We start from the raw sequence: 112,713 nt of genomic DNA on the forward strand, positions 1-112,713 counted from the left end.
GGCCCGCACGGCGTCGGCGCACCCGACCTGCGCCGCGGCGACCGTCACCCCCCAGAGGGCGACGACCGTCACGAGCACCAGGCCGGGCAGGGCGACCGCGATCTCAGCGGTGGCCGAGCCGCCCTCGCCGCCGGCACCGGGCCTCCTGGGTGGACGGGTCGGCCGGCGTGGCCCCGACGTGCCACGTGGCACCGGGAGGCGGCGCTGCGACAATCGGCCCGCCGTCCGCCACCAGGGCGGCCGGCCCACCCGGCGCCTGGAACCGGGACCCTTGGACATACCGCTCACCCCGCCAGCTGCAGCGCCCTCTTGATGATGTTCAGGAGTAACCGGCGGACCTCCGGGCTTGTCACGATCTTGAACAGCAGCCCGGCGAACGCGGCGGCCGCCACGGTGCCCACGGCGTATTCGGCCGTGGACATTCCGCGGTCGCGTGCGTGCCGGCCGCGCCGCTTCATCGCTTGTGCCATCTGCATGGGAGGCCCTCCTTCTACGTTGCGGGGCACCCGCGCGACGCCCCGCAGCAAGCGTGCACCGCCGCGATGACCGGCCACCGACCGAACCACATTCTGTGGAAAACTCCGGCCATCGGACCGGCATCGCCGAAGGCCTCTCCGCTCATGCGGACGCGCATGGAGGTATACGGAAATCCAGCCACCTCACGGAAACAGATAAACCGATAGAGCCGGTCGAGCCGATAGGTGTGAAGAGCCACCACCGAGTGGAAGAAACCTCATCCTGGGAAGCAGATTTCTGCACCGCACAGAAGCACCGAGAATCCCTCTCCACCACATCAGGTCCACTCCCGCCTCGTTGCCGTGCTCTCTCCGACCGCGGCCCGAGTCCTGTGGACACGGCGGTGCGGGAATCGGTCTTCGGGGGCGTGAAGACCTAGCGTCCGCACCGCCGCGCCGGCTTCACAGGGGGTCGTACGGCCCGGCGGCCGCGGTGGCCGGGCGGTACGACGACGTCCGGCGTCCTGCGGGCGACGCCTACGGAACCCAGGGTTCGCCCCACGACGTATCGGTTCTGCTCAGGACGCGAGAGTTCAGGCCCGAGACCCTCGGGTGTGCGCGCCGCCCGCGCCCGGCCCGGCGCGCACACGCTCAGGTACCGGAGGACGACCATGTCGGCGGTCCACCCGCGTTGGAGGCCCTCATCCGGGGTTCGGTCGCCTGCCGTCGCTGTCGATCGGAGTGGAGGTCCGCGAGCCCGGCGGCGAGGGCCTCGGGCGGAATCGAGTCGCCGGCGCGTTCGGGCGCGCCCGCGAACAGGGTGTCGAGCCGGCCCCATCCACCGCGCGCGGAGACGTCCTCCCAGACCACGACGCCGCTGGCCGCGTCGAACCGGCCGCGCGCTATCAGTGATTCATAGACGTAGCCGATGCGGGAGAAGCTCAACGTCACGCTGTGCACGAGGCCACGTGACCCCGGCGGTGCCTCTCGTAACGCCTCCGTCACCCGCGCGAAGACCCGCTGCCGGTCGTCGCAGACCCCGGCCGCCCCGCGATGGAACGGATCGGTACCGGGGGGCACGATGGTCCACGAGAAGATGGGCGGTGGTCTCCAAGGCCCGTCCATCAGCTGCCGCCGAGATGCTCGATCCGGAGGTCGGGGTTCGACGCCCGCGGAGGCCGGCTCCTGGCGTCATGCCGCTGAGCGATGAACCCGTGGACTCCGATCCGTGAGCCGGGCGCACCGTCGGCAAGGGCGTTCTGCCGGAAAAGGGGCACAGAGCCCGATCCGGACGCGATCGCCATGCGATCACCGTGGGGTAATCCGTCCATAGTGCGACGGTAGGGACACCGGCCGGTCGTTCCCAATGAAGTTTCTTTACGTTTCCTGAAATCCTGCGGAAGCCGTCGCGATCAGCTCTCTGGCGGCCTCGCCGTAGACGGCCGACTCGGCCAGCGCGGTGAAGGCCTTCTCGTAAATGGCGACGTCGGTGGGCTGTTTGTTGCGGATCTGGCCGGGCAGCGTGTCGCATCTGACCTGGTCGGCGTCATAGATCCAGAATCCCTCCCACGGCCACACGGTGCGCGGGGCCGAGATGGGCAGGATGCCGAGTGAGACGTTCGGGGCGTACGTCATGGCGGTCAACCGCTCGAGCTGCGCCATCATGGCGGCCGCTTCGCACATCCGGGCATGGAGCGCCTGCTCGCCGAAGATGAACGCGAAGCGCTTGGCACCGTCGCCCAGCACCGACTGGAGGGCGATCCGCTCCTCCACCGCCTGGTCGAGGTCGTTGGGGATCTCTCGGAATTCCATGATGCAGCGCAGGTGCGCGGCAGCGTAGGCGGGGGTCTGGAGCAGCCCGGGTATCGGTGCGTGCTGGAAGACCCGCAACTGCGAGGTGGCCCGGTAAAGGGCCATGAACGACTGCTGTACATGACGCAGGCCGGTCTGCTCCAGCCGGCGCCATTGGATGTACATGCTGTCGATGTTGCGTACGGCGGCGATCAGGTCCACCGTCTGGTCGTCCGCGTTGCAGACGCGGCACCACTCCCGGATGTCCCCCTCCGTGGGGACCTGGTTGGCGTTCTCGATCTTCGAGACCTTGGACTTGGGCCAGCCGACCTCGCTCGCCAATGCCTGACCGGTCAGGCATGCCTCGTTGCGGATCTGGCGAAGTTGGGCCGCAAGGATGCTCTTAGCCTCCTTGAGACGCTCGGAGGTATGCATCATTTGACGGTACTTGCCCGGTTTCTTGTTGTCAGCAATTGTTTCGAGAAGTTTCTCATGCCCCCGGGGCCACTGCTTCTGCCGTGATCTCACAGTTTGTTCGCATGACAACGACGGGATCACAATGAGCGACCGGAGGCCACTCAGTGTGCCCCAATGGCGTAATTCACCGGAGGGATGCCGACCTGGGCGCCGGTGATACCGCGAAATGCCAACGGGTCCGGCGGACGTCATCTCCCGCTCGTTCACCAGGGCAACAGGATGGTCGAGGCGATACCGGCGATCGCCGGCACGATGCCGAGCAGGACGAAGGCGGGCAGGAAGCAGAGCCCGAGCGGCGCGACCGCCCGGACCCCCGCGGCGCGGGCCCGTACGGTGGCGGCCGCGTGGGCCGACCGCCGCTGGTCCCTGGCCAGTCTGGACAGCGTCGGGGTGAGCGCCGTTCCGCTGTGCGCCGCCCTCGCGACCGTACGGGCCAGCGGGGCGAGCGCGGGTTCGCCCGCGAGCGTGAGCCATGCCTGCGACGGGTCGGCGCCCAGCCGCACCTGAGCGGCCACCGCATGCAACTCGTCGCCGAGCGCACCGCCGACGGCATCGGCGACTGCCTCGACCGCCTCGCCCCACGAGGTGCCGCAGGCCAGGCACGCCGCGAGCAGGTCCACCGCGACGGGCAGGTCGGCGACGAGCCGGACCCGGCGCCGGCGGCGCTCCGGCGGTTCCATGCGGGAGAGCGCCCGGGCACATCCCACCGCGAGGGCGGCTCCGATCGGGGGCCCGGCCGGAGCGCCGATGAGGGCGGCGCAGGCGATGCCCGCCAGCGCCGCCGCGGCCCAGCGCATGCGCACGTCGCGGCGGTTCGCACCCGGGCCACCACCGGTGGCCGGAGGGCCGGTGCCCGGGCGACCGCACGGCGGTGGCCGTGAACTCCGTACGGCCGGTGGCGGCAGCAACGAGGCCAGCCGGCGCCGGGCGATCGAACGATCGCGCGGGACCAGCCACCCGGCGAGGGCCGCGCACACGACCGCGCAGAGGGCCGCGCTCATCGGGATGCCCCGGCCGCGGCGGCGAGCCGCTGAGTCCACCACAGACCCAGGAGGTCCAGCCCGACGCCCGCGAGGAGGCAACCCGCTCCTGCCGTCGTACCGAAGAGGAACGCCAGCGGCCGGGCGCCCAGGGCCGCGGCCATGCCCAACCCCAGCAGCGGCAGGCCGGCCAGCAGCCGGGCCGTCGCACGCGGCCCCGCGAGTTGTGCGGTCACCTCGCGCCGATGGGCCTCCTCGTCGCGCAGGGCGTCGGCCAGGCTCTGGATCGCCGACGCGAGCGCGCCGCCGCGCTCGGCGCCGATCCGCCAGCAGGCGGCGAGCAGCCGCAGGCCCTCCGCGCCAGGTGCTCCGGCCGCCCGTTCCAGCAGATCGGGAATCTGCTCGCCCGGCCTCGGGCCGAGCAGCGCCGAGCCGAGCGAGGCGCCGACCGCCGGATCGAGCACCGCGGCCGACCCGGTGAAGGCCGCCGCCGGCGTCCGGCCCGCCGTCAGCTCGGCCGCGATGCCGTCGCAGAACTCGATCACGGCGGACCGCCGGAGCCCGGACTCGCCCCGTCTCCTGCTGACCTCCCTGAGCGCGGCACCGGCGCGGGCCGCGAGCAGGCGCGGCCACGGTGTAGTGCGCGGCCCGAACACGTCGCGCAGCCGGAGCACGGCGGGCGAGGGCATGGTCAGGCTCAGCACCGCCCCACCGGCGCACAGGGCGGCCAACGCCACCGACGGGCCGGCCGTCATCACGGGGCGCCGTTCAGGGCTTCCGATGGACCCGCCGGTCCGGACACTCGAGCCGGCCGACCCGTCTCGGCGGAGACTCGATCGGGCATGCCCACCCGAGCGGAGACGCGATCGGGCGGGCCCGCAGGTCCGGATACTCGATCCGGCGGCGAGCCGGGCGGCCGCCACAGCCCGGCCAGGCGATCGGCGAGCCCGGCCGCACCGGCCCCCGTCGCGATCCGGCCGTCCGCGGTGAACGACACCGCAGGGACGGCCTCGACCAGACCGTCCGCGCCGCGCCGCAGCAGGCAGACCTCCGCGATCCGGCGCGGGCCGCCGGGCTCTCTCACCAGGTGCACCACCACGTCGAGGGCGGCCGCCAGCTGGCTGTGCACGGCCTCGCGGCTCAGCCCGGCCGCGCAGGCCAGCGCTTCGAGCCTGGCGGGGACGTCGGCCGCGGCGTTGGCATGCAGCGTGCCGCACCCGCCCTCGTGCCCGGTGTTCAGCGCGGCCAGCAGATGCACGACCTCGGCGCCCCGCACCTCGCCGACCACCAGCCGGTCGGGTCGCATGCGCAGGGCCTGGCGCACGAGGTCGTGCAGGCCGACCTCTCCGGCGCCCTCGACATTGGGCGGACGCGCCTCCAGCCGTACGACATGATCATGCGCCGGCCGCAGCTCCGCGGAGTCCTCCACCAGAACGAGCCGCTCACCACGCCGCACCAGCGACAGAAGGCTCCCCAGCAACGTCGTCTTACCCGTGCCCGTGCCACCGGTGACCAAGAAGGCCGCCCGGGCCGCGACCAGCGCGGTCAGCAGCGCCGCACCCGCCTCTGGGACGGCACCGGCCGCGACGAGCTCCGCAAGCGTGAAGGCGCGTCGCCGGGGCAACCGCAGTGACAGGCAGGTGCCGCCTCCGGCGATGGGCGGCAGCACCGCGTGCAGCCGGACGCCCCCGGGCAGTCTGGCGTCGACATACGGCGCGGCGTCGTCGAGCCGGCGCCCGGCCATGGCGGCGAGCCGCTGAGCCAACCGCCGCAGCGCCGTCTCGTCGGGGAACCGCACGGACGTGCGGACCAGCCCGGAACCCGTGTCGACCCAGACCTCGTCAAACCCGTTCACCAGGACGTCGGTGACCTCGGCATCGTGCAGCAGCGGCTCCAGCGGTCCGGCGCCGACGAGGTCGGCGCGCAGCCGCTCCACCAGCGTGAGCACCTCGGCGTCGCCGAGGACCCGCTCCTGCGACCGCAGTGCCGCCGCGACGCCGGCCGGTGTCGGTTCGGTGCCCGTATCGACCAGCCGGTCGCGCACGGCCTCGACGAGCCTGCTCATCGGCCATCACCCCGCCGCGGCACACCGAGACCGAGACCGGTGACCAACCGCACGCACAGGTCGGCCAGCGGACTCCGGTGGAACGCGGTGAGCAGCTCACCGTGTTCGAGCGCGGCCGCGAGCCGCCGATCGCTCACCACCGCACCCGCGAGCGGCAGGCCGAGCGACTTGGCGATGGCATCTGGGGTCAGGCCACCGGGAGCGGGACCTCGTACGACCACGCGGACATCGCGGGTGTGACGGGCCAGGGCGGCCGCGACGCGGTCTGCGGCCACGACCGCCCGCAGCTCGGCGGGCACCACGAGCAGCGTGACGTCGGCGACCGGCAACGCCTCGGCCTCCGCCTCGCCGAAGTGGCGCGGCAGGTCGACCACGACCAGGTCGAAGCCACGTTCGCCCGCGTCGAGCACCGCGCGCATCGCCTCGGCGGGGATCGCCTCGGTACAGGTCGGCTCGGCACGAGTCGGCTCAGCACGGGTCGGCTCGGCACGGGTCGGCTCGGCACGGGTCGGCTCGGCACGGGTCGGCTCGGCGTCACGTCGGTGCCAGGACAGTACGGTCAGCCCTCCGGCGCCGGGCTCGGAACCGGCCGGCCCGGCCGGTGACCCGGCAAGGCCGGGAAGCGCCTCGCGCAGGGCCGCGCCGCTCAGCCGCCCGTGCAGGCCGGCGAACTCGGGCCAGCGGGCACCGGGCGCGCGCTCCTGCCCGAGGACCAGGTCGAGACCGCCGCCGAGCGGGTCGCCGTCGACGAGCAGCGTGCGAAGCCCGCTGTACATCCCGGTCAGGGCAAGCACCGCGGCGAGCGTGCTCGCCCCGGCGCCACCGCGGCCTCCCGTGACGCACACCGTGACGGCGCGTTCGCCCTCGGGCTCGGCGGCCACCGAGAGGGCGTCGACGAGCCGTGCCTCCCCGTCGGGAAGGGTCACGACGTCCTGTGCGCCGATCTCGACGGCGGTGCGGTAGGCGTCCTCGTCGTCGCGGCCGCTCGTGACCAGGACGACGCCGGATCGCTTGGGTATGCCGTCTCTGGCCAGCTCGGCGGCTAAGCCGAGGTCGACGAGGACGAGGGGTGGATGCCGCCACGCGGCGCGCGCCCGGCCGGTGTCGCGTGCGACCTCGGCCTCGGCGTCGGCGGCCGCGGCCAGGCGCAGCAGGTCGTCCAGCATCGTGGGGTCGGCGGTTGCGATCAGTGCGGCGGTGCCCATCCGGTCCTCCCGGCGCCAGCTCGGTGGAGCACCACCATGCGCCGCGCGAGACGCCGACCGAAAGGGGTTTCCCCAGCCTGTGGATAACTCGCGCTACCGGCCCCTGTGCATTTCCGCGGTGTTCGCCGAACGGGTCCGGATATAAGGCGACCCCCGCCGGGGGGGAGAGCGGGGGTCGCCGAACGGTCCGGCTCCGGGGGGGTAGAGCCGGGCCGTTTCCCAAGAGAGCCTCGGGTGGGTCTTACAAAGGAGATCGTCTGTTTGATCTACGGTGGAAGCAAAGCCAAGGTCTAGCGATCTGTCAGATACATATGCTGCCCGATCGCTCAGTGTTTCGTAACACCAAAACGGACAGCGATGTGGCTTTTTTTGTCGCCAGTCAGACGAGGGGTCACAACCATGTCGCGTGCTTTGGCATTCGATGACCCTTTCGACCCCGACGGCTGTCAATCGACCTAGGCAGGCCTTGACAGGACTGGGATGCTACAGCACGCCAGGTAGATCTTTCTGGGCCTACGCCAGGTCTGAACGTCATAAAGACCGATCACGGTCGGTGATCAGTTCACCGGGAGTCTCACCCCTTCTGAATGGCCGCTGTTCGACGGGCCGAAGACCGGTCGCGCCGGATCCGCCTCCACCTTCCGTGGGCCGCTCTTGACCGGCTACCGCCCATTTTCCGAATCGGGGCTTGTCAAGTGCAGGGATGAGGCGTAGACAGGTGTCACGGACCACGTGTCCTAGCACGGCAGCCGGGCACCCACGCGCGACCAGCCGCGGGAGGCGCGTCGAGACGGGCTTGACCCGATCCGACGGATATCAGGTGCACGCTTGGTAACCCGGTGTGACGTGGCGGCGGCGGCGTCCCCCGGAGGGACGCCGTTCGCTTTGCCCCGAAAGTGGCTTTTGCCCCATGTGCAGTTCCCGGTGAATTGATCGCCCGGCGGCTCTGCTTCGCGGCCGCGGCGGCTTCAGCCGCGCAGGAAGGCCTCGCATATCGCCAGTGAATCGCGCGCGGCAACGGTGACCGCTTCGGCGCAGTGCCGTACCCATCGAGCGACCCCTTCGGGCGACCCCGCCGCATAGGCGCGCAGCGCGTCGGCGTAGTCGCCTGCCAGCTCGGCGTGTCCCACCTCCGGGGCGGTCAGCGACTTCGGATCGAGACCGCGCTCGACCAGGGTGAGCCGCTGCGCCGCGCGCGCGACCATCCCATCTCCCCAGCCGAACGGCCGCAGGGCGAGCAGTTCGCCGTGCACGATCGCGCCGACCACGATGGCGGGCGCCTTGGTCGGCGTGGTCAACACCCCGCTCAGAGCGTCGAGACGGGCCGCGACCTCGTGTGGCGCGGGTGGCGGGCCCAGCTCCAGCGGATCCCTGACGTCCTGTTCCACACCGCGTGGACGGCCGAGCTCTTCTGGCGCCACGACGCCGGCCGCCGCGAGAACGTGCAACCGGGCGAGCACCTGCCGCGGCGCATGCCGCCAGGTCTCGGCCAGCGCGCCGATCTCAGCGGAGATCCGCAACGCCCCCTGCACCACTGGGTCGCCCAGGCCGCCGGTCTCGACTGTCTCACCGCTCGCCGATCCACCGGCCTTCTCGGCGGTTTCGGCACCGGAACCCACGGCCACGGCACCGCGCAGTCGCTCCAGCGGCAGGGCGACGCCCTCGAGGGCCGCCGAGGCGCGCGCGCCGCGCAGCGCCGACTCGGCTGAGACCTCGGCGCTTCTGCGCCGCAGGATGCGGTGGCCGAGCAGCCGGTCCACCGCGCCGCGCGCCTCGGTCACCGCTTCTGTCACTCCTGGCAGCGCCGCCACCTGGACAAGGGGATCACTCACCCCGTCGACCCTAACCGCTCCTCATCGGACGTCCTGACCAGGCTGCGGTGGCGGGCGTCACGTTACCCTCGGGACCGGGCCCGAAGGTAAGGACGTACTTGTGGCCACCTGGACTCCCTGGTGGAGTAGTGCCTACCGCGCGCGCCTGAAATTTACGCTTTGGAGGAGACCACGTGAGCCACGAGACACTGTCGAACCTGCTCCACGAGGCCCGGCGCTTCGCCCCACCGCCGGAGCTCGCAGCGGAGGCCAACGTCACGCAGGAGGCGTACGACGAGGCGGCCGCCGATCGTCTGGGGTTCTGGGCACGGCAGGCGGAACGGCTGACGTGGACCAGGCAATGGGACACCGTTCTCGACTGGAACAACCCGCCCTTCGCCAAATGGTTCGTCGGCGGCGAGCTCAACGTCGCCTACAACTGCGTCGACCGGCACGTCGAGGCGGGACATGGCGGCAAGGTCGCCTACCACTGGGAGGGTGAGCCGGGCGACACCCGCACGATCACCTACGCGGACCTGCAACGCGAGGTCAACAAGGCGGCGAACGCGCTCACCGAGCTCGGCGTGCGCAAGGGCGACCGGGTCGCGATCTACATGCCGATGATCCCGGAGCTGCCGGTCACCATGCTGGCCTGCGCGCGCATCGGCGCCACGCACTCGGTGGTCTTCGGCGGCTTCAGCGCCGAGGCGCTGCGCACCCGCATCAACGACGCGGAGGCCAAGGTCGTCGTCACCTCCGACGGCGGCTTCCGGCGCGGCAAGCCGTACGGCCTCAAGCAGGTCGTCGACGAGGCCGTGGCGAACTCGTCCACGATCACGAACGTCCTGGTCGTACGCCGCACCGATGAGGACGTCGACTGGACCGACATCGACGTGTGGTGGCACGACCTCGTCGACGGGCAGTCCGAGGAGCACGAGGCGCCCGCACACGACGCCGAGCACCCGCTCTACATCCTCTACACCTCGGGGACCACCGGTAAGCCGAAGGGCATCCTGCACACGACCGGCGGTTACCTCACCCAGGTCGCCTGGACGCACCACGCGGTGTTCGACCTCAAGCCGCACACCGACGTCTACTGGTGCTCGGCCGACATCGGCTGGGTGACCGGGCACTCGTACATCGTCTACGGACCGCTCGCCAACGGCGCGACCAGCGTGATGTACGAGGGAACGCCGGACACCCCGCACAAGGGCCGGTGGTGGGAGATCATCGAGAAGTACAAGGTCACGGTGTTCTACACCGCGCCGACCGCCATCCGTACGTTCATGAAGTGGGGCGAGGACATCCCCGCGCAGCACGACCTGTCGTCGCTGCGGGTGCTGGGCAGCGTCGGCGAGCCGATCAACCCGGAGGCGTACATCTGGTACCGCGAGAACATCGGCGGCAGCCGGTGTCCCGTGGTCGACACCTGGTGGCAGACCGAGACCGGCGCGATCATGATCAGCCCGCTGCCGGGGATCACCTCGGGCAAGCCGGGCGCCGCGATGCGCCCGCTGCCGGGCATCGCCGCGGACGTGGTCGACGACCAGGCGCAGTCCGTGCCCGACGGCGGCGGAGGCTTCCTCGTCCTCAAGGAGCCGTGGCCGGCCATGCTCCGCACCATCTGGGGCGACGACCAGCGGTTCATCGAGACCTACTGGTCGCGGTTCGAGGACCTCTACTTCGCCGGTGACGGCGCCAAGAAGGACGGCGACGGCGACCTGTGGCTGCTCGGCCGGGTCGACGACGTCATGCTGGTCTCGGGCCACAACATCTCGACCACGGAGGTCGAGTCGGCGCTGGTGTCGCACCCGAAGGTCGCCGAGGCCGCCGTCGTCGGCGCCACCGACCCGGTCACCGGCCAGGCCATCGTGGCCTTCGTGATCCCACGCGGCAGCGCCGGCGACGTGGAGGGCGACGGGTTCGTCAAGGAGCTGCGCGACCACGTCGCCAAGGCTCTCGGCGCGATCGCCAAGCCGCGCCAGATCATGGTGGTGCCCGAGCTGCCCAAGACGCGCTCCGGCAAGATCATGCGACGGCTGCTGCGCGACGTCGCCGAGCACCGCTCGCTGGGCGACGTCACGACGCTCACCGACAGTTCGGTGATGGATCTCATCGCCGACAAGCTCCCCGCCGCGAAGAGCGACGAGTAGCGGTCAGAAGCACGTGTCGAAGGGGCGCCGTCCCGGGGACCTCCCGGGCGGCGCCTCTTCGGTTCGTCCGTGCCGCATCCGGTGCGAGGAACAACTGCATGATCACGAGAGGTGCGACTGCTGTAGGATTCACCATTTCACTACTCATCGGCGATTTGGCCTACGCGGGAACGGACCGATCCGGGAGAGTTACCACGACGGTCCTGATCGCGATTCTCCCGGCGTCGGTGTCGGCGGCCGTCGCGTGTCCGATCCGGGTGCTCGGCGGATGCGCGGTAGACCGGTGACGGCGGGACCGAGAATGCCGGTGCACGGTGGCCGGGATGCCGGGTGGCGCCAGGTGGCCGGGATGCCGGTGACCAGGGGCCGGGTGGCCGGAATCGGGCCGGGCTGCCAGGCTGTCAGGGCCCTTGTGAATAGGAGAGCGATATGACCGACGTACGGCCGGACGACCAGATCGAGGACAAGTCTCTCGGTGAGCTGGTCGCGCTGGCGTCGAGCAACGTCTCCCGGCTGATCAGGTCGGAAATGGAGCTCGCCAAACTGGAGCTCAAGGACGACGCGAAGAAGGCCGCGCTGGGCAGCATGCTCTTCACCATCGCGGGCGTCATCGGCGGCATCGTCGTGATCCTGCTCTCGATCGCGGCGGCGTACGGGCTGGTCGCGGCCGGCATCTGGCACTGGGCGGCGTTCCTCATCGTCGCCGGGTTCTACGTGGTGCTCGCCGCCGTCCTCATCGGCATCGGCTACCTGCGGATGCGGAAGATCACCGGTATCCAGCGCACCCGCAGGACCCTTAAGGAGCTCACGGTCCTCCGCCGGTCCAGCGATACCCCGGCCATACCCGAGTAACGCCCATGCCCGTACGCGATGATTCGGTCATCCGCATCGACGGCCCATGGGAGCATCGGGCGGTGAGCGCGGGAGGCACCCGCTTTCACGTCGTCACCCTCGGCGACGGCCCGCTGGTGCTGCTACTGCATGGCTTCCCTGAGTTCTGGTGGTCGTGGCACAACCAGCTCGTGTCGCTCGCCGCCGCGGGCTACCGGGCCGCCGCCGTCGATCTGCGCGGTTACGGTGGCAGCGACAAGCCACCGCGCGGCTACGACCTGGTCACCCTCGCCGGCGACGCCGCAGGACTCGTACGGGCGCTCGGCGAGGCGAACGCGATCGTCGTCGGCCATGACTGGGGCGGCCTGCTCGCCTGGACGATGGGGGTCTATCACCCCAAGGTGGTCCAGCGGCTCGTCCCGGTCTCAGCGCCGCACCCTCTGCGGCTCCGGCAGGCCGTACGGGCGGACGCCCGCGGCCAGGGATGGGCCGCGCGGCACACGCTCGCGTTCCAGGTGCCCATGCTGCCCGAGCGGCGGCTGTTGCGCAGCGACGCGGCTCTGGTCGGACGGCTGCTGCACGACTGGTCGGGACCGAACTGGCCGGACGAGCGCACGGAGCGGCTGGTCCGTGACGCGTTCCAGATTCCCGGCGTCGCACACTCGGCCCTGGAGTATCACCGCTGGCTGGTGCGGTCGTTGCCGCGCCCGGACGGCCTGCGGTACGCCCGTCACATGCGCGGCCCGATCCGGATGCCCACGCTGCATCTGCACGGCTCATTGGACACCTGCACGTTCGCCCGCAGCGCGCAGGGCTCAGGCCGGTACGTGGAGGCGCCGTACCGCTGGAAGCTCATCGACGGCGCCGGGCACTTTCCCCACCAGGAACGACCGCGGGCTTTCGATACCGAGCTGCTGGGCTGGCTGTCCGACCCCGAACCCGAACGCTGACCGCCCCGGTTCGATCGACTTCGCCGACATAGGGTGGATGCGTGCGGGATCGTGATCAGGACGGGCGGGCGCGGAACGCCAGGCCTCGGGACGCCTACGGGCGGCCGCTGCCGCATGGGGAGCCAGGGGTGCCGACGATGCCGGACGACCTGTCGATGCCGCCCGCCGAGGCCGTCGCCGAGGCCCAGCGGCTGCTCGACGCCGACCGTCCCTTCCACGCCCACGAGGTGCTCGAGGCGGTGTGGAAGGCCGCTCCGGAGCACGAGCGCGAGCTCTGGCGCGGTCTCGCCCAGGTGGCCGTTGGCCTGACCCACCTGCGCCGGGGCAACGCCAAGGGCGCCCGCGCACTGCTGATCCGTGCCGCCGACCGGATCGAGCCCTTCGCCCCGGGCCCGTACGGGCTCGACGTCGCGGGCGTCGCGCGGGACGTACGGCGGCTGGTCGAGCGGATCGCCGGTGCGGGCGAGGGCCTCGCACTCGACGCCGATCTCGGCATCCGCCTCACCGGCTGACCTCGCCGGCGCCCTCGCGCAGGAACCGCCAGGCACGCTCGCGGGGGAACCGCTCGGTGCGCTCGTCGGCGGTGAGCCGACCGGCGACCGCCGCCGGATCGGGCCGGACCGGGCAGGGCCCGGGGTCAGTCGGAACAGGTCTGGGTCGATACCGGGCTCGTGGCGTTCTGACCGGCCTGGGCGTCGCCGGCCACTTCGTGCGCGGTGAGCGCATAGCCGGTCTCCTCGTCATCGAGGGCCGCAGCGAAGATCACTCCGTAGACGGTGCCGTTGGCGGCCAGCAGCGGACCACCGGAGTTGCCCTGCTGCACCTTGCCGCGGATGGCATAGATCTCACGGGTCACCTGGCCCGCGTGATAGATGTCCGGGCCCTTCGCCCGCTGCTTGGCCCGGATCCGCGCCGCGACGGCGGTGAACGGACGGCCCTTCGGGAAGCCGGCGACCACGGCCGAGTCACGGGTCTGCGCTTCACCGTTGAACTTCAGCGATGGGACGGACAGGTCGGGAACGTGCAGGACGGCGATGTCGCGCTTGGGGTCGTACAGCACCACTCTGGCCCGGTGGAACCGGTTGTTCTGGGTGACCACCTGGGAGAAGCCCTGCACTCCGGCGACCACGTGGGCGTTGGTCATCACCCGGTCGCGCGCGTAGACGAAACCGGTGCCCTCGATCTTGCGCTGACATTCAGGGGCGGTACCGATGATCTTAACGATGCTGCGCTGCGTCCGGCGCAGCTCCTCGGTCTTCAACACGTCGGTGTCGGGTGGCGGCACCCGCACGACCGACTCGCCGCCGAGCCCGCCGAACACCTGCGGGAACTCGGTCTTGCTGACGAAGCCCTTGAACGAGGAGAACCAGCCGCGCGCCGTGTCGGGCATCACGTCGTCCACCGCGCCGAGCACGGACGAGCTCTTGACCTGCTTGCGGAGCACGCCGAACGGCGATCCGGCCACCGCCGTACCGATGAACCAGGCGACGAGCAGCAGCGACACCGCGCTCACGAGCGACCCGCCGACGGCGTCGACGGCACGCGCGTTGTCGCCCGTGACCCGGTTGCGGAGCACCGCGCCGGCGGACGAGGCGATCAACTGTCCCAACGTCGCGGCGAGGAACGCGATGACGATCGCGAGGAGGGCCTGCTGCGCGGCTCCCTGGACGACCGCCCTGGCGATCGGGGGGGCGATCATCGCACCCAGCACGCCACCGCCGACGAATCCGACGAAGCTCAGCACGCCCACGATGAAGCCTTGACGATAGCCCGAGACCGCGAACAGCACGACGAGGGCCAGCAGGATGAAATCGAGAATGTGGTCGCCCAGCACCAGTTCACCGTATAGGGCGTGGCAAGCGGTTCTCGTCCCCTCTGCGGACCATTTCCGGCACGTGGCCGTCACCGCTGGGCACGACATCGCCGGAGCAGGTGCACGAGTTCGAGGCCGCGCAGCCGCCCACCACCTGCCGGACGGCTCGAGTCGACACCGGCCGACTCCAGGTCACGCCGGGCGCCACGGCACCGACCCGCCGACCGGTACCGGTCGCCCGATCGGTCGCCCGATCAGTCGCTCGGGCCCGCGGCGAGGTCCAGGATCTCCTGCGGAAGATCTTCCGTACGGGTGGTGTCCCACGGCCGCGACCAGCCGCCCACATCCAGCACCTCGGTCAGCAGACCCGCGGTGAAGCCCCAGACCAGCATGCCCCCGGCGCGGAAGGCAGGGCCCGCGTGGCCTCCTCGCGGGCTGCGCACGTTGAGCCGGTTGGCGGGATCGACGAGCTCGGCGATGGGCACCCGGGCCACCGAGGCGACCTCGCCCGGGTCGGCGACGAACACCTCTGTCGGCTCCCGCCACCAGCCCGCCACCGGTGTCACCCGGTAGCCGCTGTGGGCGAGGTAGAGCTCCGGCAAGGTGACCAGAACCTCCACGCCCGCCGGGTCGAGGCCGGTCTCCTCGTGCGCCTCACGAAGCGCCGCGGCGACCGGACCGGCATCCTCCGGATCGATCCCCCCGCCGGGGAAGGCCGGCTGCCCGGCGTGGTTGTTCAGCGTGACGGCGCGCTGGATCAGCAGCAGATCAGGGCCCTCAGGGCCCTCTCCGAACAGCACGAGCACGGCGGCGAACCGGGATCCGGGGAGTGGGTGACGCAGGACCTGCGGCACCGAGAAGTTCGAGGCGCCGGCGCGGAAGGTGTCCAGCCACGAGGGGATCGTGCTCATCGGCACCCGGCCCGCTCGCACCGGCGGCGCGGCTCACGTCCCCAGGGGCGGCTTCGAGGTGATGATCTCCGTCTACGTTCGATTGCGCTCTCCTATCGCGTTCCTCAGTCCAGCCACCGTCGCGACCTTCGCATTCCCGGCGGAGCGGAAAGAATCATGAGAAGGGGCCGGTCTTGACGAGCTTGGCGGCGGTCTTCTCGTCGATGGGGCCTTCGCCGTAGGCCGGGCACAGCCGGGCCAGCGGGCAGACGCCGCAGGCGGGCCGGCGGGAGTGGCAGATCCGGCGCCCATGCCAGATCAGCCGATGGGACAGGTCCGTCCAGTCCTTGCGCGGGATCAGCTCGCCGATCTCGTGCTCGACCTTCACCGGATCGATCTCGGTGGTCCAGCCGAACCGGCGGACCAGCCGGCCGAAGTGCGTGTCCACGGTGATGCCCGGTACGTCGAAGGCATTGCCGAGCACGACGTTCGCGGTCTTACGCCCCACACCCGGCAGGCTCACGAGCTCGGCCATAGTGCGCGGCACCTCACCGCCGAACCGCTCGCACAACGCGTGCCCCAACTTGATGATGTTGTTCGTCTTGGCGCGGAAGAACCCGGTGGACATAATGATTTTTTCCATCTCCTCCCGGTCCGCGGCGGCATAGTCCTTGGCCGTCCGGTAGCGCGCGAAGAGGGCTGGCGTCACCGCGTTCACCCGGCGGTCCGTACACTGAGCGGACAGAATCGTGGCGATGACCAGCTCAAGCGGGTCGGAGAAGTCCAGCTCGCAGTGAGCATCGGGATAGAGAACGGCGAGTTCCCGGTTCATCCGCCGAGCGCGACGAACGAGCGCGAGGCGCGATTCCGGCGTGTTACGGGGCACGAAGAAAGCGTAGGCGGTGCGGCGGACCCTTGCGGCCGGCTCGGCACGGACCCCCGTTCACGAACGCGGTGGGACGTACGTCACACTATGCAGGTAAGTGTTCGAGGAGGAAGCGTGACCGACCGCGACGTGGAAGTTCTGAGCAGGGCCCCGCTCTTCGAGGCGCTGGACGACCAGGGGGCGAAAGCACTCCGGTCCAATGTGGGCGAGGTGCGCCTCTCCCGCGGTCAGACGCTCTTCAACGAGGGTGAGACGGGGGACCGGCTCTACGTCGTGCTCGACGGCAAGATCAAGCTCACCCGCACCGCCCCGGACGGGCGCGAGAATCTGCTGAGCGTGCTCGGCCCGAGCGAGATGTTCGGCGAGCTCTCGCTGTTCGACCCCCGTCCCCGTACGGCCAGCGCCATCGCCGTGACCGAGTGCCGGCTCGCCGGTCTTGGCCACGACGATCTGCGGCCGTGGCTGACCGGGCACCCCGAGGTGGCCGTGCATCTGCTTCGGGCTCTCGCCCAGCGGCTGCGCAAGACCAACGACGTCATGGCCGACCTGGTCTTCACCGACGTGCCGGGACGGGTGGCCAAGGCGCTGCTGGACCTGGCCGAGCGGTTCGGGCAGCCGTCCGACACCGGGCTGCACGTTCATCACGACCTCACCCAGGAGGAGCTGGCCCAGCTCGTCGGGGCGTCGCGTGAGACGGTCAACAAGGCCCTCGCCGACTTCGCCGGCCGCAACTGGCTGCGCATCGAGGCGCGGGCCGTCGTCATCCTGGACATCGAACGGCTGCGCAGGCGCTCGAAGTAGCCCTACGGCCGCTCCACGCGGGTGGGCGATCGCGTGATCACCCGGTGCGGGCGGCATTCGCGCCCTGTACGAGCCGCATGATCACGACGGTGGTGGGGTCATGCCTCGCTCACGCAAGTAGTCCAGCTGGGCCTGCACCGACCACTCCGCGACGGGCCACAGCGACCGGTCGACGTCGGCGTAGACCCGCTCGACGACCTCTCTGGCCGTCCGGTCGCCGGCCGCGACAGCGGCCTGGACCTGGGCGAGGCGCTCTCTGCGGTGGTCGATGTAGTGGTCGAGGGCCGCGATCGGGTCATCGAGGCTCGGGCCGTGACCCGGCAAAATGACCGCCGCCTCCCTGTCGCCGGCGAACGAGCGCAGCCGGTCGAGCGAGGCCAGGTAGTCGGCCAGCCGGCCCTCGACGACCGTGGTGCCATAGCCGAGGACCGTGTCGCCCGTGAGGATCGCCCGGTCGGCCGCCAGCCAGAACGACAGCGAGTCGTCGGAGTGCCCCGGCGTCTCGAGCACCCGGACCTCCAGTCCGCCCACCGTCACCACGTCGCCCTCGGCGAGGCCCTCGTCGCCGAGCCGCAGGCGGGGGTCCAGGGCCCGCACCGGCACGTCGCGATGTGCGGTGCGCGCCAGCTCGGCGAACCTCTTCGCGCCGGCGGCGTGGTCGGGGTGTCCGTGGGTCAGCAGGACCAGGGCGACGTACCCACCCCGCTCGCGTGCGATGCCGGCGACCCGACGCAGGTGATCGTCGCCCTCCGGCCCGGGGTCCACGACGACGACGGCCTCGGCGCCGGGCTCGGCGAGGATCCAGGTGTTGGTGCCGTCCAGGGTCATGGGCGAGGGGTTCGGCGCCAGGACACACCGGGCCCGCGAGGTGCCCATTCCGTCGATCGAGCTCACACGGTCCCCTCCGGATAGAGGAGGTACGGCTCGTCGTCGATGATCCGTACCTCCGGCAGCCAGGGCTTGATCTCACGCTCCGCCGCGAGGACCGAGGCGACGTCCTCGTAGGCGGTCAGGTCGGTCAGCGTGGCGAGGGTGGGCGGCAGCATGAACATCTCGCCGCGGCGGGCCGCCTCGACCGCATCACGGGGGCGTAGCCAGGCCACCTGATCGGCCTCTGTGCTCACGTCGCGCGCCCGCTGACTCTCCGGCATGGCCGCCACGAAGAACCGGGTGTCGTACCGTTTGGGCTCGACCAGCGGAGTGATCCAGTGCGACCAGGGCCGCAGCAGATCGGATCTGAGCACCAGCCCTCGACGGTCGAGGAACTCGGCGAACGACAGGGACCGGTCGAGCAGCGCCTGCCGCCCCGTCTCCCAGTCGTCGCCGCGGGTGTCGCCGACCACGGACTCCCCGGTCGGCCCGGCCAGCAGGACCAGCGACTCCTCGAAGGTCTCGCGGACGGCCGCGCACACGAGCTCACGGGCGAGGGTCTCGTCGGCGCTGAAGGCCTCACCCCACCAAGCGGGCGACGGCCCCGCCCAGGCGATCGCGGTGTCTCCGTCCCGCCGGTCGACCGAGCCGCCGGGAAAGACGTAGGCGCCGGGCGCGAAGGCCATCGAGGCGACCCGCCGCAGCAGGAAGACCTGAAGCCCCGCGTCAGGGTGATCCCTGAGCAGGACGACGGTGGCCGCGTTGCGGGGCACGGCCGGCTGCGCCCTGCCATCGGCGAGTTCCGCGATGCGCTCACGGAACTCGCCGGGCAGCTTCAGACCGTTCACCATCGCGTGACCGAATACTTGATCCCCATGGCCGCCAATTCGGACATACCAGCCGTCCCTGCGTCAACCCCGCGCGAAGCGTTCTGCGCGCGGGAGGCCACCATGAGGTGCGACCACGTCAGCCGTTTTCGTCGATCTCGGCGATGAGCTCGACCTCGACGGGGGCGTCGAGGGGGAGCACCGCCACGCCGACGGCACTGCGGGCGTGCTTGCCCGCCGCTCCGAAGACCTCGCCGAGCAGCTCGCTCGCGCCGTTGATCACCTCGGGCTGCCGGGTGAAGTCCGGGGCGCTGGCGACGAAACCGACGACCTTGACGATCCGCTTCACCCGGGACAGCTCTCCGACCTCGGCCTTGACCGCGGCGATCGCGTTGAGCGCGCAGATGCGGGCGAGCTCCTTGGCCCGGTCGACGTCCACCTGGGCGCCGACCTTGCCGGTGGCCGGCAGGGCGCCATCGACGAAGGGCACCTGCCCCGCCGTGTAGACGTACGACCCCGTTCGCACGGTGGGGAGATAGGCCCCCGCCGGTGTCGCGACACCGGGGATCTCCAGGCCGAGCTCCTTGATCCGGTCCTCGGGGCTCACGCCAGCTCTCGCTTGAGGTAGGCGACGAGGTTCTCCGGGTTGGGCCCGGGGATGACGGTCACGAGCTCCCAGCCGTCCTGACCCCAGTTGTCGAGGATCTGCTTCGTGGCGTGGACCAGCAGTGGAACTGTCGCGTACTCCCATTTCTTCATGCCGCAACCCTAACGACGCGGGCACCGCCCGCGTGCGCGAGGCGAGCGGAACCCGGCGATCGTCGAGACGGCCGGCAGAATGAGACTCTCGTCGGGGCCGGCTACCGAGGCGGCTGCGGCGGCTGGATGCCGGGCTGGGGCGGAGCCTTCCGCAAACCCTCCGGCTCGCCCCTGGCGGGCGCCGCGATGGGGGCGTCTTGAGCGGCCTCGACGGCGGCGATCTCGTCGTTCGACGCCACCGGCGGCACGTCGTCGGCGGACTCCAGCGGCGGCGGCTCCTCGATCGGCTGCTCCTCCGCCGGAACGCTCCCCGGACCGCCGGCCATCTTGTCGAAGAACCGCAGCATCTCCACCGGCAGTGGCATGACCAGCGTGCTGTTCTTCTCCGCGGCGACCTCGGTGACGGTCTGCAGCAGGCGCAACTGGAGGGAGGCCGGGTCCTTGGACAGCTCGTGGGCCGCCGCCGCCAGCCGCTTGGACGCCTGGTACTCACCGTCGGCGGTGATGATGCGGGCGCGGCGCTCCCGCTCCGCCTCGGCCTGCCTGGCCATCGAGCGCTTCATCCCCTCAGGCAGCGAGACGTCCTTGATCTCGACCCGCTCGATGCGGATGCCCCACGGGTTCTCGGTCATCTCGTCGATGATCCCGGCGAGCTCCCGGTTGATCGTTTCCCGCTCGGACAGCAGCTGCTGCATGTCCGCTTTACCGATCACCGACCGGAGCGAGGTCTGGGCGACCTGCGAGATGGCCCACCCGTAGTTCTGGATGTTCACGATCGCCTTCACCGGATCGATGATCCGGAAGTACACGACCGCGTCGACGCGCACGCTGACGTTGTCCTGGGTGATGCCGTCCTGGGCCGGTACGCCCATCGCGACCGTCTGCATGTTGACCTTCTGCATCCGGTCCACGATCGGCACGATGGCGGTGAGCCCCGGGCCACGTACGGCGGTGAGCTGCACCTGTCCGAATCGAAACACAATGCCCTGTTCGAACTGCTGCACTACCTTGATCGACGCGACCAGGAAAAAGAGGAGCACGAAACCTAGTAGACCGAGGAGGAGGATTGCCGCTTCCATAGCGGGCACCTTTCTCACGTGCGAGTGAGTCGTTGGTCCGACGAGCCGGAGGCTTCGCCGGTTTCATCCCAATACTGAGCCTAACCACGTTGACGGCACCGGCGCTCTCACAGTGTGTCAGGCGACCCTCCCGTAGCGTGGGAGAGATCACTTCTGCACCTCGGGGAGCGCCGTAAGTCCTTGCTGAGCGAACGATTAATGTGGATCGGGTGAGCGTGAGCGCTAAAGACACCGACTGGGACGGCGTGCGGCTGCACGTGGTCACAGGCAAGGGCGGCACCGGCAAGACCACGGTGGCCGCCGCGCTCGCGCTGGCGCTCGCCGCCGGTGGGCGCAAGGTCCTGCTCGTCGAGGTCGAGGGCCGCCAGGGCATCGCGCAGCTCTTCGACTGCCCGCCGTTGCCGTACGAGGAGCGGAAGGTCGCGGTCGCGCCGGAGGGCGGGGACGTCTACGCCCTGGCGATCGACACCGAAGAGGCCCTCCTCGAATACCTCGAGATGTTCTACAACCTGCGACGCGCGGGTAAGGCGCTGACCAGGTTCGGCGTGATCGACTTCGTCACCACGATCGCGCCGGGGCTGCGCGATGTGATCCTCACCGGCAAGACGGGCGAGGCCGTTCGCCGCAAGCACAAGAACGGGTCACCGGTCTACGACGCGGTGGTCATGGACGCCCCGCCGACCGGGCGCATCACCCGATTCCTCAACGTCAACACCGAGGTCTCGGGGCTGGCGAAGGTCGGCCCGATCCGCAACCACGCCGACACCGTGATGAAGGTGATCCGGAGCCCCGAGACGGCGGTGCACTTCGTGACACTGCTGGAGGAGATGCCGGTGCAGGAGACCCTGGACGGCATCGCCCACCTGCAGGAGGCGGGCCTTCCGGTAGGCGGCGTCTTCGTCAACATGGAACGGCCCCCGGCGCTGCCCGAGTCCTACCTGGCCGCTGCGGGCCAGGGCGCCCTGGATCTCGACGAGATCACCGTGGGCGTCAAGGCGGCGGGGCTGGAGAACCACGCGGCCGAGATCGCCGAGGCGCTCGCCGCGGAGGCCACCGACCACGCCCAGCGCGCCGAGCTGCAGGAGCGCGAGAAGGAACGGCTGAACAGCGTGCACCAGCCTCGGTACGAGCTTCCACTGCTTGCCGACGGCATGGACCTGGCGGGTCTGTACGACCTGGCCGAGACGCTGCGCGACCAGGGGGCAGCATGACCGTCGCACCCGACCCGACCAGGAGCGTGGCCCCATGAGCAAGACGCCGCCCGTGCTCGACGTCGACGCGCTGATCGACGACCCGCGTACCCGGATCATCGTCTGCTGCGGCTCGGGCGGGGTCGGCAAGACCACGACGGCCGCCGCCGTGGGTCTGCGGGCCGCCGAGCGGGGCCGCGACGTGGTGGTGCTGACCGTCGACCCGGCGCGCCGGCTGGCGCAGTCGATGGGGCTCAGCGAGCTCGACAACAGCCCGCGGCGCATCGAGGGCATCGGTGACGAGGGCGGCGGCGAACTGCACGCCATGATGCTCGACATGAAGCGGACCTTCGACGAGATCGTCGAGGCGCACTCGGACCCGGACCGGGCCAAGCAGATCCTGGCCAACCCGTTCTACCAGTCGCTGTCGTCGAGCTTCTCCGGCACGCAGGAGTACATGGCGATGGAGAAGCTGGGCCAGTTGCACCGCTCGGGCTCGTGGGACCTCATCGTGGTCGACACCCCGCCGTCGCGGTCGGCGCTGGACTTCCTCGACGCCCCCGAGCGGATGGGACGCTTCCTGGACGGCAGGCTGATCAGGCTCCTGCTGGCCCCGGCGAAGGCCGGCGGGCGGTTCGGCGTCAAGGTGCTGTCGGCCGGGTTCGGCATGTTCACCGGCGTCATCACCAAGATTCTCGGCGGTCATCTGCTGCGCGACGTGCAGACGTTCGTCGCCGCCTTCGACACCATGTTCGGCGGGTTCCGCGAGCGCGCCGAGAAGACCTACCAGTTGCTGCAGACGCCGGGAACCGCGTTCCTGGTCGTCGCCGCGCCGGAGCCGGACGCGCTGCGCGAGGCGTCCTACTTCGTGGAGCGGCTGGCGACGGAGCGGATGCCGCTCGCCGGGCTGGTCGTCAACCGCGTGCACCGGTCCGGAATGGCGACACTCTCGGCGGCACGAAGCCTGGCCGCCGCCGAGACACTGAGCGAACGCGGCGACCATCCGCTGGCCGCCTCACTGCTCCGGTTGCATGCCGACCACATGCAGGTGACCACCCGGGAGGACCGGCTACGCGAGCACTTCAGCTCCGCCCACCCCAATGTGCCGGTAGCGACGGTGCCCGCTCAGGCCGAGGACGTGCACGACCTCGAAGGTCTGCGTCGTGTCGGCATGGACCTGTCGGAGAACAAGGCGACCCGAGCCGCCTGACGCCATGGTCGTGTAGTTCCCCCACACGTGCTCGACGTGTTCAACGTCAACGGGGGCTCACTACCCGACCACGACCGTGCCGACCCTGAGGTCAGCTGGCGACGAGCTCGTCCTCGTCGTCGGTGGACCGCTCGTACTCTTCCTTGGCGGTCTCGAGCAGCTCTCGCCACGAGGTCACATCCGGCCGCCGCCGCATCAGGGCCCGACGTTCACGCTCGGTCATCCCGCCCCAGACCCCGAACTCGATCCGGTTGTCGAGGGCGTCGGCGAGGCACTCCGTGCGTACCGGGCAGCCCCGGCAGATGAGCTTGGCGCGGTTCTGGGCCGCACCCTGCACGAACAAGGCATCTGGGTCCGCGTTACGGCAGGCGGCGCGGGCAGTCCAATCAGTGATCCACATCTTGGCCCCACTCCCCTAGGGTCTGTGTCGATTGCGCTCCTCGGCCGGACGGGCGCGGACGTCAGGCCGCCATACGAAAGCCGTGGGGAAGAACTTACGGAAGCGAGAGACGTTTCAACAGTCCCCGATGGGCCCATTCTCGATATAGCCCGCCTGGGCCACGGACTAGTCACCCTCGCGCCTACGAGCACCGGGACATGCGACATGTCCCGTTTGACTAGCTCGTCCCGGGTAACGTAGACCCGTGCGCGTTGCAGATGAGGGTACGGAGAACATCGTCGTCAAGCTTTTCCGACTGATCGGGGCCGCCGTCGTCGCGGGTGTCCTGGTCGCCCTCATCGCGCTGCCCGTGGTGGGCAGCACCGGTGTGTCGGCCCGGAACGCCTCCGACAGTTTCCAGAACATGCCGTCCGACCTGAAGACGACCCCGCCGCCCGAGAAGACCGTGTTGTACGACACGTCGGGCAAGCCCATCGCCACCTTCTTCGACAAGTACCGCGAGTCGGTGCGGCTCGAGCAGGTCAACCCGATCATGAAGAAGGCCATCGTCGCCATCGAGGACTCGCGCTTCTACGAGCACGGCGCGCTGGACCCGAAGGGCGCCATCCGTGCGCTGGCGACGAACGTCGAGGCGGGTGAGACCGCGCAGGGCGGCTCGACGCTCACGCAGCAGTACGTCAAGAACCTGCTCGTCGAGAACGCCAAGACCGACGAGGAGTACCGCGCGGTCACGGCGCCGACCGCGGGCCGCAAGTTGCGCGAGCTCCGCTACGCCATCGACATCGAGCACAAGATGTCGAAGGACCAGATCCTCGAGGGCTATCTCAACATCGCCTACTTCGGCGGCGGCGCCTACGGTGTGCAGGCCGCGGCCAAGCGGTACTTCAGCAAGCCCGCGTCCAAGCTCAATCTGGAGCAGGCCGCGCTACTCGCCGGCATCACCAAGAACCCGTCGGCCTTCGACCCGACGCGCAACCCCAAGGACGCGCGGAACCGCCGCGACACCGTCATCAACCGGATGGCGGAACTGAAGATCGTCACCAGGGCCGAGGCCGACGCGGCTGCGAAGAAGCCGATCAAGCTGAACGAGACCAAGCCCGAGGGCGGCTGCGAGACGGGCACCGCGCCGTTCTTCTGCGAGTACGTACGGCACGAGATGGTCGACATCCTGGCCAAGGGCAAGAAGGACGACAAGTCCATCGAGAACGCCAAGCGCCAGCTGCAGCGCGGTGGCTTCACCATCCGCACCACCCTGGACCCCCAGGCGCAGAAGGCGGCTCAGAACGGCATTCTCAGCCGCGTGGGCGTGAAGAACGACCGGTCCGCCGCCCAGACGATGGTCGAGCCGGGCACCGGCAAGATCAGGGCGATGGCGGTCAACCGCAAGTTCGGCACGAAACGTAAGAAGGGTGAGACCGTCCTCAACCTCGCCGCCGACGTGGCGCACGGCGGCGGCTACGGCTACACGGCGGGATCGACGTTCAAGATCTTCACGCTGGCCGCGGCGCTCGACAAGGGCATCCCGATCCGTACGAGCATCAACTCGCCGCAGACCATCACCATCAGCGGCTTCAAGGGCTGCAAGGGCGAGGGCTTCGAGCCGTGGCGGGTCAGCAACGCGGGTGACAGTGAGGCCGGCAACTTCAACCTGCGCAACGGCACCTGGCACTCCGTCAACACGTTCTACGCCGAGCTCGAGAAGCGGGTCGGCCTGTGCGAATCGGTCAAGATGGCCGAGCGGTTCGGGTTGCGGCAGGTCACCGGCAAACCCCTGAAGCAGATCCCGTCGCAGGTCCTCGGCGCCAACGAGGTCGACGTCACCAGCCTGGCCGCCGCCTACGCCGGGTTCGCCGCCCGCGGCAAGTACTGCCCGCCGGTCGCCATCACCGAGGTCACCGACCCCGACGGCAGGGCGTTGAAGCTGCCCAAGACCCAGTGCAAGCAGGCCGTCGACGAGGACGTCGCCGACCAGGTCAACGACATCCTCCGCGGTGTTCTGACCAAGGGCACCGCCGCCGGCATCGGGAACGTCGGCCGCCCGGCCGCCGGCAAGACCGGTACCTGTGAGGAGTTCACCTGCGCGCTCTTCGCCGGCTACACGCCGGACCTGGCCTCGGCGGTCTGGTACGGCGACGCCGACTACCCGTGGAAGAACCGGGTTTACGGGATCTACGGCGCCACGATCCCCGGACCGATCTGGGCACAGAGCATGCGCGAGGCGCTCAAGGGCAAGCCGGTCAGGTCGTTCAGCGAGCCGAGCAACAGGTTCGGCGACGTGGAGGAGATCAGCGTCCCCGATGTACAGGGCATGTCCGTCCGGATCGCCAGGTCCACGCTCGAGGGGGCCGGCTTCGACGTCAGCGTCTCGACGAGGCCGGTGCGCTCCAACGAGGCGCGCGGCACGGTGGCACGCACCTCACCCGCGGGCGGCACGCAGCTCGAAGAGGGCTCCAACGTGACCATCTTCGTCAGTGACGGCACCGGAAATCGCCAGGACCTCGGCAACGGTAACGGGAACAGCGGCCGGAACGGGAACGGGAACGGTTTCGAGTGGCCCTTCGGCGACTGAGCGTTCGACTCGGCGAGCAGGGGGCACGGCGGCCGCTGAGCGAAGCGGCCTCGTGCCTCACCTGCTCACTGAGGTGCCGGCCGGCCTGATCGCTCGGCCTGCGTGATCACCGTGCTCGGCCGATCACGCAGAGCCAGAGCAGGAAGCCACGCGGTCAGGAGCTCACGCGGTCAGGCGGCGCTTGACCTCGGCGGCGACCCGGCCGCCCTCGGCCCGGCCGGCGACCTTCGGGTTGAGAACCTTCATGACCTGGCCGATCGCACGCGGGCCCTCGGCGCCGGTCTCGGCGATCGCGGCGACGACCAGCTCGGCCAGCTCCTCGTCGGACAGCTGCGCGGGGAGGTACTCCTCGAGCACGGTGCCCTCGGCCCGCTCGGCCGCCGCCTGCTCGTCCCTGCCGGCCTGGGCGAAGGCCTCGGCGGCCTCCCGCCGCTTCTTCGCCTCGCGGGTGAGCACCTTGACGATGTCCTCGTCACTGAGCTCACGCGAGCGCTTTCCGGCCACCTCCTCGTTGGTGACCGCCGTGAGGGACATGCGCAGCGTACGGGTCCGCAACTCGTCGCGCGCCTTCATCGCGGCCGACAGGTCGGACCGCAGCTTCTCCTTGAGGGCACTCATGGTGACCATGATGCCCTGGTGACCGTACGGTTCCACCTGCTTTTCCGCCGCCACCGCCGCAGGCGCACCACCACGGCGCTCCGCCGGACGGTCTGGGACTCGGTCAGGATGATCCGAGGCTCGGTCAGCGATGATCCGAGGCTTGGGCGGGATGATCTGGATGATCCCGTACGTTCTGCCCATTCACCCGTGGGGTCTGGCAGCATGGGACGGTGCGAAAGCTCTACGCCCTTCCCCTCGGTCTGATCGGCACCGGTGTCGCAGGCATCGGCTATGCCTCCGTGATCGAGCGGAACTGGTTCGCCCTGCGCCGGTTCGACGTTCCGGTGCTGCCGGCAGGACGACGGCCCATCAAGATCCTGCACGTCTCCGACGCGCACCTCACTCCGGGGCGCAGCCGTCTGATCAGCTGGGTCCGTTCCCTCGACGCGCTCGAACCCGATCTCGTCGTGAACACGGGTGACTCGATCTCGCACGCGGACGCCGTACCGGCGTTCCTGGACGCGCTCGGACCGCTGCTCGACCGGCCCGGCGTGTTCGTCTACGGCTCCAACGACCTCTACGCGCCGGTCTTCAAGAACCCGGCGCGCTACCTGTGGCGTACGAGCAAGTCGGACTACAAGAAGCGGCGCGAGCCGGATCTGCCCTACCGCGAGCTGGGCGCCTCTCTCGCGGCGGCCGGATGGCTCGACCTGAACAACCGCATCGGCCGGCTGAAGGTCGGCGAGCTCGACGTCGAGTTCGGCGGGATCGACGACTCCCACATCGGCCGGGACAAATACGACAAGGTCGCAGGCCCGGTCGACCCGCAGGCCGACCTCAACATCGGCGTGATGCACTCGCCCGAACCCCGCAACCTCGACCGGTTCGCCGCCGACGGATACAAACTCCTGCTCGCCGGGCACACCCACGGCGGCCAGCTGTGCGTGCCGTTCTACGGTGCGCTCGTCACCAACTGCGGCATCGAGCCCGCCCGGGTCAAGGGCCTGCACCGCCACCCGGCGGCGGGCGGCCCGGACGCGGCGTGGCTGCACGTCTCGGCCGGCCTCGGCACGTCACCGACGGCGCCGGTCCGGTTCTGCTGCCGACCCGAGGCCACACTGCTCACCCTGGTGCCCCGGCCCGCCTGACCAGGCGCGAACGGCCGCCACCTGCCGCTCCATTCGACGCGAGGATCGGGCAGCATGCTGAGTATGCCGTCACTACGCCGCGAAGAGGCGCACCAGCGTGCCCACCTGCTCTACGTCGACTCGTACTCGGTGGACCTCGACCTCACGCGCGGCGAGGAGGTCTTCGGCTCCAGCACCGTGATCCGGTTCGGCTGCCGCGAACCCGGCGCGACGACGTTCATCGAGCTCAGGCCCGTCACCGTGCACCGCGCCGTGCTCAACGGCAGGCTCCTCGAACCGACCTCGCTGGCGGACGGGCGGCTGCCACTCCCGGATCTGGCCGCCGACAACGAGCTGCGAGTCGAGGCCGACATGCGCTACTCCCGTACCGGCGAGGGGATGCACCGCTTCGTCGACCCCGCCGACGACGAGGTCTATGTGCACGCCGACTGCGGGCCCGACCAGGCCTCCCACGTCTTCGCCTGCTTCGATCAGCCCGACCTCAAGGCGGTGCTGCAGGTCTCGGTCACCGCGCCGGCGCACTGGACGGTGCTCGCCAACGGCGCGGCCGAACATGGCGCGGACGGCCGCTGGCGATTCGTGCCCACGCGGCCGATCAGCACCTACCTCATGACTGTGGTCGGCGGCCCGATGCACTCCGTGCGTACGGAGCACGACGGCATTCCGCTCGGGCTGCACTGCCGGCGCTCGCTGGCGCCCTATCTGGACGCCGAAGCCGAGGAGATCCTCGACATCACGCGGCGCGGTCTCGACCGCTACCACGAGCTGTTCGACGAGCGGTATCCGTTCGGCAAGTACGACCAGGCGTTCGTGCCCGAGTCGAACTTCGGCGCCGTCGAGAACGTGGCCTGCGTCAACTTCCGCGACGAGTTCCTCTTCCGGTCGCCGGTCACCGACACCGACCGCGAGATCCGCGCCGTCGTCATCGCGCACGAGCTCGCGCACATGTGGTTCGGCGACCTGGTCACGATGCGGTGGTGGGACGACATCTGGCTGAGCGAGTCGTTCGCGGAGTACATGGGCCAGCGGGTGGCGACCGACTCCGGCCGGTTCGCCAGCGCGTGGGCCGGGTTCGCGGTCAACCGCAAGACGTGGGGCTACGACGCCGACCAGCGCCCGTCCACCCACCCCGTCGCCTCCGACGGCATCGACGACACCGCCGCGGCGCTGGCGTACTTCGACGGCATCTCCTACGCCAAGGGCGCCTCGGCGCTACGGCAACTGGTCGAGTGGGTGGGCGACGAGGCGTTCCTCGCCGGGGTCAACGACCTCTTCAGCCGTCACCGGTTCGGCAACGCCGACCTGGCGGATCTGCTGGCCGCCCTCGCCCGTACCGGCGGCCGCGATGTGCACGCCTGGGCGCAGCGCTGGCTCCGTACGAGCGGAATGGACACGCTCCGCACCTCCGTCGAGCAGCGGGACGGGACGCTGCTGTCCGCCGAGATCGTGCACACCGGACCGCCCGGCGATGACACCGGGCTGCGCCCGCACCGGATCCGGGTCGGGCTGTACGACCTGGCCGAAGGCGCGGGCGGCACGCGGCTGATGCTGCGCGAGACCGTCGACGCCGACCTGCCGCCGGAGCCGGGGCCGGACGGTTCCGCGCACACGCCGCTGCCGAGCCTCACCGGCGCTCGCGTTCCCGACCTGCTGCTGCCCAATGACGGCGACGTGACCTACGCCAAGATCCGGCTGGACGAGCGCTCGTGGCAGGCGGTGACCGTGGCACTGTCGACGATCGAGGACCAGGTCACCCGGGCGCTGCTCTGGACCACCGCCCGCGACATGGTCCGCGACGCGGAGCTGCCGCCCACCGACTTCCTCGCGCTCGCCCGCTCCCATCTGGTCACCGAGCCGGTGGGTCCCATCGTGGAGGCGGTGCTGTCCTTCGCGCGCCGGCAGATCGCCGACCGCCTCGTGCCCCTGTCCGGGCGCGAAGCGGCGCTTGCCACACTCGCCGCGATCTGCCGCAGGATCATGCGTCGCGCGGAGGGCGACCCCTCCCTTGCCGGAATGCGCCTGGCCGCCGTACGTTTCCTGATCACCTGCGCCACGACCGCGGACAATCTCGCCGAACTGCGGGAATGGCTGCGCGCGGGGCGGGTCCCCGGCGGCCCCGGCCTCTATCCCCAGCTGCGCTGGAGCGCCCTGTTCCAGTTGTTCGCCGCCGGCATGGCGGGCGAGGCGCAGCTCGCCGCGGAGCTGGTGCGCGATCCGAGCTCGGCCGGCCGGGAGGCCGCGGCCCGATGCCGTGCTGCCCTGCCCGACGCGGCCGCGAAGGAACGCGCCTGGCAGCGGCTGTTCACCGCGAACGGGCAGTCCAATCAACTGCTCGCCGCGACAGCCGACGGCTTCTGGGACCCCGGCCGGCCCGACGCGACCAGCCGCTACGTCGAGCGCTACTTCGCCGAGATCGCCGACGCCGGACCGCGCGGCGCCGTGGCGTCCCGAGTCCTCGCCGGTCAGCTGTTCCCGGCCCACGCGGTCAATGCCGAGACCGTACGGGCCGCCGAAAAGTGCCTCGATCACGACCTGACGGCTCCCCTGCGCCGCGCGCTGACCGATCAGCTGGACGACCTGCGCCGGGCTCTCCGAATCCGGGCCGCCGACTGATCCCGTCAAGGGTTTCCCGGTCGTCACCAGGCCGGAAACCCTTAACGATCATGGACTGATCCCCGATCTTTATTGGAGCGCGGGCACTCCCTGGGATCCGCTAGACTTGCGGAGGCGCCGGGAGGGTCGTACGCCTTCCAGCGCGCCACCACCGGGGTGTAGCGCAGCTTGGCAGCGCGCTTCGTTCGGGACGAAGAGGTCGTGGGTTCAAATCCCGCCACCCCGACAGGTTGAACAGCAGATGAGAGAGGGCTTCGGAGATCACTCCGAGGCCCTTTTTCGATCTTCGCGGTCGTCGGGAGCCAATCGGGGAGCCATCGTCACGCGGACTTGCTCGGACTGAAGATGCTGTTCATGGTCTCGGCTCCCTTGGTGATGACCGGCTTGAGCTGGTGCCGGTACACCTCCTCGGTCACCGCGGTGCTGGAATGTCCGACGAGATCCGCGATGGTCTCGATGGGCACGCCGTTGTCACTCATGATCGATACGAACGAGTGGCGGAGTTCGCGGGGAGTCCAGTTCTGCCCCAGGCCCGCCTTCTTGGTGATGGCCCGGAACGCACGCCGCACGTTCGCGGCGTCGAGTGGCGTGCCGGTCTGAGAGCAGAACACGAGGCCGTGGTCCTGCCATGCCTCGCCGGCCCTTAGCCGCTGTGCGGCCTCCCGCTTGTGGTGGTGTCGTAGAGCCTGGGTCGCCTCGTTGGGCAGTTCCAGGGTGCGGCGCGACTTGCGGGTCTTCGTGTCGCCGTGTGCTCGTACGGATCGCCAGACGTAGACGGCGAAGCGCTCATGGTCGAAGCCGGCTTGGATGACCGGCCGCCATCCATCCTCGTCGACCCAGGCGACGACATGTTCCCAGCGGAGTGCGCGTGCCTCCTCCGTTCGAACGCCCGTCATGAGACTGAGCACGACGTAGGCGTTCATCGAGGACGACTTGGCATTGGCGAGCACGGCCGTCGCCTGTTCCAGCGTCAGCGCCTTGCTGGGCCGTCCGACACGGCCCTTCGGGGTGGTGACCAACTCGGCCACGTTCCGAAGCACCTTGTCGCGGGCCTGTGCCTGCCGGATCGCCCGCTTGAGGATGGAGTGAACGCCTTGCAGACTTCGCGTCGACAGCTTGCCGGTGAGCCCGTCGAGCCACTCGTCCACGTGGTCGGCACGCAAGTCGTTGAGCTTGCCCGCGCCGATCAGCGGGATCACGTGCTTCTCGGCGAGGAGGCGCACCGTGGTGACCGTTGCCGGGTCGCGGCCCTTGAGCCCTTTCGATAGCCAGTCCTCGACCGCATTGCGGACCGTGTAGTTCGCGGGACTCTCGACACCGGACTCAAGGTCCTTGACGGCTTTGCTGAGCTTGTCCCTGACGTCGGTCTTGTTCTTCCCCTTCCTCTTGAGCCGCTTGCGCCTGCCGTCGGGTCCGAACCCGAGGGAGACGGCTCCGGTGTAGCCATCACCCTCGGGATAGATCGTCCCCTCGTACTTGCCGATGAGGATCTTCACTCGGCGGTACCTCCTCGGGGGGTTGAGGTGAGCCGTTCACCAGCCACGTTAACAGAGACGTCCCAAGACGTCCCTAGCGTTGTGGTGAGCAATTCTCGTCTTCGAGCGCGCCGATGAACTCGGTGAGGTGGTCGTCGGTGATGCGGCGGAGCTTGCCGATTTTGATGCTGCGGAGCTGGCCGGTGCGGAGCAGGAAGTAGACCTTGTCGCGTCCGATCTGGAGGATCTCGGCGACCTGTTCGACGGTGTATGCCTTCACGCTCACCTCCCTGGAGTCCCGAGCGTTCTCGGGTGCTGACTGGGCTCGTGGTGGTCCCCATTCGTGACGGTGAGTGGTTGTCTTCGTCTTCGTCTGCGGCTTGTCCATGCGCCTTACGTGCAGGCGCGCGCGTGGGGTCGTAGACGTAGACAAGTCACTGACGGTGATCGGTGGCTGCTCGCCAGCGGCCTCGGGTGACTTGAATGACGCGCCGGGCGTCGGCGAGTTCTCGAAGCCGTTGGTAGACCCACGGCCGGCTCATACCGGTAGCCGTGACGAGATGAGGTACGGGAACGCCTTCGTCCGGCGCGCGGGTCAGTACGGCCCAGAGAGCCATTTCGGGAGCCAGTGCAGGCTCGATGCTGTCCGGCATCTCTGCCTGTTCGTCCTCGACTCGCAGATGGACGCCCGCATGCGCCTCCTCGATCGCCGTACGCGAGATCCGGTCGAGGGATGGCCGGAGGGATGCGTGCTCGTTGACCGCCTGGGCAACGATCTCGTCGGTCAGCAGGTAGGCGCGGCCTCGTCGCGGGGTGTCGTGCTCGGGTGCGCTGATGAGGAACTTTCCCGGTGCATTGAGCGTGTGGGCGTGCCACCCGGCGGTGAGCATGCCTTGGCCCAGGATGAGATCGACGTCCTTGCGCTCGCGGACACGGAAGCTGACCCGTACGTCCATCTGCGAGCGGACCGCGCCCTTCCCCATGGCCTTCTGAGTGGGACGTTGCGTCGCAGCGACGAGGGTGACGGCGACGGCCCGACCGCGGCGGGCGATCGAGTCGGTAAGACCGGCGGTGTCCGGTGCGTCGTCGGCGAGTTCGGCGTACTCGTCGATGACGATGACCAGCGCGGGCATGTCCGGGGTCGGTTCCAACACGCGCCGCCCATGGCTGGCGAGCCACTCCGCACGGGCCTCCAGAACCGCGACGGCATCACGCAGCAGAGCGCGAGCCTGCTCCGGCGCGGTGGCGAGTCGGTCGATGCAGGGCGCCCAGGGTTGGAGTTCCATGCCGCGCTTGAGGTCGATGGCCCAGATGACCACGTCGCGGCATGCGGTGAGGTTGCCCATGAGGACGTTGATGCCGCCGCTCTTCCCGGAGCCGGCGATGCCGCCAATCAGCGCGTGACGGCGAAGCAGCAGGAAACGTGCTGCCGTGGCGTCCTCGAAGGGTCCAAGGTCGATCGGCTCGGTCACTGATGTGATGGACGGCCCTGGCCAGGAGATGGCGCTGGCGTGCGGATCGAGGTCGAGCACGCGGAGTTCGAATCGATTGGCGCGGTCGTCGTGCGTCGGGTGGACGCGTACGGCTCCGCGGAAGGTGCCGAGTGCCGATTCGATCGCAGGAATCTTCGTGGTCACGTCCTGGATGGTCTGGCCGCGAGCCAGCGCGAACCGGGCCCGCCATCCCCAGACGTCCACCATCGCGGACTGGACGCGCGAGCCGGCAAGGCCGACCGCCTGTGCGATCTCCGGCCAGGCGGACAACTGCCGGTCGACGCGGACCTTCGCGCGTCGTCGCCGGTGTGCCCACCACGGAACCGCGAGCACGAAGCCACCTGCGATGAGGACCTGTGGCAGCGGTGGGTGGGTACTGCCGAGGGCCGTGCCGACAGCGAACCATCCTCCCGCAGCCATGGTGACGGTCGCGGCGTAGAGCCGCTCGGCGCGCAGGGCCAGGCCCAGACCCGCACCGAAGATCGCCAGCGCCCAGGCTGCCAAGGTCGCGGTGACGAGGAGGTACGGCCACCAGTTCGGTCGCGCGTGATGGAGCGCCGTGGCGGTGACGACCAGAGTGAGTGTGAGGTAGAGGGGCGCGAGTTCGGATCGGTAGCGCCACAGTGTGCGGCCGATGACGACGGCGGCGAGGTCGGGAAGGCGGTCGTCGTTGTTGACGACGATGACCGGTTGGAGGCCGTTTCGGCGCATCTTGCGGGCGTGCCTGCGCATCTGGCGAGCTCTGCTCATGGGCGGCCTCGCAGGCCGTATCCCTGGATGGTGAGTTCGTCGCGCAGGTACGACAGCGGTTCGGGCTCTCCGTCACGGTGTGCCGCGAGAGTGGCGCGTGCAGCGGCGGCGAGGTTCGCGCGGTGCAGGCGCATGACCTGTAGTCGGGCGCGGAACCGGGTGACCTCGGTGGCGAGGAGCGGTGTATCGGCGAGCGCGTCGACGACGTGCTGCCAGGACGTTGATGGGTTCGTCGCTATGAGCTGGGCGACGGTGGTGCGGGCCTTGCGGTTGCGGGTGGCGACCTCCTGTAGGTCGATTCCGGGGCCGTCGGGAGTGTGGGGCACGGGCATCACCTCCGTGTTGAGTGGTCAGCGCGGGAGCGAGCCAGTGAGCCAGGCGATGATGCCGGCCACCAAGCGGTCGATCTCGGGCGCGGCGCTGGTGGCCGCGAGGAAGAAGCCGAACAGCAGGCACACGGCGGCGTGCCAGACGCGCAGGCCCATGTACCGCCAGGCCACGAATGTGACCGCGCCCAGCACCGCCACCAGCGGAACGGAGACCATCAAGGGAACTCTCACCTCCTCTCGATCAAGAGCCTCGACCCGGTACGAGCGTCGGATGAGAAGTCCGAGCTCGATCCGGCTGGGCTGACGCTCACCCGGGCGTCAGCAGACGTGATCAGAGGTCGCCGAAGCGGGACTTGCGACGCCACCAGCGGGACCGAGCACGGCACTTGCGGCATCGGCCGTTGCCGGCTTCGAGCGCCGCACCACACGGGCACGACCGTCCGGTGATACTCCGCGGAAGTCGCACCATCACCTCCGTGCCTCGTCGCGTACGAGGCCCGTGGCCAGCAGCCAGCGCGACACTGCACCGGTCCGGCTCTCAACCGCACCAGTCCGGATCATCCGCCGCTCCTGGGCGTGGATCCCGACCACCACGAGCGTGAAGGCACCCACAGCAGCACCGGCGAGAAAGACGGCGGTGAGCGTGATCAAAAGCAGAGTCATTGCGATCACTCCTCTCGTAAGGGCCAGAACCGCGACCGTGGATCTGGTTCCGGCGGGGGTGTTGCCTTACGAGATCGAGAATCCGCCAAGAGGGCTGGACGGGATCAGTACATGACTGGACGTGTTCATGACGTCCTCAATAGGGTTGTGGCGTCCTGAGACGTCCTGCGATCCGGTCGGGTGTATGGCCAACGAACGCCTTCGAGCAGCCCTGCTAGAGCGGGGCATGACGATCGCTACGCTCGCCGAGGCCATTGGGGTCGATCAGAAGACCATCGAGCGCTGGATCACGCTCGGCCGCACCCCGTATCGGCGGCATCGGTACGCTGCGGCTTCGCATCTCGGACTCGACGAGACCTACCTGTGGCCCGATGCGCTTCCGCAGGAACAGGTCACCCACGCTTCGGGCAGCGAGCTCGTCACCATCTACCCGCACCGCTGGTCGGTGCCGCGGGACGCGTGGGGACGTCTGTTCGCCACGGCCCAACACGAGATCGGCGTGCTCGTCTACTCCGGCCTGTTCTTGGCCGAAGACGCCGGCGTACAACAGATCCTCGCCGACAAGGCCCGTGCCGGCGTACGCGTCCGCATCCTGCTCGGTGACCCGGACAGTGAGCAGGTCGCACAGCGAGGCGAGGACGAGGGTGTCGGCGACGCACAGGCCGCGAAGATCAAGAACGCACTCGTGCTGTATAAGCCGCTGCTCCGTGTGGAGAGCGTGGAGTTCCGCCTTCACGAGACGGTGTTGTACAACTCCATCTACCGCGCCGATGACCAGCTCCTCATCAACACGCACGTCTACGGGGTGACTGCGCCGCATGCTCCGGTGTGGCACCTGCGCAAGGTCGCCGGCGGGGACATCGTCAACACCTACCTCGACAGCTTCGATCGCGTCTGGGAAGGCGCCACACCACTACCGGGGGGCTGATGTCATGCGACGCAGGATCGACTACTACGACGACCCCAACGCCCCCCAGGCCAACAGCCTCGTCCCCTCCGTCAACGTCGTCGTCACCAACGACAACGGCGAGATCCTCCTGATCCGCCGCACCGACAACGACAACTGGGCCCTACCGGGCGGAGCCATCGACCTCGGCGAAAGCCTCACCCAAGCCGCGGTACGAGAGACCAAGGAAGAAACCGGCGTCGACTGCGAGATCACCGGCCTCGTCGGCATCTACACCGACCCCCAGCACGTCATTCACTACACGAGCAACGACGAGGTACGCCAGGAATTCTCCATCGTGCTAGCAGCTCGATCGATCGGCGGCGAGCCCACCACAAGTGATGAGTCGCGCGAGGTCACCTGGGTACCCACGGGGGAGGCTACGAACCGGCAGATGGACCGGTCGATGCGACTCAGACTCCTCCATTACTTGGAGGGCAGAAGTGAGCCCGTGATCGTCTAGGACTCCCCGTGTCCGGTCTCTTCGGGCACTGCGGATTAGCGGGCGCCGCCGCTGGGAAGCGGTCGACTGCTTGATCCCCGAGCGTCCGATCACGTGCTTCACACTGGGCTTGCCTGCAATGAACACCTTGCGCTCGCACAACGAGCCACCTCGCTCGTCATCCGCCTGGGCCGGGGCATGCGCGGAATAAGACCAGCTAATCTCTTGAGGCCAGGAAAGGACACAAGGCCTGGCGCGATGGGCGTTTCTCGCCATACTGGACCTCTCGTATTCTTGGGGGTGTCGTGTCTGTCGAGATGGCCGCGTTCAGTGTCGGTAGGGCAGTCGCCCAGCTCGCCGTAAGCCGATGGATGGCGAATCGCTCCAATCACAAAGCGCCTACCAAGGACCTCGTCGAACTTATCAGGACAGGGTTTCCGGATGAGATCAAGCGCCGGCGTGTTCAGCGCCAGTTCGAGGACATCGCCGACTCTGTTGCCGAACGGCTGCTGCCCTACCTGCAGCATGAGTTCCGCGATCTTACTGATGGTGACCGCGAGGCTGCTCTGCACCAGGTTGTCCTCACGCTGAACCGCGCCGACTTGTCGGACGAGGCGCTATTCGCCGACGACCTCGACTCGATCAAGCTGTCCCGCAGGCTGCGCGCCGCGTTCCCGGCACGTGAGGCGGAGTTCCAACTCGGAGAGGCGGGAGCCCGGCTGTACGACGTCGTACTCGAGGAATGCTGCGACTGCCTGGCCCGCATCATCATTCATCTCCCGCAGTTCGGCTCCCGCGCCTCGGCTGAGACACTGAGCCGCTTGTCAGGTGTCGCCGACCAGATCTCGGCCGTGCTCGCCCGCCTGCCCGCACGATCGCTCACCGCGCCCGGGGGTACGTCGGACGATGATGAGTTCACCCGTCGGTATCTGACCTTCATCAGCGAGAACCTGGACTCACTGGATCTGTTCGGCGTGCGCTTCGAGCGCTTCACCCGACCCCAGACGACGCTGAGCGTCGCGTACATCAGCCTGAATGTCTCGGAGGAGGGTGGCGCGAGGCATCGAGAGCCCGGTTCCCGAACGGTGGCGATCGCTGACTGGCGCTCTGAAAACCGCATGGGCGGCGGCGCTGTCCGAGTGGAGGTCGCGCTAAGCGACCATCGCCTGACGCTGGTACGTGGCGAGGCAGGCGGCGGCAAAAGTACCCTGCTCCGCTGGCTCGCGGTCATGGCCGCGCGCGGCACGTTCACCAGCGAACTGGCCGAGTGGAACGGATGCGTGCCGTTCGTGATCAAGCTGCGCAGCCACGCGGGCGGAGCGCTGCCGCGCCCCGAAGAGTTCCTCGACGACGTGGCCGGTCATCTGACCGGGATTATGCCGAGCGGCTGGGTACATCGGCAGCTGATATCGGGACGGGCTCTGCTCCTGGTAGATGGGGTAGACGAGGTCACCAGCACTCAGCGGCAGGCTGTCCGACAATGGCTGAAAGCACTCGTTAACGAGTTCCGCAGCACACGGGTGATCGTGACATCACGGCCAGCCGCAGCCACCTCAGACTGGCTGCGCGCCGAGGGTTTCGCGACCACCTTCCTAGAGCAGCTGAGTCCAGCGGACATGCGCACCCTTGTCCAGTACTGGCACCGTGCAGTGCGGGACTCCGCCGATCTACCTTGCGCGCCGGAACGACTCCCCGTGTACGAAGCCAGGATGTTGGCCAGGCTGGCGGCAGCGCCCCATTTGCGGACTCTCGCATCCACTCCGCTGCTCGCCGCAATGCTCTGCGCCCTCAACCTCGACCGGGAGACTTTGCCCCGCGACAGAATGGGGCTTTATGCGGCCGCGTTGGACCTGCTGCTGGAGACCAGAGACGCCAAGCGGAACATCCCGAGTGCCCTCGAGATCCAGCTGCAACGCGACCAGAAGATCCGCATCCTGCAGATGCTGGCGTGGCATCTGTCCCTGAGCTGGCGCGTCGAGCTACCCAAGCCCACAGTCGAACAAGCAATCAAAGAGCGGCTCACGGCAATGCCAGGCGTACAGGCGCATGCCCCAGATGTCCTCGGGCACCTGCTACAGCGCAGCGGCGTCATCCGTGAGCCGATACCCGGGCGGATCGATTTCGTTCACCGGACCGTGCAGGAATACCTGACGGCCAAGCAGGTTGCAGACCTCGGCGATATGGAGCTGCTGATCCGCAATGCCCACCGCGACCAATGGCGAGAGACTGTCATCATGGCCGCCGGCCACGCGAACGAACCACTCCGCCGCGAACTCCTCGAAGGTCTCTTGTCCCGCGTGAAAGCCGAGCCACGACGGGCCCGCCAGCTCAAGCTGCTGGCTGTTGCTTGTCTCGAAACGCTCCCTTCGATCCCACAGGACCTGCGCGAGGCTCTTAATCAATGCCTTGACGAACTCGTCCCCCCGCGGAGCATCGCTTCCGCCCGTTCCCTCGCCGCCGCCGGAGAGCCAGTGCTGGCTCGGCTCCCCGAACGGCTGGATAACCTGTCTGACGCGATAGCGAGGGCCACCATCCGAACCGCCTGTCTTATCAACGGCCCTGAAGCCCTCAATGTGCTCTCGCGTTACGGCACCGACTCTCGCCAGGCCGTGCAGAAGGAGCTGAACGATGCCTGGAAGTACTTCGATCCCCAGGAGTTCGCCGAATGCGTCCTGTCCGCGGCTCCCGCTGGCGGCCGAATCGAGGTGTTGCGGTCCAGCGGCCAGCTTAACGCCCTTGGTGTGCTCGCCCCGCTCTCGACCCTTTACGCGATCCTGAATGAGCCAGCTGAGTTGGGTTTCCTCACACGCCATGCAGAGACGCTCAAAAGACTCACCCTTATGTTCGACACGCCAGGCACAGACATCAACCTCCTACCTCCATTGCCTAGCCTTGAAAGCATCGTCGTTGGATTGCCCCGACTTTCCAATCTTGACTTCCTGGATGCACTCCCCGATCTGAGCGCTGTCTGGCTGTCCCGTTGTGGAGACATAGAGGATTTCTCTTCGCTGAGACGATATACGAATCTACGCGAATTGGGACTCCAGGGTAGCCGCCACCTGACCACCCTTGAGGGACTTCCCGAACTGCGCCAACTGAGGAATCTGGGGCTGAATGGGTCGAGACTGACATGCGGCCTCGCTGACGTCGCCACGGCCGCTCCGCATCTCAATATCCTCTTCCTCCATAACTGCAAATGGGTGAGAGATCTCACTCCTCTGGCGGAGCTTCCACTGGCACAACTCGAGCTTCGAGGATGCAACGCGGTAGCGGACCTTTCCCCACTCTCAGGCTTGACCGACCTTAGTTACCTGGATCTCGCCGGCACTCAGGTACGCGACGTCACGCCTCTAAGTGAGCTCACGAGCCTCGTGCGACTTAACCTCGATGTTTGCTCAAGGATCATCGATCTAGCGCCTCTAGTGGCTCTTACTAACCTGCGAATCTTGACAATCCGAGGTATTTCTCCCGGCATCGACCTGTCTCCCCTCGCAGCGAACCGCAAGCTCACCGTGCAGGTCGATACCCGGCAAGAAATCCGAGGCGGCAAAGCGTTGGGGCGGCGGCTGAAGATCTCGTAGCCAACGGGCCCAACTGGACCACCCACGCTCGCCGATTGTGGGAGAGGTCAACCATATTTCGCTGCCGCAAGAGTTTTCTGCAAATGCGCACCAGCTAAGCCGCCGCGAATACGCCACAGATCTTCAAAGCTGTGAGACCTTAGCTTTAGCGAATGCGCAAGCGACCGCCTGTACTGCATTTATAAGGTGGGGCGATGCAATCTCAATCGACCGACTGACCAGATGATCTGCGCCGTAGCGCGCACGTATCTCAGCAAGGCGTTGTTCAACCGATAGCGGTGCACCGTTGGGGCTTGTCGTCATGTCGCAGTAGATCAGCGCTTTCGCCAAGGGTGGCGGTGCGGGCACGAATTCACGCGACAGCTCTTCAGCAAGCCCACGCTCTCTGGCCTCGAATATTGCGCAGGAGTGGTGAGCAACCAAACGACACAGAAGGTCGTGAGCGTGCTCCACGTCGCGAAGGTGGCGGGCGCCATCGAGAGGGTGGAACCCACTGACTATCAGATACGGCGAATATCCAATGTCGTGGAGCCAGGCGGACGCTTCCAGGAGCTCGGCGTCATCTCCAAGGATGGGGGCAAGGCTCCGGGCCTGTGCGGCGACACCCTGCGTGTGTGCCCACCGGCGCGGCAACGGGACTTCGAGGAGCTTGCGGGCGATCTCGCTCGCCCAGGCGGCTTGGTTGGTCATAGCTCGACGTTAGGACCGTGCTCTCGGACGTTCACGGACGGCGACATACCGTCTAGGGACGTCTTCGCACGAAACGTCCCTTGCCATGAACCGACTCGATGAGCCCGGCATGCTCCAGCTCAACGAGCGCTCGTCGTGCGGTCCCGCGAGAGACGCCGTGCTGGGCGACGATGGCTGCCTCACTTTGTAGTGGGTCTCCGGGAGCGAGGTCGCCGGCGTCGATCCGGGCCCATAGCTCGTCGGCGATCTTCCGGTACCGAGGCATGGTTGCGTGCTCCGCCGTGACCGCCTGATCGGCGCCGCATACAACACGGCCCATGCCTGGCACTGTCGCGACAAGGCCGTCTGCCTCCAGTTCAGCCAGGGCACGGCGGATGGTGTTCCGTACGACGCCGAACTCCCCGCACAGTACGGTCTCGGAAGGAAAGCGCGAGGCTGGTCCGTAATCGCCTGCATCAATGCGTCGTCGCAACGCATCGGCGATCTGCGCGTACGCGCCCCATGACGTCGCTCGTCGTCGGCTCTCTCTGGGCATTCGGACGTCTATCCGCTGATCAGTAGGCCATGTGCGTGGAGGTCGGCATCCATGATCCCGCCTGGCGCCTTGGTGCCTTAGCCACTTGCGGAGTGGATACCCTCTCGCGTTGGCGCCGGTGAGCACCTTGTGGGCGCGCGCGGTTGGTTGCCCACTGTGCCGTACTCATGCGCATCGTTGTTGGGGGTTTCATGGAGCCGTTCGACTCGCGAGGGCCAGCGTGGTGGAGGCCAGGCGCTCTTGGGCGATGGCTGCTGGTCAGTTCGACGCTGTCGAGCATTCGGGCAAGTTCGGTCGGCGTATCCGCCTCGACCAGGCGGTCATCGATCAGGGCCCACCAATGCCGGGTTGCCGCGCCGAACCAACTGGTCACGTCGGGGAAGCGCGCCTGCAGCATCTTCAGGCCGACAGCCGGATCGTCTGCGGGGAGACTGTAGGTGTATGGAGGGTTCATGTTGTGTCCTTCCTGGCTGGCGGGCCTGCCGTACCGGCTCACCACCGGTTATGCGGCTGCACTTGCGCGGAACCCAGCAGCCAACGGGCGATGACATCTCGGATGTCTGGCCTGCGCGTTGCAGCGGTCGTGGCCAGCGCGGCGGTGCGGGTTACGGCCTCCGGGGGCGTAAGACCGAGTTCTCCGCACCGCCGCGCCGGCTTCAGGTCGTACGGCTCGGCGGCCTGGCTCCGACGGATACCGGGCCGTACGACGTCGTCCGGGCCCTCCCCTGCCCAAGACGAAGGGGTGGGCGCGCCATCCGCGCCAGTCGGCGCGCCCACGTCCAAGTACCAGACAATGCCCATGCCTATCGGCCGACCGTGGCGGCATCGACCGTGCCGATGCCCGACTGCGGCCATCGTCCGGAGGAACACTGCTTGACGGGCATGCAGGCGAGAGCCTCCCTCACTACGGGAGACATTCCACCGAGCGCCGTGGCGCGGAGCTGCGGTCCGTCGTGCCACACGATCGCGCCCGTGGCGGCGGTGCGTTCGGCTCGTGCGATCACCGACCCGTACACGTAGTGCGGGCCCAGCCACGACAGGTGACAGGTCTGGAGGACGCCGTCGGTTCCGCCGGTCGCATGGAGCGCCTCGGTGACGGCGTGAACCGCGAGCGCGCGATCAGAGGTGATGCCGCACACGCCGCGTTCGGGGTCGGGCGTGGTCACCTGCCAGGAGAACAGGCAGGGGCCGGCATAGATCGGCATTGCGAACGCCTCCTCGGGCTCGGAGCAGGATGGGGTGGTCACCTGAAGACGCTGGTGACGAGGCGAATACGGGGTGCTTCGCCCTGCGCAAAGCCTGTCCGGAGCGCGAGGACCTCTCTACCGGCAACTAGGGACGTCTAGGGACGTCTTCTGCTACCGTCGTAGCCGTCCCTGGCCAGCCGGGAGGTAGCGGTGAATGACGTGCTCCACAGAGCACTCGTCAACGCAGGACTACGAGAGGCCGACGTCGCCCGCCACCTCGATGTCGACCCCAAAACGGTACGTCGCTGGCTCACGGGCCGGCTCCCCTACCCTCGCCACCGCGCGGGAATCGCCGCACTGCTCGGACTCGACGAGCGAGATCTATGGCCACTAGCCCTGGGCACTCGCCGTCCGCTTCACCAGTCGTCGAGCGAAATCCTCGCTACCTACCCTCACCGATGGGCCGTGCCCCGTGCCGTGTGGCACGACCTCTTTGAAGGCGCCCAGCGTGAGATCGGCATCCTGGCCTACGCGGGCTTGTTCCTCGCTGAAGACACCGGAATACTGCGCACACTTGCCGACAGGGCAACCGCGGGCGTCGCCGTGCGTATCCTGCTCGGCGACCCAAACGGTGCCCGCGTCTCGGAACGAGGCGCCGACGAAAGCGTCGGTGGGTCCTTGGCCGCCAAGATCCGAAACGCCCTCGTCCTCTACCGTCCGCTGCGCAACCTCGAGGGCATCGCGATCCGACTACACGACACGGTCCTGTACAACTCCATCTACCGCGCTGACGACGATCTACTTATCAACCCGCACGCCTACGGCGTCCCAGCATCAAATGCACCCGTTCTCCATCTGCGTCAGCGTGAGCATGGCGACATGGCCAGCACCTATTTCGAAAGCTTTGAGCGGGTATGGCTAAACACTGTCGAGTTATCCGGCTGAAGTTCTTCAGCTTCGTCGTGCGGATCACCCCATGTGCGTGGGTAGGCGGTCTCAGCAACCTTCACGGACTTCCGTTCGGGATCACCCCCACGTACGTGGGGAGGACCACCGAGGGCTCTGGCCTCGTGGGTCTACATCGGATCACCCCCACGGTGTGTGGGGAGCACCGTGGCATCTGTCGTCAGACGGACGGCCAGCAAGTCGGTCAGGCTGAAGGCGGGAGCCGCGCGAGGCCGACCGCCGAGGTGACCCAGTCAGGACGACGGTCTGGGAGCATCCCCGCGCGGGGATGGTCCCGTCGTACGGTGCGCCTGGCCGCCGCGCACGAACCCGAGACCGGCGATCGCCTCCTCGACCCCGGCCCGCGTGCTGGCCGCCACCCGGTCGGGCCGGTTGAGCACATTGGACACCGTCCCGGCCGAGACACCGGCGCGGCGGGCGACGTCGGCCAGGCTCGCGCCCTTCGGCCCGGTGCCGTCCTTCCCCCGGAACACATACGTCAGCCCGCGGCAAGAGGTGTTCTTCGACGTGGTGCTTGATGTTCTGCATCGTCGAGACGGCGAGTTCCTGCGCCGCGTACCAGTTGTCGACCCAGGCGCCGAACGTGATCTCGCCGGCGGCCGGGTCTCGGTACTTCCCGCCGCGGACCTTCGCTTCCTCGTCGTCGGCGGCCTGCTCTGCTCGCGCTTCTTCCGGTACCGGATCACGGCGCCGTTCGCGTCCTTACAGGTCGGCCACTTGCCGCGCCCGTTGCTGAACCCCGCGCGATGAAGTAGGTGCCGGTTCCCTGGCCGCGCTTCTCCGCGTAGCCCACGTGGTTACCTCCGGGTCTTGGCCGGCCTGCGCTTGAGGCCTGCGTACGCCTCACGGGCCTGCAGCAAAGTTCCAAGAACATGGGACTCGACGCCGGTCTCCACCAGCTCGACTGCCGTCCGCACGTGGTGAGCCGGGACCTTCTCGGCGGCCCGGGCGTCGATGATGAGCGCGATGAGGTCGGTGAGCCTGCTCTGCTCCTCGCGGGTCCGCGCATCCCAGTAGCGGCGGAGCAGCTCCCGCACCTCGTCCGGCACCTCCGCGTCGGCGATCTGCCGCTCGGTGGCCGTCACCGCCGCCGGCGGCATTTCGCTCTGGCCTACGGCGTCGGCCGGCACATGCCCAGAGAGCACGAGCAGCGGCTCCAGCTGTATGCGGAACAGCTTCGAGATCCGGAGAAGGTGCTCGGTGCTGGGCTTGGCCGTGGCGCTCCGCTTCCAACGCGAGACGGTCGACTGCTTGACCTCCAGGGCTTTGGCCAAGGCCGAGTCGCTGGTGTACCCCAGGGCCTGGGCGGTGCTCTCCAGCCACGTCGCGAACTGGCCGGGTGTCTCTTCAGCATCGGTCGGCATCGGTGGGCCTGGTCCTTTCGAGTGGAGAAAGTTACGGGATGTGCCGGGAACGCCTACGCCGTAGGGGGTTCCAGCGTGCTCATCGCCGCATAGTCAGGGTACGTTCCGCGTTGCATGAACGGGAGGCTACCTGTGAACCGCATCGGTTGATACGCGTTGCGTGGTCGCTGGAGGTAAAGGGAAGCGTTGAGAAGAGATGGCGCACCGTCGCCGCGCGGGTCCGGTTTGGGCACATCGACAGAGGGATTCGCAACGATCAAAGGGACAAACCTACTCACCCTTTACCTAATCCGACCGTCTGTTCGACACGCTCCGTGTTGTCCTAGCTGACCTGCGGAACGTTCGTGGAGTTTCGCCGACTTGAGTGACCGGCTGGTCGCCGGTCCGGATCTTCACCTGTGAGGTTCACTCGCCAAGCACCGGCAAAACTCGGCAGAACTCGCGAGAGTCCGACTTGCGATCAGTGGCGTATGCGACCATGCATCGATCTTGAATGCTAATCATGCACGACACGCGGAACAGGTAGTTGCGCCGAGAGGCGACGGAGGCCAGAGTGGGTATTGCTCCTCATGGTGCCCATGGGAAGCACGCGAAGGCCCGGCCGGTGCGCCAAACACCGGCCGGGCCAGACGCGGAACACCTGAAAACCGCCCCTAGCAAGGCAGAGCAAACAGGAGACCGCACGTGCAAGGTTCGCACGCTCAGGCGTGGCCCTCAAGCCGCCCCGCCTACTCACCCGGCCACACTCGGCCTCACCAGGACACACGCGCGCAGCGCGATGAGGTCCCCGTCAGCCCCGAGGCGCGGCTACTCAAGCCCGCCGACGTCTGGAACGCGCTGGGCTGTTCCGGCGAGACCGTCCGCCGCATGATCCGAGATGGACGCCTCGAAGCCGTCGACCTCGGCCAGCCCGGTACCCCCGCGCCGGCGCGTCCGCGAGTCGGCGCTGATCGCATATGTCGCGGTCTCGCCCATGTGCAGCCGGAAGGTGCCCGATGAGCCCGCGCGCTCGGCTGTTCACCGCCGACGAGGTCTCCGACGCGCTCCAGATCAGCAAGCGGTCGCTGCAGAAGATGTGCGCTGAGCGGCGGATCCCGTTCGTGATGATCTCCGGGTCGTACCGGGTTTCGGACACCCACGTCGAGGCGATCATCGCGACGTTCGAGGTCCAGCCCGGCCCGGTCGAGCGGAAGGCGGCACCACGCCGTCGCACCGCCCAGCCGCCGGCCGCGCCCGAATCCGGCGTCACGCACCTGCGCGCCAGGAGGCCACGCCGCACTGCGGCGTCCGCCTGACCCTCCGAAACCGTCCTTTCTACGTCTCGGGGGTACCCGTGGGCGGCAGCCTGCCTACTTCAGTCCAACCATTCCGCTTCCCCATCACTGACCAGCCGATCCGAACCGTCCTCGTCGACGGGGAGCCGTGGTTCGTCGCGGCCGACGTCTGCGCGATCCTCGCGATCGGCAATCCAAGCCAGGCCGTCAGCTACCTCGACGATGACGAGCGCGACACCACCCTCATCAGTAGTGAGGGTGGCCAGCAGCGGCCCGTCAACATCATCAACGAGTCCGACCTCTACTCGTTGATCCTCCGCTCGCGGAAGCCCGAGGCCCGGGCCTTCAAGCGGTGGATCACGGCCGAGGTCCTGCCCGCGATCCGGCGGACCGGCGGCTACGCGACCACCGGGTTCCAGATTCCCCGCAGCTTCGCGGAGGCGCTGGAGCTCGCGGCGCAGCAGGCCCGGGAGCTGGAGACCAGCCGGAACACGATCCAGGAGCTGGAGCCAGCCGCTGCGGCGTGGGATGTCCTGGCCAGCGCGACAGGCGACTACTCGCTGCGCGAGGCCGCGCACATCCTGAACCGCGACCCGGCCATCAGCTCGGGTCAGAACCGGCTTATGCGGAGCCTCCGCGCGCTGGGGATGGTCGACCGCCGGGGCATCCCGTACGCCAAGCACTCGGCCCACCTGGTCGAGCGCACGACCAGCTACGAGCACCCGCGAACCAAGGAGCCGAAGCTCAGCACCCAGATCCGGATCACGGTCCAGGGGCTCCGGTACCTGCACAAGCGGCTCGGTGGGACGTCCCCGCTCGACCTCGACGGGGAGGCGTAATGCCGTCGATCCGCGCGGCCGACCCGGAGAAGGGCGGGTACGTCCTGCTCAGCAACGTCTGCGCCCGCGACAGACGCCTCTCCGGACTCGCGCGCGGCATCGTCTACATCATCCTGTCGTGGCCACCCGACTGGGAATTCACGATCGACTGGCTGATGGCGGAGATGACCGAGGGCCGCCGGGCCATCTCACTCGCGCTGAAGGAGCTGGAGGAGCACGGCTACCTCCGGCGCACCAAGAAGTCGCTCGGCCGGGGGAAGTGGGAATGGGACCAGGTCCTGAGTGACGAGCCGCTCGCGCCCGCCAAGACGCAGGTTACGACGTCCGGCCCATCTACGTCCGACGAATCATCGTCCGACGAAGTTACGTACGACGATAACCGCGCGGACGAAACGACCTCGGGAAACACCCAGGTCGTTTCGAACGACCGGTTTTCGTCGGACGATAACCGGCCCGATATCCGTAAGACGGTTCTTCCGAAGACGGTTACCAAAGACGAAAGCAAGCAGGCCAGCGCGGGCGGACCACCCGAGTTCGCGCTCCCGCTGATCAACGCCATCCAGGCGCGTGGGCTCGTCGGCATCCGCTGGGCGCTCGACGGCCAATGGGCGCTCGTCCAGTCGCTGATCGAGTCCAAGGGCCTCGCGGCCATGACCGAGTATGCCGTCCGCGCCGCCGCCACCACCGAGAACGCAGGCAAGCCCGTCCACTCCGCGAAGTACTTCCTCGGCGGATGGCGCGAACTCCCGCCCAAGCCACTCGACGGCACCGCCCCAGCCGGACTCCGCCTCGCCGGGAGCGCGCCCCGACTCACGCCACAGCAGCAGGCCGAAGCAGACATGGTCCAGCGCCAGATGCAGCGGGCCAGAGCCAGAGAGGCACGATCATGACCCCGAGCGACTCCGTGCTGCTCGTCCAGTACGTGAAGGCACTGTGCCCGCAGCAGAAGATCGCCGAGTACACGCCGGACGCGTGGTTCGACGTCCTCGCCAGGTACCCGCTCGCCGACTGCCAGCAGGCCGTCCAGAACCGGGTCTCCGCCGGGCACGCCTTCGTTGCGGTCGGCGAGATCATCGGCGAAGTGAAGCGGATCCGGGCCAACCGCCTGAGTGACAGCGTCCGCGCGACCCAGCCGCCCGCCGGTGGGGTCGACGAGCGCACCTACCGCACCGCGCTCCGCCGAATCGTGAGGGAGATCGGAGACGGCCAGACCCCGTTCCACGCCCTCGAGGCCGGCGACACCCGCCAGCCCACCGAGCGGCCTACGGACTACCGCAAGCTGCGGCAGGCATGGGATGCCGAGCAGAAGGCCAAGAAGGAAGCAGCCCGCGCGGCGGCCGAGGCCCGGATCGCCGAGCAGGACGCCGCCCGCGCCGCCCATCAGGAGTACATCGACGCCGAGGGTCTGCTCCTCATCCTGGAACCCGAGGCGCAGGCCGCCGCCTACCGCCAGGCGCGAGAGGAACTGGGCCCGGAGGCATCCACGGAGGAACTCGCCATCCGGGCCGTCAAGGTCGCCGACCACTCCAGGGGCGCGCCCATCGAGCCCAGCGCGTACATGCGAGACGGCCTCGCCCGCCGTGGCTGCCCCAACGGATGCGAGTTCGGGTACCACGAACCACCCTGCCCGCACTACGTCGACGCCGCCGCGAGCACGCGATGAACCGGCGCCCCAACCGAGACGCCGTCCTGGCGTACCGAGACCTCGCTGAACGCCTCGTCAGCCGCCGATCAGCTTCAAGCAACGCAGCCAGTGGAACGGGTTCGTCCCGCCCGAGCAGTGGCGCGAGCAGCACAACCCCTGTCCCCGCCGGGCAGCGCTCGCCGAGCTCGTCGACGAGGCCCACGCCCGCGACGCCGCCCACACACAGGCCAAGAGCGCATGACCACCCGAGAGGAGCGGACCGTGACCCAGCCTGACAACATGGCCGACAGGACACGAGACGGCAAAGGCCGGTTCGACTGTGACCCGGCCACCGCAGAGAGGGACGCGCGGGCGGCCGCTCTCCGAGGCCGATCGATGACCTACCAGGCGATCGGGGATGCGCTCGGGATCTCCCGGCAGTCAGCTTTCGACGCCGTCCACCGGGCGCCCAGCGACACGATGGAGGAGCCGGCCGCCGCCGCCCGGGCATTGGAACTGCAGAAGCTCGACGCTGCGGAGCGGACCGTCCTGGAGGGCTTGGAGCGCGAGCACGTGACCGCCTGCCCACGGGAAGATCGTGCGGCGCGAGGTTGGGTTCGAGCGCGACGATGACGGCGAGATCCTGCGGGACGGGGAGGGCAAGCCCGTCCCGAAGTACGAGGACCTTGCAGGCCGCACAAGGTGTCGACATCCGCCTACATGAAACGGTTCTCTACAATTCGATGTACTACGTCGATGAGGATCTAATGATCAACCCTCATATCTAAGGCATCCCCGCGTCCCAGGCACCCGTCCTCCACCTGCGCATGACAACAAATGAGGGATTGGCAGGCACGTACCTAGAAAGCTATGAACAAGTCTGGTTGAGCTCATCGCCGCCCCCTCTCTGCTAAGAGAGCAGTACGGAGCGTAATTTATTCTCCCGAGCGGCCAGCTATTGGATCAACCGTGACCAGAAGTGGCCTTCAAGTCGGGTCGACAACAAGCATGTCAATGAGTTGATACCATTAAGATTAGCCTAATATCCTGGACGGTATTCGCTAAGATCGCTATACGATACCCGCAGTGCAATTAGAAGGCGCATTCATGACTCAAGAAAATGATATATCTCGACGCATTATTACCGATGGATCGCGGGGTATGCAATCCTTGCTCCGTCATATGTCGAACGCTGCGGTACATCTGCGAGTCGATGAGTCTCCAAAGGATTATGCCTCCCGCAGAGACGAGGTACTCAGCGAGTACGTTACCGCTATAGCCGAAGCTGTTGCTGGGTATGACGCGTTTGATGTCATTGAGCTGATGCGACAGATGGAGGTACCGTTCGTTCTTTCAGGCCATCGTGAGAGCGAACACGAAGGCCTGGCGGCCATCATAGAGATAGTTACTCTAGTCCTACTTGCTCGGGGGTCGAGAGATCCATCCACACCTGGACACGAAGGACCTACCCCCAATCACATCGTGGATGAGCTACATCGTCACGCTTCAGCGATTCTCCAAGTTGGCGCTTTCTCCCTGCTCATGGATGGCGACAGCGAGAAATATGGACCGCTAACCCGACTTTCGTCCCATTATCGATCAAGCGAGCTTTTCGTGCGTTACAAGCAATACGCTCACATCCATGACAAATTCAACGAACAGCTCTTTGATGCAGGGCCCAATAAAAGAAGAATTGGCGAGTGTACTTGGCTTTAATTACGCACAGTTTGTGGGCATTCGCGAATCGATTCGCGAGGTTTACCTTGACAACCTACAAATGTGTCTAAGTGAACTTGGTGAGGTGACCGAAGACTGGGAGGTAGGCGGCCGCAGCAATCAACGGCCAGATGAGATCGAGCGAGGTCGCAAGGCTGCCACTGATGTTTTCATATACCCAGGATCACGAGCGGCGTTCACAGCAGAGGAGCTTGCAGAGCGAACAGGCACGGAGGTCTCTGTCGTGGCAACGGTACTTGACCTGTTCAGCACAAACTTCGCAACCTGCGATCCAGTTGATTCGGTGCGACACTTCCTGGACGGGGAAGGTCCCTTTTTCCGTGCCAGCCTGATCAGTGACGGCGCAGGCAACTTTGTGACCCTAAGCATGCCTATTGGCACGGACTGCTTTCGTCACATCGTGGAAGGAGCACTCAAAGAGACGCCAATGTGGGCAAGATACGACCGCCAGCGGACAAGGATTAGCGAAACCCTATCCGTCGAGTACCTCGAGACCATCCTTCAAACGAAGGCAACAAAAACCGGGTTTAAATACTACGCACCAAAGAAAAATATTCCTGTGGCTAGGCTCACCAGCGCGGCCACGGACATCACATCTATTGGGAAAGAGGTAGAGGCAGACGCGCTCTTCCTCATCGAGGATGTAGCCATCTGTGTCGAAGTAAAGGGCCGCAGCATCTCCGATGGTGCCAAACGCGGCCATGTCGGCCGGCTATCTACGGATCTTGAAAGAACGATCGGCGAAGCGACCCTTCAGGCACACCGACTGGAAGCGTTGATTGAACAGAACCAAGGTCTTTGGCAAGCTGATCGGACCTGGCTAAGCCTCGATCACGTGCGGGAGATCCGGTCAATCGCAGTATGCCTTGACGACATGGGCCCTCTGGCCACAGCGCTAGACGAACTCATCCGAAGTGACATTATCGGGATGCAAAATTCGCATGGATCGTCTCTCTGCACGATCTAGCCATCATCGCTACTATGCTAGATCACCCAGCAGAGTTCCTTTTGTACCTAAGGCGCCGCACAGGGTCTGATGTCTCCAAAAAGTTTGTAGCCCAAGACGAGCTTGATCTTTTCATGCTTTTTCTCAACGGCGGGCTATACGTCGAACCCGATCCGGATAAGGTAAGTGAGACGCACCCTATGTCCGGCAAACCCACTGCTGCCGATCGCAAGCGGTACAGGCGAGCAAGCGTCCCGACACGAGTCCATACCCACACCGATCCTCTGGATGCTTGGGTCTACTTCCAAGAGGGCTCAAGTACTGAGGAAGTCCCCAAGCCTGCGTTTGCAGCTAGCAGCTCAGTGCTTAAGGTCATTGATTTTCTGCAAAAGGACAGGAAACCAGGGTGGTTTCGATTCGGATCCGATCTGTTGAACCTCGCATCGGATGCACAGAAGGCGTTGACAGACGGTATCAGTAGGACGATCACATCGACGCGATCCGACCATGCACCGCACTCGCTACTCCATTGCTACGCAGGAGCGTGGGGCTTTCCAATCCTCATCATCTACTCGTGTCCACGAGGAATGGAAGGGGAAGAAGCACGTCGGCGCATGGGCGCCTATCTTATGGCTAAGAAGCACCAACTACGCTCAGATAGAGCATTGGGCCTTCTCGTTGATGAAGCTGCTAACTTCATCGCAGTCCACTATCACAACGAACTTTCTCAAAACGATCCAGAACTTGACCAGCTCGTCATAGATATGGGCCTCGTCCCCCCAGAAAGAATGGGGAGAGTCATACCGCCGTCTGCGCACAGATCGACCCATAGGCTGCGAGGGAAGAAGGGTAATAAAGGTAAAAAGCCTAAGCGTCGTTAGTCTTACTACGAATTTAGGCGCTCCCAGCATCATTAGGCCTTCGAATGAGCCGATGAGTGCCAGGGCCGGCCAGGTGCTGATCAACGCGCCGATGACGCCGTGGTTCAGGCCGTGCGCATGCCGCGTCGTAGGACATGCGGCTGCGTACTTGAGCGTGGAGTCGCAAGGCCAGGAGGCTGGTTGCCGGGTCGAGCAACCAGCGCAGAGCGGATAGCTTCATCGAGCTGTACCCGTCTCGGCAATTCGGGATGGCTCCCCCTCGTCACCACCACTATCGGTTGAGTCAGCGGCTGCTGGTCCGCTCGACATCAGCCAGGGAGCGTCGCCCCATCCCATTTGGTCCAGGACGGTGCGGACGGTGGTCATGAAGCGTGCGTGCTGCCCCGGGTCATCGCCCAGTTTCTCCCAGATGTACAGGAGGGTTTGGGCCATGCGTTCGGCCTTGGCCTGTATGTCGTCAGCCGCGCCGACCAACGGGAGGATCTTGTTTTTGAAGGCGTCCCAGTCGAGGGATTCCAGATCGTCCAGGTGGCGATCGAGCCACCAGATGCGCGTTGCGTCCGGCTTGTCGAAGACCGCCTGTCTGAACCGTTCTCGGCGCTCGTGCTCCTGCTCGACCTGTAGTGTCACCCCACGCAGAGCGTCTTGGTATTTCTGGGCCCGGTCCGCATCCTGCTCTGTGAGCGTCAGGGTGACGCGTGCCTTCAGCCAGAGGCCAGGAGTGTCTTCGACGGTGTGCCAGTGAGTTGCTGCGAGAGTGAGGCGTTCCTGCGCGGTGTCGAGCTGTTCGGGCATGTGACGCTGGGTGATGCCGCGGCCGAGTTCGTCCAGGGCGAGTCGTGCGGCGGCTCGCGCGGTGGCTGTGTCGCTGGCCTTGAAGTTGGCTCGTGGCCCGTAGGTGAGTGTGCCGCGGGCGCAGAAGCGGATTCCGGGCAGACGTGTGGGCCACTGGGCCTGAATCCGACTGCGCCGGCGGCTCCACCACGGGCCCGGTCCGTCGGTCGTCAAGGGGTCGATGCCTCCTTGGACGTCTGGTATCGGTTGGTGGCCAGCACCAGGACATCCCGCCAGAACGGGCGGATGGCCGATTCTTCCGTCACCATGAGCCGGTCGAGTCCAGAGCGGAGTCTGGGTGGGGTGTAAATGTCGGCAAGTACGTTAACTACGGCTTCCCGGCGGTCGGGATCCTCATGGAATCGCTCATGCCATCGCGACAGTTGTTTGACCACTGCCTCCACGGCGTCGTCGGTGGACAGTAGCTTCTGCCATGCGTGGATGATGCGCAGCCGGGTCTCGGGGTCGTGTGTGTCGTCCAGGATCAGGTCCGTTCCCTCGTCGCTGGAGACGAGGGCGAGGAAGGCTCCCAGAGTCTGGCGGCGCAGGGTCTCGTCGTCTTGCCTGCTTTCAACGTCGCTGAGCCATTGGTGGACGGCCCTTCGCACCTCTTCTGGCCGTCGCAGGGCGAGTTGCTGGAAGGCGTGGACGACGGTCGCGGAGCCGAACTCCTTGTGGCCCGCCGCCTTGCCCAGACGTGTCACCGCGAGGGCAGGCTGATGGATTCCCCAGGTGCCGCCGCAGATCTCGATGACGAGTTCAACTTTGTTGTCCGATGGGGTCTTGGCATCCATCCACTGGCGCAGGCGATCCCTGACATAGCGGCCGAACTCGTTATCTCCTGCTGCTTCAGTCAAGGCTTCCACGGCCAGGATCCGTCGAGGCCCTATGAGATAACTCGCCAGTCCGTCGAGGATTGCCCGGTCGTGGCGGTAAACCGCCAGTTTCAACAGCGCAGTGGTGACCAGGCGGGCGTCCTCTTCCGGGACGGTTCGGTCTGCGGCGATGTCGATCGCCCATCTGCACAGGAGTTTGTGCTGGGTGGGGAACTCGTCCCACAGGTGGCGCAGGATGGCAGCGGGCAGGCCTTCCTTCTGCGTGTCGTGGAAAGCCCGGTCACCGTTGCGGGTGATCTTTGCGGCTTTCAGTCGGCTCGATGTGGTGGCGTCGGTCAGAACGTTGGCAGGGTTGCGTTTGAAGCCGAGTTGGGTCAGGAGGTCGTCGGCTGCCTTGATGACGGAGCTGCGCTGTCCTCCGTGCAGCAGAGCGCCGGCCCAGACCGTGACCCGGGTGGCCAGCAACTGCGAGTCGCTTTCCGCCGCCCGATCCTTGCTGAGGAGTTTCTCGACTTCCGTGTGCCAGTCGCCGAATTCATCGACGATCGACTGGATCTGGTCGGCGCCGGATGCCCGGATTAGCCGGTCGGCCAGACGCCACGCGGCACGCGCGGAGGGGTTGGCCTTCCAAATGTCAGTGAACTCTTTCCCGTCCAGCCAGGCCGCACGGTCGCCAGGATGGTGCGCCCGGAGTTCCGCCGTGACGAGGGCCCTCGCGTCGGGAGACTCCAGCCGAATGGTGAATGGCAGCGTGGGCTCAGCCCAGTGGCCGTACCAGTCATCGGGCGTGGCCAGGATGACAAGGAAGGAGTTCTTCTTCCGCAGTTCCACACCATGGCCGACCAGGTCGGCGCCCAGCCGTTCGCTGAGCTGATCCGGGAGGTCGGAGAGATCGAGGATGTATCCATGCGCTATCTCTTTCGGCAGCGGACGGACCGAAGGCCTGGACCATTCGGGGTCGAGGTCGATGATCGTTAGCGAACTGCTGGTCGCCGTACGCAACAGGCGTACGGCGGCGGTTCGCCGGCCAGTGCCCGGGGCTGCGCAGAGCACGACGATTCCGTATTCGTCCAGCAGTTTAGAAGCGGCGTCCCACTGGTGTGTGTTGCGTGGTGGGACAAACCGGCCGTCCTGGCTCGCCTTGTAGTCGGCGTCGGTCTCGGTGATGGGGATGGGGATGGCTTGATCGCCGTTCAGATGCAGGTTGTAGGCCTGGATGCCGTGCTCGCCATAGTGACGGAGGTCCACCGAGCTGGGGTGCCACTGACCGTTCGGCTCGTCGCCCTCTCGGGGTAGAGGTGAGCCCGCAGGCCCGTGAGGCCCGGTGAGTTGCGTAGATGGTGAGGTGGGCTCCATGCGGTCCTGCTCGGCTTGCTCGTGGTCGATCATTACTGCTCCCGTCCAGCGCCGAAGTAGTTGTAGCTCTGGATGCCGTGCTCGCCGTGATGATTGAGGCTCACCGTGCCCGGGGTCGGGGAAACCGACTGGGGTGATGCTCCAAGGGCAGTGGTCTTCGGCTGCGCTGAAGTCGGCTCCATGGAGTCGACCGGTTCGAAGATGTCCGGGTCCGCGAGCCTCCAGTCGAACCCTGGAATGTGTATCCAGGCTGGCTGCTGGAACTTTTTTACCTTCGCCAGGTGCTGGGTGAACTGGCTTGGTAGTACGTCGCCGTTGACGCAGCCGCTTTCGAAGACGTCCTCGTAGACCCGCTGCGAGATGATCATCACGGTGTTGGTGATCTCCGGGTTCGCACGGTTAAGCACAGTCCGCAGCGCGTCGTCGTCCAGGAGCCGGTGGGTGTGCACCATCGGCACGCCCAGTCCGCTGTTCGGCAGTGGGCCGACATGGATGCTGACTCGCAACTGCAGAGGCGGCCCTGCCGGGGTCTCGACACGTCGGCGGGCGAGAACTGCCCGGAGGGCGTCAGGGAAGCAGCCCACGAGGGCGGGCAGGACTTCCGGGTCCATGCCAGCGACGTAGCCGTCGCCGGTGTGCTGGCCGAACATGCGCCGCTCCCAGTGAGCGCTCACGTTGCTGGCACTGAGTGCCTGTGCCAGCAACGGCGAGATGTCGGCGTTCACCTGTTGCATGCCCCTGCTGTCCAGTGCACTGAAGTTTCGAGCATCTACGGCCAGAACGGCCCGGTAGGGCCACAACGGCTCCCATGACGGCAACATATGCCGCTCCTCTCGTCGCGTGTGTTTCGCCGCGAATGACGGTGAAAGCCACTCTCGAGGAGAGGCAGGGATGAAATGGTCCAGCGTTGGACGGTACGGGCGTGCGGTGAGTCACATCGCAGGCGCGGCATCCTCGCCGCTTCTGACGCCGAGGTCCTCTTCACCCCGGGCGACTGCCCGGAGGCGGGCCACATCTGTGATGATCAGGCGCCGCCGACCGAGCGTGAGGATGTCGGCTGACTGGAGTTGGCCCAGGGCTACAAGTGCGGACGAGCGGCGCATTGCCGCCATGGTGGCCAGCTCGGTGCGGGGCATGCCCAGCTCCACGAGCAGGCTGGTCGCCCCTTGTGGCTGGCCGACTTCGTCCGCGAGGTGGCTCACCACTCGGGCCACGCGCCCTATGGAGGGCAGGTGCACCAGGTCTGCCCGTAGGCGTTCGTGGCTGTTCAGCCGTTCCACGGTCAGCTGGTAGATGACCCTCTCTAAACGATGCCGCTCCACGTAGCCTCGGAAGGCATGAGCGGGTAGCACAACTCCGGTGCAGCGGCGCGCCGCTGTGACGGTGGCTGAGCGTGGACGGCCGAGCAAGGCGCCCATTTCCCCGAGGACCTCACCTGGCCCGCGCAGCATCAGAGTCAGCTCGTCGCCGCACTCGTTGCTCTGAACGACCTTCACCAAACCGTCGACCAATGCGATCACGCAGTCGGGCGACTCGCCCTGCGCGAGCAGCACGGCGTTGGATGGGTAGGTCCGTCGACGCCCGCGATCGATCAAGTCACGCCACACATCGGCGGATACCAGGGAGCGGAAATTCATTGCGATGCCCTCCTGGTGTGTCTTCCGACGGCGCTCGCCAGGCCGAAAGCGGCACCTCCCGCGACCGCCAACATCAGCGACCACTGCACCCGCCGGTGCTTGTTCCAGGCGATCTCGCTCATCACCACCACCTGCTGGGACAGCGACGGCAACGGATCCTTGTCCCGACGCGCCGCTTCCAGCACCGCCGGGTCCAGGTGCCGGACATGTCCGAAATACAGGAAGTCGTCCTCGTTCTCCAGCCCTCGTCGCTCCACACGGAGATTGGGCGAGATCGCCCAGGCCGCGCAACCGACACCGCCAACCATGAGCAGGACGCCGAGCCACAACAACAGCGGTGGCACCGTGGAATCGAAATCACCAGCCGCTCGCTTGGAGCTCGCCAGTAGGCCCAAGACAGCCGTGGACTGCGTGGTCAAAGCAAACGAGGCCTTCGAATCAGCCTTGGCTGTCCAATCCGCAACAGCTGCCTGAATGCGCCACGCGGTCTCCGTCGACTCAACCACCATCAAGCCATCCCTCTAGGCTAGCTGTCGACCAAGCATTCACTCGCCGGTCCGGGCTGAAGCCTGGCCACAACGACGAGGCGGAAAACCTCCTTATGGCATTTTGGCCGAGAACGGACACTTGGACCGCCCCGGCGAAGTTCGAGGCTAGATCGGTTGGTCTCGGTCGCCGCGGCAGTATCGGCAGCCAGCCGGTGGAACGTCTCCTGGTGCTCGGCCGAAGGAACGTTCCCGCAATAGAAATTCAGCCTTTCGGAGTTGACCGTATATGCGGCCTCGCATGGCTCAACCAGCACGGTCACCACGGGCAACACCGAGCAGACGGCAAACGATCACCACCCGCGGCCGAGGAAGAATCTCGGCTCTGGGGGGCCCTCCGTAAGCCCGGCGTCCTCCTCCTAGGTGGCTGTGCCGTGGTCGGAACGATCGCTGGTGTCGCGGCCTGGGCCCAGTGGGGCTGGCCGTTCTGACAACAAAACCGGGTACCGGGGCGTCCTAAAGGGACAGGGCGGTCAACGAGGACGCGTCCAACGGGCGCAGGGAGACACATGAGCAGAACTACCCCCCGCCCCAAGATGCGCCACGGGCTCAAGGTGGCGCGAGCATCGTGACGTTGAATCTCGACGATGAACTGGCCGACTGGGCTACCAAAGAGGCCCAGCGCCTTCGAAGCCTTGAGTCCAACGCGCGAGCGCATGGCGGAAGGCTCAGGGCTCCGGCAATCACGATGCGCGGGCAGGCATCGGCCGCGTTGGAGTTCTTGAGGCGCTACGCGTCCGACACCCAGTTCCTCGCAGCAGCTGAAGCGTGCTTCGACAGGTCTTCGCCGGCCGATGCCGCCCACGCGCTTCAGCGGGTGGCCGAGATTCTCGAGCTCTGGAAGGCCTTCATCAAGGACGGCATGGCTCAAGCACTTCCGTTCCCAGTGCAGGCGCGAATCGAAGCGGCGACAGATCTCATGGAGCAGGTCCAGCAGCTGATCAGCGACGCCAAGGTGCATCCGGCGGCCCCGGTTGTCCTCGCTGGCGCTGCGCTCGAGGAGTTCCTCCGGTCGAAGGTCGCTGAGACCGGCGTGACCGTGACAGGGAAGCCGGGGATCAGCAGCTATTCCAGCGCGCTGCGTTCAAGTGGGCACCTATCCGCCCAGGACGTGAAGGACATCACCGCGTGGGCGGGGCAGCGAAACGAGGCTGCTCATGGAGAATTCGGCAAGCTATCTCCACAGCGCGCGCAACTCATGGTCGACGGCATCAATCTCTTCATGCGGCAGAAGACGCCAAATACACAAACCCCATAGCCAACCGAAGCCTGACCGCCACCCAGAGTCTGGGCTCATCAGGCGCGCGCGGCAGGGCCGCCGACTTTCCATTCCAGCAGCGGCAGAACGGGCCGGCATCAGCCACCAGCGCTGGAGCCAGATCGAACGCGGTACGGGCAACCCGGCGCCGGCCGAAACCGTCGCTCACATGGCCCACGCGGTCGGTATCACGTCCGGCCGGCTCGCCGAAGCGCGGAAGGATGCGGCCGAGATCCTGGAAGAGATCGAACTGCAGCAGACTGGCGACCGTCCAGAATTCGAGCGCAGGGTGCGAGCGATCATCGGCCGCTCCCCAGAGCTGGAGAGCCCGGTCCTCGAGGAGATGTACGCAGAGCACCAGGCGATCCAGAAGCGTCAGGACCAGTTGTTCGAAGCGATGCTGCTCCGACGAGCTGAGGACGGTCGTGCGTGAACCACACCGAAGCGACATTGAGCGCCTCCACAAAATTGAACTGGGGTGACGTCCCCACCTGGGCGGGCGTCACCGCCGCAGTCGCGGCTGGCATCGTCGGCTTCTTCCTGTTCCGCATTGAGTCCAGGCGTGACGCGCGAGCAGAGCACGATCGGCAGCTGGCGGCCGAGGACAGGCACGCAGCTGCCGAGGACCGTCGGCGTGCTGAAGAAGACCGCCGTGCTGAGATCGAGGATGCCCGCCGCGCCCAGGCCGACAAAGTCGCCGCATGGTTCGGCAGCTTCGAGGAGCCCAATAGGCCTCGGCCCCGCACGCCCGAATATCTCACTGACCGGTACGGCGCCTACATCAGGAATGCATCGGACCTGCCCATCTACGACGTCCGGGTGGAGTTTTACTATGTGCAGGACCGGACTGACGGCACGTCCGGATGGGACCCGATTCATCGCGGATCTAGCGTGGAGGAGCTTCGCGCCATCCCACCGCAGGGCACCGAGTTCGTCGACATGCCGCAGGGGATCCGGCGTCAAGTCGATGACATCTCCGACGAGATGTACGTCACGGGCATCGAGTTCCGGGACTCTGCCGGGAACCGCTGGGCGCGCGACCCGCGAGGGCAGCTGCAAGAGCTGTGAGGGGCGAGGACGCGCGATGACGAACACCTAGTCGGAGGTCTCCAGGCCCTGCTGGATGTGCGTCGAGCGGCCACGTTCGGCCGCCGTCCGCGCCGGCTTCTCCGCCTTGATCCACTGGTTCGGGAGTGCGGAGGGTGACCTGGGCGAGCGCGGCGGCCTGGTCGAGGTTGAGGAGCTCGGTGAGCTCGTCATCGGGGTCGAGCCTCATGATCCCAGTGTGTGTCAGAGGTCTCTCATGAGCGCTTCTCCGGCCAGATCCTGTGCCGTACGAAGGAGGTGAGCAACGTCCTCGAACGCAAGCCCGGGAGTTTCGGGGTCCAAGTCCTCATAGACCACCATGCAGTACGCGTCCACGGCTTCCGTGACGTGATTGGGCACCCGGCTGATAAGCGAGAGAATCTTCAGCCTGACTAGTCGAAATTGATCAACCGACTCAGGTGGACGAACCTCGACGGCAGTGCCCCTCAGGTGCTGCCAGATGCGGAAATGCTCACCAAGAGCATCCTGAAGGGTCAGCAGCGCATCTCGCTCGATCTCGCGTTGCCGGACCCTGAAGGCGTCGTGACGCGCCTCTCGCTCCCGCGCGTGCGTGCCCTTGTTCACCAGTGCCTGGCCCCAAAGCGTCAGCCCGCCGGTCACCAGGCCGCCGGCGATGACGCTGGCGGCCGGGATCAGCAGATTCGCCCATTCCGTCATGGATCCTCCGGTCCTCATTTGCCGCCATCCGGTCAGTGTGGGCAACGGCGCGACAGCGGTCAACGGGTGGCAAACCGGTGACGGCGGATCGTACGGCCAGAGAGCTCGCCGACATGGTCAGGTATCGCTCGCTTGTTCGAACACGGGACATCGCGGTACAACCAGGACTGTGCCCCGCGTCCCACCCCTCGTACGATCCGCCAGAGCCGGCGGCATCGCCTACCTGCTCCGATGGGAATGGGAAGGCCCACACCGATGGGCCGCCGACATCGCCTGGGTCGAATGGAACGGCCAGGACTGGACCCCCTGCCGCACGCACGTCCCCGCCTCCGACATCACGCCGCTCCCCGGCCAGAAATACAAGAGCGTCTCCCAGATCAAGAGGGTCGAACGGGAACGCGACGAACGCCTCAAGGCCAGCCGGGACACCAACGGCAGGGGCCCGGAGCACTGACGTACACGGCCGCCTCCGGGGGTGAAGGGGGTTCAGGAGCGGGCGCGGCTTCTCGCCGGTCGTTTGGCGATGACCGGCCGGTGACCGGCGGCGATGATCTGCGCGATGTTGTCGTCGGAGAACCGCAGGCGCCCGGCGACCTTGGTCGACGGAACGAGCCGTTTCCCTGCGCGCTTCCTGAGCGTGTGGACGGAGATGCCGACGAGCTTGGCGGCCTCCTCCGGGGAATGGGTGTGGGGGCACTCGACATCACACATAGTGACGCCCTGCCCGTACGTCAGGGGGCGGCACCTGGCGCCCAAGCCACGGTGTGCAAGCTGACCGACCTGGGCCAGTCTCTTGACGGCCCAGGCCTGTGGCTAGCGACTGCCCAACCATGTGCGGATGAGATCCAAGTACATCGGGTTCCTCGCGGTGGCCATCGCGGCGGCAATCATCGGGTTCGCCGGCGGATCCGTGGTCGACCTCGGCGGGAACCGGTCGACTCGGCGGACCACTCGGCGGACTGCTGGCGGCACGGCGAGGCCCAGTTCAACACCGGCCCGTGCACTCATTGGCCGAAGGATGATCCGCCTGCCCACTGGGGGCTGCCGGACTGTCCGGACGTCATGGATTCCTCGGTGACCGCAGAGAGTTACCCGCAGGGGTGCCGCGTCCCGCCCGAGTCGATGAGCGGGTAGCGGTCTACTTGCGGAGGTAGGGACCACAGCGGTCAGGCGGCTGCCTGCATCCGGCCGAGCACGCACATCGGCGGGGCCGCGACGGTGGCGGACAGACGCGGGCTAGTTGTTCTGTCCGGCTCAGTCGTCGCCGGTAGCGACTTCCTCAGACGTCGGTGGCCAGCCCGGCATCAGCAGGTGGTGGCCGATGCCGGCGAGCATCCACTGACCGTCCACGAGCCGCATGACGAACGAGAGGCGTTCGGCTTCCATGCCGGGCGGGAAGTAGGCGATCCCGTTCTCGTCGAGGGGAAGCTTGTTCGTCGCGCCGAGGACGACCAGCTCGAGGCCCGCGCTGAGCGGTCGTGGTCGGCTGGCGACCCAAGCTCCTGGTCGAGGTCCCCCACTGCCTGAAGGATCGTGCGCAATGTGACGCGGGCGCACTGGGCCCATAGCGGGTGCTGGGGCGAGGCCTCGGCGAGCTCGGCCGCCAGGTTGTCCTGGCTGATTCCTTCGGCGCGCAGTTCATCGTCGAGCGCGTCACGGTTGCGCCAGATCCACATCTGGGCGAGCGCGAGGCGGAACTGCGGATCCACCGTGCGCCAGAGCTCATCGATGGCGCCGCGGCGGAGCACGTCGACGATGGCGAACGCCAGGGCGGGCAAGCCAGACTCCGCCATCGCGATGGTCTCATCCCAGTCGGGCGAGGTGTCCCCGTCTTCCTGCATCAGATGGTGGGCTTGTGGGCTGCAGGGGTCTCGGCTGCCGTCAGCACGGCGGCCGCGCACGCCTTGGAGCATGCGACCGCCGCGAACCGGTGCTGCTGCACAGTGGACTCGCCTTGTCCGACCTGCTGAAGGTAGACCTCGTGGACCTGTACCCAGTGGTACGACATGGTGAGCTCGGAGTGGGTGGGGGACGGGCAATCAGCGTTGGCGCATCTGCTCATCTGCGAACTCCCGGGTTCGGCCAATGGGGGGAGCCGCAGTCTCTCAAATTAGCGTCGCCGTTTGTGGACGATGCGGACGCCAAAGCGTTCCCGCCGGCCGCTGCCCTTGCACCGCTTGCAGACCCCCCACCGGTTGCGGTTCGAGCCGGGGCTCTGGCCGTTGCCGTCGCATCGCCGGCACCGCCCGTACGGCCCCAGCCGCGCGCTCAGCAGGTAGCCCGCGGTGAACACGAGGACGGTCACGACGACCAAGAGCCGGCCGCCAGCGGTATCGGTGGTGCCAGCAGCGAGGTCGGTAGGGGTCACGAGGTGCCTCCCGGGGCGGTTGTAGCGTGATGGCGTGAGGGCCGCTAGTCCGCTGGTTGCCTGGTCAGGGCCGCTAGCAGGGTTGCTAGGTCTAGCGGCCAGGGCCGCTGGCCAAGCGACCAGACCAGCGACCCGGGATGTCCGTTTCTGAGCGTTTGCGCTGCGCCTCCTGCAGGGTCTTCAGGTCGACGCCGCGCTTGTTCTTCCGCTCCCCCTGGCTGTCGTCCCGTTCGAGCTGCCGGCGTTTGATCCCGTGGGCGCCCAGTGCGTTGCCGAGGTCCTGCGCGCTCCACCCGGCGTACAGCTCGGGTGCTCCTGGGCGAGCCGCGTCACGATGACTTCGTTCCACAGCGAGGCCTCGCCCGGACGGAACACCGCGGCCGCGTGGTCGACAAGGGTCTCGGCCGCGGCGATGACAGACAGCTCGCCGGCGGCGACCCCGGTGAGGGTGCCGGCCGCGCTGCGGAGCTCAAGGGCCCGGTCGGTGACGGCGTCGCCGGCCGGGTTGTCCAGGTAGTACGTCCGGACGATCTGCACGTCGTCGGCCTCGCCCAGGAGCATCCCGATCCCCAGGTCCTTACGGGAGAACGAGGTGGCCCTGACCCCGTTCTTGTACTGCGAGGTCCCCAAGATCATGTCGTTGGTGTCCTGGTCAGCGACCCGCAGCGCCATCCGCATCGCCACGTTCGACCGGACCCCGGTCGGACAGCTCTTGGAGTTCGGCTTCTGCGTGGCCAGGATCAGGATGATGCCCAGGGCAGGGCCGACCTTGATGATCCGCTCGGCGAGCTCGGCGGCGCGGTCGCCGAACCCCGGATGCGCGAACAGGTTCTGCGTCCCGTTCACCGCGGCCAGGATCGGCGCCAGGTCGTAGCGAGGGTTCTCGCATAGCTTCCGCGTCACCTTGTTCTCGGGACAGTCCATCGGGTGCTTGGCGGCGATCTCCTTGATGAGCTCGCTGCGCCGCTCGACCTCCCCGTTGAGGTCTTCCAGGCTACGGAGGCACGCCTCGATGGCCGGGTCGATGATCCCGGACGCGTAGTGGTGGGAGACCTTCCGTAGCGGCGACAGGTCATCGGTGCCCTTCAGCTCGAACACCCGGAGCTGGACGATCGGGTCCAGCGCCGCGGCGAGCAGCAGCACCCGGACGCTGAACGTCTTGCCCTGCCTCGGCATCGCCCCGACCAGCAGGTTTTGGAAGATCAGGGTGACGTTCACCGCGCGGCCTCGGACGTCGACGCCGAGCGGCAACGCCTGGAAGATGTCCGCACGGCCGTCCTTCAGTAGCGGCCACGCGGGCATGTGCAGCTCCCGCAGCGGCCGGTCGTCGACCCACAGGACCAGCCGCCCGGCGTGCTCGTCCGGGTCGGTCTCCGGCCACGTCGCGCTTGCCGATGATGTCGGCTGCGGTCTCACCGAACGGCAGGTCGACGTCAGGGCGCCACCCTGGCCCGTCACGGTAGGGGTCGGACACGGAGGTGATGCCCTCCCCACCGGCGGCGAGCGCCTTGTTCACCTCGGCGATGCCCAGTGACCCCAGGGCCCGGGTCACGATCGGCGCGGTCAGCTTCGGCGCCGAGGCCCCGGCGATGACCGCATGCTCCACGAACGGCCTGCCGATCGGCCGGCCCAGGTAGCCCAGCAGCATGACCAGCGTGAACACCAGCGGGTACGAGGACGGCGGCGACACCCACACCGGACCAGTCCTGGCGCCAGTGCCACGTGACCGTCCTGTAGCCGTGATCCTCACTGATTACGCAGGCGGGTTGATGATCCGATTCATCTTGCGTCGGTCGATCTGCAAATCACGGGCGACGGCACGCTGGCTGGCGCCCGCCTGGTACCGCGCCTGCACCAGTTGCTCCAGCGTTGGTTCCTAGACCGGCGCAATGGGCAGGCTCGGCTCAGGAGACGGTGCCGTAGGACTACCGAACGTGTCGGACCCCGCCTTCACGTTGCCCTCCGAGCCTGCCCGGATGAGCGTCATGAGCAGCTCGAACGACCCAACAAGGGCCAAGACCGGCCAGGCATTGACTAGGGCACCGATAACGCCGCGGTTCAGGCCATGCGCCACATTGGCACCGACCGTGGCCACCATGCCCACCCCCGAGGCTCCACTTTGCCAACGCTGGTACACGTTGTTTCGGCGCTTGGCGTCGAGGATGACCATCGGCGCGGCCCAGATGAGGCCATCCCCCGGTGAGCGGTACCAGCCGCGCGGTAGTCCCCGACTCTCCGTGCGAGCGCACCAACTCGTAGGCGTGCCAGCAGGAGGTGACAGCGGCCACGCCGACCACCGCCAAAGCGGTGATGACCGGGATGGTCGGCTCTGGTTCTACCGGTGGATGATCCAATAAGCGATTACAGATACGAGGCTGGCGCCGAGCGCGGAAGCGATCCCGCGAGTAAGGGCGAAAAGCGAGGCGTGTACGAGACGGCGGCGCATGGGCTTGCCAAGCATGCATTCTCCTCAACTCGAGTCGTGATGTCGTCGTTGTCAATGACAGCCGTCCGGAGGGTTTTCGGCGATCAGTCGCGCAGTCGGTCAACGACGGGCAAGGTAGTTGACCTGGAGGTTTGACCTCAGGGAGATGTTTTCCGGTTGCGTTCGGTCCGGATTCGGTAGCGTTTGCGAGTGGCTGAGGAGCACAGCAGCAGCACCAAGGTGTTCACTACCGCGTTGCGCGAGCTGTACAAGGCGGCGGGCTCGCCGCCGTACAAGGCTGTGGTCAAGCGGGCGCAAGTCCAGCAGCCGGCCATATCGATGTCGACCACGTCGCTGAGTGACTGGCTGGCAGGCAAGCATGTGCCAGCTAAACCCGAGACCGCGAAGTTCTTGGTGCGATATCTGCGGAGTGAAGCAGCACGCCGAAATCGGAGTTTCCGGGTGGCCTCAGATGAGCGGTGGGAGGAGATGCGCGAGGCGGCGCTCAGGGAACGGAATGAGGGCCGCCAGAGCGGTCGGCCACCCAAGCGACGCGACCGTGACGAGTTCCCCGACAGGCAAGATACTGACGATGATAGCGAGACCCCTCAACCGGTCTTCGCTACCGTCGAAGAATATGTTACCGAACGCTTTATCCCCATGTATCGCCGTATCCTCGGCAGCGAATTCCGGTGGTGTCCTCGCTGGTGGGAGCATGCCGAAGCGATCTCCCGACTGACGGCGATATGGCACTCATGGGAAGTTAAACGACTGGAACCTGGTACCGGAATACCCGAGTGGTACAGAGATTACTTGGACCCACAGCTTCCAATCTTGATGGGCCCAAATGGGCCGTTCGCGATGTGCAACGAATACGAGCATAAAGAAATTTCTCAGGCGCGACTTGTTCCAGCCCCTGATGGGTATTGGGATCCGTCATGACACTTCCGCCCAGTATGAGAAGAGCCCTCCACCAAGAGATTTTGGTGTAGGACCTCTCTACTTCATGCGGGTTGGTCAATGATGCGTTTGACTTTGCGGCGGTCGATCTTCAGTTCACGAGCGATGGCTCGTTGACTTTCGCCCGCTCCGTGCCGCACGCGCACCATCTGCTCCAGAGTTGGCGTCTCCGACGGCTCAAGTGGTGCATCGCGTTCTGCCGCTGGCGGAGCATGGCTCTCAGCCTCATCTGGCGCCGATTCCATCGTGCTGGCTTCGGACCTGATCAGCATCATGAGCAACTCGTAGGAACCGACGAGCGCCAGAGCGGGCCACGCGCTGACCAGGGCACCGATCGGTCCGTGGCCCATCCCGTGCGCCAGGTTGGCGCCGACAGTCGCCACGATCCCGACGCCCAGGCTCCAGCCAGCCAACGGTGGAACACGTCGGTCGCGCCGATTGGCATCGAGGATCACCATCGACGCGGCCCAGATGAGACCGTCCACGGTGACGGGCACCAGCCGGGCTGTTGGACCGGACTCCCCGTGAGTGACAACGAGTTCGTACGCGTGGCGATAAGAGATGATCGTGGCTACCACGGCGACGGTCAGCACCGCCACCGCCGTCGTGATCCGGATGAGTCGATCGATCATCGGCTTTCCCGCAGGCGCATCCAACGCTCCTCGCTGATCGGGCGAAGCTCGCTGGAGTCACGGAAGCATGCAGGACACAGAAGGTCCTCCGGCGCGTCTCCGTTCGGCACGTTCGGACCGGGCTCGGCAAAATCGAGTACCTTGACGACGACGTAGCACTCATCCGGGCAGCACTGGCGCAAGATCGAGCCGGGCAGCCATGCCCACGTGCACCGGTCGTGGGCGTCGGCACCACAGGGCGGATACCAGACCAGCAACGTGCTGCCATTGGGAAACTGAGGGTCGTTCTCTTCGTTGATCTTGTTTCTCATGGGGGCTCCCCTCCCGCCGGGAGGGAGCCACGGGAGCCATCTCGGGAGCCAATGCCTCCAAGCTCCCTCGGACCCGCCGCGACTCCCTCAGGGCATTGGTGCAGGTGAGGGGCTCCCCGATCGACTCAGGCAGACCTAGATCGACTCACCGGAATTGCTTCGGGACGAAGAGGTCGTGGGTTCAAATCCCGCCACCCCGACCAGGTCAGAGGCCCTGTACCGCTCCGGTACAGGGCCTCTTTCTATGCTGGGCCGCCTAACGACTCAAGCTAGGTCGACTTCCAACGCCCCGCCGATGATCTCGGCCCCTACGTGATGACCGGACGCAGCTCGTGAAGGTAGACCGCCTCCGTCGTCGCCGTCGTCGTGTGCCCGACCGAACGCGAGAGCCTCGGCCGACGAGGTCGCGACGTTCGTCGCCTTCCTCCTCAGCAACGAGGCGGCGTTCATAACCGGTGCCGCCCTCGCGATCGACGGGGGCGGCACGGCGGGGTGAGACGGCGGGCGCGACGCGGCGTCAGCGCGTCGCGCCCGCGGAGGCGGACGGGGATCCGGAGGCTGGCGCGGGCCCGACGGATTCTACGGCTGTGGTCATGGCGATCCTTGAATGTCCTTCGCGGGCCTCAGAACATGCCGTTCGGGTTCGCGGACCGCTCAGGGATCGGCTGCATGACGTCCCAGTGCTCGACGATACGGTCGCCGTCGAACCGGAAGATGTCGACGATGGCGGTACCGGTCTGGCCGGGCACCCGCACGCCGTGGACGTGCGCGACGACGTAGTCGCCCTCGGCGACGATCCGCTTGACCTCGGCGCGGAGGCCGGGGAACTCCTCGGCGATCTGCGTGACGAACCCCTTGAAGCCCTCGACGCCGTCGGCGATCCGCGGGTTGTGCTGGACGTAGCGGTCGCCGATAAGAGCTGACGCGGCGGCGAAGTCCTTGTTGTTCAGGCCAGCCTCGTAGAAGGCGAGGACGGTCTGTTTGTTCCTCTCGAGCTGCTCGGACGTGGTGTCCATGGTGATGCCTCTCCGTAAGTGAACGACTGTTGTGTTACAACTGTAGCCTAACGGCCGTTCCTCTACAATTGCGGTCATGGACTCGACTTCCTCGGTCAGGCGCGGCAGCCGGGACCGCAACCCGCGGGGCCAGGGCGAACGCCTGCGGGCGGACATCGTCACGGCCGCCCTGCGCATGCTCGACGAGCTGGCCGACGACGAGGCGCTGTCGCTACGCGCCGTCGCGCGCGAGGTCGGTATCGCCGCGACGTCCGTCTACATCCACTTCGCCGACCGCGACGCCCTGGTGCTTGCCGCCATCCGGCGCTGCAACGACGACCTGTTGCGCGCCGTCGACGAGGCCGGGGCCGCCTCCGACGATCCGGTGCAGCTGCTGCGCGCCCGCACCGTGCTGCTCGGCACCTGGGCCCACCGGCACCCGGGCCTGTACAAGGTGCTGCACGAGAGCACGCTCAACCGGCGCACCGACATGTCGTTCAAGAACGAGCTGGCAGAGCGGACCACCGCCGCGATCCAGCGGTGCATGGATGCCGGGCTCGCGCCGATCGACGACGCCGCAACCGTCACGTTCGACCTGCGCGCGGCCGTCCACGGCACCGTCTCGATGCGCGTCAACCAGCCCGATCTGCCATGGCCACCGCTGGAGGAGCAAGTCGACCGCTTCCTGGTCAAGCTCGTCGGCGTCCGTATGGCATGATCGCTGTGGCTGCCCAGTCGGACGCCGCTCGCATGGGTCGAATAGCCCGTTACGTTCACCTGGTGGCGTGTGGCCAGCCCCTCCGGCGTCTGATGCCCGGGTAGATCGCGCCCGCGGACGGTCTACGTCAATTCCGCCACCGCTCACCCCGCTGTAGAGATCCTCGAGCGTTTTGAATCAGAGGCGTATGCATCCCATGTATCTCATGTATCCCTGAGGCGCTGACCAGGACAAACGCGGGATAAATCTTGGATACACGTATGACTGCACGTGATCTGAGCAGATGTACGGATGGGCCGCCTGAAAGGCCGCCTACTTCTGCGGTCAACCACGAACGTCGACGAACTCCGCTGATGGCGTCTGCGCCGGTCGCGCTCCTGCTCGGGCAGGGAAGCGCAGGTCACCCGAGCCTGGGATTCATTCGGGACGAAGAGGTCGTGGGTTCAAATCCCGCCACCCCGACACAGGTCAGGCCCCTTTCGGGGCTTGGCCCGGAGAACTAAAACGTTCTCCTGTGGGAATTCTGTGGGACGATCTTCGGATCGTCCCACTTTCCTTTCTGGGCACGGGCCATCAGAACCTCGTCGAGGGCGATCATCAGAGACCGTGGATTCATCGCCAGACGAGCGTCCAGCGCCGCGAACCACCGCTCGGGAGCTGATCGCACACCTCCGTCCGCATGGTCTGCGTCACATGTGAGTACCGGCCGCCGATCCCCTCCAGCTCGTGACCGAGTCGCTCATGGCCGAGGACCTCCGGCGTACGCAGCTCGGCCATCAGCGTCTTGTGGGAGTGCCGCAGACCGTGGGGTGTTAGCCCGCGGGCGATCGGCGTCCAGTTCGCTTCCGCGCGGCCGGCGGCGTTCCGGCCGCGGACTGGCACACCGGGGAACGGGTCGGCGAGCAGCGGCACCGGCCGGGCCTTCTGCGGGCTCTTGGGCGGGAACCACCCCGTCGCCGCCGGTTGAAAGATCCAAGTCGCGAATCCGCTCCGTCGCCAGTGAGCAGCGACGGCCGCGTGGACCCGGCCGCCGCGAACGAACCCGAGACCAGCGATCGCGTCCTCGACCAGGACCCGGGTTCTCTCGGCCACCCGCTCGGGCCGGTTAAGGACGTTCGACACCGTCTCGGCCGAGACGCCGGCGCGGCGGGCGACGTCGGCAAGGCCCGCGCCCCTCGGCCCGGCGGCGTCCTTCCCACGGAACACGTACGTCAGCCCGTGGCAGGCGCACGGCCCGCGGCGCCGTACGGGCGATGTGCGCGGACACCAGCGCGGAGAACCGGTGCGGCAGCGTCCACGTCCCTGAAGGAGTTGTCTTTCGGCGGGCGGCGCAACAGGCTGCCGTCGTCGAGCTCGTACAGCTGGTGCGCGTCCGGTGGTGCGTGCCGCTGCGTCTGCGCGCTTCTCCGGCGGTGTACGAGTCCCACCTCCGAGGATCGCCTCGCCGGCGTCCTGGCAGCAGATGAGCGTGGTGAATCGGAGCCGCCAGATCTCGGTCATGAGCGGGACCATCTCCACATCGACGTCGACGATCGCACCGGTCGGCGTGGTCACCAGCTGGGCGGGGTGTACCTGGGTCCAGGCGGTCACCGCAGGCTCCTGCGGTAGTCGGCCCACCGGCGGGTGAGTTCGGCGTGCTCGGTAACCCAGCCTTCACCGTTGCCGGCCGCGTGCCGGGCCCACCGCTCGGCGAACGCGTCGGAGAACAGGTCGACGTCGGCTGGGTCGGCGCTGGCCCATGAGGGGAACCGGGCGACCCATCGCGCGGCCTCGGCCGGTGTATGGCCCGCCTTGAGCAGCCAGGGGATCAGGAGGCCCAACTCCACCCAAGCCGCTCCGCGGGAGGTGAACGCCCAGTCCACGACGTAGGCGCGGCCGTCGTCGGTGATGAGCAGGTTGGTGGCGTTCACGTCGGTGTGCAGGAGCGCGTCACCGGCCATCGGTGTCACGTCGTCGGCGACGGTCTCCCAGCGCCGCTCGACCCGCATGCCGACCACGTCGGGGCAGGGCACCGCCTGAAGGCCGTCGATGACTTTTACCAGCAGTTCGAGGTCTGGCGAGCCCGGTGAGTAGTCGGCATGCCTGCCGTGCACATGCTCGAACCCGAGGGCGAGCCACCCCCCGGCCTCTGCTTCCCACAGAAGCCGGGGGGCGAACTCGCACACGTGCAGGTTGATCCTGGCCTCGTTACGCAGGGACCGGACCTCCGGCCCGTCCCGATCCGCCGACACTTTCCGGGCGGCTTTGACGAACACCCGCCCGCCCACGGCGTGCACGGTGGCGGCGATGTCGGCGTGGTTCCCGGTCGGCGCGGGCTCGACGTGGTGGATCGGGCCGGTGTGCGCCTTGATCGCGCCGAGCACCTCGGGCGGCAGATCGGTCCAGTCGCTACGCATGAGACCCCTTGTCGGATCCGGATGGTGTGCGGACCGTCCGACACGATGCCATCCCAGCTGCCCATCGGCACCAGACCGCCCATGCATCACTACCGGTACGACCCGGGGAAAGGTGATGCCTACGCCGCAACGACGCTGTCATGGCTCGGGGATCCGGCCGCCGAGCCGTACGCCAGACGGGTGCTCGCTCGCTTGGAATCAGTGGCAGAGGGTCCGCCACGTCCACGCCGGGCCGCATCCGCGCGTCTTGACCTGTCGCTGGCGCTGCTGGCTGCCGGTCAGCCCGACGAGGCAGCACAACTGACCCATGCGGCAATCATGAGCGGCGTGCTGGTGCCGTCGAACTACTGGCGGGCGTCCGAGGTGCGTCCCACTGCGTCCACCGGTCGAGGAACGGCTCCTGCAGATCTCCACGGACCAGCGTCCGGCCGGCGACGATGGCGCACTCCGGGGCCTTTTCTGTCTTCGCGGTCGTCAAGAGCCGATCGGGGAGCCGACCGACCTTGGGCGATCGCCTGCGACCGGTTGGGTCGTGGCCAGTTGATTGAGGTCGAAGCAGACCTACAGACTGACCCGGTTTTCCATATGAGTGCGTTTCGTTCTAGCCCCGCGAATACGCCCACTGTCCAAAGGTTTATCGATAGCGAGATCATCGCAATCCACTGGTGAGCCTCACGCTGCGGCATCGGCTGCTGCGCTGCTAACGCGGGGGCAGGCCGAATACGCCCGCTCCGTTTGCTGCAGTGGCGCGCCCTCGGGGCCTACGCAGTAGCCACTTCTAGATATGATCACTGCTCGAAATCGCCCCGTACGACCCGAGGCACGATTCTCGCCGACCGAAATGGAGAAAGCATGGGACTCGCTGATCTGGAGACCGTCGACCTCGTCTCGTCCGACCCGGAAGGCGGCGAGGAATTGCACGTCATCGCGGGCGCGGGCTGGCCTGTGGAGGACGAAGCGCTGTATCACGTCCAGTTGCTCATCAAGATCGCCGGGGTGCTCGGATACGCCGAGAGCAGGCGGGCGGAGGGCAAGCGCTCCACGGTGACCGTGTGGGGGCCCGATGAGCCACCGGCCGGGGTACTGGAGTACCTGCGCTCCAAGGGCGTCAGGGTCCTGACCGGTGACCCTGGCTCCCGTCAGCAGGCCTCCGGACGCGTGCCGCGGATCCCGAACCTGCCCGACGGACAACCCGACATCAACGCTCTGCAGGCCGCGAACGCCGCGAACTTCGCCAGGCGACACGGCTTGGACGGGTCGGTGGAGTCGCTGCCGAGACTCGACGAGATCCTGGAGGCCAGACGTGCGGAGCACGGCCTGGGGCCGGACGATGTCGATGAGGACTTCACCGACGGCGATCTGATCGTGCTCGGCGGCGCCTACGCCGGCGAGGTGATGCGGGCGGCCGTCGGGGGCACCTGGGCGCTCGGCCCGCACGGGCCGCTCGGGCCGGTGCATCTACGGGTCGGGACGATGTCCGCCAACGTGCTGGGCAAGGTTCACAAGTACTTGCAGCACGGCGCCGCCGAATCCGTGAGCGGGATGGTGACCTTTGGGATATCGGAGCTCAACGGGCACTGATTTCCCGCCCGGCGAGGCCACGTCCTCGGGGCTCGGCCCGGCGTCGGTGCAGGTGAGGGGCTCCCCGATCGACTCAGACAAACCTCAACCGACTCACCGGAATGCTTCTGGACGAGAGGTCGTGGGTTCAAATCCCGCCACCACGACGCAGGTCAGGCCCTCTCTCGGGGCCTGGAACGGAGAGGGTACGCCCTCTCCGCGGGAGAATTCCGGGAGACGATCTTCGGATCGTCTCCCATCTTCTTTTTCAGCCGGGTCTTCAGCGACTCGTCGAGCGCAGGCACGAGTGAACCCGGGTGCATCGCCGCCCGCGCATCGGGGGACGCCCGGTCAACTCCCCGCACAACTGGCGCGCATCGCCGATTGCGCAGCGGTATTCAGGGTGCGGTTCTGGGAGGTCTTGCGGTACTTTCGACGCAGCGCCCCTCGGTGCGAAGGCCCCGGCTACTTCGGTGGATGCGCTTCGGCGCGTGTGAAACTACGCCGGTGCTGTATTGATCTCGGGGGGATACAACTTCAGATCGTTCCCGGTGCGCAGGCAATGGTCACCTCCACCTTGTGATTGGGAGGTCGCGGGTTCAAATCCCGTCGTCCCCCGCGGGGATGTAGCTCAGTCAGGCAGAGCCCTTACGTCACCGTCGCCGACTTGATCTCGGGCACGATTCCGAAGGCTCCTCCCGGTGCGACGGAAGGAGCGTTTCGCATGTCCAAGTTCAACCGCGCGGGTGTCGGCGCCGCGACGTCGAGCCCGGTGAAGTCCGAGCCGACGCCGTCCGGCCGCACCCATGAGGGAGCGCCCGGGTACGCCCGCGACGCCAAGAGCGAGCTCTACCTCCTCGCGATCAGCAACATGGTCGGCGAGGAGACCTTCTACGAGCAGGCCAGGCAGCGCGACGACCGGTACGTCCATCTCGTCCAGCGGTGCGCCATCGAAGACCCCGTCTGGACCGCCGGCCTGCTCGAGTGGATGCGCAGCGAGGCGAACATGCGGTCGGCCGCGCTGGTCGGCGCCGCCGAGTACGTCCGCGGCCGGCTGCAGCACGGCGGCGAACAGCCCCTCCCGCGCAAGCACCACACCGTCGAGGGCGGCGACTCCCTCGGCTACTCGATCGCGGCGAACCGCCGGGTCATCGCGTCGGTGCTCCAGCGCGCCGACGAGCCGGGCGAACTGCTCGCGTACTGGACGTCCAAGTACGGGCGGTCGGTGCCCAAGCCGATCAAGCGCGGCATCGAGGATGCCCTCCGCCGCCTGTACACCGAGCGCTCGCTGCTCAAGTACGACAGCGCCGGCGCCGGCTACCGGTTCGGCGATGTCATCGAGCTCACCCACCCGTCGCCGTCCTCGGCCCCGCAAGGTGATCTGTTCAAGCACGCGATCGACCGGCGCCACGGCCGCGACGTCCCCATCCCGGAGTCGCTCGTGATGCTCGGGAACCGGGCCGAGCTGATGTCGTGGCCGGTGGAGGAGCGGCGTGCGCTGTTCGACCGCACCCAGGCGGCCTTCGTGCTCAAGGACGCCGGGATGACGTGGGAGGCGGTCGCCGGGTGGCTGCAGGGGCCCATGGACGCGAAGGTGTGGGAGTCGATCGTCCCGAGCATGGGGATCTTCGCGCTCGTGCGGAACCTCCGGAACTTCGACGAGGCCGAGGTGTCCGATGAGGTCGCCGCCCAGGTCGCGGCGAAGCTCACCGACCGCGCAGTGATCGCGAAGTCTCGGATGCTGCCGTTCCGGTTCCTGTCCGCGCACCGCGCCGCGCCGTCGCTGCGGTGGGCGTGGCCGCTCGAGCAGGCCCTCAACCACTCGCTCGACAACGTCCCGCGGCTGCCCGGCCGGACGCTCGTGCTGGTCGACCGGTCACCGTCGATGTGGCACGCACAGTTCTCCAAGCGGTCGACGATGCCGTGGGCGGACGCCGCCGCGGTGTTCGGCGCCGCGGTCGCGCTGCGCGCCCAGGACGCCGACCTGGTCGAATTCGGCATCGAGAACGCCCCGATCCGGTTCAGGCGCGGCGAGTCGGTGCTGAAGGTGATCGATCGGTTCCGCCGGCTGAACGGCACCGACATCCCCTCGGCCGTGAAGGCGCACCTGCGCGGGCACGACCGGATCGTCATCGTCACCGACGAGCAGACCCGACCCGGCTACCTGCCCTCCAACGGACAGGGCTGGGGCGGGATGGCACCGACCGCGATCGACGAACTAATCCCGCAGAGCACGGCGCTGTACATGTGGAACTTCGGCGGCTACACCCACGGCGCGACGCCGTCCGGCTCCCCCAACCGGCACACCTTCGGCGGGCTCTCCGACGCGGCCTTCGGGATGATCCCGCTCCTGGAGCGGGGGCGCGACGCGGCGTGGCCGTGGGAGGTGGCGAGCGGCTCGTAACACGCGGCCGGCATCCCAACGCAAGGTTGAGGCAGTACAGAGGGCCCTGCACCGTCACAATGCAGGGCCCTCCGCCCCACGTGGCCGCCTGAAGGCCGCCTATCACCTGGGCAGTGCCGGCCGTCGCCCTGAGCGGGCGTGATCCAGGACGCCGGCCAGAGCAGCGGCGGCGATCACCGCTGCCCGCGAACCCTAGGAATTCACGCGTCACAACGGGCGCAGGTGCTCGATCGTGACGTGGTGCTGCTCGGTCAGCCGCTGGGCGATCAACGAGCGGTGGCAGGCCTCGGGGTCGCGCTCGACACAGAGCAGCGCTGCGGTCCCACTGCTCGACAGCTCCGACACGATCGGCGTGAGGCTGGCGCGGTCGAGGATCTCGGTCGTGTAGCGGCGGGTGTACTCGGCAGCGAGTTCGCGGCGCGAGCGCTTGCCGGCCCCTTGGCGGTCATCCTCGGCGTACTGGAGCCGACGTAGCTCGGTGGTCGGGGCGAGCTCGGGGTGGTGCTCGTAGGCGATCCGAGCATGGGCGAGGGCCGCCTGCAGCCGACGTGAGTTCGCCCAGGCGTACTCGGGTCCGCGGACACCGCGGCGCCGGCGTACGTCGAGCAGCAGACGAACGTCCGCGTGCCGCAGTCGTTGCAGGAAGGACTCGCCGCCGAAGCCATAGACGCCGATCGTCACCATCCTGAGCACCGCACATCACCCACCTGCCTACCACTCGTACCGGTTCGACCGGCAGGGCTGCCGGAGGCGGCGAGGCCGCATCATCCGACGGCGGTCCCCTCAAGCTCGACCATCAGGTCGCAGTACAGGGTCCGGGTGTGCCCGGAGACGATCTCACCCTGGTTGTACCCCATCTCCACCGACCACGCCCACGGGTTTACCGTCGTTCGCTCCATTGCCATATCAGCTCCATTCGATTCGTCGACATCACGTACGTCCATCGGCTAGGCAGCCGCCGTCTTTTCGTCGCGTTGATCAGCATCGCGGTAAATCACGACATCCTGTGTCGTGTATTTCTGTAGAGTTTTCGTATGCGCGCCGACCGGTTGGTCTCGCTGGTGCTGCTGCTGCGCCAGCACGGTCGGCTGTCAGCGGCGGCGCTGGCCCGCGAGCTGGAGGTATCCACCCGCACCGTGCTGCGCGACATCGAGGCGCTGTCCGCGGCCGGCGTCCCGGTCTACGCCGAACGCGGCCGGCACGGCGGTTTCGCGTTGTTGCCCGGTTTCCGGACCGAGCTCACCGGACTGAACCACGACGAGGCCCTTGCCCTGCTGGTCGCCGGTTCGCGGCGCGGCGCGCAGGCATTCGGCCTCGGCTCGGCGCTCGCATCGGCGATGCTCAAGGTGGTCGACGCGCTCCCCGAAAGCTATCGGGACACCGCGGCCGGCGCGGCCCAGCGATTGCTCATCGACCCGGAGACCGACCTCCTCTCGCGTCGGCTGGTCGCTGAGGAGGTGCCTGACACCATCGTGGCCGAGGTCCTGCGCGCGGTGTTCGCCGGACACAAGCTGCGCATCCACTACGCGGCTGTGGACCAGACCCCGCAGTGGCGCACGGTGGACCCGATCGGCCTGGTCACCGTACGCGACCAGGCCTATTTGCTGGCCACGAGGTCTGGCGAGGACCGCACCTACCGGCTGTCCCGGGTCTTGGCCGCCGAGGAACTCGCCGAACCCGCACAACGACCAGACCGGGTCGATCTGGACCGGGCCTGGCAGGAACGCAGCACGCGGTTCCGGACCGGCGGCGACCAAGTCACCGTGCTGGTACGGGTGAACCCGGCGCGGCGGGAGGACCTGGTGGGCACCGCACTGGCCGTCCGCGCCGAAGAAGCCGACCCAGACGGCCGGCTGCGGCTGGAGGTGACCTTCCAAGATCCGAGACACGCCGAATGGGCGCTGTGGCAGCTCAGCACGAACGCGGAAGCCCTGGCCCCGCAGTGGTTGCGCAACTCCCTGCGCAACCGCGCCGCCGCGATCGCCACCCGCTACGGAATGTCATCCTGAGAGTTGTCGCCTTCTTGGGGTAGCGGTGGCCGACCGAGTTGCCAACTTCTCAGCGCCTGTGTAGCGGCCGTGTCGCAGGTGCGAACGGGTTTGGTCGCGGGTGTCACAGAGGTGTCAGGACCATGAGGATCTCGTCTAGGTCGTCACCGGGGGCGAGGCGGAGGGCGCTGGGCCAGCGGCCGATCTCTTTCCAGCCGAGACCACCGTAGAAGTCCTCCAGGCCGACACCGGCCCGCGCGGCCAGATGGAGTTGTTCCAGGCCCATCGCATCGCGGGCGACCTGGCGGGTGTGGTTCATGAGGGCGGACCCGATGCCACGGCCGCGGAAGGCGGTGTGTGACTGGACGTGGTAGACGGTGCCCCAGTGCGCGACCAGCGGATGGGGGTCGCGGCGGATGTTCAGCCAGCCCGCCAGAACGCCGTCGACCAGAGCCACGACCAATCGGCTGCGCTGTGGGTGCAGGCCGGTGATGAGCTGTTCGGCCACCGGGGCGACATCCTCGACGGTGACGGGAGGGAAGGGGAACCCCGCGGCTCCGCCGGCATTGGTCACCTTGACCCAGCAGTCGACCAGCTCGCGGGTCAGCTCGGCGTCGATCTCATGAGGGTGGTGGATCTGACGCATATCGGGGACGTTTTTGCTGGTCATGGCAGGGATTGCGACAGACGGCCCTGCAGGCTGAGGACGTCCAGGTCGGCCCGTGCGGGCCGACCTGGACGTGACGATCAGACGAGGTCGAACCGGTCGAGGTTCATCACCTTGTCCCACGCCGCGACGAAGTCGTTCACGAACTTCGACTTCGCGTCGTCGCTCGCGTAGACCTCGGCGACCGCGCGCAGCTCGGAGTTCGAGCCGAAGACGAGGTCGACGCGGCTACCGGTCCACTTGACCTCGCCCGTGGCGCGGTCGCGACCCTCGAAGGTCCCCGCGTCCTCGGACGTCGCCTTCCACTCCGTCCCCATGTCGAGCAGGTTCGTGAAGAAGTCGTTGGTCAGCGACCCGGGCGTCGAGGTGAAGACGCCCAGCGGGGACTGCCCGGAGTTCGCGCCCAGGACGCGCAGGCCGCCCACGAGGACGGTCATCTCGGGCGCGCTCAGGGTCAGCAGGTTCGCGCGGTCGACCAGGAGGAACTCGGCCGGCAGCCGGTTGCCCTTTCCGAGGTGGTTGCGGAACCCGTCAGCGGTCGGCTCGATCGCGACGAACGACTCCACGTCGGTCTGCTCCTGCGACGCGTCCGTGCGCCCCGGGGTGAACGGGACCGCGACGTCGTGGCCGGCGTTCTTGGCGGCCTGCTCGACGGCGGCGCAGCCACCGAGCACGATCAGGTCGGCGAGCGAGACCTTCTTGCCACCGGTCTGGGAGCTGTTGAAGGCCTCCTGGATCCCCTCCAGGGTGCGCAGCACCTGCGCCAGCGTGTCGGGGTCGTTGGCCTCCCACTCCCGCTGGGGCTCGAGGCGGATGCGCGCCCCGTTCGCCCCGCCGCGCTTGTCGCTCCCGCGGAACGTCGAGGCCGACGCCCACGCGGTGGAGACGAGCTGGGAGATCGACAGCCCGGAGTCGAGGATCTTGCTCTTGAGTGCGGCGACGTCCTCGTCCCCGACCAGCTCGTGGTCGACGGCGGGTACGGGGTCCTGCCAGACCAGCGTCTCCTGCGGGACCAGCGGACCGAGGTAGCGCTGGATCGGACCCATGTCACGGTGCGTCAGCTTGAACCACGCCCGGGCGAACGCGTCGGCGAACTCGTCGGGGTTCTCGAAGAAGCGCCGGGAGATCCGCTCGTAGATCGGGTCCACCCGCAGCGCGAGGTCGGTCGTCAGCATCGTCGGGGTGCGCGTGAGCTCACCGGTCTCGGGGTCCGGGACGGTGTTGGCCCCGGCCCCGTCCTTCGGCTTCCACTGGTGGGCGCCGGCGGGACTCTTGGTCAGCTCCCACTCGTAGCGGAACAGGTTGTCGAAGAAGCTGTTGCTCCACGTCGTCGGTGTGGCCGTCCAGGTGACCTCGAGGCCGCTGGTGATCGCGTCCCGGCCCTTGCCGCTGCCGAAGGACTGCTTCCAGCCGAGGCCCTGCTCCTCGAGAGGGGCGCCCTCGGGCTCGGGGCCGACGTACTGGTCCGGGTCGGCCGCACCGTGGGTCTTGCCGAACGTGTGCCCGCCCGCGATCAGCGCGACGGTCTCCTCGTCGTTCATCGCCATCCGCCGGAACGTCTCGCGGATGTCCCGGGCCGAGGCGAGCGGGTCCGGGTTGGCGTTCGGGCCCTCGGGGTTGACGTAGATGAGGCCCATCTGGACGGCGGCCAGCGGGTTCTCGAGCTCCCGGTCACCGGCGTACCGCTCGTCGCCGAGCCAGGTGCGCTCGGGACCCCAGTAGACGTCCTCGTCGGGCTCCCAGACGTCGGCCCGGCCGCCGGCGAAGCCGAAGGTCTTGAAGCCCATCGTCTCCAGGGCGCGGTTGCCCGTGAAGATCATCAGGTCGGCCCACGAGATCTTGCGGCCGTACTTCTTCTTCACCGGCCAGAGCAGGCGGCGTGCCTTGTCGAGGTTCCCGTTGTCGGGCCAGCTGTTGAGCGGCGCGAAGCGCTGCATGCCGGCGCCGGCGCCGCCGCGGCCGTCCTCGATGCGATACGTGCCGGCGCTGTGCCACGCCATTCGGATCATGAACGGCCCGTAATGGCCGAAGTCGGCGGGCCACCAGTCCTGCGACGCCGTCAGCACCTCGTCGACGTCCCTCGCCAGGGCGTCGAGGTCGAGGGAGTTGAACTCAGCGGCGTAGTCGAAGTCCTCCCCCATGGGGTTCGCCACGGCGGGGTGCTTCCGGAGGATCTTCAGATTGAGCTGGTTCGGCCACCAGTCACGGTTGCTCCCGCCCTCGGTCGGGTGATTGAAGCGCCCGGCTGAGACCGGGCATCCGCCCGCGCTCTCCTCATTCATCTCACCGACGCGGGTGTCATGGCTTTCAGACACGGGAATCCTTCCGGATCAGAGCTTGCGCTCAGGAACTTTTTGCGGTGGAGCAACCGGGGCACAGGCCCCAGTAGACGACCTCGGCCTCGTCGATCGCGAAGCCCTGATCGTTGGACGCGGTCAGGCAGGGCGCCTCGCCGACCGCGCAGTCGACATCGGCGACGACACCGCACGACCGGCACACGACGTGGTGGTGGTTGTCCCCGATGCGCCCCTCGAACCGGGCCGGGCTGCCGGCCGGTTCGATGCGGCGCACGAGTCCCGCCGCGGTGAGCGCATGGAGGGCCTCGTACACGGCTTGAAGGGAGACATGGCCCACGCGATCGCGCACCCCGGAGGCGATCGCCTCGACGCCGAGGTGGTCACCGGCACGGACGGTCTCGAGCAGTGCGACGCGGGCGGCCGTCACCCGCAGGCCGACACCGCGCAACTCCTCGGCGGTGGTCGGAATCCGGGATGCGGTCATGGGCCAAACCTACCCTTACAAACGCGAACGATCCAAGACAACGAATAGTCCAAGTCTAGATGCCGCGTCGGCAACGGTGGTCGGCGGCCTGGTCGAACGCCTGTACGCCTGTACGCGATGGCCGACAACGCGGACGGCCCACCCACACCGGCTGGGTGTGGGTGGGCCGGGGAGCGCCGGCTGTCAGGCGCAGGTGTATCCGGACGGAACCTCGGCATTGCCGTTCGGGCGGCTCGCCTGGAAACCGACGCTGGTGCTGGCTCCGGGGGCGAGCGTGCCGTTGTGGCCGGCGTTCCTGATGATCACGGTCTGCCCGCTGACGGTGACGGCGCCGTTCCACGAGCCGGTCAGCGTGTGCCCGGCCGGCAGCGTGAAGGTGACCGCCCATCCGGTCCTCGTCGAGGTGCCGGTGTTGGTAATGGTCAGCGGCTGGACGACGTACCCGGTGGGCCATTGGGTCTGCACGGTCGCAACGACCGTGCAGGTTCCGGTGGACGTGCCGGGCTGGGTGGTGACCTCCGCGGTGTTCGAGACCGGCGAGGTGTTGCCCGCGTCGTCCTTCGCCCTGACCTGGTAGCGATAGGTGGTGCTCGGGGTCAGGCCGGTGTCGCCGAACGAGGTCGTGACCGAGGTGCCGACCTGGGTGAACGTGCCACCGCTCGCGCCGGGCGCGCGCAGGATGTCGTAGCCCGCGACGCCGTTGTCGTCCGTCGAGGCGGTCCAGCTCAGGTTCGTGCCCGTGGAGGTGGTGCCCGAGGCCGCCAAGCCGGCCGGGGCCGTCGGCGGCGAGGTGTCGCCACCGCCGCCGGTGGTCGTGGTGAACGTGACCGGCTGCGAGTCGGCGGACAGGTTGCCCGCGCCGTCACGCGCCCGCACGTACACCTGGTACTGGGTGTTCGCGGTCAGCCCGGTAAGGGTGATCGAGTTGGTGGTGGACTGGCCGAGTTGCGGGTCGGTGGCGCCCTGCTCGCGGTGGACGTTGTAGCCGGCCAGGCCGGAACCGCCCTGGTCGGTGGACGCGGCCCAGGTGAGCGTGGCACTGGTGGCGGTCACGTTGGACGCGGCCGGGGTGCCCGGCGTACTCGGCGGAGTGGTGTCGCTGCCGGAATCGGTGAGGGTGGGAGTCTGCCAGTCTCTCCACTCGGACAGATTGCCGAGCGCCCTGGACGAGATCCTGATCGCGCCGGGAGCATTGCCCGTCTTCAGCAGGAACTTCTGGATGTTCTGCTGCAACGGGGTCCTCCATTCAGACCTGTTGGCGCAGTGGTTACCGTCCTGAATGTCGGACCAGTAGGTGATGTTGTCCCCCGCGCCGAGCGCCTTGTAGACCTCCGCTCCGCCCAAGGCCGCCACACTCGCCGACCTGGGACCCAGATTGGCGATGTGCGGATTGTCCATGATGAAAAGTCCTCGCGGCGCGACCATGCCCACCATCTGGTGCGTGTCCACCGGCAGCCTGGTCGGGCTGCTCGTGAAGGAGCCGAACGCGTCGCCCAGCCACGGCTGCTCTCCGTAGGCGCTGCTCAGACTCTGGGCGCCTTCCCCCGGAATCCCGCGGAAGATGGGAACACCAGCGCTACCCGACTCGATCGGCATGGTCAAAGCGATGCGCTGATCGAACGCACCGGTCACGAGGGCGCCCTTTCCGAACCGCGAACATCCCGTGACGCCGGTCGCATCCGCTTTGAGGATGCTGCCGTCCGACTGCTCGATGACGTCGATGATCCGGCTCACCCCCCAGCCCCAGGCGAGCAGCAGCCCTGTGCTGCTCGAGGAGCCGTAGACGCTGTAGAACGCGCCTTGTTTGTTGTTCCGTGGCGTGCCCTCTCGCCCGACCACGTAGGGGTCGTAGTTGATGACGGCGGCACCGGCCGCTCTGATGGCGGCCGTGTCGGCTCCAAGTCCTCCCAGGACGACGACGGCCGGGAAAGGTCCGGAACCACTCGGCAGTGAGACGCTCGCCGAGAAGCCGGCGCTCCTGCCGCCCTGGCTCACGTTCACCGTGATGCCGGTCCTCGAGACCGTCCCCGTGACACTCGCCGGCTTCACGGGCTTCTCGCCGTAGACGAATTTCTCCGCCAGCCTCTTGATCTCTTCCCGTCGGCACCGCCACTCGGACTTGGCGGAGATGCGCGTACCATCCAGCTTTCTGAAGGGATCGGGGAGCCTGGAGTCGGTGGGCAGGGATCCTGCGTCGGGCAGGCCGGGCACTGCGCAGTCGGCACCCTCGTTCTCGACTCCAGCGGCCGCAGCGGCCTCGGTGGGGGCCACCGTCACTGCGCCGGCGACCGAGAGCGTCACCGCCACGGCCAGCGCGACGACCCTCGAACGGACCTTGGAGCGGGCCAGGCTGGTGATCACTAGGGCTCTCCCTCCGGCCGGGGCATTGGCGATCAGTCTGAGAATCCGTTCGAAACATGTCAATGCGGATATCGAAATGTTTCGAAGACCGCCCACAGGTCGCTTCCCTGAGCTGGAAATATGCCTAATTCTGGTACCGAAACTTTCGGAAACCAAACTGAAGGTAAGGCGCTTTCCAGCTCGCCCGCCCTTGATCACCAAAGGGGCTCCTCTCACGCCCGCAGGGACCCACAGGACCTTGTGCACGGAGCCGGCCATGAGAGTTCGTTCCAGCGGCTTCCGGAAATGGCCACGCCCTTGCTCCGCCGGGTCGGGCGGCGCGACCCTGCGAGGTGAGCGATGACCTCGTCCAGAACACGAGGGTCGTCACACCGGACCAGGAGCGGCAACCGGCACGCGGAGTGGCGGGCGATGCCCCGGGCGAAACGCGACGGAGAACACCATGAAGGCGATCGTCCAAGACCAGTACGGCTCACCGGACGTCCTCAGGCTGGAGGACATCGACAAGCCCACCCTCAAGGACGACGAAGTGCTGGTGCGTGTGCACGCGGCCGGGCTGGATCCCAGCGTCTGGCACCTCATGACGGGCCTGCCGTACCTCGCTCGCATGGCCTTCGGCTTGCGGAGACCCAAGTTCCGCATTCGAGGCTGGGACGTCGCGGGGCGCGTTGAGGCGGTCGGCGAGAAGGTCACCGAGTTCCAGGCGGGTGACGAGGTGTTCGGTACCTGCAACGGGTCCTTCGCCGAGTACGCGTGTGCCAGAGAGGACAAGTCCGTGCCCAAGCCGGCGAACCTCACCTTCGAGCAGGCCGCAGCCGTACCCACCTCCGCCGTCACCGCGCTGCAGGGGCTCCGCGACAAGGGACGAATACAGCCGGGGCAGAAGGTTCTGATCATCGGTGCGGCCGGGGGCGTGGGGACGTTCGCGGTGCAACTGGCCAAGGCGTTCGGGGCGGACGTCACCGGCGTGTGCAGCACGACGAAGACGGACCTGGTCCGATCGATCGGCGCGGACGACGTCATCGACTACACACGCGACGACTTCGCCGACAGCGCGCACCGCTATGACCTCATCCTCGACACCGCAGGCATGCGTTCACTGTCACATCTCCGGCGCGCCCTCACCCCCAAAGGAACTCTCGTCATCGTCGGGGGCGAAGGAGAAGGACGATGGGTGGGGGGATCGGGGCGCACTCTCAAAGCGGTCTTGCTGTCACCGTTCGTGGGTCAGAAACTGCGTGGGCTGCTCGCGGCGGCGCGCAAGAAGGACCTTCAGTTCTTGACGGAGTTCATCGAGGCCGGCAAGGTCACGCCGGTCATCGACAGAACGTATCCGCTGAGCGAGGCCCCAGAGGCCATCCGGTATCTGGAGAAAGGCAACGCACGCGGCAAGGTCGTCATCACCATGTGAGCCGCGGCCCGTAGCGCAGCCTTCTTGTGGGCTCGACTCCTCCCGTCCTGGATCAGCGGCGGCCTGGTACCTGAACTCCGCTGCTGACTTCGGCCGTCCTGCGCTGGATGTGGGGCATCCGACTACGGCATCACGTCCTGTGGTGCCTGGCCGCGAGCACCGGCGTGATCCAGAGCAGGCGGCATGGAAGACGATTCGGGCCTGCGGTGGAGTACGGGTGACCGTTGACCACTTCGCACGGAAGGAACCTGTATGACGGAGACAGTGTCTTGACCGCCGATGTGGGCGAACAGGTGACCGACGCCGAGCTCGCCGCCCGGTTCCGGCGGGACCCGGAATCGTTCACCACCGTCTACGACCGGTACATCCAGGCCATCCACCGGTACGTGGCCGGAAGGCTGGACGCGCAGGCGGCCGAGGATCTCGCGGCAGAGACGTTCTGCGTGGCGTTCGACCGGCGTGACCGGTTCGACCCCGAGCGCGGCAACCTGCGGCCCTGGCTGTTCGGTATCGCCACCATCCTGGTGGCCCGTCACCGGCGCAAAGAGGCCCGTCACTACGAGGCGCTGGCGCGCATGGGCGCCGAGCCCGCCACCGACAGCCACGAGAACCGGGTCGTCGCCTCGGTGGCCGCCGCCCGAATGCAGCCGCAATTGGCCAAGGCCCTCGCCGCGCTGTCCCAGGGCGAGCGCGACGTCGTGCTGCTCGTCGCCCTGGGCCAGCTCAGCTATGACGAGGTGGGCGAGGCGCTCGGCATCCCCCCGGGCACGGTGGGTTCCCGGCTCAACCGTGCCCGCACCAAGCTGCACGACGCAATCGATCAGGAGGCAGTCAATGGATGACCTGCAGATGCTCGCCACCGCGCTGGACGCACCCGAGATGCCGCGCGAAGCGGTCGACCGCGGCCGGCACCGGCTCCAGAACAGGATGCGCGGCCCGGTGCCCAAGCGCCGCACCGGCTGGCTGACGGCCGGTCTCAGCCTGACGGCAGCGGCCGCGGCGGCCGCGGTCGTGGTCACCTCGGGTACGACGGCGCCCCCCGCCACCCCCAACAGCCCACCCGCGACGGCCCAGCCGTCGGCCCGGCAGATCCTGCTCGTGGCGGCCACCACGGCGGAGCGGACGCCAGAGGGTTCCGGCACCTACTGGTACGTCAAGACCACGTCCACTGGCGGAAGGGCGGACAAGCCGTTCCAGTCGGAGAGCTGGACTCGGCGCGATGGCCAGACCTGGTTCAGGGGAGAGAAGTCGCAGGGCAAGGTGGTCAAGCTCGCCCTACCCACGCCGTTCCGGCTGGGCGGCCCCGATGTGAGCTTCGCGCGGCTGCAGAAGCTGCCGACCAAGCCCGACGAGTTGAAGGCGTGGATCGCCGACGCCCTGAAGCGCAGTGACGTCAGGACCAGCGCGGGACGGCCGGACGCCGCTGTGCAGAGGCAATTGGTGTTGGACGGGCTGATCTCCCTGGTCTCGCAGCTGCCGGCCCCTCCGAAGGTCCGCGCCGCCGCCTTCCGGGCGATCGCCTCGTACCCGATCGTCAAGAGCCTCGGCGTGGTCAAGGGCGGGCAGGGACTACTGATCCCCTCTCATCAAGGACAGCAGGCGAGACTGGTCGTCGACACGGCGACCTCGCGGGTGCACGACACGAACTTCTACGTCACCGCCGACGGATCCCAGGCCTGGCTGCCGAGCGACCGCAGTGCGACGGTCGTCGCCGAGTGGACGAACCTGCTGCCCGACTAGGCCGCGCGGCACCGCGCCGCCGGGTCGGTGAAGACCCGTCTCGCGATCGGTGCACGCCGAGGAGTGACGTGTGACGCGTACCGGAACGGATGCGCGATCACTGGTGGCGGCGGCCGGCGTACGGCGGGGCCGCCGCCACGGGTCCGGCACGTCCTCGCCGACGACCGGGGACGGATGCACACCGACATCCACGGCCCGGCGAGTGCCCGGGGAATGACGTCATCGGGCCATTCAGCACGGTGCTCGACGCCGTCGGGGCGGAACCCGACTCCGAGTACCGAACGGCGATCGAACCCGAACTGCAGCTCGCCCTCACGTTCGGCCGGCCCATCGCGACGCCGGACCCGGAGTCGATGCCCACCACGACGAGTGACGCCCCCTCGACCTGACCGCAGGTCTGCGCCTTGCGACACACCCGTTGAATGCCGGTCCGTCCTCGCTGCCACCGGTCTATGTTGGCAAGCCGGAGAAACGCGGTTCGCCCCGCTGCTGCGGCTCTGTCCGCATGGGTGAAGCAGGCCGCGCTCGGAGGAGGAGGACGACGACGTGTCAGCCAAGGACGTGTGGGAATACGGGATCGACACCGGCGACGGTGGCAAGAAGTGGCGGGCCGGGGCGGTTCTCGGCCACCTCGAGAAGGCCCAGGACGAGACCAACGCGATGCTCAAGGAAACGCTCGAACGGCTCGCCGGTCTCGAGGCGCGCCTGGCCGAGCTCGAAAGAAGGGCGGAAACGTGAAGAAGGCCATGGGCGTCCGGCCGGCCCGGCTTCTCCTGCCGGGCGCGTGGCCGGGCCGTCCCCTCGGGCCAGCGTCGTCATGACCGCGATCGTCGGCCTCGTTCACGAGGGCGTCGTCCACATCGGCGGCGACTCGGCCGGAGTCGCGGGGTGGTCCCTCACCGTTCGCGCCGACTCCAAGGTGTTCACCAACGGCCCGTACGTCATGGGCTTCACCACCAGCTTCCGGATGGGCCAGCTCCTGCGCTACGCCCTCCATGCCCCACATCCCGAGGGTGACCTCGAGAGGTTCATGGCCACCACGTTCGTCGACGCCGTCCGCAAGTGCCTGAAAGAGGGCGGGTGGGCCAAGAAGGACTCCGAGCGCGAGGAGGGCGGCGACTTCCTCGTCGGGGTCAACGGTCGCCTGTTCTGTGTCGAATCGGACTACCAGGTCGGCGAAGCGGCCGACGGATACGCGGCCATCGGCTGCGGCGAGGAACTCGCCCTCGGTGCCCTGTACGCGACCGCGCGATCCCGCATGGCTCCGAAGAAGCGGCTCAAACTGGCGCTCGAGGCGGCCGAGCGTTTCAGCGCCGGGGTGCGCGGGCCGTTCGCGTACGTGAGCAGGAAGGCCGAGACCACCTGACCGGACGCGTCACCGAAGACGACGGCGGTCCCCGAACCTCTGTGAGGACGGGGACCGCCACGGCCGACATCCGTTTCCATCTCCAAGGAGGCATCGGCTAGGCCGACCCTATCCCCAGACGCGCGAAACCTTCGTCACCAGCGACGACGTGTCGCTCATCGCGGCGAGCCCGGCCGGTCAGCGCCTGCGCCGGCCGGCATGGAACATCGCGGCGCCGGTCAGGACGAACAGACCGGCGGAGATCATCAGGGTCACGCTCGTGCCCCATCCGCCACACCGCCCTGTGGATCAGTGCATCCCTCCCGGCGCCGCCTGCCGGGGGGCGATAGCGGAGGTATAGGCGGGACCAGGAACAATGCACGTTATGGGTGGAACGTGGCCGAAGACTCCGGCCCAGGCACTGGACATGCTCCTCGAGGGCAACAAGCGCTTCATCGTCGGCGACCGGCTGCATCCCCACCAGGACACCGACCACCGAACCGCCGTCGCGCCGGCACAGCACCCGTTCGCCGTGCTGTTCGGCTGCGCCGACTCCCGGGTCGCCGCAGAGATCATCTTCGATCGCGGCCTGGGTGACCTCTTCGTGGTCCGCACCGCCGGGCACGTGATCGGCCCGGAGGTGCTCGGCAGCATCGAGTACGGCGTGGACGTCCTCGGCGCACCGCTGATCGCGGTTCTCGGTCACGACTCCTGCGGTGCCGTCGCCGCCACTCGCGAGGCCATGGTCAACGGCGTGACGCCCCCCGGCTTCATGCGCGACGTGGTGGAGCGGGTCATGCTCAGCGTCCTGTCCGCGCCGGACGGCCTCACCAATCCGGACGCCGCCGGCGAGGCGCACGTCGGCTACACCGTCGACCTGCTCGTCGATCGCTCCAACATCATCGCGCAGCGAGTCGCCGACGGGTCCTGCGCAGTGGTGGGCCTGTCCTACCGGCTCGCGGAGGGCAGCGTACGCCTCATCGCCGGTCATGGGGTCCCATGAGCCGGCGAGGGGACGACTGACCGAAGAGACGCGCTGGCCGGACGCGCCGAGACCAGGGCCCCGGGCGTCCGGCTCGCCGCCGGCCCCGTCAGTCGTTCACGCGGCGGGGAAAGAGCTGCACCAGACCGGCGACCGCGACGCCCAGGGCGATGAGCAGAACGAGGCCGAGGGCGAAAGCGCGCGGGAAGTCACGTCCGGCCGGGTGCGCGCCCAGGGCGTCGTAGAACACCACTCCGATGAGCGCCACGCCGATCGCGCCGCCCGCCTGCTGCGAGGTGGCGAGGACCCCTGAGGCGGCCGCGGCGTGCCGTGGCTGCACCCCGGCGAGCACGAGCGCCGGAAGCGGGGCCATGACGAGGCCCATTCCGGCACCGGCGACCAGCAGGCCCGGAATGATCCACTCGATGGCTCCATGGTCGCCGATCGAGGCGGCGGTCCAGGCGAGCAGGGCGTACCCGGCCGCGACCACGAGCGTGCCGATGGTTAGGGTCTGGCGGCCCAGCCGCGCCGCGACCCGGCCCGACCGCATCGACGCCGCGAAGTAGCCGATGCCCAGCGGCAGGAAGATCAGGCCGGAGTGCAGGGCGCTCAGGCCGCGGCCGTCCTGAAGATAGAGCGCGAGCACCAGGAAGAACGACGCCATGGTCATCTGGAAGACGAGACTGGTGACGACCCCGGCCGAGAACGCCCGCCGGGTGAACAGGGAGAGATCCATCAGCGGCGACCCGCCTCGCCCGGCGAGGCGGCGCTGCTGGAGGGCGAAGGCTCCGAGCAACGGCACCGCCGCCGCCAGGCAGAGCCACGTCCACGCCGGCCAGCCCTCATAGCGGCCCTGCACGAGCGGGAACACGATCGCGGTCAGGCCCAGCGTGACCAGGGCGGCGCCCGCCAGATCGACGCGCGCCCCGCCGGCGGCACGGGACTCGGGCACCAGCCTCGGGGCGAGCGCCAGCGCGACGATCCCGACCGGCACATTGATCAGGAAGATGCTGCGCCAGCCGAGCCCGGCGAGGTCGGCTCTGATGAGGACACCGCCGATGAGCTGGCCGAAGACGCCGCCGAAGCCGATGGCCATGCCGTAGGCGTTAAAGGCCCTGGCCCGGTGCTCGCCGGTGTAGACGGTGTTGATGATGGCCAGCACCTGCGGCATCAGCAGCGCGGCCGCCATCCCCTGGGCCACCCGGGCGCCGACCAGGAATCCGGCGGTCGGCGCCGCCCCGCACGCCGCGGAGGCGAGGGTGAACAGGCCCATGCCGAGGACGAACAGCCTGCGCCGCCCGTACAGGTCCCCGAGCCGGCCACCGATGATCAGGCCCGCGGCCAGCGCCAGCCCGAAACCGGCGACGATGAACTGGATCGCCGACGGGCTCGCGCCCAGCTCGCTCTGGGTGGAGGGGATCGCGACATTGACGATGAAGAAGTCGAGCGTGGTGATGAAGATGCCGGTCAGCAGAACCAGCAGGGTGGCCCATGAGGGCGCCCCGCTCGGCGCCGGCGGCGCGGCCGGCCGCGGGCTTGCAGTGAGTGTCATACGAGCTCCGGCTCTCTGTGTGGCCGCATCAGGCCGGGACCTTGTCGAGGAAGCCGAGGACGCTCGCGATGCGGCCGTCCCCGTTCATCACCGCGACGTCGAAGCCGACCACGATGGCCTCGCCGCCGGCCGGCCCGAGGTGCCACGTGAACCGGGCGATGTCGTGGTGGGCGTCCACCGCCCCGGCCAGGCTGAACGTGAGGCCGGCGAACTGTGCCTGCACCGCCGCGATGGTCGCGTCGATGGCGTCGCGGCCCTCGGCGACCCCCATCGGGTCGACGTAGGTTCCGTCCTCGGCCCACAGTTCGTCGATTGCGGCGCGGCGGGCCGCCGGGTCGGTCTCGTTCCAGGTGCGCAGGTACCGGCCGACCAGCTCGGTGATGTCGCTCATGAGTGCTCTCCCGTTTCGGTGATCCGTTCGTTCTTGCAGTTCAGAACGCTACGTAGATCACGAGAAGGAGGAATCCGTCGCGCTTAAGTACTTGATTTCGCCGTGACCGATCGGCATAGGTACGGTGCCGTACATGCTTTACGGGCGCGACGCGGAGCTGTCCGCCATCGAGGACCTCCTCGCCGGCGCCCGCGAGGGCAAGAGCGGTGCGCTGCTGGTGCGCGGCGAGGCGGGCATCGGCAAGACGGCGCTCCTCGACCATGCCGAGGCGGTCGCCACGGGGCTGCGTGTGATCCGCGGAGCGGGGGTCGAGTCGGAGGCCGAGCTGCCGTTCGCGGCGCTGCATCTGCTGCTCCGCCCGGTGCTCGACCGTGTCGGCGCGCTCCCCGGCGTACAGGCGACGGCGCTCAGGGCCGCGCTCGGGCTCGTGCCCGCCGCCGACTCGGGCGACTGGTTCCTCGTCGGCCTCGCGGTCCTGTCGCTGCTGTCCGACCTGGCCGAGGACCGGCCCGTGCTGTGCCTGATCGATGACGCCCAGGGGCTGGACAGGGCGTCGGCCGGCGCTCTGCTGTTCGCCGCCCGGCGGCTCGACGCCGAGGGCGTCGTGATGGTCTTCGCCGCCCGGGACGGCGAGCGTGGCTTCGCCGCACACGGCCTGCCCGAGCTCCGGCTGGACGGCCTGGACGCACGTGCGGCGGCCGGCCTGCTCGGCGAGTACGGCGAGGATCTCGGCCCCGACGTGCGCCGCCGGGTGCTGTCCGAGGCGGCCGGCAACCCGCTCGGCCTCATCGAACTGCCCAAGGCCCTCGGCGAGAGCCACCGCGTGGGCGAACGCGTCGGCGGCCAACCGCGGGGGGTGCCGCAAGGTATCCTGCCGCTGACCGATCGGCTGCGCGAGGCGTTCCAGGGGCAGGTCGAACGGTTGCCCGAAACGGCGCGGGCGCTTCTGCTCGTCGCGGCACTCGAGGACACCGGTGATCTCGGTGTGATCCTGGCCGCCGCGGAGCGCTCCGGCGCGTCGCTGGACGATCTCGACGTGGCCGAACGCGCCGGACTGGTCCGGACCGGTGACGGCGGCGTCCGGTTCCGCCACCCTCTGCTGCGCGCCGCCGTGGTGGACGGCTCACCGCTCGGCACTCGGGTCGCCGCGCACGCCGCCCTCGCCACGACCCTCGACCGCCCCGCGGACGCCGACCGTCGCGCCTGGCATCTGGCCGCCGCCGCGACAGGCCCCGATGAGCGGGTCGCCGCGGAACTCGAACGCACCGCCGTACGGGCCAAGCGGCGCAGCGGCTACTCCGCCGCGGCCTCGGCCTACGAGAGAGCCGCCCGCCTGACCCCGCACACCGGGCCGCAGGAGCGCCGGCTCGCCCTTGCCGCGGAGGCGGCCGCCGAGTCGGGCGAGCTCGACCGGGCGGCCGGGCTCGCCGAGCAGGCCGCCGGGCTGACCACCGACCCGGCCCTCCGGGCCAGGCTCACCGAGATACGGGCGGCGGCGTCCTTCTGGGCCGGTTCGCTGGGCGCCGCCTATCGGTTGCTGATGGAGGGCGCCGAGCTGGTGTCGGCCGCCGATCCGCACCGTACGGCCTCGATGCTGATCGAGGCGGCGCACATCGGCTGGTACACCGGAGAGCGGGAACTCACCGAGAGCCTCGAACGGCTGGCGGCGGTGCCGCTCGCCGCCGCGGATCCGCTCGCGCCGATGAGCCGGCTGCTGATGCTCGCCACCTCGCCGACGGTCGGGTGGGCCGTGACCGGCGCGGCGGCCGAGGACGCGCGGGCCGACTCCGACGAGCTCATCGCGGTGGCCCGCGCGGCTGCGGGCGACCCCGCGGACCTGATCCTGGTCGCCGCCATCGGGCTGATCCTGGGGCAGGACACGGTGACCCTCGAACTCGCGTCGGCACTGGCCGCCGAGACCCGCGAACAGGGCCGGATCGGCCTGCTGCCGCAGATGCTGTTCTACCTCTCCTCGGCCCAGCAGTTCATCGGACGGCACGGCGACGCTCTGGCCACCGCCACCGAGGCCCTGGGCATCGCGCGCGACACCGGTCAGCGGCAGTGGGCTCAGCGGCTCGGCGAACCGCTCGCCCATCTGGCCGCCTTCGACGGCGACGAGGCGCTCTGCCGCCGGCTCACCGACGACGCGCTCGCCCGCGTGACCACCGGCGACCCGAGCTGGGAGGTGCCCTGGGTCTACTCCGCGCTGGGCGTACTCGATCTCGGGCTGGGACGGGCCGAGGCGGCACTGGCCCGGCTGACGACGCTCGAACAGGGACGGGCGCGCTTCCACATCGCCGCGATCCGCAGCACACCGGATCTGGTCGAGGCGGCCGTACGCGTCGGCGGGCCGGACGCCGCGACCGAGGCGTTCGGCCAGTTCGAGAAGTGGGCCGTGCACGCCCGGCAGCCCTGGATCGACGCCCTGACACTGCGCTGCCGGGCCCTGCTCGCACCGGCCGAGCGCGCGGCCGACCACTTCGAGGCCGCGTTGCGGCTGCACGCGAAGGCGAGCCGGCCGTTCGACCACGCGCGCACCGCGCTGCTGTACGGGGAGTGGCTGCGCCGAGCCCGCCGCAAGGCCGAGGCCCGCACCCATCTGCGGACGGCCCTGGAGGCCTTCGAACGCCTCGGCGCGAAGCCCTGGAGCGAGCGTGCCCGTACCGAGCTCGGCGCGACCGGCACCACCGCGCCGCGACAGCCGGCTCCCGGCGCGCTCGCCGGGCTGACCCCGCAGGAGCTGCAGATCGTCCGGCTGGCGGCACGGGGCCTGTCCAACCGCGAGATCGCGGCCCAGCTGTTCCTGAGCCCCCGCACGGTCGGCTATCACCTGTACAAGGCCTACCCGAAGCTGGGTGTCGCCTCGCGTGGCGAGCTCGCCGCGGTGCTCACGACCGTGCCCTAGACCTTCGCGGGGCCGAGTGCTCACACCTGTGTCGAGCGACACCTTCGCCGCCGCCGCTGCGTGTGAACCTTGGTCATGCAGCTCATCGAGGTGACCGAACTGGCCGGTGTACGGTCCGCAGTCATCGTGATGAAGCGTCGCGGGTCTCCCATGCGGTTCGTGCTGTTCCCCATGCTCCATGTGGGCGAGCAGCACTTCTACGAGGCCGTCGCCGCGCGCGTCCGGTCGTGCCAGATCGTGGTCACCGAGGGCGTCATCGGTGACTCCTCGCGCGCCGACGCCATCACTCGTATCTACCGCTGGATCCGGTTCAGCCGCCGGCATGACCTGGTCGTCCAGGACGTCGACTACGACGCACTGGGCGTCCCGTCGGTCCGGCCGGACATGACGGCCGCGGAGTTCGACCGGCGATGGGGCGAGATTCCACTCCGCGCCCGGCTGTTGATCTATTTTCTCGTCCCCCTGTTCGCCCTGTACCTGCTGATGTTCTCCGACCGCAGGTTCCTGGCCCGCCATCTCGAACTCGACCTCGAGCTCTCCGACGCCGAACTCTCGACCTCGGAGCTCATCGACGCCATGGAAGAGGTGATCGTCGACCAGCGCGACCGGCTCCTCATGCGGGCGCTGGTGTCGATCCACGAGGAGCGGCACACCGAACCGATCGACGTCGCGGTGGTCTGGGGGGCCGGGCACATGCGAGCGGTCGTACGCGGTCTCAAGGCCCTGGGTTATCAGCCCTGCGGCACCGACTGGCTGACGGTCTTCCGGTTCTGATCCGCGCTCCGCGCTCGACGAAGTCGGCGAGGCGGTCGTCCAGCGGTTCGGCCGCGCCATGGGGAGCCACCCTTCTCCCGTGATCATGCAGTTGTTCACTCACCGCCGTTGCGCTGCTCGATCACCCACGCGGCGATCCGGGTGCGGGATGAGAACCCGAGTTTGGCGAGGATGTGCTCGAGGTGCGCGTCGACGGTGCGCTTGGCAACGACGAGCCGTTCGGCGATCTGCCGGTTGGACAGACCTTCGGCCACCAGCTCGGCGACCTGCGACTCGCGGGGGGACAGCGGCGGGCCGCCATGCCGCCCGGTGGCACCCGGTCGCGGCGTCTCCCCGAGGGCCTGGGCGACCACCTGCTCGACGGTCAGACCGGCGCCGCGCTGGAAGGCGGCCTCGTGGGCGGTGTCGCCGAGTGCCTGGCGCGTCCGTTCCACGCAGGCGTCGTGGGACGGGTGCGGGGCGGATCGCGACATCGCGTCGGCGCCGTGCGCCCGCCGGAGTTCGTGGGACGCGCCGAGCAGGACCGCCGCCCGTTCGGCGTCGCCGTCGGCCTCGGCGATCCAGGCCAGCAGCTCGACGGCGCGGGCGAGCGTGACCGGGTCGGGGGAGGTTCGCCACAGCCGTACGGCCTCGCACGCATGGGCTGCGGCCGGCGCCCTTTCGCCGCCGTTCCATTCGGCCCCGGCGAGCAGGTTGAGCACGTGCCCCTGCAGGGTGCCGTCGCCCCGTGCCCGGCAGATCACCAGGCAGCGCAGGCAGCGTTCGACGGCGCCTTCGAGGTCTCCTCGCAGGTCGTCGGCCGCGGCCAGCTCGATCTGGGCGAGCACCGCGTCGGCCTGGTCCCCCGCGCCCACCGCCTCGTAGCGGGCCAGCGCCTCCTCGAGCAGCGTCGCCCCGCCGTCCGGATCCCCGCTTGCAACGGCGACGGCTCCCTCGCGGTGCCTCGCCTGTGCCAGCGCGAGCGCGTCGCCGAGCCGCTCCGCGAGCTCGCGCCCGAGACCCGAGAGCCGGGCCGCCGACTCCGGATCGCCCTGGTGGCTCGCCAGCAGGCCGCTCACGTAGAGCGCCTCGGCCCGGGCGGTGGTCGGCTCGCCGGGGAGGGCCAGGACGCGTTCCAGCCATCGCCGTCCCACCGCCGCCCGGCCGGGCGAGAGCCAGTGGAAGCGCAGCGCCGAGGCCAGCCGCAGCCCGGCCCGGGTCTCGGCCCGTTCGACGCAGAAGTCCAGGGCGGCCAGCAGATTGACGTGCTCCCGATCGAACCGCCGTAGCCACCGGCTCTGCTCGGGCCCGAACCACGCCCGCTCGCCCCGCGCGGCCAGCCACAGGTAGAAGTCGCGGTGCCTGCGCAGGAACGCCTGCTCCTCGCCCAGCGCACGCAGCCACTGCTCGCCGTACTCCCGTAGCGTGGTGAGCAGCCGGAACCTCAGCCCGTCCGGGGTCTCCTCGCGCAAGGCGATGGACTTCTCCACCAACCCCGACACGAGCTCCAGCACCTCACCCGCAGCAAGCCGCTCATCACAGCACACCGCCTCGACCGCATCCAGATCGAAATCCCCGGCGAACACCGACAACCGAGCCCACAACAACCGCTCCCCCGGCGCGCACAACTCATGACTCCACCCCACCGCCGTACGCAACCCCCGATGACGACCCGGAACCGCACGCCCCCCACCCGACAACAACCCAAAACGATCATCAAGCCGAGCAACGATCTGCTCCACCGACAACACCCGCAACCGACCCGCCGCCAACTCGATCGCCAACGGAATCCCATCCAACCGACGACACAACCCCGCCACCGCATCCCCATTACCCGCCGACAACACAAAACCCGGCACCACCGCCGCCGCACGCTCAGCGAACAACGCCACGGCGTCGTACGCCGCGACGGACTCTCCCGGGCAGCCGGGCGCGGGGGCGCGCAGCGGCGGCACGACCAGCGTGCGCTCGCCGGCGACGCCGAGGAGCTGGCGGCTGGTGGCGAGGATGCGCAGTTCCGGCAACCCGCGCAGCAGGAGCCCGGCGAGGTTCGCACAGGCGTCGACGAGATGTTCACAGGCGTCCAGGACCAGCAGCAGCCGCCGGTGCGCCAGGCGGTCGAGGAGCACTTCGTTCTGCGGACGGGCCGCCCGGCCCTTCACGCCGAGCGCCGCCGCCACGACATGGCCGAGCAGCGCCGGATCCTGCACGGAGGTCAGGTCGACCCACCGGACGCCGTCCGGGAACGACCTGCCCAGCTCGCTCATCGCGGCCAGCGCCAGCCGGGTCTTGCCCACCCCCGCGACACCGGTCAGCGTCACCAGCCGCGACCCGGCGACCGCCCGCCTGATCTCGGCGAGCTCACGGCGCCGCCCGACGAGGCCGCTCATGTCCTTAGGCGACGGCTCCTTGGGCGACGGCGCACTGGTCATCGGCGCGTTCGTCATCCGCGCCTCACCTCCAGGCGGCCCCGGCTCACTCCGCGCCCGTTCGCCGGCCGGTCACCCATGCGGCGATCTGAGTACGGGAGGTGAACCCGAGCTTGGCGAAGATGTGCTCGACGTGCGCGTCGACGGTGCGTTTCGCGACGTACAGCCGCTCAGCGATCTTGCGGTTGGACAGGCCTTCGGCAACCAGCTCGGCGACCTCCCGTTCGCGTGGGGTCAGCAGGGCCGGACCGGGCGGGCGGGCGGCCGTCCCGTCCTCGCCCAGGGCGTAGGCGATCGCCTCGTCGAAGGTCAGCTCGGTGCCCTCGGCGAAGGCCGCGTCGTAGGCACGGTCGCCGACCATGCCGCGGGCGGCGAGCTCGGACCGGTCACGCGCAGCGATCAGTTCCGGGCAGCCGACCTGGGGCAGCCCGATGGCGCGCCAGACCTGGTGGGCGGCGCCGAGCAGCCGGGCGGCGCGGTGGGCCTCGCCGTCCGCGGCCGCGGCCCAGGCGAGCAGGTCCACCGACGCCGCGATGCCCACGATCTCGCCGAGCTGCCGTCGCACGCCGAGTGAAGCGCGGCCGTACGACACCGCCGAGGCGGTCCGTCCTCGGCCGAGCTCGGCCAGGCCGCGCACGTAGTCGCTGTAGGAGCGGGTCCACAGCTCACCGTGCTTCTCGCACTCGGCCCGGTGTTCCTCGAGTACGGTCACGGCGCCGTCGAAGTCGCCCATCATCGTGAGCGCCATCGCCTGGTTCACCATCACGATGAGCGGGCCAGTGCCCGGATCATCACTGAGCCGGTAGAGCTCGGCCGACTCCCGGCTCAGCGACGCGCCCTGCGCCAGGTCTCCCCGGTAGACGGCGGCGAGCCCGGACACGTGGGCGGCCCGTGCCGCGGCGGCCACGTCGCCGTCCGCCGCGTGCTCCCGGCACTCGGCGGCGAGCGTCTCGGCGGCGTCGAAGTCACCCTGGGTTATCGCGACCACCCCGCACGCCCACACGGCCTTTGCGCGGACCGGCCCGGGGCTCCGATCCAGCACGAGGGCCCGGTCGAGATAGTGCCTGCCCTCCCTGGCGAGCCCGCAGGCGGCCCAGAGCACCCAGAGGGTGCCGGCCAGATCGACCCCGACGCGCACCTGGCCGGGCGTCGCGAAGCAGAAGTCGAGAGCCGCGCGGAGGTTGGCATGCTCGCGCGTCAGCCGCGCCCGCCACTCCACCTGGTCAGGCCCGCACCACTCCTCGTCACAGCGCCGCGCCAGGCGCAGGTAGTGGTCGCGGTGGCGGGCCAGCATGGTGCGCCGCTCGCCGAGCGCGTCGAGCCAGTCCCGCCCGTACTCCCGGATGGTGTCGAGCAGCCGGTATCGCACGCCGGCGGCGTTCTCCTCGCGCAAGGCGATGGACTTCTCCACCAACCCCGACACGAGCTCCAGCACCTCACCCGCAGCAAGCCGCTCATCACAGCACACCGCCTCGACCGCATCCAGATCGAAATCCCCGGCGAACACCGACAACCGAGCCCACAACAACCGCTCCCCCGGCGCGCACAACTCATGACTCCACCCCACCGCCGTACGCAACCCCCGATGACGACCCGGAACCGCACGCCCCCCACCCGACAACAACCCAAAACGATCATCAAGCCGAGCAACGATCTGCTCCACCGACAACACCCGCAACCGACCCGCCGCCAACTCGATCGCCAACGGAATCCCATCCAACCGACGACACAACCCCGCCACCGCATCCCCATTACCCGCCGACAACACAAAACCCGGCACCACCGCCGCCGCACGCTCAGCGAACAACGCCACGGCGTCACAGCGGGCCGCCGCGGGGCCCGAGTCCGGCACCCGCATCGGAGCGATCGCGAGTGTCCGCTCACCGGGGATGTTCAGTGGTTGCCGGCTGGTGGCCAGGATGCGCAGGCCGGACGCGGCCCGCAGCAGCGTGCGGGCGAGCGCGGCGCACTCGTCGATGAGGTGTTCACAGGTGTCCAGGACGAGCAGCAGCCGTTTGTCCGCGCAGTAGTCGGACAGCACCTCGACGTGCGGGCGGGTGCTGGTGTCGGCCAGCTTGAGCTGCTCCGACACCTCGTGCGCGAGAAGCTCGGGGTCCTGCAACGCCGACAGCTCGGCCAGCCAGACACCGTCGGTGAAAGCACCGTGCAAGCGGCGGGCGACCCGCAACGCGATGCGGGTCTTGCCCACACCCCCCACGCCGGTCAGCGTCACCAGCCGGGACACCGAGAGCATGCGCCTGGCCTCGGTCAGCTCCTGACGCCGCCCTACGAAGCTCCTCACCTCGGCGGGAAGATTTCCCGCCCGACCCCCCATCGAAGTGTCCGTCACCATCGCCGCCGCCTCCGGTCGGTCACGTCCCCCAATGCCATGATGAACGGACGCACTCGCCGCCGCATGTATTCGGGTGAGCCGCCGCAGGTATTCGGGTGAGACAGTGCCGGAAGGCCGATGACCTGGTATTACATGTCATGCAATAAAGGCATGTGCAGCACCATTAGTGCTTTGCCCGACTCTTCGAGGCCTTCTTGGTGCTCTTCTTCTTTTTCGACTTCTTGTGATCAGAGCCGGACTCCCATTCGTAGCCCGGGGTGTTCCTCTCGCAGAAGCTGTCGGCGACACGCGTGTCCGTCGCGTCGTGCTCGCACCACCGGTCCCCGCCGCACGCGGTGAGCCCCGCGCCGACGATGACCGCGATCACGGCGGTCGCTGACAGACGTCGTACCCTAAGCATGATCAACCTCCAGGACGTGGGGAAACCTGACGATGGGGCTCCGGCCCGAGCCTGTGACTCTGACGCATGACGGTCTCATACGGTTCAGCGGAATGGTGTCCGCGGCCGTTGTCGCCGGCTCGCTGCCGACCGGGATCGTGGCCCCGCCCGGCGCCGCGGCGGCCGCCGCACGGGTCTGCTCATCGGCGGCCGACGCGGCGACGGCACAGCGGCTCGGCACCGGCATCCGCACCGCGCTGCGCGGACGCTGGAGCACGACCTCGGTCACCGTCTACGACCGCCGGCGGCGGATCAGGTGCCGGGTGAGCCCCGGACGGCACTACGACTCCGCGAGCATCGTGAAGGTGACCATCCTCGGGGCCCTGCTGCGCCACGCCATCGAACAGGACAGGCTGCTCACCGCGAGCGAGATCTCGCTGGCCGGCAAGATGATCACCAGGTCGGACAACGACGCGGCCTCGACCCTGTGGAAGCGGCTCGGCCGCGCCCGGCTGAAGCGCTTTCTGCGGCTCGCGGGAATGACCCACACCGCGCTCGGGCCCGGCGGCCACTGGGGTCTCACCCAGATCACCGCAGCCGACCAGCTGACCCTGCTGACCAGGTTCACCGAGACCAACGCCGTGCTGACCGACCGGTCCCGGAGATACGCGCTCACGCTGATGAACGCCGTGGTCGCCTCCCAGCGATGGGGAGTGCCGGCCGGTGCACCCCATGGGGTCACCGCGCACGTGAAGAACGGCTGGCTGCCGCGCTCGACCCACGGCTGGCGGGTGCACAGCATCGGCGGCTTCGACGGCGACGAGCACGACTACCTGATCGTCGTGCTCAGCCACGACAACCCGTCCATGGCCTACGGCGTCAAGACCATCGAGCTGGTCGCCCAGGCCGTGCACCGCGCTCTGAACCCGGGCCGGCCGGCCGCGGTGCCGCAGAGCACTCCCGATCCGGCCTGGGAGATCCCCGGCGAGCAGGTCCCGGGCCTGCCCTGACGCGCGATACTGGGCGCATGGTCAACGAGGAACGCTGGAAGGCACGGTTTCGCGCAGCCCGGGTGAGCCTGCCGGGCTGGGCTCTCGACGCGCCGCATCGCAGCACCTACCGCTCCAACGTCACCGGCACCTGGGAGATCTACGCCTGGGACCGTACGACCGGCACCCGGCGGCAGGTCACCGACCGCGTCAACGGCACCTGGATAGGCGCCGTCGAGGTGACCGGCCAGTGGATCTGGTGGTTCGCCGACACCGACGGCGACGAGTTCGGGGTCTGGATGCGGCAGCCGTTCGAGGGCGGAGCCGACGAGGTCGCCGCGCCCGAACTACCCGCCTCATACCCCGCGGGCCTGGCGGTCGGGCCGAGCGGTCTCGCCGTCATCGGCCGTACGGGCGAGCACGGCACCAGCATCCATCTGTGCCGCCCCGGCGCGGAACCGGAGACCGCCTACGAACATCGCGAGGACGCGCACCTGGTCGCCCTGTCCCGCGACGAGACCCTCCTCGCGATAAACCACAGCGAGCACGGCGACAGCCGGCACATGGCGCTGCGGGTCATCCGGCCCGACGGCACGACCGTCGCCGACCTGTGGGACGGCGCGGGCAAGGGGCTCTACGGGCTCGGCTTCGCCCCCGTGGCCGGCGACCCCCGGCTGCTGGTGCAGCACGAGCGACGCGGACGCCCCGAGGCGCTCATCTGGAACCCCGTCGACGGATCGGAACGGGAGATCACCTTCGATCTGCCCGGCGAGATCGACGCCGACTGGTACCCCGACGCCTCCGCGCTGCTGATCTCGCACTCCCACGAGGCGCGGGACGAGCTCTACCGCTATGACCTGGCCGGCGGAACGCTGGAGCGCATCGAGACCCCGCGCGGCGTCATAGGCGGCGCCACCGCCCGGCCCGACGGCACCGTCGAGTTCTCCTGGACCAATGCCGCCGAGCCGCCGGTCATCAAGTCGACCTCCGGTGCCGTGGTGCTCACTCCGCCCGGCCCGCCGCCGCCCGGCTCGGTGCCGGTCACCGACGTCTGGGTGGACGGTCCGGGCGGGCGCATCCACGCCCTGGTCTCCACGCCGCCGGGCGAGGGTCCCCACCCCACGGTCTTCGACATTCACGGCGGCCCGACGGCGCAGGACACCGACTCCTTCTCCCCACCCGCCGCCGCCTGGGTCGACCACGGCTTCGCGGTGGTCCAGGTCAACTACCGCGGCTCGACCGGATACGGCTCGCAGTGGCGCGACGCCATCGAGGGCCGCGTCGGGCTGACCGAGCTCGAGGACATCAAGGCGGTCCGGGACTGGGCGGTCTCGTCCGGGCTCGCCGATCCGGCCGCGCTGGTGCTGACCGGCGGCTCGTGGGGCGGCTTCCTCACCCTGCTCGGCCTCGGCACGCAGCCGGACGACTGGACGGTTGGCGTGGCGGCGGTACCGGTGGCCGACTATGTCGCCGCGTACGAGGACGAGATGGAGGGCCTGCAGGCCTTCGACCGGTCCCTGTTCGGAGGGTCGCCCACCGAGGTGCCGGAGCGCTACCGCGAATCGTCGCCGTTGACGTACGTCGAGAAGGTCCGCGCCCCGGTGCTGATCCTCGCCGGGGAGAACGACCCGCGCTGCCCCATCCGGCAGATCGACAACTACCTCGAGCGACTGGACGAACTCGGCGCGCCGCACGACGTCTACCGCTATGACGCCGGGCACGGCTCACTCGTGGTCGAGGAGCGGATCAAGCAGATGGCCGCCGAGATGGCCTTCGCCCGCCGGCACCTCGGCATGGTCTGACTCCGGAAGTACGAGCCGGTACGCGAGGAGGGCGGCTGCGCTGTTCTTCAGCCGCCCTCCGAGACCGACCGCAGGTCAATAGGCGCGTGCCCATCCGGTACAGACCGCGAGTACGACAACCTCGCGCCTTGTCCGCATCCGGTCGACTCCGCCGGTCGGTCGAACCGGGAGGTCGCCTCGATCGGTGATCCGGCTGCCGAACCGGTCCCTAGGCGCGGACGTCGCGGATGACGCCGACGAGGTCGCGGGTGACGGAGCGGAAACCCGGCAGCCGCGACATCGACACCATGCGCTTGACCAGCGGAACCGTACGCTCGACCAGGAGGTAGGTCTTGCGGCAGCCCGGTGAACTGTCATGCACCCAGTACAGGACGATCCCCATCGAGTAGAGCCACAACAGCTCCGGCAGCTCCTCACGGAAGCCGGAATCGATCTTCAGATCGGACCCGTCGACGACCTCGCGGTAGATGGCGATGGCGCCCTGGCGGGACGGACCGGACTCGGCGCTGAACGGGTTGAGCGGGCTGGTCGGCTCGGCGGCGAACTTGAAGAACTTTCCGGCGAAGGCGTGGTAGGGCACCATCGTGTCGATCCTGGCCTTGAGCACGCCGAGCAGCCGTGGCGCGAAATCGCTCTCCCGGTCGAGCACCGCCCGGCATGCGACGTTGTGCTCCTTCTGCAGTTCGTCGTAGTACGCCTGGATCAGCTCTTCCTTGGAGCCGAAGTAGTAATAGGCGTTGCCGACCGAGACGCCCGCCTCCTTGGCGATGCCCCGCATCGTGGTCGCTTCGTAACCACGCTCGCGGAACAGCCGGAGTGCCGTCTCGACGATCAGCATGCGGGTCTGCTCGGACTTGGCGGCCTTCGGCTCGGTCACCCTATGAGGGTAGTGGCGCGCCGTCACGGGCCAGGGCCACACGCCATGACGCCGGAACACCCGCCGGTCCCGTCGGTGGCGACGGCCCCGCCCGGCGGCGCCCGCCCGCCATTACCGGTCCGGCCAGGAGCAGGCATCGTCCAAGGCACCGACGCTCACGCCCGCAGCGATCCGGCCGAGCTGCGGCTCGGTCAGCGCCGGACCGCCCTCAGAGTCGGCGACGACCAGCAACCGGCCCGCGCCGAGGTCCACGGCGATGGCCGTGCCGGGCTGCGCGTCTGCGGAGGGCGGCGCCAGCGGGTAGACGCGGGCCGAGCGCCCGCCGATCTGAAGCGACCTGCCCCGCGCGGGAAGCGAACCCCGGCCTACCTCGATACTGAACGAGCGCAGCGCGCTGAACGCGATCAGTTCGGCCCGGCAGCCGGAGCCGGCCCGGCTCACGAGGACACGGCCGGTGGAGTACGGCGCCGGCAGCCAGCCGGCCCGCAACGGCGGCACCACCGTCGCCTCCTCGTCCCGGACCACCGAGCGTGCCGTCCGTACGGCGTCGCCACACGAGCCGGGAAGATTCCGCGTCGTCACGGACAGGACCCGCTCGGCCGTGGGCCGCCATGCCACCACGCACATCGCGCCGTCCTGCCGACGCAGGGCCCGGTGTCCCTTCACCGTCACCTCCGCCGCGTCCGCCAGCCGCCGCAGCGACTGGAAGGTGTCGTCGTGACCGCCTTGCGTACGGCCCTCGACGCGGACCGAGACCATGGGGGCCGAGTCGCCGCCCGCGGCGCTCGCCCAGACACGTTCCCGTTCCGACTCCCGCACGCCCACGCCGATCCAGCGCGCTACCTCCGTCAGCCCACGCGGCATCCACGCCGGGCGGTAGAGCAAGGGGACCGGCGCCGGCGGCGGACCCGCCTGGACCTGGTGCGGAATCGGCTCCGGCCGCTCGGTCAGCGCGTCCTGCCCCAGCAGGACGGCGGACACGCCCACGGCGGCGGCCACCGCGGCCGCAGCGCCCCGCGTCATCGCACGCCGCCGCCGGGCGCGGTGCGCCCTGACCCGGAAGCGGGCGAGCACCTGGCCGGGGTCGGGAGCCTGCCGCGCCTGCCGCTCGAACGCCTGGCGGATCAGTTCGTCGGTCGTCATCGGAGCTCTCCCTTGGCGGTGTCACCTTGCAACTCCAGGTCCCCACCGGAATCCAGCCTGAGCTCGGCCAGCGCACGAGAGGCGTGGGAACGCACGGTCGTCTCGGAACAGCCGAGGATGTCGGCGATCTCGGCGGTGGACATGCCCTCGTAATAGCGGAGGGCGAGCACGGCACGCTGCCGAGGCGGCAGCACGGCCATGCCGGACCATAGGGCGTCGCGCTGCTCGTACCGGCGCGCGGGGTCGTCCTCGGGCTCGATCGCCGCGTCCAGCAGCCCCTCGGCCGCCGGGACCTCTTGGGACGAACGGCGCCGCCGCCACGACAGGTACTCATTGATGATCATGCGCTTCAGGTACGCCTCGGGGGCGTCCATCGCGCTGATGCGCCGCCAGCGGCCTTGCGCCCGGATCAGCACGTCCTGGACGACGTCTTCGGCCCGGTGGGGATCACCGACCAGGGCGGTGGCGAAACGCAGCAGCGCGGGAAGCCGCGCGGTGAGGAACTCCTCGAAGCCCACCGGAATCCTCATCTCTCGGCTCGGTCGTCTCTCCCCCTTGAACGTGGCGAGCGGACCGATTCGTTGAGCCGATTCGCCGGGCGATTCGTTGAGCGGATTCGTCGAGCCGCCGGCGCAAAGAAAACGCGGCCCGGGGATCACCCCGGGCCGCGCGTCGCCGCTTCAGCTCAACGTCGTCAGGTGAGCTCCGTCGCCACCAGTTCGGCGATCTGGGCGGTGTTGAGCGCGGCGCCCTTGCGCAGGTTGTCGCCGCACAGGAACAGGTCGAGCGCTCTCGGGTCGTCGAGTGAACGGCGCACCCTGCCCACCCAGGTCGGGTCGGTGCCGACGACGTCGGCCGGGGTCGGGAACTCGAAGTCCTCCGGATGGTCGACGAGGACCACGCCTGGCGCCCCGGCGAGGACGGCCTGGGCCTCCCGCTGGTCGACATCGCGATCGAAGACCGCATGGACGGCGAGGGAGTGCGTGGTCACCACGGGGACGCGCACGCACGTCGCGGACACCCGCAGGTCGGGCAGGCCGAGGATCTTCCGGGACTCGTTGCGGACCTTGAGCTCCTCCGAGCTCCAGCCGTCCTCCTTGAGCGAACCCGCCCACGGCACGACATTGAGTGCCAGCGGTGCCGGGAAGGGGCCGAGGTCGCCGACCACGCCGCGGATGTCACCGGCGCGCTCGCCGAGCCCGCGCTTGCCGGCGACCCGCTCCAGCTGGTCGTACAGGGTGTCGACGCCCTCCTGGCCCGCACCCGAGGCGGCCTGGTAGGACGCGACGACGAGCTCGCGCAGCCCGTACATCTCGTGCAGTACACCGATCGCGACGATCATCGACAGCGTCGTGCAGTTGGGGTTGGCGATGATGCCCCTGGGCCGGTTGCGCACCTGCTCCGGGTTGACCTCGGGCACGACGAGCGGGACGTCCTCGGCCATCCGGAAGGCGCCTGAGTTGTCCACCACGATCGCGCCCCGCTCGGCCGCGATGGGAGCCCACTCGGCCGACACCGCGTCGGGCACGTCGAACATCGCCACGTCGACGCCGTCGAACACCTCGGGGGCGAGCGCGACGACCTCGACCTCTTCGCCGCGTACCGACAGCTTGCGGCCGGCCGACCGGGGCGAGGCCACCAGACGGATCTCGCCGTACACGTCCTCGCGGGTGGACAGGATCCGGAGCATCACGGAGCCGACGGCGCCGGTCGCGCCGACGACGGCCAGGGTGGGCCGGCCGGCTCGGGCGCCGGGGTAGGCGCTCATCGCCCGGTGCCTCCGTAGATGACCGCCTCGACCTGGTCGGCGTCGAGGTCGAAGGCGGCGTGCGCACTCTGCACCGCGGCGTCGATGTCGTCCTGGTCGACGATGACCGAGATCCGGATCTCCGAGGTGGAGATCATCTCGATGTTCACGCCGGCGTTGGCGATCGCGCCGAACAGCCGCGCGGTCACGCCAGGGTGCGAGCGCATGCCGGCGCCGATGAGCGACACCTTGCCGATGCGGTCGTCGTATCGCAGCGACTCGAAGCCGATCCGCTCCTTGACCTTGTTGAGCGCGGTCATCGCCGCCTGGCCGTCGGTGCGCGGCAGCGTGAAGGAGATGTCCGTACGCCCGGTGGCGGCGGCCGACACGTTCTGCACGATCATGTCGAGGTTGATCTCGGCGTCGGACAGCACCGCGAAGATCGTGGCGGCCTCGCCGACCTTGTCGGGTACCCCGACGACGGTGATCTTCGCCTCGCTCCGGTCGTGTGCCACGCCGGAGATGATCGCTTGCTCCATCTCGTCCCCCTCGGCCTCACTGGCCTCGATGCTGTCCCTGACCCAGGTGCCCACCCGCTGGCTGAACGAGGAGCGGACGTGGATCGGCATGTTGTAGCGCCGCGCGTACTCCACGCAGCGCAGGTGCAGGATCTTGGCCCCGCAGGCGGCCATCTCGAGCATCTCCTCGAAGGAGATCTGCGGGATGCGCCGCGCGGACGGGACGATCCGCGGATCGGCGGTGAAGATCCCGTCGACGTCGGAGTAGATCTCACAGACGTCCGCGTTGAGCGCGGCGGCCAGCGCCACGGCCGTGGTGTCGGAGCCGCCCCGGCCGAGCGTGGTGATGTCCTTGGAGTCCTGGGAGACACCCTGGAAACCGGCCACGATGCAGATCGAGCCCTCGTCCAGGGCGCTACGGATCCGGCCGGGGGTCACGTCGATGATGCGGGCCTTGCCGTGCGAGCCATCGGTGATCACACCGGCCTGGGAGCCCGTGAACGAGCGCGCCTCATGACCCAGGTTGGCGATGGCCATGGCGAGCAGCGCCATCGAGATCCGCTCGCCCGCCGTCAGGAGCATGTCGAGCTCCCGACCGGGCGGAAGCGGACTGATCTGCTCGGCCAGGTCGATCAGCTCATCTGTGGTGTCGCCCATCGCCGAGACCACGACGACCACGTCGTTGCCCGTCTTCTTCGTGGCGACGATGCGCTGGGCGACCCGCTTCACGCCGTCTGCGTCGGCGACGGAAGAGCCGCCGTACTTCTGCACGACAAGAGCCACGAGTGTGCGCTCCTCGGATCGGGGTCAGGCGTACCGGCCGTCGAGTCTACCCAGGTCGTGAACCCACGACATGGGCCGGATCGTCTCGCAAGATGAGACATCCGTATCAGGAAGTGGCGACGGGTTCCGTCTCGACGTCCAGCCTGGCACCGGCCACCACCGCGTGCAGCGCCCGCAGCGCGGCACCGGCGTGGTTGCCCCAGTGGTTGAAGTAGCTGTACTGCCACCACCACAGTGCCTCCAGGGGGCGGCCCTTCTCGTAGTGCCGCAGCCCGTGGATCAGGTCGCTGGCGACGTCCACGAGGTCGTCGGAGAGCCGGTACGGCGTCGACTCGTTGTCCTTGTAGGGGTCGAACACCTCGGTGTAGTCGTCCACGAGGGCCAGCCGCTCGGCGAGTCCCTGTCGTACGGCGTCCAGGTCGGGGTCCTCGCCCACCTCGGGCTCCCAGTTGTCCGGCAGGATCACGTCGGCGCTGGCACCGAGCTGTGCTCCGGCGAGGATCACCTGTGATACCTCGAGCAACAGCAGCGGCACGGTGTGCGTGCCCGCCTCGCCTCGCGCCACCGCGTCGAGCCCACCGAGGTAGTTCCTGACGTGGCGCACCACCCGCTCGGCGAGGGTGTTCCAGTCCTCTGCGGTGTTGAAGTCTGCGGTGTTGAAACTAGACATCGAGGAGCCTCCTTCCTTCGAATGCGCGGCCCAGTGTGACCTCGTCTGCGTACTCGAGGTCGCCTCCCACGGGGAGGCCGCTGGCCAGGCGGGTAACAGTGATGCCCATGGGTTTCACAAGCCTTGCGAGGTAGGTCGCCGTCGCCTCTCCCTCCAGGTTGGGGTCGGTGGCGAGGATCAGTTCGGTGATCTCACCGTCCGCGAGGCGCTGCATCAGCTCCCTGATGCGCAGTTCCTCGGGGCCGATCCCCTCGATGGGGCTGATCGCCCCTCCGAGCACGTGGTAGCGCCCGCGGAACTCACGCGTCTTCTCGACCGCGACGACGTCCTTGGACTCTTCGACGACACAGATGACGTGCGGATCCCGCCGGTGGTCGCGGCAGATCCGGCACTCCTCGGCCTCGGCCACGTTGCCGCACGTGCGGCAGAACCGGACCTTGTCCTTCACCTCTATGAGCGCCTCGCTCAGCCGGGTGACGTCGGCCGGATCGGCGGCGAGCAGGTGGAAGGCGATCCGCTGCGCACTCTTGGGACCGACGCCGGGCAGCCTGCCCAACTCGTCGATGAGGTTCTGGACGACGCCCTCGTACATGGATCAGAACCCGGGCAGACCGGGGAAGCCGGCTCCGCCAAGGCCCTCGGTGAGCGGCCCCATCTTCTCTTCCTGGATCTCCTGAGCGGCGCGTCCGGCATCGCGGATCGCGGCGAGGATCAGGTCAGCCAGCGTCTCAGCCGTCTCCTGGGGCTCACCGGGATCGATGGCCTTGGGGTCGATGACCAGCTCCATGATCTCGCCAGTGCCGTTCACCGTCACTTTGACCAGGCCACCGCCCGCCGTGCCTTCCACCTCCGTCTCCGCGAGCTCCTGCTGAGCGCTGAGTAGTTGCTGGTTCATGCGCTGCGCCTGCTCCAGCACATGTTGGAAGTTGAGCTCACCACCGGGTTCCACGGTGCTCTCCTTTGAGTGTCCGTCTTCCCGAGACTACGGGTTCCGGCATCGATGCGGTACGTGGGCCCTCCCCTCGGGAGGCGGCGGCGCCGCTTCCCGAAAGGGAGCGAATCGGTTGAGAACCGACCACCGTCGAGGGTGGCCGGTCAGGTGTTGTCGATCTCTCTGATGATCTGCCCGCCGAGCTCACGCTGGATGAGCGCCATGCCGCTGAACTCGGTATCGGTGCTCGCGTCCGCGTCACCGTCGGGATCGACCTCGTCGCTCTCGTCCATCGGCGCAGGACCGTCAGGCGGTGGCGGTGGCGGTGGTTCCGCGGGTCGATCCCGTGCCGCCGTCGCCGTGTTCGGCCTCGCGGCCGATGGCGGCTGCGAGGCCCCGGCGGACCGGACGGTGCCGGCGGGAGGCCCGGGAGGACCGGTGGGGCCGCTGGGCCTGGAGTCGCCGCCCATGGGACGCACCGTACGGGGATCGGCGAGCACCGTCTCGACCCGCCAGTCGACGCCGAGGTACTCCTTGAGGACCGCACGGAAGACGACGTCCTTGCCGCCGACCGCGAAGCCCTTGCGCTTGCCCTCCTCGGCGAAGGCGACGGTCAGCACGTTCTGCTCGACCGACGCGGGCTGCGTGCCGTCGAGCATGATCCAGGCGACCTTGCTCCGCTGCTTGACCGCTTCGAGGATGTCCCCCCAGGAGCGATGGACGGCTCCGATGTCCAGACCTCCGGCCGCTGCGGGCGCGGCGGCCGGGGGCGGAGCGGCCTGGGGAGTCGGCTGCGCCGGTGGCCGGGCGGCTTGCGGAGCGGGGGCGGGCTCGGCCGCCCGTGGCGGCGGAGCGGGGTCCTGCGATCGCGTCCGGGGGGCCGCGTCGCCGCCGTCACGGGCAGCGGCGGGCGCCGGCGAGTTATCCACAGAACGCCGTTCGGCCTCCGCGGGGACGGCGCCGCGCTGGACAATGGAAGTGGGGTCGCCCCCCTGGGTGGGCGGGGGTTGCGCGGGTGCAGGTCGCGCTGGTGCTGGGGCCGGTTGCGCCGGCCGGGCCGGTGGTCGCACGGGGGCCTCGCCGCCGCCCATGGCGAAGCGTCGTTCGAGCCGGTCGAGCCGGGCGAACACCGAGACCTCGTCGTCGTAGGCCCCGGGCAGCAGGATCCGGGCGCAGATCAGTTCGAGCAGCAGCCGCGGAGACGTCGCCCCGCGCATCTCGGTCAGGCCGGTGTGCAGCAGGTCGGCGGCCCGGGTCAGCTCTCCCTGCCCCATGCCGGCGACCTGGTCGCGCATCCGTTCGAGTTCGTCCTGGGGCATGTCCAGGAGCCCTGTGGCGCCGGCGTCCGGCACGTTCGCCAGCACCACGAGATCGCGTACTCGCTCGAGGAGATCGGCGGCGAACCTGCGCGGGTCCTGGCCGCTCTCGATCACTCGGTCGACGGCGGCGAAGACCGCGGCTCCGTCCCGGGCTACGAACGCGTCCACGACCTCGTCCAGCAGGGCCGAGTCGGTGTATCCGAGCAGCGACACGGCGCGCGCGTAGGTGATGCCGGCCTCGTCGGACCCGGCGAGCAGCTGGTCGAGGATCGACAGCGAGTCGCGCGCCGAACCGGCCCCGGCCCGGACCACCAGAGGCAGCGCCGCGGCCTCGAACTCCACCTTCTCGGACCGAAGGATCTCCTCGAGCAGATCCCGCAGCACCCCCGGCGGCATCAGCCGGAACGGGTAGTGGTGGGTTCGGGACCGGATCGTCCCGATCACCTTCTCGGGCTCGGTGGTCGCGAAGATGAACTTCAGGTGCGGCGGCGGCTCCTCGACGAGCTTCAGCAGCGCGTTGAAGCCCTCGCGGGTGACCATGTGCGCTTCGTCGATGATGTAGATCTTGAAGCGCGCGGCCACCGGCGCGAAGAAGGCGCGCTCGCGAAGGTCACGGGCATCGTCCACACCGCCGTGGGAGGCGGCGTCGATCTCGATGACGTCGATGTGCCCCGAACCGGCGGGCCCCAGAGCGACACAGGAGTCGCACTCGCCACACGGGTCCGGAGTCGGGCCCCGCTCACAGTTGAGCGATCGGGCCAGGATGCGGGCGCTGGAGGTCTTGCCGCAGCCGCGCGGCCCGCTGAACAGATATGCGTGATTGACACGACCGTTGCGCAGCGCCTGCTGGAGCGGCTCGGCGACGTGTTCTTGTCCCTTGAGCTCGGCGAACGTCGCTGGCCGGTACTTTCGGTACAGAGCCAGACTCATGGGGGTCCGTCCTGGTCAGAAACAGGGGACCCCCCGCACACCCGTCAGAGCCTGCTTATCCTTGCTGCCTTCCGGCCCTGGGGAGGTTCACAGGATGGACGCCGTGCGAGGGGTCTCAGCCGAGTCTATGGCATCCGCGACGTGAGTTCCGCCAGCTCCGCAGAGTCCATAGGCTCAAGCCCCATGGAGATCTTCCACATCGCCCGGCGGGCCGACTGGGACGCGGCGTCCGCGGCCGGGGGGCCGTACGAGATGTCGACCCGCGGACGGACCCTCCAGCAGGAGGGATTCATCCACTGCTCCAGCGATGAGACGCAGGTCGAGGCGGTCCAGCGCGCCTTCTACGCCGACCTCGACGACCTCGTACTGCTGGAGATCGACACCGAGCGGATCACCGCGCCCGTACGGCATGAGGCCGTGGGCGACGACGTCTTCCCGCACATCTACGGACCCCTCCCCCTCAGCGCCGTCGTGGGGGTACGGCCACTGCCCGCGAACCGGTAAGCTCAGCGGCGGAGGATTCGCCTAGTGGCCTAGGGCGCACGCTTGGAAAGCGTGTTGGTGGCAACGCCTCAGGAGTTCGAATCTCCTATCCTCCGCCAGCCCTGAGCAGGCACAACGTGAAGGCCGGTGTCCTGGGACACCGGCCTTCGTTGATCTTCCAGTCTCATCCGCGAGCCCGTTCAGGTTCGGAGCGCGGAAGGGCAAGCCAGTCCCGCCAGGAGATGTCACGGCCCAGGTAGCGGGGCCGCCGGAACGGCCAGTCGGCGGCGATCCACTGCGGCACCAGCGCGTCCAGCGCGCGCTCCACCGCGCTGCCGAGCAGTTCGTCCACCACCCACCAGGAGATCTCGCCGTCCGCGCCGACCCGCTCGGGCGGGTCGATGTAGACGCAGCCGAGGATGGCGGTCTCCGTCGCGTCGAACAGCGCGTAGTTGAAGGACTGGTGGGCGGCTATCTCCTTCTCGTGCCGGAGGAGGTCCACACGGTCCTCCTCGTAGGTCATCGTCTCCTTCGGCCAGCCCCAGGCCGGACCGAAGATGCCCCACAACCGCTCGCGGGAGCCCATCACGGCCGGGTGGTCGAGCTCGGTATCGGCCTCCCTGATCGGCCGCAGGTGATGTGCGCCGCCGGGCAGTGGAACGTGGACGGGGTGGGCGAAACCATCGGGCAGCCAGCTCATGGGACCGAGGCTATCTGCGCCCCTCGCCCTGGTGACGCTCGGCCGTGGCGGCGCTCGACCCGATGCGTTCCCCGGCCCAGTGCACTCTCGGCCGACCGGTTGCCGTCAATGTGATCGGTCTGCTTCAGTCGCCTGCATGACCTCAGTCTGGACTGGTGAACGGGTTCGGCTGCGAGGAGTCGAGCCCGAGGACTGGCAAGCCTTCAAGGAATTCGACGAGCATTCGGTCGACAAGCGCAGCGGGGACATGCTGCATCCGCCGCGGTCGGACGAGGGGTACCGGCGATGGACCCTGGAAGAGGCGGCCCGACCACCGGACGGCGACAGCTTCCGGCTGGCGATCGTGGCTCTGCGGGACGAGGTCATGGTCGGCACGCTGAACACCGGCGACGCCGACCCCAGAGCGGGGCACTTCAGCTATGGCATTGTGATCGGCCACCGCCATCAGCGCTCCGGATACGCCAGTGAGGCCATTTCGATCCTGCTCACCTTCATGTTCGGCGAGCGCCGCTACCACAAGTGCGAAGTCGGGATCCACGCCTTCAACGAGGCCTCGATCGCGCTCCACACCAAGCTCGGCTTCGTCGAGGAGGGACGACTACGCGATCACGAGTACTTCGCCGGTCGCCATCACGACCTGATCATGATGGGTCTCACCGCCGAGGAGTTCTCCGAACGCCGAGCGTTCCC

The 112,713-nt window shown here is 68.3% G+C and carries 109 protein-coding genes, 2 tRNA genes, 1 other RNA gene and 5 pseudogenes (1 of these 117 only partly in view); 47 read left to right on the top strand and 70 right to left on the bottom strand.

The window, feature by feature from the left end:
• The 9 genes and pseudogenes from HKK72_RS00005 to HKK72_RS00045 all read right to left on the bottom strand — a co-directional run.
• A pseudogene (locus HKK72_RS00005) lies at positions 1-279 on the bottom strand (hypothetical protein); the annotation flags it as partial.
• A gap of 5 nt (positions 280-284) precedes the next feature.
• The gene (locus HKK72_RS00010; protein ID WP_410050269.1) at positions 285-476 is read right to left on the bottom strand and encodes a DUF4244 domain-containing protein; all 192 of its coding nucleotides are present in this window, start codon (positions 474-476) and stop codon (positions 285-287) included.
• 630 nt (positions 477-1,106) lie between these two features.
• The gene (locus HKK72_RS00015) at positions 1,107-1,535 is read right to left on the bottom strand and encodes a hypothetical protein (protein ID WP_187232096.1); all 429 of its coding nucleotides are present in this window, start codon (positions 1,533-1,535) and stop codon (positions 1,107-1,109) included.
• A 297-nt stretch (positions 1,536-1,832) separates the two neighbouring features.
• A complete protein-coding gene (locus HKK72_RS00020) occupies positions 1,833-2,804 on the bottom strand; it encodes a helix-turn-helix domain-containing protein (protein WP_187232097.1) in 972 nt (323 codons plus the stop codon).
• Between the two features lie 122 nt (positions 2,805-2,926).
• Entirely contained in the window at positions 2,927-3,724 is a 798-nt protein-coding gene (locus HKK72_RS00025; protein WP_187232098.1) for a type II secretion system F family protein, read from the bottom strand.
• Positions 3,721-4,458, bottom strand: coding sequence for a type II secretion system F family protein (locus tag HKK72_RS00030; RefSeq protein ID WP_261986411.1), 738 nt, complete (start codon positions 4,456-4,458; stop codon positions 3,721-3,723). The genes HKK72_RS00025 and HKK72_RS00030 overlap by 4 nt, the downstream gene beginning before the upstream one ends.
• Positions 4,458-5,768, bottom strand: coding sequence for a TadA family conjugal transfer-associated ATPase (locus HKK72_RS00035; protein ID WP_187232099.1), 1,311 nt, complete (start codon positions 5,766-5,768; stop codon positions 4,458-4,460). Before HKK72_RS00035 ends, HKK72_RS00030 begins: the two co-directional genes overlap by 1 nt.
• Positions 5,765-6,973, bottom strand: coding sequence for a septum site-determining protein Ssd (ssd, locus tag HKK72_RS00040; protein WP_187232100.1), 1,209 nt, complete (start codon positions 6,971-6,973; stop codon positions 5,765-5,767). The genes HKK72_RS00035 and ssd overlap by 4 nt, the downstream gene beginning before the upstream one ends.
• A 968-nt stretch (positions 6,974-7,941) precedes the next feature.
• Complete coding sequence (locus tag HKK72_RS00045) at positions 7,942-8,805, bottom strand: Fic family protein (RefSeq protein WP_187232101.1); 864 nt, start codon at positions 8,803-8,805, stop codon at positions 7,942-7,944.
• Between the two features lie 173 nt (positions 8,806-8,978).
• Between HKK72_RS00045 and acs the strand changes: the two genes are divergently transcribed.
• From acs to HKK72_RS00065, 4 genes are all read left to right on the top strand, one after another.
• Entirely contained in the window at positions 8,979-10,937 is a 1,959-nt protein-coding gene (acs, locus tag HKK72_RS00050) for an acetate--CoA ligase (protein ID WP_187232102.1), read from the top strand.
• Between the two features lie 429 nt (positions 10,938-11,366).
• Positions 11,367-11,789: a phage holin family protein gene (locus tag HKK72_RS00055; protein WP_187232103.1), complete on the top strand. Its 423-nt coding sequence runs from the start codon at positions 11,367-11,369 to the stop codon at positions 11,787-11,789.
• 5 nt (positions 11,790-11,794) lie between these two features.
• The gene (locus HKK72_RS00060) at positions 11,795-12,718 is read left to right on the top strand and encodes an alpha/beta fold hydrolase (RefSeq protein ID WP_187232104.1); all 924 of its coding nucleotides are present in this window, start codon (positions 11,795-11,797) and stop codon (positions 12,716-12,718) included.
• A gap of 41 nt (positions 12,719-12,759) precedes the next feature.
• Positions 12,760-13,230, top strand: coding sequence for a DUF309 domain-containing protein (locus HKK72_RS00065; RefSeq protein ID WP_187232105.1), 471 nt, complete (start codon positions 12,760-12,762; stop codon positions 13,228-13,230).
• Between the two features lie 125 nt (positions 13,231-13,355).
• Here HKK72_RS00065 and HKK72_RS00070 read toward each other — a convergent pair whose 3' ends face one another.
• The 3 genes from HKK72_RS00070 to nth form a co-directional block, all read right to left on the bottom strand.
• Positions 13,356-14,537 (bottom strand): MarP family serine protease, encoded by a 1,182-nt coding sequence (locus HKK72_RS00070; RefSeq protein ID WP_187232471.1) that lies wholly within the window; start codon positions 14,535-14,537, stop codon positions 13,356-13,358.
• Positions 14,538-14,785: 248 nt separating this feature from the next.
• On the bottom strand, positions 14,786-15,442 hold the full coding sequence (locus tag HKK72_RS00075) for an NUDIX hydrolase (RefSeq protein WP_187232106.1): 657 nt from the start codon (positions 15,440-15,442) through the stop codon (positions 14,786-14,788).
• A gap of 154 nt (positions 15,443-15,596) precedes the next feature.
• Complete coding sequence (gene nth, locus HKK72_RS00080) at positions 15,597-16,253, bottom strand: endonuclease III (protein WP_187232472.1); 657 nt, start codon at positions 16,251-16,253, stop codon at positions 15,597-15,599.
• 141 nt (positions 16,254-16,394) lie between these two features.
• Between nth and HKK72_RS00085 the strand changes: the two genes are divergently transcribed.
• Entirely contained in the window at positions 16,395-17,108 is a 714-nt protein-coding gene (locus HKK72_RS00085; RefSeq protein ID WP_187232107.1) for a Crp/Fnr family transcriptional regulator, read from the top strand.
• An 81-nt stretch (positions 17,109-17,189) separates the two neighbouring features.
• Here the strand turns inward: HKK72_RS00085 and HKK72_RS00090 are convergent, their stop codons facing one another.
• The 5 genes from HKK72_RS00090 to HKK72_RS00105 form a co-directional block, all read right to left on the bottom strand.
• Entirely contained in the window at positions 17,190-17,984 is a 795-nt protein-coding gene (locus tag HKK72_RS00090) for an MBL fold metallo-hydrolase (protein WP_187232473.1), read from the bottom strand.
• A 14-nt stretch (positions 17,985-17,998) separates the two neighbouring features.
• Positions 17,999-18,829, bottom strand: a complete 831-nt coding sequence (locus HKK72_RS00095) for an NUDIX hydrolase (RefSeq protein ID WP_187232108.1) — start codon at positions 18,827-18,829, stop codon at positions 17,999-18,001.
• A gap of 115 nt (positions 18,830-18,944) precedes the next feature.
• Positions 18,945-19,412, bottom strand: a complete 468-nt coding sequence (locus tag HKK72_RS00100) for a RidA family protein (protein WP_315986998.1) — start codon at positions 19,410-19,412, stop codon at positions 18,945-18,947.
• Complete coding sequence (locus HKK72_RS39565; protein ID WP_187247902.1) at positions 19,409-19,564, bottom strand: DUF4177 domain-containing protein; 156 nt, start codon at positions 19,562-19,564, stop codon at positions 19,409-19,411. Before HKK72_RS39565 ends, HKK72_RS00100 begins: the two co-directional genes overlap by 4 nt.
• A 101-nt stretch (positions 19,565-19,665) precedes the next feature.
• The gene (locus HKK72_RS00105) at positions 19,666-20,643 is read right to left on the bottom strand and encodes an SPFH domain-containing protein (protein WP_222720158.1); all 978 of its coding nucleotides are present in this window, start codon (positions 20,641-20,643) and stop codon (positions 19,666-19,668) included.
• A 215-nt stretch (positions 20,644-20,858) separates the two neighbouring features.
• Here HKK72_RS00105 and HKK72_RS00110 point away from each other — a divergent pair, with 215 nt between their 5' ends.
• Both HKK72_RS00110 and HKK72_RS00115 read left to right on the top strand, forming a co-directional pair.
• Positions 20,859-21,854, top strand: a complete 996-nt coding sequence (locus tag HKK72_RS00110; RefSeq protein ID WP_187232110.1) for an ArsA-related P-loop ATPase — start codon at positions 20,859-20,861, stop codon at positions 21,852-21,854.
• A gap of 34 nt (positions 21,855-21,888) precedes the next feature.
• Positions 21,889-23,043, top strand: a complete 1,155-nt coding sequence (locus tag HKK72_RS00115; RefSeq protein ID WP_187232111.1) for an ArsA family ATPase — start codon at positions 21,889-21,891, stop codon at positions 23,041-23,043.
• Positions 23,044-23,134: 91 nt separating this feature from the next.
• Here HKK72_RS00115 and HKK72_RS00120 read toward each other — a convergent pair whose 3' ends face one another.
• Complete coding sequence (locus HKK72_RS00120) at positions 23,135-23,443, bottom strand: WhiB family transcriptional regulator (RefSeq protein ID WP_187232112.1); 309 nt, start codon at positions 23,441-23,443, stop codon at positions 23,135-23,137.
• Between the two features lie 244 nt (positions 23,444-23,687).
• Between HKK72_RS00120 and HKK72_RS00125 the strand changes: the two genes are divergently transcribed.
• Positions 23,688-26,012: a penicillin-binding protein gene (locus tag HKK72_RS00125; RefSeq protein WP_187232113.1), complete on the top strand. Its 2,325-nt coding sequence runs from the start codon at positions 23,688-23,690 to the stop codon at positions 26,010-26,012.
• Positions 26,013-26,174: 162 nt separating this feature from the next.
• Here HKK72_RS00125 and HKK72_RS00130 read toward each other — a convergent pair whose 3' ends face one another.
• Positions 26,175-26,630: a GatB/YqeY domain-containing protein gene (locus HKK72_RS00130; protein ID WP_187232114.1), complete on the bottom strand. Its 456-nt coding sequence runs from the start codon at positions 26,628-26,630 to the stop codon at positions 26,175-26,177.
• Positions 26,631-26,842: 212 nt separating this feature from the next.
• Here HKK72_RS00130 and HKK72_RS00135 point away from each other — a divergent pair, with 212 nt between their 5' ends.
• The 3 genes from HKK72_RS00135 to HKK72_RS00145 all read left to right on the top strand — a co-directional run bounded on the left by HKK72_RS00135 (position 26,843) and on the right by HKK72_RS00145 (position 30,599).
• A complete protein-coding gene (locus HKK72_RS00135; protein ID WP_187232115.1) occupies positions 26,843-27,760 on the top strand; it encodes a metallophosphoesterase in 918 nt (305 codons plus the stop codon).
• Positions 27,761-27,823: 63 nt separating this feature from the next.
• The gene (gene pepN, locus HKK72_RS00140) at positions 27,824-30,373 is read left to right on the top strand and encodes an aminopeptidase N (RefSeq protein WP_187232116.1); all 2,550 of its coding nucleotides are present in this window, start codon (positions 27,824-27,826) and stop codon (positions 30,371-30,373) included.
• A gap of 152 nt (positions 30,374-30,525) precedes the next feature.
• A tRNA-Pro gene (locus HKK72_RS00145) sits at positions 30,526-30,599 on the top strand.
• A 94-nt stretch (positions 30,600-30,693) separates the two neighbouring features.
• On the opposite strand, the gene xerC is transcribed toward HKK72_RS00145, so the two are convergent.
• The 6 genes from xerC to HKK72_RS00175 form a co-directional block, all read right to left on the bottom strand.
• The gene (xerC, locus tag HKK72_RS41940; protein ID WP_187232117.1) at positions 30,694-31,869 is read right to left on the bottom strand and encodes a tyrosine recombinase XerC; all 1,176 of its coding nucleotides are present in this window, start codon (positions 31,867-31,869) and stop codon (positions 30,694-30,696) included.
• Between the two features lie 73 nt (positions 31,870-31,942).
• A complete protein-coding gene (locus HKK72_RS41945) occupies positions 31,943-32,128 on the bottom strand; it encodes a helix-turn-helix domain-containing protein (protein WP_222720159.1) in 186 nt (61 codons plus the stop codon).
• 154 nt (positions 32,129-32,282) lie between these two features.
• Positions 32,283-34,091 (bottom strand): FtsK/SpoIIIE domain-containing protein, encoded by a 1,809-nt coding sequence (locus HKK72_RS00160; protein WP_187232119.1) that lies wholly within the window; start codon positions 34,089-34,091, stop codon positions 32,283-32,285.
• Positions 34,088-34,417 carry a hypothetical protein gene (locus HKK72_RS00165; protein ID WP_187232120.1) on the bottom strand — a complete coding sequence of 110 codons (330 nt, stop codon included), beginning with the start codon at positions 34,415-34,417 and terminating at the stop codon, positions 34,088-34,090. The genes HKK72_RS00160 and HKK72_RS00165 overlap by 4 nt, the downstream gene beginning before the upstream one ends.
• 24 nt (positions 34,418-34,441) lie before the next feature.
• On the bottom strand, positions 34,442-34,651 hold the full coding sequence (locus HKK72_RS00170; RefSeq protein ID WP_222720160.1) for a hypothetical protein: 210 nt from the start codon (positions 34,649-34,651) through the stop codon (positions 34,442-34,444).
• A 237-nt stretch (positions 34,652-34,888) separates the two neighbouring features.
• Positions 34,889-35,083 (bottom strand): hypothetical protein, encoded by a 195-nt coding sequence (locus HKK72_RS00175; RefSeq protein WP_187232121.1) that lies wholly within the window; start codon positions 35,081-35,083, stop codon positions 34,889-34,891.
• 184 nt (positions 35,084-35,267) lie between these two features.
• Here HKK72_RS00175 and HKK72_RS00180 point away from each other — a divergent pair, with 184 nt between their 5' ends.
• The 3 genes from HKK72_RS00180 to HKK72_RS00190 all read left to right on the top strand — a co-directional run bounded on the left by HKK72_RS00180 (position 35,268) and on the right by HKK72_RS00190 (position 40,052).
• The gene (locus HKK72_RS00180) at positions 35,268-36,011 is read left to right on the top strand and encodes a helix-turn-helix domain-containing protein (protein ID WP_187232122.1); all 744 of its coding nucleotides are present in this window, start codon (positions 35,268-35,270) and stop codon (positions 36,009-36,011) included.
• A 4-nt stretch (positions 36,012-36,015) separates the two neighbouring features.
• Positions 36,016-36,492, top strand: a complete 477-nt coding sequence (locus HKK72_RS00185; protein ID WP_187232123.1) for an NUDIX hydrolase — start codon at positions 36,016-36,018, stop codon at positions 36,490-36,492.
• Between the two features lie 284 nt (positions 36,493-36,776).
• Entirely contained in the window at positions 36,777-40,052 is a 3,276-nt protein-coding gene (locus tag HKK72_RS00190) for an NACHT domain-containing protein (RefSeq protein WP_187232124.1), read from the top strand.
• Positions 40,053-40,175: 123 nt separating this feature from the next.
• Here the strand turns inward: HKK72_RS00190 and HKK72_RS00195 are convergent, their stop codons facing one another.
• From HKK72_RS00195 to HKK72_RS00205, 4 genes and pseudogenes are all read right to left on the bottom strand, one after another.
• Positions 40,176-40,742 carry an HD domain-containing protein gene (locus HKK72_RS00195; protein WP_187232125.1) on the bottom strand — a complete coding sequence of 189 codons (567 nt, stop codon included), beginning with the start codon at positions 40,740-40,742 and terminating at the stop codon, positions 40,176-40,178.
• Between the two features lie 52 nt (positions 40,743-40,794).
• Positions 40,795-41,007 (bottom strand): GntR family transcriptional regulator, encoded by a 213-nt coding sequence (locus HKK72_RS41950; RefSeq protein WP_315987020.1) that lies wholly within the window; start codon positions 41,005-41,007, stop codon positions 40,795-40,797.
• A gap of 51 nt (positions 41,008-41,058) precedes the next feature.
• Positions 41,059-41,277 (bottom strand): annotated as a pseudogene (locus HKK72_RS41955) (winged helix-turn-helix domain-containing protein); the annotation flags it as partial.
• A gap of 803 nt (positions 41,278-42,080) precedes the next feature.
• Positions 42,081-42,524, bottom strand: coding sequence for a hypothetical protein (locus tag HKK72_RS00205; RefSeq protein WP_187232127.1), 444 nt, complete (start codon positions 42,522-42,524; stop codon positions 42,081-42,083).
• 150 nt (positions 42,525-42,674) lie between these two features.
• Between HKK72_RS00205 and HKK72_RS00210 the strand changes: the two genes are divergently transcribed.
• Positions 42,675-43,409, top strand: a complete 735-nt coding sequence (locus HKK72_RS00210) for an XRE family transcriptional regulator (protein ID WP_187232128.1) — start codon at positions 42,675-42,677, stop codon at positions 43,407-43,409.
• 254 nt (positions 43,410-43,663) lie between these two features.
• Here the strand turns inward: HKK72_RS00210 and HKK72_RS39580 are convergent, their stop codons facing one another.
• Positions 43,664-43,903 (bottom strand): LacI family DNA-binding transcriptional regulator, encoded by a 240-nt coding sequence (locus HKK72_RS39580; protein WP_410050270.1) that lies wholly within the window; start codon positions 43,901-43,903, stop codon positions 43,664-43,666.
• A 22-nt stretch (positions 43,904-43,925) separates the two neighbouring features.
• On the opposite strand from HKK72_RS39580, the gene HKK72_RS39585 reads away from it, so the two are divergent.
• The gene (locus HKK72_RS39585) at positions 43,926-44,180 is read left to right on the top strand and encodes a hypothetical protein (RefSeq protein WP_222720233.1); all 255 of its coding nucleotides are present in this window, start codon (positions 43,926-43,928) and stop codon (positions 44,178-44,180) included.
• Positions 44,181-44,227: 47 nt separating this feature from the next.
• Here the strand turns inward: HKK72_RS39585 and HKK72_RS00220 are convergent, their stop codons facing one another.
• Positions 44,228-44,794: a helix-turn-helix domain-containing protein gene (locus HKK72_RS00220; protein WP_187232130.1), complete on the bottom strand. Its 567-nt coding sequence runs from the start codon at positions 44,792-44,794 to the stop codon at positions 44,228-44,230.
• A 995-nt stretch (positions 44,795-45,789) separates the two neighbouring features.
• On the opposite strand from HKK72_RS00220, the gene HKK72_RS00225 reads away from it, so the two are divergent.
• From HKK72_RS00225 to HKK72_RS00250, 6 genes are all read left to right on the top strand, one after another.
• Entirely contained in the window at positions 45,790-46,089 is a 300-nt protein-coding gene (locus HKK72_RS00225) for a helix-turn-helix domain-containing protein (RefSeq protein ID WP_187232131.1), read from the top strand.
• 38 nt (positions 46,090-46,127) lie between these two features.
• A complete protein-coding gene (locus HKK72_RS39590; protein WP_222720161.1) occupies positions 46,128-46,907 on the top strand; it encodes a phage antirepressor in 780 nt (259 codons plus the stop codon).
• Positions 46,907-47,797, top strand: a complete 891-nt coding sequence (locus HKK72_RS00235; protein WP_187232132.1) for a hypothetical protein — start codon at positions 46,907-46,909, stop codon at positions 47,795-47,797. The genes HKK72_RS39590 and HKK72_RS00235 overlap by 1 nt, the downstream gene beginning before the upstream one ends.
• Positions 47,794-48,570: a hypothetical protein gene (locus tag HKK72_RS00240; RefSeq protein ID WP_187232133.1), complete on the top strand. Its 777-nt coding sequence runs from the start codon at positions 47,794-47,796 to the stop codon at positions 48,568-48,570. The genes HKK72_RS00235 and HKK72_RS00240 overlap by 4 nt, the downstream gene beginning before the upstream one ends.
• A gap of 243 nt (positions 48,571-48,813) precedes the next feature.
• Positions 48,814-49,164: a hypothetical protein gene (locus HKK72_RS00245; RefSeq protein ID WP_187232134.1), complete on the top strand. Its 351-nt coding sequence runs from the start codon at positions 48,814-48,816 to the stop codon at positions 49,162-49,164.
• Positions 49,165-50,173: 1,009 nt separating this feature from the next.
• Positions 50,174-51,235, top strand: coding sequence for a hypothetical protein (locus tag HKK72_RS00250; protein ID WP_187232135.1), 1,062 nt, complete (start codon positions 50,174-50,176; stop codon positions 51,233-51,235).
• Positions 51,236-52,311: 1,076 nt separating this feature from the next.
• Here HKK72_RS00250 and HKK72_RS00255 read toward each other — a convergent pair.
• The 5 genes from HKK72_RS00255 to HKK72_RS00275 all read right to left on the bottom strand — a co-directional run bounded on the left by HKK72_RS00255 (position 52,312) and on the right by HKK72_RS00275 (position 57,267).
• Positions 52,312-53,103, bottom strand: coding sequence for a hypothetical protein (locus HKK72_RS00255; RefSeq protein ID WP_187232136.1), 792 nt, complete (start codon positions 53,101-53,103; stop codon positions 52,312-52,314).
• Complete coding sequence (locus HKK72_RS00260) at positions 53,100-55,154, bottom strand: hypothetical protein (RefSeq protein WP_187232137.1); 2,055 nt, start codon at positions 55,152-55,154, stop codon at positions 53,100-53,102. Before HKK72_RS00260 ends, HKK72_RS00255 begins: the two co-directional genes overlap by 4 nt.
• Complete coding sequence (locus HKK72_RS00265; RefSeq protein WP_187232138.1) at positions 55,154-55,846, bottom strand: hypothetical protein; 693 nt, start codon at positions 55,844-55,846, stop codon at positions 55,154-55,156. Before HKK72_RS00265 ends, HKK72_RS00260 begins: the two co-directional genes overlap by 1 nt.
• A 207-nt stretch (positions 55,847-56,053) precedes the next feature.
• Positions 56,054-56,758: a Crp/Fnr family transcriptional regulator gene (locus HKK72_RS00270; RefSeq protein WP_187232139.1), complete on the bottom strand. Its 705-nt coding sequence runs from the start codon at positions 56,756-56,758 to the stop codon at positions 56,054-56,056.
• Positions 56,755-57,267 carry a Pycsar system effector family protein gene (locus HKK72_RS00275; protein WP_187232140.1) on the bottom strand — a complete coding sequence of 171 codons (513 nt, stop codon included), beginning with the start codon at positions 57,265-57,267 and terminating at the stop codon, positions 56,755-56,757. The genes HKK72_RS00270 and HKK72_RS00275 overlap by 4 nt, the downstream gene beginning before the upstream one ends.
• Positions 57,268-57,871: 604 nt before the next feature.
• Here HKK72_RS00275 and HKK72_RS00280 point away from each other — a divergent pair.
• From HKK72_RS00280 to HKK72_RS00290, 3 genes are read left to right on the top strand one after another with little or no spacing between them, the layout of a single operon-like run.
• Positions 57,872-58,561, top strand: a complete 690-nt coding sequence (locus HKK72_RS00280) for a hypothetical protein (RefSeq protein ID WP_187232141.1) — start codon at positions 57,872-57,874, stop codon at positions 58,559-58,561.
• On the top strand, positions 58,461-58,994 hold the full coding sequence (locus HKK72_RS00285) for a helix-turn-helix domain-containing protein (RefSeq protein WP_187232142.1): 534 nt from the start codon (positions 58,461-58,463) through the stop codon (positions 58,992-58,994). The genes HKK72_RS00280 and HKK72_RS00285 overlap by 101 nt, the downstream gene beginning before the upstream one ends.
• Positions 58,991-59,629: a hypothetical protein gene (locus HKK72_RS00290; RefSeq protein ID WP_187232143.1), complete on the top strand. Its 639-nt coding sequence runs from the start codon at positions 58,991-58,993 to the stop codon at positions 59,627-59,629. Before HKK72_RS00285 ends, HKK72_RS00290 begins: the two co-directional genes overlap by 4 nt.
• Before the next feature lie 222 nt (positions 59,630-59,851).
• Here HKK72_RS00290 and HKK72_RS00295 read toward each other — a convergent pair whose 3' ends face one another.
• Complete coding sequence (locus HKK72_RS00295; RefSeq protein WP_187232144.1) at positions 59,852-60,325, bottom strand: hypothetical protein; 474 nt, start codon at positions 60,323-60,325, stop codon at positions 59,852-59,854.
• A 169-nt stretch (positions 60,326-60,494) separates the two neighbouring features.
• Between HKK72_RS00295 and HKK72_RS00300 the strand changes: the two genes are divergently transcribed.
• Positions 60,495-60,779, top strand: coding sequence for a hypothetical protein (locus HKK72_RS00300; RefSeq protein ID WP_187232145.1), 285 nt, complete (start codon positions 60,495-60,497; stop codon positions 60,777-60,779).
• Between the two features lie 32 nt (positions 60,780-60,811).
• Here HKK72_RS00300 and HKK72_RS00305 read toward each other — a convergent pair whose 3' ends face one another.
• The 5 genes from HKK72_RS00305 to HKK72_RS00325 form a co-directional block, all read right to left on the bottom strand.
• A complete protein-coding gene (locus HKK72_RS00305; RefSeq protein ID WP_187232146.1) occupies positions 60,812-61,036 on the bottom strand; it encodes a hypothetical protein in 225 nt (74 codons plus the stop codon).
• A 593-nt stretch (positions 61,037-61,629) separates the two neighbouring features.
• Positions 61,630-62,118 carry a hypothetical protein gene (locus HKK72_RS00310; protein ID WP_187232147.1) on the bottom strand — a complete coding sequence of 163 codons (489 nt, stop codon included), beginning with the start codon at positions 62,116-62,118 and terminating at the stop codon, positions 61,630-61,632.
• 47 nt (positions 62,119-62,165) lie between these two features.
• Entirely contained in the window at positions 62,166-62,387 is a 222-nt protein-coding gene (locus HKK72_RS00315; protein WP_187232148.1) for a hypothetical protein, read from the bottom strand.
• Between the two features lie 48 nt (positions 62,388-62,435).
• On the bottom strand, positions 62,436-62,693 hold the full coding sequence (locus HKK72_RS00320; protein WP_187232149.1) for a hypothetical protein: 258 nt from the start codon (positions 62,691-62,693) through the stop codon (positions 62,436-62,438).
• Between the two features lie 180 nt (positions 62,694-62,873).
• Positions 62,874-64,109: an FtsK/SpoIIIE domain-containing protein gene (locus tag HKK72_RS00325; protein WP_187232150.1), complete on the bottom strand. Its 1,236-nt coding sequence runs from the start codon at positions 64,107-64,109 to the stop codon at positions 62,874-62,876.
• Positions 64,110-64,174: 65 nt separating this feature from the next.
• Here HKK72_RS00325 and HKK72_RS00330 point away from each other — a divergent pair, with 65 nt between their 5' ends.
• Positions 64,175-64,330, top strand: a complete 156-nt coding sequence (locus tag HKK72_RS00330; RefSeq protein WP_187232151.1) for a hypothetical protein — start codon at positions 64,175-64,177, stop codon at positions 64,328-64,330.
• A 239-nt stretch (positions 64,331-64,569) separates the two neighbouring features.
• Here the strand turns inward: HKK72_RS00330 and HKK72_RS00335 are convergent, their stop codons facing one another.
• Complete coding sequence (locus HKK72_RS00335; protein WP_187232152.1) at positions 64,570-64,863, bottom strand: hypothetical protein; 294 nt, start codon at positions 64,861-64,863, stop codon at positions 64,570-64,572.
• A gap of 465 nt (positions 64,864-65,328) precedes the next feature.
• Between HKK72_RS00335 and HKK72_RS00340 the strand changes: the two genes are divergently transcribed.
• Complete coding sequence (locus HKK72_RS00340; protein ID WP_315986999.1) at positions 65,329-66,060, top strand: DUF4913 domain-containing protein; 732 nt, start codon at positions 65,329-65,331, stop codon at positions 66,058-66,060.
• A 62-nt stretch (positions 66,061-66,122) separates the two neighbouring features.
• On the opposite strand, the gene HKK72_RS00345 is transcribed toward HKK72_RS00340, so the two are convergent.
• Together HKK72_RS00345 and HKK72_RS00350 are read right to left on the bottom strand one after the other, a co-directional pair.
• On the bottom strand, positions 66,123-66,710 hold the full coding sequence (locus HKK72_RS00345) for a DUF2637 domain-containing protein (RefSeq protein ID WP_187232153.1): 588 nt from the start codon (positions 66,708-66,710) through the stop codon (positions 66,123-66,125).
• A complete protein-coding gene (locus HKK72_RS00350) occupies positions 66,707-67,021 on the bottom strand; it encodes a hypothetical protein (protein WP_187232154.1) in 315 nt (104 codons plus the stop codon). The genes HKK72_RS00345 and HKK72_RS00350 overlap by 4 nt, the downstream gene beginning before the upstream one ends.
• A 433-nt stretch (positions 67,022-67,454) precedes the next feature.
• On the opposite strand from HKK72_RS00350, the pseudogene HKK72_RS40440 reads away from it, so the two are divergent.
• Positions 67,455-67,517, top strand: a pseudogene (locus HKK72_RS40440) (hypothetical protein); the annotation flags it as partial.
• Between the two features lie 127 nt (positions 67,518-67,644).
• Here HKK72_RS40440 and HKK72_RS00360 read toward each other — a convergent pair.
• Entirely contained in the window at positions 67,645-68,037 is a 393-nt protein-coding gene (locus HKK72_RS00360; protein ID WP_187232155.1) for an ester cyclase, read from the bottom strand.
• A 76-nt stretch (positions 68,038-68,113) separates the two neighbouring features.
• Between HKK72_RS00360 and HKK72_RS00365 the strand changes: the two genes are divergently transcribed.
• Entirely contained in the window at positions 68,114-68,734 is a 621-nt protein-coding gene (locus tag HKK72_RS00365) for a TetR/AcrR family transcriptional regulator (RefSeq protein WP_187232156.1), read from the top strand.
• 1,032 nt (positions 68,735-69,766) lie between these two features.
• Here the strand turns inward: HKK72_RS00365 and HKK72_RS40445 are convergent.
• Together HKK72_RS40445 and HKK72_RS00375 are read right to left on the bottom strand one after the other, a co-directional pair.
• Positions 69,767-69,940, bottom strand: a pseudogene (locus tag HKK72_RS40445) (LacI family DNA-binding transcriptional regulator); the annotation flags it as partial.
• Between the two features lie 380 nt (positions 69,941-70,320).
• Entirely contained in the window at positions 70,321-71,130 is an 810-nt protein-coding gene (locus tag HKK72_RS00375; RefSeq protein WP_187232157.1) for a phosphotransferase family protein, read from the bottom strand.
• 852 nt (positions 71,131-71,982) lie between these two features.
• Here HKK72_RS00375 and HKK72_RS00380 point away from each other — a divergent pair.
• Together HKK72_RS00380 and HKK72_RS00385 are read left to right on the top strand one after the other, a co-directional pair.
• Complete coding sequence (locus tag HKK72_RS00380; protein WP_187232158.1) at positions 71,983-72,711, top strand: hypothetical protein; 729 nt, start codon at positions 71,983-71,985, stop codon at positions 72,709-72,711.
• 703 nt (positions 72,712-73,414) lie between these two features.
• Complete coding sequence (locus tag HKK72_RS00385) at positions 73,415-75,094, top strand: TROVE domain-containing protein (protein WP_187232159.1); 1,680 nt, start codon at positions 73,415-73,417, stop codon at positions 75,092-75,094.
• A 207-nt stretch (positions 75,095-75,301) separates the two neighbouring features.
• Here HKK72_RS00385 and HKK72_RS00390 read toward each other — a convergent pair whose 3' ends face one another.
• Positions 75,302-75,778, bottom strand: a complete 477-nt coding sequence (locus tag HKK72_RS00390) for a DUF488 domain-containing protein (protein WP_222720162.1) — start codon at positions 75,776-75,778, stop codon at positions 75,302-75,304.
• A gap of 119 nt (positions 75,779-75,897) precedes the next feature.
• Positions 75,898-75,993 (bottom strand): annotated as a pseudogene (locus tag HKK72_RS00395) (RidA family protein); the annotation flags it as partial.
• A 135-nt stretch (positions 75,994-76,128) separates the two neighbouring features.
• Here HKK72_RS00395 and HKK72_RS00400 point away from each other — a divergent pair.
• Positions 76,129-77,103 (top strand): helix-turn-helix transcriptional regulator, encoded by a 975-nt coding sequence (locus HKK72_RS00400; RefSeq protein WP_187232161.1) that lies wholly within the window; start codon positions 76,129-76,131, stop codon positions 77,101-77,103.
• A gap of 103 nt (positions 77,104-77,206) precedes the next feature.
• Here the strand turns inward: HKK72_RS00400 and HKK72_RS00405 are convergent, their stop codons facing one another.
• The 4 genes from HKK72_RS00405 to HKK72_RS40450 all read right to left on the bottom strand — a co-directional run bounded on the left by HKK72_RS00405 (position 77,207) and on the right by HKK72_RS40450 (position 82,891).
• Positions 77,207-77,752, bottom strand: coding sequence for a GNAT family N-acetyltransferase (locus HKK72_RS00405; RefSeq protein ID WP_187232162.1), 546 nt, complete (start codon positions 77,750-77,752; stop codon positions 77,207-77,209).
• Between the two features lie 77 nt (positions 77,753-77,829).
• Complete coding sequence (gene katG, locus HKK72_RS00410; RefSeq protein ID WP_222720204.1) at positions 77,830-80,031, bottom strand: catalase/peroxidase HPI; 2,202 nt, start codon at positions 80,029-80,031, stop codon at positions 77,830-77,832.
• A gap of 61 nt (positions 80,032-80,092) precedes the next feature.
• The gene (locus HKK72_RS00415; protein ID WP_187232164.1) at positions 80,093-80,530 is read right to left on the bottom strand and encodes a Fur family transcriptional regulator; all 438 of its coding nucleotides are present in this window, start codon (positions 80,528-80,530) and stop codon (positions 80,093-80,095) included.
• Positions 80,531-80,713: 183 nt separating this feature from the next.
• Positions 80,714-82,891: a fibronectin type III domain-containing protein gene (locus HKK72_RS40450; protein ID WP_315987000.1), complete on the bottom strand. Its 2,178-nt coding sequence runs from the start codon at positions 82,889-82,891 to the stop codon at positions 80,714-80,716.
• A 442-nt stretch (positions 82,892-83,333) separates the two neighbouring features.
• Between HKK72_RS40450 and HKK72_RS00425 the strand changes: the two genes are divergently transcribed.
• The 7 genes from HKK72_RS00425 (at position 83,334) to HKK72_RS00455 (ending at position 88,390) form a co-directional block, all read left to right on the top strand.
• Complete coding sequence (locus HKK72_RS00425) at positions 83,334-84,302, top strand: NAD(P)-dependent alcohol dehydrogenase (protein ID WP_187232165.1); 969 nt, start codon at positions 83,334-83,336, stop codon at positions 84,300-84,302.
• A gap of 269 nt (positions 84,303-84,571) precedes the next feature.
• Positions 84,572-85,144: an RNA polymerase sigma factor gene (locus HKK72_RS00430; protein WP_187232166.1), complete on the top strand. Its 573-nt coding sequence runs from the start codon at positions 84,572-84,574 to the stop codon at positions 85,142-85,144.
• Complete coding sequence (locus HKK72_RS00435; protein ID WP_187232167.1) at positions 85,137-86,042, top strand: CU044_5270 family protein; 906 nt, start codon at positions 85,137-85,139, stop codon at positions 86,040-86,042. Before HKK72_RS00430 ends, HKK72_RS00435 begins: the two co-directional genes overlap by 8 nt.
• A 239-nt stretch (positions 86,043-86,281) precedes the next feature.
• The gene (locus HKK72_RS00440) at positions 86,282-86,431 is read left to right on the top strand and encodes a hypothetical protein (protein WP_187232168.1); all 150 of its coding nucleotides are present in this window, start codon (positions 86,282-86,284) and stop codon (positions 86,429-86,431) included.
• Positions 86,432-86,588: 157 nt separating this feature from the next.
• Positions 86,589-86,780, top strand: a complete 192-nt coding sequence (locus HKK72_RS00445; RefSeq protein ID WP_187232169.1) for a hypothetical protein — start codon at positions 86,589-86,591, stop codon at positions 86,778-86,780.
• A 79-nt stretch (positions 86,781-86,859) separates the two neighbouring features.
• The gene (locus tag HKK72_RS00450; RefSeq protein ID WP_187232170.1) at positions 86,860-87,408 is read left to right on the top strand and encodes a hypothetical protein; all 549 of its coding nucleotides are present in this window, start codon (positions 86,860-86,862) and stop codon (positions 87,406-87,408) included.
• 364 nt (positions 87,409-87,772) lie between these two features.
• Positions 87,773-88,390: a carbonic anhydrase gene (locus HKK72_RS00455; protein WP_187232171.1), complete on the top strand. Its 618-nt coding sequence runs from the start codon at positions 87,773-87,775 to the stop codon at positions 88,388-88,390.
• An 88-nt stretch (positions 88,391-88,478) separates the two neighbouring features.
• Here HKK72_RS00455 and HKK72_RS00460 read toward each other — a convergent pair whose 3' ends face one another.
• The gene (locus tag HKK72_RS00460) at positions 88,479-89,921 is read right to left on the bottom strand and encodes an MFS transporter (protein ID WP_187232172.1); all 1,443 of its coding nucleotides are present in this window, start codon (positions 89,919-89,921) and stop codon (positions 88,479-88,481) included.
• Between the two features lie 28 nt (positions 89,922-89,949).
• Positions 89,950-90,312: a nuclear transport factor 2 family protein gene (locus HKK72_RS00465; RefSeq protein ID WP_187232173.1), complete on the bottom strand. Its 363-nt coding sequence runs from the start codon at positions 90,310-90,312 to the stop codon at positions 89,950-89,952.
• A gap of 133 nt (positions 90,313-90,445) precedes the next feature.
• Here HKK72_RS00465 and HKK72_RS00470 point away from each other — a divergent pair, with 133 nt between their 5' ends.
• Both HKK72_RS00470 and HKK72_RS00475 read left to right on the top strand, forming a co-directional pair.
• A complete protein-coding gene (locus HKK72_RS00470) occupies positions 90,446-93,217 on the top strand; it encodes a LuxR family transcriptional regulator (protein WP_187232174.1) in 2,772 nt (923 codons plus the stop codon).
• Between the two features lie 75 nt (positions 93,218-93,292).
• Positions 93,293-93,991 (top strand): hypothetical protein, encoded by a 699-nt coding sequence (locus tag HKK72_RS00475; protein WP_187232175.1) that lies wholly within the window; start codon positions 93,293-93,295, stop codon positions 93,989-93,991.
• A gap of 95 nt (positions 93,992-94,086) precedes the next feature.
• Here the strand turns inward: HKK72_RS00475 and HKK72_RS00480 are convergent, their stop codons facing one another.
• The 3 genes from HKK72_RS00480 to HKK72_RS00490 all read right to left on the bottom strand — a co-directional run bounded on the left by HKK72_RS00480 (position 94,087) and on the right by HKK72_RS00490 (position 99,152).
• Positions 94,087-96,417: an ATP-binding protein gene (locus tag HKK72_RS00480; RefSeq protein WP_187232176.1), complete on the bottom strand. Its 2,331-nt coding sequence runs from the start codon at positions 96,415-96,417 to the stop codon at positions 94,087-94,089.
• A 28-nt stretch (positions 96,418-96,445) separates the two neighbouring features.
• Complete coding sequence (locus HKK72_RS00485; RefSeq protein WP_315987001.1) at positions 96,446-98,701, bottom strand: LuxR C-terminal-related transcriptional regulator; 2,256 nt, start codon at positions 98,699-98,701, stop codon at positions 96,446-96,448.
• Positions 98,702-98,915: 214 nt separating this feature from the next.
• Complete coding sequence (locus tag HKK72_RS00490) at positions 98,916-99,152, bottom strand: hypothetical protein (RefSeq protein WP_187232177.1); 237 nt, start codon at positions 99,150-99,152, stop codon at positions 98,916-98,918.
• Positions 99,153-99,244: 92 nt separating this feature from the next.
• Between HKK72_RS00490 and HKK72_RS00495 the strand changes: the two genes are divergently transcribed.
• Together HKK72_RS00495 and HKK72_RS00500 are read left to right on the top strand one after the other, a co-directional pair.
• The gene (locus tag HKK72_RS00495) at positions 99,245-100,141 is read left to right on the top strand and encodes a serine hydrolase (RefSeq protein ID WP_187232178.1); all 897 of its coding nucleotides are present in this window, start codon (positions 99,245-99,247) and stop codon (positions 100,139-100,141) included.
• 17 nt (positions 100,142-100,158) lie between these two features.
• Complete coding sequence (locus HKK72_RS00500) at positions 100,159-101,922, top strand: prolyl oligopeptidase family serine peptidase (RefSeq protein ID WP_187232179.1); 1,764 nt, start codon at positions 100,159-100,161, stop codon at positions 101,920-101,922.
• Between the two features lie 208 nt (positions 101,923-102,130).
• Here HKK72_RS00500 and HKK72_RS00505 read toward each other — a convergent pair whose 3' ends face one another.
• The 10 genes from HKK72_RS00505 to ffs all read right to left on the bottom strand — a co-directional run bounded on the left by HKK72_RS00505 (position 102,131) and on the right by ffs (position 110,958).
• The gene (locus HKK72_RS00505; RefSeq protein ID WP_315987002.1) at positions 102,131-102,799 is read right to left on the bottom strand and encodes a TetR/AcrR family transcriptional regulator; all 669 of its coding nucleotides are present in this window, start codon (positions 102,797-102,799) and stop codon (positions 102,131-102,133) included.
• Between the two features lie 111 nt (positions 102,800-102,910).
• A complete protein-coding gene (locus HKK72_RS00510) occupies positions 102,911-103,942 on the bottom strand; it encodes a hypothetical protein (RefSeq protein WP_187232180.1) in 1,032 nt (343 codons plus the stop codon).
• Positions 103,939-104,472 carry a SigE family RNA polymerase sigma factor gene (locus HKK72_RS00515; protein WP_187232181.1) on the bottom strand — a complete coding sequence of 178 codons (534 nt, stop codon included), beginning with the start codon at positions 104,470-104,472 and terminating at the stop codon, positions 103,939-103,941. Before HKK72_RS00515 ends, HKK72_RS00510 begins: the two co-directional genes overlap by 4 nt.
• Positions 104,473-104,636: 164 nt before the next feature.
• Positions 104,637-105,710, bottom strand: coding sequence for an aspartate-semialdehyde dehydrogenase (locus HKK72_RS00520; RefSeq protein ID WP_187232182.1), 1,074 nt, complete (start codon positions 105,708-105,710; stop codon positions 104,637-104,639).
• On the bottom strand, positions 105,707-106,990 hold the full coding sequence (locus tag HKK72_RS00525; protein WP_187232183.1) for an aspartate kinase: 1,284 nt from the start codon (positions 106,988-106,990) through the stop codon (positions 105,707-105,709). The genes HKK72_RS00520 and HKK72_RS00525 overlap by 4 nt, the downstream gene beginning before the upstream one ends.
• A 106-nt stretch (positions 106,991-107,096) precedes the next feature.
• Positions 107,097-107,660, bottom strand: a complete 564-nt coding sequence (locus HKK72_RS00530; protein WP_187232184.1) for a DUF5063 domain-containing protein — start codon at positions 107,658-107,660, stop codon at positions 107,097-107,099.
• Entirely contained in the window at positions 107,653-108,252 is a 600-nt protein-coding gene (gene recR / locus HKK72_RS00535) for a recombination mediator RecR (RefSeq protein WP_187232185.1), read from the bottom strand. The genes HKK72_RS00530 and recR overlap by 8 nt, the downstream gene beginning before the upstream one ends.
• A 3-nt stretch (positions 108,253-108,255) precedes the next feature.
• Positions 108,256-108,609 (bottom strand): YbaB/EbfC family nucleoid-associated protein, encoded by a 354-nt coding sequence (locus HKK72_RS00540; RefSeq protein WP_187232186.1) that lies wholly within the window; start codon positions 108,607-108,609, stop codon positions 108,256-108,258.
• 146 nt (positions 108,610-108,755) lie between these two features.
• On the bottom strand, positions 108,756-110,840 hold the full coding sequence (locus tag HKK72_RS00545) for a DNA polymerase III subunit gamma and tau (RefSeq protein ID WP_187232187.1): 2,085 nt from the start codon (positions 110,838-110,840) through the stop codon (positions 108,756-108,758).
• Positions 110,841-110,861: 21 nt separating this feature from the next.
• Positions 110,862-110,958, bottom strand: an RNA gene (gene ffs, locus HKK72_RS00550) — signal recognition particle sRNA small type.
• A 65-nt stretch (positions 110,959-111,023) separates the two neighbouring features.
• On the opposite strand from ffs, the gene HKK72_RS00555 reads away from it, so the two are divergent.
• Both HKK72_RS00555 and HKK72_RS00560 read left to right on the top strand, forming a co-directional pair.
• Positions 111,024-111,344, top strand: coding sequence for a DUF952 domain-containing protein (locus HKK72_RS00555; RefSeq protein WP_187232188.1), 321 nt, complete (start codon positions 111,024-111,026; stop codon positions 111,342-111,344).
• Positions 111,345-111,354: 10 nt separating this feature from the next.
• Positions 111,355-111,442 (top strand) — tRNA-Ser (locus HKK72_RS00560).
• A gap of 65 nt (positions 111,443-111,507) precedes the next feature.
• Here HKK72_RS00560 and HKK72_RS00565 read toward each other — a convergent pair.
• The gene (locus HKK72_RS00565; RefSeq protein WP_187232189.1) at positions 111,508-112,023 is read right to left on the bottom strand and encodes an N-acetyltransferase; all 516 of its coding nucleotides are present in this window, start codon (positions 112,021-112,023) and stop codon (positions 111,508-111,510) included.
• Between the two features lie 136 nt (positions 112,024-112,159).
• On the opposite strand from HKK72_RS00565, the gene HKK72_RS00570 reads away from it, so the two are divergent.
• A protein-coding gene (locus tag HKK72_RS00570) for a GNAT family N-acetyltransferase (RefSeq protein ID WP_187232190.1) crosses the window boundary here: on the top strand, positions 112,160-112,713 show its 5' portion. 46 nt of this gene lie beyond the right edge of the window; the window shows 554 of its 600 coding nt (coding positions 1-554); it begins with the start codon at positions 112,160-112,162; the stop codon falls past the right edge of the window.

Origin of the sequence: Actinomadura sp. HBU206391 (genome assembly GCF_014323665.1) — a bacterium.
Taxonomy (GTDB): Bacteria; Actinomycetota; Actinomycetes; order Streptosporangiales; family Streptosporangiaceae; genus Actinomadura_C.

What these genes read in the sequence shown, in the direction of transcription:
- HKK72_RS00545 (WP_187232187.1), bottom strand. Translation starts at nt 110,840, where the DNA reads ATGAGTCTGGCTCTGTACCGAAAGTACCGGCCAGCGACGTTCGCCGAG.
- HKK72_RS00375 (WP_187232157.1), bottom strand. Translation starts at nt 71,130, where the DNA reads ATGCGTAGCGACTGGACCGATCTGCCGCCCGAGGTGCTCGGCGCGATC.
- HKK72_RS00260 (WP_187232137.1), bottom strand. Translation starts at nt 55,154, where the DNA reads ATGATCGACCACGAGCAAGCCGAGCAGGACCGCATGGAGCCCACCTCA.
- HKK72_RS00090 (WP_187232473.1), bottom strand. Translation starts at nt 17,984, where the DNA reads ATGGGCACCTCGCGGGCCCGGTGTGTCCTGGCGCCGAACCCCTCGCCC.
- HKK72_RS00455 (WP_187232171.1), top strand. Translation starts at nt 87,773, where the DNA reads ATGGGTGGAACGTGGCCGAAGACTCCGGCCCAGGCACTGGACATGCTC.
- HKK72_RS00035 (WP_187232099.1), bottom strand. Translation starts at nt 5,768, where the DNA reads ATGAGCAGGCTCGTCGAGGCCGTGCGCGACCGGCTGGTCGATACGGGC.
- HKK72_RS00295 (WP_187232144.1), bottom strand. Translation starts at nt 60,325, where the DNA reads ATGACGGAATGGGCGAATCTGCTGATCCCGGCCGCCAGCGTCATCGCC.
- HKK72_RS00450 (WP_187232170.1), top strand. Translation starts at nt 86,860, where the DNA reads ATGACCGCGATCGTCGGCCTCGTTCACGAGGGCGTCGTCCACATCGGC.
- HKK72_RS00195 (WP_187232125.1), bottom strand. Translation starts at nt 40,742, where the DNA reads ATGACCAACCAAGCCGCCTGGGCGAGCGAGATCGCCCGCAAGCTCCTC.
- HKK72_RS00250 (WP_187232135.1), top strand. Translation starts at nt 50,174, where the DNA reads ATGACAAATTCAACGAACAGCTCTTTGATGCAGGGCCCAATAAAAGAA.
- HKK72_RS00115 (WP_187232111.1), top strand. Translation starts at nt 21,889, where the DNA reads ATGAGCAAGACGCCGCCCGTGCTCGACGTCGACGCGCTGATCGACGAC.
- HKK72_RS00415 (WP_187232164.1), bottom strand. Translation starts at nt 80,530, where the DNA reads ATGACCGCATCCCGGATTCCGACCACCGCCGAGGAGTTGCGCGGTGTC.
- HKK72_RS00470 (WP_187232174.1), top strand. Translation starts at nt 90,446, where the DNA reads ATGCTTTACGGGCGCGACGCGGAGCTGTCCGCCATCGAGGACCTCCTC.
- HKK72_RS00270 (WP_187232139.1), bottom strand. Translation starts at nt 56,758, where the DNA reads ATGAATTTCCGCTCCCTGGTATCCGCCGATGTGTGGCGTGACTTGATC.
- HKK72_RS00180 (WP_187232122.1), top strand. Translation starts at nt 35,268, where the DNA reads ATGGCCAACGAACGCCTTCGAGCAGCCCTGCTAGAGCGGGGCATGACG.
- HKK72_RS00075 (WP_187232106.1), bottom strand. Translation starts at nt 15,442, where the DNA reads ATGAGCACGATCCCCTCGTGGCTGGACACCTTCCGCGCCGGCGCCTCG.
- HKK72_RS00305 (WP_187232146.1), bottom strand. Translation starts at nt 61,036, where the DNA reads ATGTGTGATGTCGAGTGCCCCCACACCCATTCCCCGGAGGAGGCCGCC.
- HKK72_RS00360 (WP_187232155.1), bottom strand. Translation starts at nt 68,037, where the DNA reads ATGGACACCACGTCCGAGCAGCTCGAGAGGAACAAACAGACCGTCCTC.
- HKK72_RS00175 (WP_187232121.1), bottom strand. Translation starts at nt 35,083, where the DNA reads ATGACTCTGCTTTTGATCACGCTCACCGCCGTCTTTCTCGCCGGTGCT.
- HKK72_RS00565 (WP_187232189.1), bottom strand. Translation starts at nt 112,023, where the DNA reads ATGAGCTGGCTGCCCGATGGTTTCGCCCACCCCGTCCACGTTCCACTG.
- HKK72_RS00105 (WP_222720158.1), bottom strand. Translation starts at nt 20,643, where the DNA reads ATGGAAGCGGCAATCCTCCTCCTCGGTCTACTAGGTTTCGTGCTCCTC.
- HKK72_RS00475 (WP_187232175.1), top strand. Translation starts at nt 93,293, where the DNA reads ATGCAGCTCATCGAGGTGACCGAACTGGCCGGTGTACGGTCCGCAGTC.
- HKK72_RS00480 (WP_187232176.1), bottom strand. Translation starts at nt 96,417, where the DNA reads ATGACGAACGCGCCGATGACCAGTGCGCCGTCGCCCAAGGAGCCGTCG.
- HKK72_RS00495 (WP_187232178.1), top strand. Translation starts at nt 99,245, where the DNA reads ATGGTGTCCGCGGCCGTTGTCGCCGGCTCGCTGCCGACCGGGATCGTG.
- HKK72_RS00010 (WP_410050269.1), bottom strand. Translation starts at nt 476, where the DNA reads ATGCAGATGGCACAAGCGATGAAGCGGCGCGGCCGGCACGCACGCGAC.
- HKK72_RS00460 (WP_187232172.1), bottom strand. Translation starts at nt 89,921, where the DNA reads ATGACACTCACTGCAAGCCCGCGGCCGGCCGCGCCGCCGGCGCCGAGC.
- HKK72_RS00515 (WP_187232181.1), bottom strand. Translation starts at nt 104,472, where the DNA reads ATGAGGATTCCGGTGGGCTTCGAGGAGTTCCTCACCGCGCGGCTTCCC.
- HKK72_RS00510 (WP_187232180.1), bottom strand. Translation starts at nt 103,942, where the DNA reads ATGACGACCGACGAACTGATCCGCCAGGCGTTCGAGCGGCAGGCGCGG.
- HKK72_RS00225 (WP_187232131.1), top strand. Translation starts at nt 45,790, where the DNA reads ATGAGCCCGCGCGCTCGGCTGTTCACCGCCGACGAGGTCTCCGACGCG.
- HKK72_RS00060 (WP_187232104.1), top strand. Translation starts at nt 11,795, where the DNA reads ATGCCCGTACGCGATGATTCGGTCATCCGCATCGACGGCCCATGGGAG.
- HKK72_RS00240 (WP_187232133.1), top strand. Translation starts at nt 47,794, where the DNA reads ATGACCCCGAGCGACTCCGTGCTGCTCGTCCAGTACGTGAAGGCACTG.
- recR (WP_187232185.1), bottom strand. Translation starts at nt 108,252, where the DNA reads ATGTACGAGGGCGTCGTCCAGAACCTCATCGACGAGTTGGGCAGGCTG.
- HKK72_RS00025 (WP_187232098.1), bottom strand. Translation starts at nt 3,724, where the DNA reads ATGAGCGCGGCCCTCTGCGCGGTCGTGTGCGCGGCCCTCGCCGGGTGG.
- HKK72_RS00390 (WP_222720162.1), bottom strand. Translation starts at nt 75,778, where the DNA reads ATGGTGACGATCGGCGTCTATGGCTTCGGCGGCGAGTCCTTCCTGCAA.
- HKK72_RS00235 (WP_187232132.1), top strand. Translation starts at nt 46,907, where the DNA reads ATGCCGTCGATCCGCGCGGCCGACCCGGAGAAGGGCGGGTACGTCCTG.
- HKK72_RS00400 (WP_187232161.1), top strand. Translation starts at nt 76,129, where the DNA reads ATGCGCGCCGACCGGTTGGTCTCGCTGGTGCTGCTGCTGCGCCAGCAC.
- HKK72_RS39565 (WP_187247902.1), bottom strand. Translation starts at nt 19,564, where the DNA reads ATGAAGAAATGGGAGTACGCGACAGTTCCACTGCTGGTCCACGCCACG.
- HKK72_RS00405 (WP_187232162.1), bottom strand. Translation starts at nt 77,752, where the DNA reads ATGACCAGCAAAAACGTCCCCGATATGCGTCAGATCCACCACCCTCAT.
- HKK72_RS00310 (WP_187232147.1), bottom strand. Translation starts at nt 62,118, where the DNA reads ATGGCGGAGTCTGGCTTGCCCGCCCTGGCGTTCGCCATCGTCGACGTG.
- HKK72_RS41950 (WP_315987020.1), bottom strand. Translation starts at nt 41,007, where the DNA reads ATGCCTCGGTACCGGAAGATCGCCGACGAGCTATGGGCCCGGATCGAC.
- HKK72_RS00285 (WP_187232142.1), top strand. Translation starts at nt 58,461, where the DNA reads ATGGAGAATTCGGCAAGCTATCTCCACAGCGCGCGCAACTCATGGTCG.
- HKK72_RS00330 (WP_187232151.1), top strand. Translation starts at nt 64,175, where the DNA reads ATGCCCTCCCCACCGGCGGCGAGCGCCTTGTTCACCTCGGCGATGCCC.
- HKK72_RS00030 (WP_261986411.1), bottom strand. Translation starts at nt 4,458, where the DNA reads ATGACGGCCGGCCCGTCGGTGGCGTTGGCCGCCCTGTGCGCCGGTGGG.
- HKK72_RS00435 (WP_187232167.1), top strand. Translation starts at nt 85,137, where the DNA reads ATGGATGACCTGCAGATGCTCGCCACCGCGCTGGACGCACCCGAGATG.
- HKK72_RS00275 (WP_187232140.1), bottom strand. Translation starts at nt 57,267, where the DNA reads ATGGTGGTTGAGTCGACGGAGACCGCGTGGCGCATTCAGGCAGCTGTT.
- HKK72_RS00335 (WP_187232152.1), bottom strand. Translation starts at nt 64,863, where the DNA reads ATGGTCATCCTCGACGCCAAGCGCCGAAACAACGTGTACCAGCGTTGG.
- pepN (WP_187232116.1), top strand. Translation starts at nt 27,824, where the DNA reads ATGCCGTCACTACGCCGCGAAGAGGCGCACCAGCGTGCCCACCTGCTC.
- HKK72_RS00425 (WP_187232165.1), top strand. Translation starts at nt 83,334, where the DNA reads ATGAAGGCGATCGTCCAAGACCAGTACGGCTCACCGGACGTCCTCAGG.
- HKK72_RS00365 (WP_187232156.1), top strand. Translation starts at nt 68,114, where the DNA reads ATGGACTCGACTTCCTCGGTCAGGCGCGGCAGCCGGGACCGCAACCCG.
- HKK72_RS00160 (WP_187232119.1), bottom strand. Translation starts at nt 34,091, where the DNA reads ATGAGCAGAGCTCGCCAGATGCGCAGGCACGCCCGCAAGATGCGCCGA.
- HKK72_RS00120 (WP_187232112.1), bottom strand. Translation starts at nt 23,443, where the DNA reads ATGTGGATCACTGATTGGACTGCCCGCGCCGCCTGCCGTAACGCGGAC.
- HKK72_RS00130 (WP_187232114.1), bottom strand. Translation starts at nt 26,630, where the DNA reads ATGAGTGCCCTCAAGGAGAAGCTGCGGTCCGACCTGTCGGCCGCGATG.
- HKK72_RS00490 (WP_187232177.1), bottom strand. Translation starts at nt 99,152, where the DNA reads ATGCTTAGGGTACGACGTCTGTCAGCGACCGCCGTGATCGCGGTCATC.
- HKK72_RS00085 (WP_187232107.1), top strand. Translation starts at nt 16,395, where the DNA reads ATGCAGGTAAGTGTTCGAGGAGGAAGCGTGACCGACCGCGACGTGGAA.
- HKK72_RS00530 (WP_187232184.1), bottom strand. Translation starts at nt 107,660, where the DNA reads ATGTCTAGTTTCAACACCGCAGACTTCAACACCGCAGAGGACTGGAAC.
- HKK72_RS00465 (WP_187232173.1), bottom strand. Translation starts at nt 90,312, where the DNA reads ATGAGCGACATCACCGAGCTGGTCGGCCGGTACCTGCGCACCTGGAAC.
- HKK72_RS00055 (WP_187232103.1), top strand. Translation starts at nt 11,367, where the DNA reads ATGACCGACGTACGGCCGGACGACCAGATCGAGGACAAGTCTCTCGGT.
- nth (WP_187232472.1), bottom strand. Translation starts at nt 16,253, where the DNA reads ATGAACCGGGAACTCGCCGTTCTCTATCCCGATGCTCACTGCGAGCTG.
- HKK72_RS00350 (WP_187232154.1), bottom strand. Translation starts at nt 67,021, where the DNA reads ATGAGAAACAAGATCAACGAAGAGAACGACCCTCAGTTTCCCAATGGC.
- HKK72_RS00315 (WP_187232148.1), bottom strand. Translation starts at nt 62,387, where the DNA reads ATGAGCAGATGCGCCAACGCTGATTGCCCGTCCCCCACCCACTCCGAG.
- HKK72_RS00380 (WP_187232158.1), top strand. Translation starts at nt 71,983, where the DNA reads ATGGGACTCGCTGATCTGGAGACCGTCGACCTCGTCTCGTCCGACCCG.
- HKK72_RS00500 (WP_187232179.1), top strand. Translation starts at nt 100,159, where the DNA reads ATGGTCAACGAGGAACGCTGGAAGGCACGGTTTCGCGCAGCCCGGGTG.
- katG (WP_222720204.1), bottom strand. Translation starts at nt 80,031, where the DNA reads ATGAATGAGGAGAGCGCGGGCGGATGCCCGGTCTCAGCCGGGCGCTTC.
- ssd (WP_187232100.1), bottom strand. Translation starts at nt 6,973, where the DNA reads ATGGGCACCGCCGCACTGATCGCAACCGCCGACCCCACGATGCTGGAC.
- HKK72_RS00385 (WP_187232159.1), top strand. Translation starts at nt 73,415, where the DNA reads ATGTCCAAGTTCAACCGCGCGGGTGTCGGCGCCGCGACGTCGAGCCCG.
- HKK72_RS00345 (WP_187232153.1), bottom strand. Translation starts at nt 66,710, where the DNA reads ATGATCGATCGACTCATCCGGATCACGACGGCGGTGGCGGTGCTGACC.
- HKK72_RS00555 (WP_187232188.1), top strand. Translation starts at nt 111,024, where the DNA reads ATGGAGATCTTCCACATCGCCCGGCGGGCCGACTGGGACGCGGCGTCC.
- HKK72_RS00220 (WP_187232130.1), bottom strand. Translation starts at nt 44,794, where the DNA reads ATGCCGACCGATGCTGAAGAGACACCCGGCCAGTTCGCGACGTGGCTG.
- HKK72_RS00095 (WP_187232108.1), bottom strand. Translation starts at nt 18,829, where the DNA reads ATGGTGAACGGTCTGAAGCTGCCCGGCGAGTTCCGTGAGCGCATCGCG.
- HKK72_RS00185 (WP_187232123.1), top strand. Translation starts at nt 36,016, where the DNA reads ATGCGACGCAGGATCGACTACTACGACGACCCCAACGCCCCCCAGGCC.
- HKK72_RS00520 (WP_187232182.1), bottom strand. Translation starts at nt 105,710, where the DNA reads ATGAGCGCCTACCCCGGCGCCCGAGCCGGCCGGCCCACCCTGGCCGTC.